This window comes from Streptomyces sp. NPDC055025, from assembly GCF_053608565.1.
Map to the genome: position 1 here is coordinate 57,672 of NZ_JBSGVS010000014.1, position 84,857 is coordinate 142,528.

Genomic DNA, 84,857 nt, shown 5'->3' on the forward strand with positions numbered 1-84,857 from the left:
TCACGGTGACCGATCCGGCCGCGATCAGCGTCATCGCCGTGGCCGGGGACGTCAGTTGGGCCAGCGTGCCCGCGAGGACAGCGCCTACGCCCTGCATGGCGGCCATGCCGGTGGCGTGCAGGCCGAGGGCTTGGCCCGCGAGGTCGTCAGGGGTGAGGGACATCAGGCGTTCCTGGAGGACCAGGCTCGCGGCGAAGCCGACGGAGGCGACGGTGACGGCCACGGCCGACAGCGCGACTCCCGGCCGTAGGACGAAGAACAAATAGGGAACCGCCAGCAGCAGGCGCAGCGGGGTCGCGAGGCGGGGGCGCAACGCGGGCGGTACCAGCCGGCCCACCGCCATGTCACCCGCGAACATGCCCAGCGCCCCGAACGCGTACAGCGTGCCGGCGGCCTCGGGGGCGTACGAGACGTAGAGCGAATCGCTGCCGACGATCAGGCCGTTGGGGATCCACAGGCCCAGGTACGTCAGGCGGCGGGGGCGTGAGGACCACAGGAGGGCGTTGGTACGCCAGGTCGCCGAGAAGGACGGGCGGCCGGTGGAGCGCGGCGGGCGGGCCGTGAGGCCCAGGTGGGTGACGAGGGCCGACATCACGTACAGCGCGGCCGCCAGGAGCAGACAGGTCCGTGGGGACAGGAGCGCCAGCAGTGCGCCGCCCGTCGCGAAACCGGCCATCTGCGTCAGGCCCCAGAGCATGTTGTACACCGAACGGCCCAGGACGTAGCCGTCCTTGGACAGGATCTCGTTCAGCAGCCCCCCGCGCACGCCCCCGCCCAGCGACGCGACCAGGCCCTGCAGGAGTACGACGGCGAAGACCGCCCAGACGGGCAGGCCGGGCAGCGCCAGCACCGCCGTGCCGGCCGCGAAGGCGAGGGCGAGGGCGGACAGGAGGGCGCGCGGGGGCAGACGGTCGGCGCCCGAGAGCAGGAACGCGCCGCCCAGCAACTGCGCCAGCTGCGGGCCGAACATGCTCACCGCCGACAGGAACGGCGAGCCGGTGGCCCGGAAGACCAGCGTGCCGAGGGCCAGGCCGCCGATCGTCTGGGCCGCGGCGAAAGCGGCGAAGGAGAACAGGAACGGGGGGAACTCCGGGGTGCGGAACAGGGTTCGGTAGCTGCGCATGCGTAGGAGTCTCGGAGCGGGCCGGTGGCCTTGTGTACTGTTTCGCCGACATGCGAAAGGTCGTACCCGAAGGTCGTACCCATGGGTTTGTGGCAGATCGGCACCGACACCCTCGCCCGCAGCCGGTTCGTGCTCTCGCCGTTCGCCGAGACCTTCGCGAGCCTGAAGCTGCTGCACGTGGGGACCGGTGCCCATCCGGGCGAGGAGGCCTGGCTGCGCGCGCACCTGTCCGGCTACCGCGCGCGCCTCGCGGCAGACCCGGTGGCCGCGCTGGTCGCGCGGGTGGCACTCGGCACGCCCTGGATCGCCGACTTCTTCTGCCCCACCTCGCGCGAGGGGGAGAGCTTCGAGGAGACCGTGGCCCGGGTGCGGGCGGCCGGACCCGAGGAGGCGCGGGCCAACCTCCGCGTGTGCCTCCGGGGCCCGCTCCCCGCCGCCCTGGAGCGGGACGACCTGCCCGAGCGGGCGACCGCGCTTCTGACGTACGTCTGGGAGGAGACCGTACGGCCGTACTGGGAGCGTCGGCGGCGCGTCCTGGAGGCCGACATGGCCGCGCGGACCGCGCGGGTGAGCCAGGGCGGCTGGGCGGCCGTGCTGGACTCGCTGCAACCGGGGACGCGTTGGCTCGGGGAGAGCCGGTTCCAGGTCAACGTGAACGCGTATCCGCCGCGGAAGGTCGCCGCCGGGGCCGAGCTGCTGTTCATGCCGGTGACGCCGAAGAACGGGTGGGTGTCGTGGGAGGGACGGGAACGGTACGCCGTCGTCTACCCGTGTCTCGGGGTGCTCGCCGAGGACCACGACCGGCGGCCCGCCCCGGCCGGGCTCGGGGCGCTCATCGGGTCCTCGCGGGCGGGATTGCTGATGCTGCTCGGGACTCCCATGAGCACGACCCAGCTGGTCGCCGTGACCGGGCAGGTGCTGGGGTCGGTGGGCAGGCATCTGCGGGTGCTGCTGGACGCGGGGCTGGTGGAGCGGCGGCGGGCCGGGCGGTCGGTGCTGTACGTGCGGACGGCGGCCGGGGAGGTGCTCACGGAGGCGTCCAGAACCGGTACCGGTGACCGGAATCCGGAGCCGGAGCCGTCCCCGGAGCCGGACTCGGGTCGCGGGGAACGTTCAAGCTCGTCGAGGAGACTTCAGTGACCGCTTCACTGTCCGCGACACGTATGCCGTGCGTCCGCTGGTGAGCGGGAAGCGGACGGTGGCGGACAGCTTCGAAGCCGGCTACCTGGAACCGCTGACCCCATGAGCTGCGGTGTCACGCGGCGCATACATGGGCTCGATGGGTCGTGTCCCGGCAGGCGAGTTTTGGACAGCCGGCCTCCATGCCGGGTCGTGCCCACGCCGGGTCGTGCCCGCCATGACCTCCGCCATGACCTCCGTCACGGCGTAGCCTCCGGCGGCCCGTCAGGTGCGGGTCGGTGCCGGTTCCGGCTCGGAGGGATGCGCCGCCGCGTGGCGGGGGAGCAGCAGTGGGGTCGCCAGCAGGAGTACGCCGGCCAGGCCGATGGCCGTACGTGGGCCGAGCAGGGCGCCCAGCACGCCCCAGCCGGCCGTCAGGAGCGCGGTCGAGGCCTTGGTCGTCACCGCCCAGGCGGACAGCGTGCGGGCGACCCGGTCGGTCGCGGTGCGCTTGAGGCGGTAGGTGGCGTGGACGGGGTTGAAGACCCCGCAGCAGAAGATGAGCCCGAACTCCACACCCATGACCAGCAGCAGCCCGCCGGTGCCCGGCCCCAGGAAGGCCAGGCCGACGGGCCAGATCGCGCGCAGCGCCCCGGCCACGACCAGGACCCGGTGCTGCCCGAACCGGGTGACGAGCGGACCGGCCAGCCGCGAACCGAGCAGCCCGCCGATCGAGGGCGCGGCGAAGGCGAGGCCGTACTGCCACGGTGTGAACCCGAGCCGGCCGAGCATCAGGACGGCCAGCAGCGGCGAGGCCGCCATCACCAGGCCGTTGAACAAGGCGGTGTTGAAGAACAGCGGACGCAGCGCCGCGTCGGCGAGGATGTACCGCCAGCCGTCGAGCAGGTCGCCGACCCGTATGCGCGTGGCCTCCCGGCGCTCGGGCCGCGGCTCATGCCCGCCCATCGCGCGGATACCCAGGGCCGAGAGCAGGTAGCTGACCGCGTCGGCCACCACCGTCGCCACCGGACCGAGGAGCCCGATCGCCGCGCCGCCCAGCGGCGGTCCGATGATCGTGGTCGTCCAGGCCGTGGACTCGAACCGGGCGTTGGCGACGAGCAGGTCCTCGGCCGGCAGCAGCGTCTTCAGATACGCGCCGGAGGCGGCGCGGAAGGTGATGTCGGCCGCCGCGACGACGACCGAGACCAGCAGGAGCTGAAGGAAGGTGAGCACGCCGAGCGCGAACGCGGCGGGGATCGTCAGCAGCGCCGCGAACCGCGCCAGGTCCATCGCGATCAGCACGTGCCGCTTGCGGCGGAACTCCACCCACGGGCCGAGCGGCACCGCCACGGCCGCACCCACCGCGGCCCCCACGGAGGAGAGCGCGGCGACCTCGGCCGGTCCGGCGTGCAGCACCTGGATGGCGATCAGCGGGAACGCGCCGAAGGCGAGCCACGTGCCGAGCGCGCTGGTCCCGTACGCGCCCCAGAGCCACCCGAACCGCCGCCCCAGCCGATTCCCGCGCGGCGCTCCCAGCCGATGCCCGAGCAGCTCTCCGAGCCGATGCCCGGACAGATCTCCCAGCTGGTGCCCGCTCTTCATGCCCGCCGCCCCCTCAGCACTCACCCGCACAACCGATCCGCGATCGGAAGCATCAAAGCGAGCACCACACCAGGGGATCAAACAACCGAAGGACCGCCTGGCCACAACCAACGGTTGTACCCATAGGGTTTCGATATGGACCTCGACACCGTCCGGACCTTCGTCGCCGCCGCCGACGCGGGGCAGTTCCGGGAGGCCGCCGCCGAGCTGGCGGTCACACAGCAGGCCGTCTCCAAACGCGTCGCCGCGCTGGAGCGTAACCTCGGTGTGCGGCTGTTCACCCGCACCGCGCGCGGCGCCGAACTCACCATCGACGGGCAGGCGTTCCTGCCCCACGCGCGCGAGCTGCTGCGCGTCGCCGAGCGTGCGGTCGCGTCCGTGCGCGCCGGCCGGCGTCCGCTGCGTGTCGATGTGATCGCCTCGCGCGGCGCGGCGGCGGGACTGCTGCGCGGCTTCCACCGCGCACACCCCGAGATCGACCTCGACGTGGTGATGCTGTTCGACATCGAGACGGCCGTCGCCGCCATCCGCTCCGGTGCGATCGACGCGTCCTTCCGCGCCGTCGCCGTGCCCGGCCGGCCTCTTCCCACGGACATCGAGTCCGTCCGGGTGCTCGACGAGCCGCTCCAGCTCCTCACCGGCCCCGCCCACGCGCTGGCGGGCGCCCGGTCGGTGCCCCTCGCTCAGCTCACCGGGCACCGGATCTGGATGCCCGGCATCGTCCCCGGTACCGAGTGGGCCGCCTACTACGACGACCTCGTCGCCGAGTTCGGCCTCACCATCGAGGCGACCGGCCCCAACTTCGGCTCCGACGCGCTGCTCGACACCATCGCCGACACCCCGGCCCTGGCCACCTTCATGGGCGAGCACACCCGCCTCGTCTGGCCCGCCGGCCACGGCCTGCGCCGCATCCCGGTGACCGGCCCGACCCCCGTCTACCCGCACTCGCTCCTCCGGCACCGCGACAACCCCCACCCAGCGCTGGCCACCCTCCGCGCCCACCTCGCCGCCACAGGGGCCGGCCACGACGCCACCGGGACCTGGGCGCCGGGCTGGGTGATTCCGCGCTGAACGCCGCCGAGGCGTCACCGTAGTTCTCTCGGCTCGTCTCGGGACCAGGAACTACTGTCGCCAGCATGGTCGAACACGATGTCTTCAGTGCCACCCGCGAGGCTTACGACGCCGCTGCCCCCACCTATGCGGAGCTGTTCCGCGACTCGCTGGGTGACAGACCCCTGGACCGCGCGATCCTGGGTGGCTTCGCCGAGGTCGTCAGTGCGAGTGGTGACGGGGACGGACAGGTTGCTGACCTGGGGTGTGGGCCAGGTCATGTCACCGCTCATCTGGACGGGCTGGGGCTGACGGCGTTTGGTGTCGATGCCTCTCCCGCGATGATCGAGCTGGCTCGACAGGCCTACCCGGGCCTGCGGTTCGACGTGGGCTCGATGGCCGCGTTGAACATCGCCGACGGCGAACTGGGCGGCGTACTCTCACGTTGGTCCATCATCCACACTCCGCCGCGAGAACTCCCCGCCATCCTGGCGGAGTTCCACCGTGTGCTGGCACCAGGCGGCCACCTTCTGGTCGGCTTCTCCGCAAGCGCCGGTCCGTCCCATCCGACGCAGGTATTCGATCACGCGGTCGCGCCGGCCTACCGATGGTGGCCTGATCATCTCGCCACGGCACTGCGCGAGTCCGGGTTGGCCGAGGTGGCCCGGATGGTTCGCGAGCCTCAGCCGACGGACCGACGGCAGTTCCAGGAGATTCAGCTGCTCGCCCGTAAAGCCTGGACTGCTCGCCCGTAAAGCCTAGGCAGGGACAGCCTGCCCCATCGATGAGCGCGTCCGACCTGCCGGACGGGGAGTTGTCAGGCTCCGGGCGTCGATTCAGGATCAGGGCTCACCGCCGTTCGAGCTCCGACCTGGTGAGGTGACCCGCGGCCTGGGGGGGGCGACGGCTCCGCACCACGGGAGGCTGTGCGAGGCTTGTGGCGTATGGGGGACACGTCACGGGCAGGGTCGGATTTCCGGACGACGAGTGGCCGGCTACGCGGCAGGCGACCGGTCGACGGCGTCATAGCTGTTCTCGGAATCCCGTACGCCGCTCCGCCTTTCGGCTCCCAACGCTTCCGCAGGCCGCGGTCTGTCGCCGACCCGAGCGCGACGCGTGACTGCGGGAACTTCGGGCCCGTCGCGCCGCAGTCGGCCGTGCTGCCCGGCTCACCGGTGTGGCGCCCCGGGGACGAGGACATTCTCACCGTCAACGTGTGGGTACGGGAGCGACTGGACGGCGGTGGCCCGCTGCCGGTGCTGTTCTGGATCCACGGCGGCGCCTACACTTTCGGCTCCTCCGCGCAGCCCGACTTCGACGGCGCCGCGCTGGCCCGTGCCGGAGTGGTCGTGGTCAGCTGCAATTACCGGGTCGGCTTCGAGGGTTTCGGTCATGTGCCGGGTTTCCCCGACAACCGCGGACTGCTCGACCAGGTGGCCGCTCTGCGCTGGGTCCGGGAGAACATCGCCGTGTTCGGCGGCGATCCCGACAGAGTCACGGTCGCCGGGCACTCCGCCGGAGCGGGATCCGCCGCCTGTCTGATGGCCATGGAAGAGGCGCGCGGGTTGTTCCGGAGGGCCATCACCCACAGCGCGCCCAACGCCTTCTTCACCGTCGAGGTCACCGCGGCGATCGCGTCGAGGATCGCGGCCGAGGCCGGTGTCGCCCCGACGGGCGCCGGGCTGCTCTCCGCCTCGCCGGGGCAACTGGTGGCCGCCTCCGACAAGGTCGCCGGACAGTGTGCGGACGATCCCGTGGTGGCGGTCCAGGCGTACGATCCGGTCATCTTCCAGCCCGTCGTCGGCGGTGATGTGCTGCCCGTGGATCCTCTCCGCGCGCTCGCTGCCGGTGCTTCCCTCGACGTGGACCTCCTGGTGTGCCACACCCTGGAGGAGTACTGGTTCCTGTACGAGATCGGAGGCGTGCGGGAGGTCACCTCGGAGCCGGAACTCGTGAACTTCGTCAAGGCTCTCGGTCTCCCCGCCCGTCTGGCCGCCGGTTACCGTGCGCTGACGCCCGACGCTCCGGTGCTCGACCGATACCTCGCGCTCTTCGGCGACGCGCGGTTCGGCGAGTACGGCAGTCGGCTCGCCGAGTACCACGCGAGAGCCGGCGGACGAGCGTATCTCTCCCGTTTCGCCCGCAGACGCGAGACTCCGGGCGGCGAGGCCAGGCCCTGGCACACCGCCGACATACCGTTCGCGTTCGGCAACCTGGACGCGGAGGGCGCCGCCTTCCTCATCGGTGGCACCCCCGACGGCATTCCCGATGGCATCCCCGACGAGCAGGACCGCGCGCTGTCCCGCCGAATGCTTCGCGCATGGGCCGACTTCGCGGCCTGCGGCGATCCGGGATGGCCTCCGGTCACCGCTGATGCCACCACGGTGAGGGTCTGGGCCGTTCCGGGCGACTACGTGGCCGACGACGGTACCTCCGACGTACGCGCGCTGTGGCGAGGAATCCCATTCGGCCTCCCGCGGCGGTGAACGCCTGACGTCGCTGTCCGATGGACGTGCTCAGGATCGGGCGGGCTCAGTGGAAGGCGGTGGCGTTCTCCGAGGCCCATTGCCGAAACGTCCTGGCCGGGGCACCGATGATCTGGGGAACAGTGTCGCGCACCGTGAGCAGCTCGCTGTTGACGTCGCCTCCCGTCAGGTCGAGCACCGCGTCCGCGGCTTCGTCGCCCAGGAAGACGGCCATCCGACGATGGGCTTCCTGGCGGCTGATCTCGGCGAACGGCACTTCTCGCCCCAGTACCGTCGCGATGGTCTCGATTTGCCGCCGGGCCGTGATCCGCTCCGGACCGGTCAGCGCATATGTCCGCCCTTCGTGACCGGACTCGGTCAGTGCCACCCGGGCCACCGACGCGATGTCCGCGGGGTGGATCGTGGGGAGGCCGATGTCCGCATAGGGCACGCGGACCGTTTCGTGCTCGCGGATCGTTCCCGCCCACCACAGGGCGTTCGAGGCGAACTGCGTCGGCCGCAGGATCGTCCACGTCATGCCGCTCTCCTTGAGCAGTTGCTCGACAGTCAGGTTCTCGTCGGCGGGGCCCAGATGCGGATGGCTCTGGACCGCAATGGACGAGACCAGCACAACGTGCTTCACGCCCGCCCGCCGGGCCGCCTCGATGATCTCGGCGTCCGAACCGATGCGGGACACAAGAAACAGTGAGCGGACCCCCTCCAACGCGGGCTTCAGCGACGCTGTGTCAGCGAAGTCACCCGCAACGGCTTCGACCCCTTGCGGGAACGCGGCCCGTGCGATGTCACGGGTGAGACCCCTCAACGGTCCGGCGCCGAACGCCTGGAGCTCTCGCGAGAGGGCACTTCCGATATTTCCGGTGGCTCCGGTCACGAGGATCAAGAGGTCTTCTCCTGTCATCGGGCGGTGATCAACACGCCGTGACGTTAAGACCTCAATCAGGCTTCAGGTCAAGCCGGATCGGTGGGTGTCGAGTTCGGTGAAGGACTTGGTGTGGGGCCAGGCGCAAGCTGATCCCGTGGGCGCGGCCCCATTGCTGCCCGGCCCGACCACCCGTCGGCCGTACGGAGTCACAATCCTGATCATTGAAGATCAAGTTGAAAAAGTTAAGTTTCGCGCGTTGTGGTCTTAAGAAAATCAAGATACAAATGAATGGCGAGCACATCACCGAGAGCAAGGGAGCCGAGCGTGGACTGGCAGGAACTGACGGATCTGACGCGCGGACAGCCGTTCGTGGTCGAGCGGGTCCGCCTCGCGGGCGGCGACGTCGCGATCGAGGGCCGGTTCGAGCCGCCGCAGTTGGCTCAGCTCGGCGTCGACGACCAGGTGTTCGTTGCCGCGTTCGTACGGTCGCACGGTTCGATCAAGGAGATGGAGCGGATCTTCGGGGTGAGCTACCCGACGGTCAAGTCCCGGCTGAACCGGATCGCCGGGCAACTCGACTTCGTCGACACCGACCCGGCACCCACCGGCGCCGCCGCCGTCGTCGACCGCCTGCGGCGCGGGGAGATCAGCGCCCAGGAGGCGCTGGCCGAGCTGGAGGGGTTCCGGTGATCCCGCAGCTGGTGACGGTACGCCACCGCCGCGCCGACGGCCGCCGACGGTGGCTGTACCTCCCGGTCCTGCCGGTGGTGCTGGTGCTGTCGCCGCTGCTGCTGCTCGCCGTGCTGGGCGGAGTGGCCGTATGCCTCGCCACCCGGGTCAGCCCGGTGGGCGCGCTGCGCGGTGCGGGGCAGGTGCTGTGGGCGCTGCCCGGCACCCGGTTCGAGTTCGAACAGGGCCGTACGGCCGTGCTGGTCAGTGTCAGATGAATCAGAGCCGTCAGGCGAATCAGAGCCGTCGGGTGAATCAGAGCCGTCGGACGCGTCAGGGCAAGGAGAACCCATGAACGAGCAGCGCCGCCAGATCCTGCGGATGCTGGCCGAGGGCAAGATCACCGCGGACGAGGCCGAGCGGCTGATCGACGCCCTCGAACGAGTACAGCCCGAGTCTCCGCACGGACCGGGACCCGCGTCCCGCCCGAAATCCCGACCCAAGTACCTGCGCGTGGTGATGAACGCGGCGGACGACTCCGGCGGCGACGGGCGGTTCCGGCTCAACATCCGCGTCCCACTGCAACTGCTGCGCGCCGGGGTCCGGCTCACGACCCTCGTCCCTCCGCAGGCGCTCACCAAGATCAACGCGGAGCTGGACAAGGCAGGGGTCCCGATCGACCTCAACGAGCTCAAGCCGCAGCATCTGGAGGAGCTCATCGAGCACCTCGACGACCTCGCCATCGACATGGACGACCCCGAGAACCAGATGCGGGTGTACTGCGAGTGACATCACCACGGCCCATCGGGTCCAGGGCCTGCGGTCCACGTGCGGGTCCTGGGGAAGTCGTACAAGACGCCCGACACGACCAGGGGGGAACGCATGACGAAGAACAGCACTTCCTCGACCGAATCGACGTGGACCGGCATGGTGCCGGTTGACGATACGGCCCTGGCGGTCACCGACACCGGCGGTCCCGGTGTCCCGGTGGTCCACCTCAACGGCCAGTTCGCCACTCAGGGGTACTGGCGGCGGGTCATCGCCGAACTGGGCACGGGTGGCGGCACATCACCTACGACGAGCGGGCCCGCGGCAAGAAGTCGAAGCGCTCGGCGGACTATTCCTTCGACGCGGCCGTCCGGGACGTCGACGCCGTTCTCGCGGTCAGGGGTGTGGGCCGGGCGCTGGTGGTGGGCTGGTCCTACGGGGCGTTCGTCGGAGCACACTGGGCCGGCCGGAATCCGGACCGTACCGTGGGCGCGGTCCTGACCGCCACCGCCGAAACCCCTGCCTGACGAACAGCATGTCCGGACCCATCGACACCACGGAGATGTATCTCCGCACCGTCCTGGAGCGCGAGGAGGAAGGCGTGGTCCTCCTGCGCGTTCGCATCGCCGAGCGACTGGACCAGAGCGGCCCGCAGCTGATGTACACCCTGCGGCGTGCCGGGGTGCGGCCCGGCGCGGTAGTGAGTGTGACGTCGTCGCCCGGCGGTGTGATGGTCGGCAGCGGCGGGGAGGCCGCCGAACTCCCCACGCAGACCGCCGCGCACGTCTTCGTGTCCAAGCTCCAGGCGTTGAGCACCGAGCACCGAGCACCGAGCACTCAGTCCAGCCGGGCGTCGGCCCGCTGCCGTGGCCCGTGCGGTTACGGGGGTGGCCCTCGACCACGATCGTGGCCGAGGGCCACCCCCATTGATTCAGAGGATTACCGGCTCGTACGGATCCAGCGCGACCGACACCAGCCGTGCAATCCCATCAGACTGGTGCCACGGGAGCGCGGTCGGCGCCGCTGTCGCTCTCATCGGACGGAATTGCCGCCTCGGCCGCGCCTCGGCCACGTTCGCTTCCGCGCCCGTAGGCCGCACCCCTGAAAGGTCGTGGGGTACGTGTTCTCGCCTGGTGCGTTCCGACGTCACGCGGGGGTTCCACCACCGTACGCACCGCGTCAGCCATGCAGTGCCCCACGACTTCGGCGCACCCCAAGACAAGGAGGCACCACGTGAACTTCCTGAGGAACGTCGGACGGGCGACGAAGGCGGCCGGTGCGGCGGTCACCACGGCCCTGGCTCTGGCCCTGGGCCTGACCATCGCCGCGCCGGCCCAGGCCGACCCGCCGACCGGGACTTACCCCCCGATCGTCGGGGTGTGCGCGGACAGGATCACGCCCGTGCTCGATGCCCTCGGCCAGGGGAACTTCGCCTGCTACGGGTCGAGCGGTTCGCCGATCATCAAGCTCCGTCCCGTCAACTGCCAGATCGCCCGCCCGAACGGGTCCTCGGCCGGCATCGACGCGCTGCGCAGGGACATCGACACCAAAGCGGGCTGCCTGGACTTCGCCGGGGTCACCCGCGGGCCCCTCGACACCTCCACACAGGATCTGAGCTGGATCCAGTTCGGCGTGGAGGGGGTGACCGCGGCCGTCCGCGGCGACAGCCCGCTCAGAGGTCAGCCCTTCACGCTGACGGCGCTTCGGCAGATCTACACGTGCCAGACCACCCAGGTTGCCGGCATCAGGGTGAACCCGCTGCTGCCGCAGCCGGGCTCCGCCACCCGGAGCGAGTGGCTCTCGATGCTGGGTATCAGCGAGGCCCAACTCGGCGCCTGTGTCGGCGGCTCCGTCCCCGAGAACAACGGCACGGTGCTGACCGCCGCCGGTCACATCGTGCCGTTCTCGATCTCCAGCTACATCGCCCAGATGAACGGCGTGCAACCGGACACCCGCGGCAGAGTCGTGCTCGTGCCGGTGGACGGCGTGGCGCCCATCACCGGTCAGGGCACGCTCAACACCGACTTCCCCTACATCCATCCGGTCTACGTCGTCGTCGAGACCGCACGCCTCGTGAATACAAACATCAACGCCGCCTTCGTCGGGGCGAGTTCGCAGCTCTGCCGCAACCCCGCCCTCACCGCGTTCTACGGTTTCGGGGCGCTGAGCAACTGCGGTACGGTCGCGGCGACCGGCAAGCGCTGATCGGCTAGGTCCTGTCCGGCGGAGCTTCGTGGATCAGCCCGGGGCGGCTGGTGGAGGGGGTACCTCCCGTGCCGTTCAGGCTACGGGGGAGCATCGCAAGGCGGAGGATCGGCGTCGTCGATGGACCGGACGTACTTGGACGGCTCCGACAACGCGGCGAGGTGCCGTGCCAGGCGTTCCGGGCCCACGAAGACCTCCCGCTGCCGACCCGGTCCGCCGGGAACCGGCCGGTGTCCGGTCCCGGCGGCCCGGCCCGGCGGCCCGGCCCGGAGAGGGCGTGAGCCGCTACCGCCTTCAGTACGCGATGGGCGACGACACGGACGGCTTCGGGAACTTCCCGCGTACAGGCCCGCCGAATCTCTATCCGGCCCGCAAGAGCGGACCCCGGGCGCTCGCCGACAGCCCTCCCGGCCTCGCCGTAGCCCTCTTCCCCACAGCCCGAGGCCGGTCACACCGAGCCGCGCCTGCGGGAACGAACCCAGTGCCCGCCCCGGAGTGGTTCACCTTCCGCGTTCCCCAGCGCTGTCCCGCCGGGGAGCGCTGCGCAGCGCTCCCCGGCCTTGCCTGGCCGGCCCGGCGATGCGAACCGGCGGGAGTGGGCGGGTGATGCCTCCTGTGAGCGGCTGTACCCCAACTTATTGGGATGGAGAGCCCGTTTGACCTTTGCCAGCCTGGTCCGGGGCCGCCGGTGCGGAGAGCCAATCGCTCCGCGGCCCGCCAACTCTCCCGACTCCTTGGAGGAGCCATGTCCAGCAGCCTCGGCCGACGCGTACTACTCGGCGCGGTCAGCCTGATACTCGCCGTCCCGCTCGGACTCGGAGCGTCGCTCACGGCGAGCGCCGCCGAAGCGCCTGTCCGAGCGAAGACGGTCGCGGAACTCAGTGCCGTCGAAGCGCCTGTCCATGCGAAGACGGCCGCGGTGGCCGACCGGCCGGAACTCAACGGCTACCGCATCAAGTCGGTCACCGGCGCCACCATCTACGTCGTCATCGATGGCAAGCGCCGGGCGATCCCCAGCGGGCCCACGTACTTCAACCTGTTCAACTCCTACGCGGGCGTGCAGCATGTGATCGACATCGAGAGCATCACCGACGGCGGCCCCCTCTCGGAGGGCGCCATCCTGGCCACGTCCCCGTCCTCGGACACGATCTGGCTGATCACGGACGGCCTCAAGAGAGGGATCACCGGCCGCGCGTTCGAGAAGTACGCCTTCGATTGGGGCAAGGTTGTCACCCTGAGTGACATCGTGCTCAACTCCATTCCTCAAGGGTCGAACATCGACGTCTGATCCCGCCCAGGGCCGCGCACCGTCCGGTGCGCGGCCCACGGTCCTTGGATGCTGGTTCTGAGGGCGCATTCACCGCTGAGGGAGAATGAGGGCATGGAACTGCATGGGGACAAGGTCGTGCTGCGGACGATGACGGATGGCGATTCCGAAGTCCTCGACAGGATCGTAAGAGAACCGGAAGTCGCGGCGTGGTGGCCGCCTCTGGACGACTATGAGGGCATGCTGGCCGTCGTTTTCGGGGGTGAGGTCATCGGAGCTGTCCAGTTCGACGAAGAGACCGACCCCGAGTTCCGCCGTGCCGGGATCGACATCTTCCTGACGGCAAGTCATCACGGGAAGGGGCTTGGCGCCGACACCGTGCGCACGCTGGCCCGGTGGCTGGTGCAGGAACGCGGCCATCACCGGCTGACCATCGATCCCGCCGCGGCCAACACCGCTGCAATCCGCAGCTACAGCAAGGTCGGGTTCAAACCCGTAGGGATCATGCGAGCGTACTGGCGCGACCATCGGACCGGCGTTTGGCAGGACGGGTTGCTGATGGACCTGCTCGCAGACGAGCTGACCTGACGCGGTCGCCTGAGCCGGTGCACTGGCTGTCGGCGAGGGTGAACAACCCGTTCTGGCACGGCAGATCGCCCGGGAGGCCGGCTGTCGGCTGACAGGTGACAGGTGACGGCCGGGATGGACGCCGAGCGGCTCGGAGTGGCGCTGCCGCGCTGGGGCCGTGGACACCTGGACTTACGAGTCCGGGGTGCGCGGGTCGAATGGCGAGCGCTGCGCCGTGTGCGAGGAAGTCGTCGCCGACAAGTTCACGGCTCGCCAGCGCGGGTTCATCCGCCCGGAGCAGGGCCTGTGCCCCGAGCACCCAGTGGTTCGTTGACACGGAGGCCGGGGGTTCCAGCGCTTCGAAGGCACCGCGGGGAACCCACCCCGGCCGAGGGACGGACCGCGACCATCGACCTCAAGAGGCCTGCTCCGCCCACGAGTTCGGGGTCTGGTTCCTGCGGCGCCGACAGTGGGGCCCTCGGGGCCCCTATCTCTTTGGTCAAGCCGTGTGGGCGCCTGAGGGGTCCTCGGTGGAAGATTTAGTCGTTGTCGGCTCCGGCGTATCCGTAGGTCCAGCCTGCGGCAGTATCGGGGGCATGGACGGCTGTGTAGATGTGCCAGGCAGCAGGGTTTCCGGGTGTCTGCCCCAGGCCGCCGCGAGCACGAAGGCGTGCGGGTGGAAGTCCGTCCTGATCGAGCTGGACGATTTTGGTCCGTCCGTTGAATGGGCCGCCGGTCACCTTGATGCCGACGGTGCTGTTGATTACCTCGCCGGCGAGCCAGCGGTGGATGAGTTTCATGTGCGTGGATTCCTCGGCCCCCATCTCCGAAGCTGATCACGCACCTGTCCGCAGGACAAGAAGATCTCAAGTCGCCGTGGCGGGACGGGACTCGTAGAGGGTTCCGTCGCGGAGCGTCGCGAAGAGGACGTCCGCCCGCCGTCTTGCGAGGCAGAGCAGGGCCTGAGTGTGGTGCTTCCCCTGGGCGGTCTTCTTGTCGTCGTAGGTCCGGGATGCCGGGTCGCCCAGGGCCGCGAACGCGGAGAGAAAGAAAGCCCGCTTGAGCTGCTTGTCACCTCGTTGGGAAGGCTGTTCACCGCGGATCGGAAGCCGACGATCATCTCCAGCTCGGCGATCGTCTCGTCCTCGCCGTCGGTCGTCCGCAGCGTGTGCGGCATCGCTCGGGCCGCGTCCGCGATGATGAACGCGTCCTTCGCGTCCGTCTTGGCCTCCCCCGGGTAGAGGCAGGCGATCCGCCGCGTCGTCAGCCTGTTAGGTAGGCGACCGGGCAGCTCATGTCCCGGGCCGCCGCCAGCGGCAGGGCACCGATCGAGGCCGGCTGGTCGACGACGACCAGCACCGTTCCGTGCTTGGACTGGAGTTTCGCGAAGAGCTCGCGGAGCCTGGGTTCGGTGTTGGGCAGGCGCTTGTCGAAGGCCTTCTCGCCGACCGGGGTGACGGCGGTGGCGTGGTGTTCGCCCTTGGCGACGTCCAGGCCGAGGAGACGTCGATCTCGCCGGTGTCGATCACGTGCGAGCCCCTCCGCTCACGCTCTCGTCCGGCCTTGCCAGGGCACCGAGCTGCCGCATCCACGTTACGGAGAGCTCTTCCGGCTCGGGTGAAGCCGGTGCTCAAGCCCCTCATTAGCGGTCCGTCGATGCCTCCGGACCTGACGCCCCCCCGGATCATCAACAACAGGGGGGAAGTCATGCCGGACCCGAAGGCCGGAGGCCTCGTTGCGGGCCACGAAGAAGGTAGAAGAGGGTAACGGGGGGCACAGATGACGGAACAGCACCGCGGACGACGGAGGTCAACGCCGTGGCAGCGCCTACGCGACCGCGCTGTCACCCACCGCCTTCTTCACGAGGGCGCTGAGGGTCTTCTCATGGGTGGCGGTCAGCTTCGTCACAGCGAAGACGGTCGGCCACATGGTGCCGTCGTCGAGCATCGCCGAGTCGCTGAAGCCGATCGTCAGATACCGCGTCTTGAACTTCGCCGCGCACTGGATGAAGCAGACGACCTTGCCGTCCTTGGCGTACGCGGGCATCCCGTACCAGAGCTTCGGGGAGAGCTCGGGCGCGCCGGCCTTGACCAGGGCATGGAGTCGCTCGGCGATGGCGCGATCGGCGTCCGGCATCTCGGCGATCTTCTCGAGCACGGCGGCTTCCGCGTCCACCTTGCCGCGTGGTCCGCGGCGCGCGTTCGCCTTGAGCTCCTGCGCGTGCTCCTTCATCGCCGCGCGTTCCTCTTCGCTGAAGCCCTCATAGGCACGGCCGCCCTTGCCCGTGGTGGCCTTCTGGGGGTCCTTCATCGGAGGTGCCTTTCTGTGCGATCCGCTGGGTACGACCTTTATGTTAGGAAACAGCCGTAACAAAGGCTTCTTCAAAACTGATCGATCGCGTTGCCGCGTCACGGGCGGCCACTCGCCAGGAAAGGAGCAGGCTTGACGGCTCTGCGTCACGACCGACGTGGGTGTCTGCCGGACGCTGTCCAGTCTCGTGAGCATCGCCCCCCAGACAAAAACGAGTACCTCCCGTCGAGCTGAACATCTGCTGTCGAGTCTCGGTTCTGGCCCGAGTTCTGTGACTGGTGACGCTGTGTCATGGCTCAAAGTCAAAGAGCGGGATGGTGGGTGGCGGTGGGGCAAGTACCACGCGAAGGCGATTGAGCAGTGCGCGCCATCGTCTCTCGTCATCTGGGTCGACCCAGTTCGAGGCCGGCCCGGACTCGTCGCTGACAATGCGTGCGAGGGCCTCTTCACCGAGTGTCCGAAGATCGGTGGGGAAGGTCGGCATTGGTGTTTGAGGTCCGTAGGGCATGTCGACAGGGTCGCCGTCCGGGCATTGCGCCGCGATCAATGCGGCGGCGGCCACCGCCTCTTCCGCCTCCACGAGGTAGCCAGTGGCGTCGACGGTGCGGGTGAGGACACCTCGGATCAGGGCTTCGCGTTCCTCGGGCTCGGCGTCGTCGAGAGCGTCGGCGAAATCCGCGGCTGTGTCGTTGTCGAAGGGGCCGGTGTCCCAGGTGCCCATGTTGATCTCCTTGCGTAGGTTCGCCGGGATCCTCGCATCAGCCACTGACAAGAGGGGTACGGGACGCAGTGGCAGGAGTGACCGCGCCGACAGTCCGGGGTTGCGAAAGAGGTCTTGCTCCGGTTGGAGGATTTGTTGGGAAGCGTCGTACTCCAGCTACGAGTCCGCGGACGACTTCTACCCCCGGCTCGCCGCCGCCCCGGCGCTGCGCGAGATCGTTAACCTGCCTGCCGAATTGGTCCGACTGCACTTCGACGAGGGACTGCCCCTGCGCGCTGTCACCGACGTCTTGAACGCCGACAGCATCCCGGCACTCGTGTCGCGCTCCAACTGCCCTGCGCCGACTGGCCGCCGCCGGACCGCGGAACCGGGTGGCTGCTAGGGCCTCTCGTTTGGATCTTGCTGGGCTCGCGTGCCCTGGCACCGCGCCTCGCCGCGTTGTCGTCGGTCGCCTACGCTCCGCGTGGACTCCCTCCTCCGCCTTGCGATCCACGGCACCACGCGGACACCAGCCACTGCCGCGGCGGGCGCTCCCTGATCCAGCCAGATCCAAACGAAAGACCCTAGGCCGTGTCCGCAAAGTGTGTCGGTCGTGGCGGTTGGATCTGCGATGATGTCCGATTCGACCGCCGCGTGCGTGGGTGCGGTGGCCGGGCCCGGCGTGCCGGCGCGTGATGATGACGCCGGCCTTGGCGGCAGGCCTCATCGCGCTGGGCGATGAGCACTCGTGGGTGTGCCGCTGTTCTCGGCGGCCGCAAGGAAGCGGTGCAGGTGCGGAGTCTGCATGCCCGACGCGAACGGGGCGATGTCACAGGGCGCTGTGCGCGTCCTGTGCCGGATGCGGCACTCCATCGCCTGGCTGTGGCGGTGGCGGACCGTATCGTCGTGTGCGGCTCAGGCTGGTTCGGCCGGTTCGGGGATGTCTGCGGCGTCCTGACCAGCAACAAGACCCGTTATCGTGCGTTGCGCATCCCGAGGATGTATGTCGCGGTAAGCGCAACGGCACGGTCTTCGTCGTGTGACAGATCCGCGAGAGCACGTGACGCGGTGATTCCCGGGATATCCGCGAGCGCCTGTGCCAGCCGTCGACGCGCAGACGATCCAACGGCGCCGTGGGCGAGGCAGTCGACGAGCCTGGCAGCGATCTGATCCGCGAGCGCGGGACGACTCGCCAGCGCGCTCAGCGCATCGGCCGCGTCGACGTCATTCGTCTCCTCGACGACCATGTCGATGAGTGTCGGGACGGCGTCGGCCACTCCGCGTGCCCCGAGCGCCAGAGCCGCGTACCTGCGGACCACAAGGTCGGGGTTCGCGAGGGCGTTCCGCAGCAGCGCGGTCGCCTCATCGTCCGGAATCTCAGCGATGGACTGAACGGCACGTTTCCGCACCTCGGGTACTGGTGAGCCGAGGCCCTCCGCCAGCAGTGCCCATCCGCCGTCGCCCGATCGCGCCAAGGCCCATCGAAGCGCTCCGGCGACATTCGGGTCCGTCTCGCTCAGCGCTGCCTCGACCAGTGCTTCCACCGGCACCGGAACTTCTTCGACCGAGGACAAGGCCGCGCGCTGGCGCTTCCCGGCGTTCGTTGACCCCAACGCCTGGAGGAGCGCGGCGATCTGGAGGACGTCCTCCCAGCCGGCGGGTTCCGCGGCACCGATCCGACGGAGTCGAGTGAGCAACTCCGTCTCACGTGCGATGCGTTCCCGCGTCTGACGGATGAGGTCGCCGACGAGTTCCGAGGGCGTGAAGCCGGGATCATCGAGCGCGCGCCCGACTTCACGCAGCGACAGCCCCAATGACCTCAGGCTCTCGATATGGAAGATCCGTTGGATGTCCTCGCTGGAGTAGTCACGGTAGCCGGCGTCGGTACGACCCGTCGGCCGCACCAGGCCGAGCGAGTCGTAATGCCTGAGCATGCGGGCGCTGACCCCGGACCGTCGTGCCACATCACCGATCAACACGGCCTGTCACCCCTCCTGGTTGGTTCTGCCAAGGGCTACGACACGCTTCGCCTCCTCGATCGCGAACTCGAATCCGGCATCCGGGTCGCGCAACAGCCGTTCCGTGGCGATCGCGTGCGCGCGAACGCGAGGGTCGAGATCCGCCATCGCAGCGTGCAGAGTTGGCAGAATCACCTCACCGAGCGCGATCAGCGCCCGGCTGAGGCTCAGCTGTGTCTCACGTTCGCCGCGTCCGAGCTGTGCCGACAACACCGCGGCCAACTCGGGCTCTTCACCTCCGGGTACGAGCACGACCGCTGCCCGCCAAGCGCTCCGCGCCACCTCATCGTCGGCGTCGGACAGAAGCGCCCGTGTGATCGCCGGCCATGCTCGCCGATCCCCGATCTTGGACAGTGTGTGCAACGCCTGGCTTCGTGCCTGCGCACGCTCGGAGCGGACTTCATCGAGAAGTTCCGGGACCGTCATCGCTGCGGAGTGGCGGGTGAGCGCCCACGTGAGCATTTCGCGCACATAGAACTCAGGTTCGGTCGCGCATCGCTCGATGAGCTTGCCGATGAACCGCGGATCAGGGGTCGTGCCGACCGCCAGCGCTGCCCGCAGCCGCACTGACGAGCGGCTGTCCTCCATCCCCTGGAGAGCTCGAATCGTATTCGTGTCCTGTTTCGGCAGGGTCATCAGGACCACCTCCTTGACACAGTGAAGACCTTGTCAGTGTGTCAAGGTCAAGCGGGTTCACCTGCGGGACAACCGCTTCGCGCGCTCCACAGCCCGCTTCGCGTCCCTGCCGAGGCCGCCCTTGCCGCCGCACGCCCTGCCGCCGCACACCTCTGCGCCGCATGCCGCGGCCGACCGCGAAGCTACCGCAGATACTCACGCGCCCCGGCGCCAAGCACATTCAGCAGAGCCAGTGCCTCGGCGCCGGGGGATCCTGGCGGCGCGCTGTAGAGCACGACGTGCTGGTCGCGGTCCGTGAGCGTGAGCGAGTCGCAGTCGACGGTGATCTCCCCGACGACCGGGTGACGGAAAGTCTTCGTGAGCACCGGCGCGGCCTGCACGTCGTGCCGCTCCCAGAGCCGGGCGAACTCGGGGCTGGCGTCGCGGAGTTCGTCGACGAGGCCGGTCACCGCGGGGTCGGACGGGTATCGGGCGCGGGTTGACCTGAGCCGCATGACGACGTGGTGCCGGAATTCAGCGGCGTCGGAGACCCCGTACAACGTCGCATCGGCGGCGCCCGCCGACCCGAGGAATGCCCGACGCGCGAGATTGCGGTCCTCCGGAGCGAGCTCGGCGAAGTCCTCCATGAGCGCGGCCGCGAGATCGTTCCACGCGAGCACCTCGAACGCGGCGGACACCACGAAGGCGGCCGTCTGCGGCAGCCGCTCAAGAAGCGCGAGGATGCTCGGGCGGACGTCGCGCCGGTGCAGTCCCGTACGGCTGGGCGCGGTGCCCGCGAGGACGTGGAGATGATCGGACTCGGCGTCCGTGAGCCGCAGCGCGCCCGCGATCCCCGCGAGGACCTCGCCCGACGGCCGTGGCGCCCTGCCCTGCTCGAGCCGGACGTAGTACTCCGTGGAGATGTGGCCCAGGACCGCCACCTCCTCGCGGCGAAGACCAGGTGTCCGGCGTCGCGAGCCCGAGGGGAGGCCGACGTCCTCCGGCCGGAGCCGCTCGCGACGGCTACGGAGGAACGCACCGAGCTCCTGCTTGTCCATACCCCCAGTCTGCACGCCGCGCGGCGACGGATCCTGGTACCGCCTGTGCCTGCATCCGGCCTCGGGCCCCGCTGACACTGTCGTCATGACGAACAACACCGACACGACAAACAACACCGACATCGCACCCATCGGCCTGCTCACCGGCAAGGTTGTGTTGATCACCGGCGCCAGCCGGGGCATCGGGGCGGCCGCGGCCCGGCTCTTCGCCTCCGAGGGCGCCGCCGTCGTGCTCGCCGCGCGCAGCACCGACGCCCTCCAGCGGATCGTCACCGAGATCCGCGCCGACGACGGCGTCGCCGACGCCGTCACCCTGGACCTCGCCGACCGTGCGAGCATCCGCGCGGCGGTCGACCGTGTCGAGGAACTGCACGGACGGCTCGACGGCGCCTTCAACAACGGCGCGGCGATCCAGCAGCCCGGCCCGCTCGACAACACGAGCGACGAGGACGTCGACGAGCAGTTCACGGTGAACTTCCGCTCGCACTGGACCGCCATGACCGCCGAGGCCGCGCTCATGCGCCGGGGCGGCGGTGGAGCGATCGTCAATACCTCAAGCATCGGCAGCCGCCGCGCGAACCCGGAACTCCCCGCGTACGGCGCCATGAAGCGCGCGCTCAACAGCATCACCGAGACCGCGGCCGTGACCTGGGGCCGGCAGGGCATCCGGGTGAACGGCATCACCCCCGGCGGCACCGCGACGGAGATGATCGACGCGTGGGAGGCGGCGACCCCCGGTGTCGTCGAGCGCATCAACGCGAGCATCCCGCTCGGCCGCATGGCCCAGCCCCGCGAGGTCGCCGAAGTGGCCGCGTGGCTGCTGAGCGACCGAGCGTCGATGGTGACCGGCGCGATCGTGCCGGTCGACGGCGGCGCCGGAGCCTGAAAATCGACGGCGGCGCCGGGACCTGGAGGGGAAAGCCTGGGCGAGCCGGTCTTCGCTCCGATGTGCCTCGCTCCGATGCTTCTCGCCGGCCGGCCCGGTCGGCCTGGCCGGCCCGGTCCGGCCGGTCAGCCCCGCGCGGCCGTCGGGAGCGGGGTGCTGCCTCGCGCGTACAGGCGGCCCCGGCGCCCGGCGTGGCGCAGGAAGAGGGCCGTGAGGATCAGGCAGACCAGGATCGCGACCACGCCCGCTTCCGGGCCGAACGAGCCGCCGGTGATCGCCTCCGGGCCGCTGACCGTTGCTTCCAGCAGACTGCCGAGGCCGGCCGCGGAGCCGGAGACGGTGGTGCCGAAGATGCCGCCCACCGCCATGTTCCACCCCAGGTGCAGGCCGATCGGCAGCCACAGGGTGCGCGTCGCCGCGTAGGCCGCGGCGAGGAGCAGGCCGCCCTCGATACCGATGGCGAAAGCGCCCCAGACCGTGGCTTGCGGGTTCACCAGGTGTACGAGACCGAAGATCAGCCCTGACGCGGCCATCGCGCCCCAGGTACCCGCGTGCTCCTCCAGGAAGCGGAACACAACGCCCCGGAAGATGAGTTCCTCCGTGACGGCCACGCAGCACATGAGTCCCAGCGTTGTCAGCGCGCCGCCGAACGATCCCCAGCCGACCACGTGGTAGCTGCCGGTCATCGCGATGACGCTGATCGTCACGGTGAAGGCGCCAAGGCCTGTCAGCGCGCCCTGCCGCACTCCGGACCGTGCGTCCGCCACCCGCAGCTCGTGCGGATCGCGGTCCTCCAGACGCCGTACCAGCCAGCGGTAGAGGCCGATGCCCAGCGCGGCCGTCAGCACACCGAACAGCAGACCTGTCACCGGTGTCGCGTCGGCGACGCTGTTGACCAGCCCGGCGAGGACGCTGAACACCGCCAGGGCGACGATCACCACTACGGGCCGGCCCCACGGAGACCGCGCCCACCGGCGCGCACCCGCCGTCTTTGGTCCCTCACGTCGTGCGGGTGCGGAGTCGTCCCCTGCCGACGGCTGTTGATCCTTGTTCCGCGGTGTCACGGTGTCCTCCTCGTGGCCCGGTGCGACCGCACCGGTGTCCGGTGCCGGAAAGGTAGGCGCCGGAGGCACAGTGGATCGTCACCGCCGAGTGGACACTTCCCGAGGGCGGCTGTCCCCCGTCGGAGCCACACCCCCTGCGAGCTCCGTGAGATGTCCTCTTACGGGGGACACCGGGACCCCTGGCACATGGATACGCTCCGCACGACGCACGATCCCGAAGCCCGCGAGGACGTAGTGAGAATCGACAGGCCGCCGCCCCGCCCGCGGGCCGTCACCCGCGTTTCCCACCTGCTGCTGACCGTGGCCGAGCGCTGCCGCCGCCTGGCGGTCTGGTGGCGCACGCGGCCGTCGGCCACACGCGACCTTGAGTCCGCGGTGGTGATGGCCGTGCTGTCGTTCGCGGCGCCGCTCGACAGCGTCGGGGCCCAGTTCGGCGACCTGCCCGTCCGGCAGGCCGATGCCCCGAGTGTTCTGCTGACCCTGGGACAGACCCTCCCGCTCGCCCTGCGCAGCAGGGCGCCGGCCATCTGTCTGGCGCTGGTGGGCCTCTGTTTCACGACCCATCAGGCGTGTGCCTATCCGTCGAACGTCGGCAGCCTGGGACTGTATGCCGCGCTGTACTCCGTGGGCGCCCACCAGGATCGGTGGCGGCTGCTGCTGCCGGTGCCGGCCTTGGCGGCGTATGTGGTCTTCGCGCTCGTCCTGTGGCGGCTGGGCTCCCCGGCGGACTTCGTCGACTACGCCGTCTACTTCCTGGCGCTCGCCGTGTTCTGGGGGGTGGGTGCGTTCGTGCGGGGGCGTCGCGCGGACGAGGCGGAGCGGCGACGGCTCGCCGCACAGGCGGCCACCGCCGAGGAACGTGCGCGCCTGGCGCGGGAGTTGCACGACGTGGTGACCCACCATGTGACAGCGATGGTCGTCCAGGCCGATGCCGCACAGTTCCTCTCCGCCTCACCCGATTCCTCCGACCGGCTGGCCGAGGGCCTGACCGCGATCAGCGGCACGGGCCGCCGTGCCCTGGCGGAACTGCGTTATCTGCTCGGCGTGTTGGAGGCCACCGGTGAGTCGGCTCCGAGTGAACGGGCCCCGGCGCACGGGAGGTTGTCCGACCTGGTCGAGCAGACCCGGCTGGCGGGGCAGCCGGTCGAATTCGTCGAGGACGGCGAACGGGCTCCCCTGGACATCGGTACCGAACTCGCGGTGTACCGCGTCGTACAGGAGTCGCTCACCAACGCGGTGAAGTACGCCGCCGGACGGCCCACGCTGGTCCGCGTCCACTACGGTCACCATCACATGGATATCGCGATCACCACCGAGGGACCGTGCGGCGGCGCCGCCGGGGCCGCGCCACGGCCGGTCGGCGACCATGCGCGGGTCGCCGACCATGTGCCGGGCGGCGGCCACGTGGCGGGCGGCCGAGGGCTGGGTGGGCTGCGCGAGCGGGTGGACATGCTCGGTGGCCGGTTCACGGCGGAGTCCCGGCCCGACGGCGGGTTCGCCGTCGGAGCCCGTATACCCACCGGGGGTTCCGTATGAGCACCCCGCCCACCCCGCCCACCCCGGAGGGACCTGCCGGACCTGCCGGGACGGACGTTCCGCCGGCTCCCCTCCGGGTACTGGTCTGCGAGGACCAGGCACTCGTACGGACCGGCTACGTCACGATCTTCTCCGCCCAGCCCGACATCACGGTCGTGGGCGAGGCCGCGGACGGACGTGCGGCGATCGAGGCGGCCGAGGCGTTGCGGCCCGATGTCGTCGTGATGGACATCCGCATGCCCCTGCTCGACGGCATCGAGGCCACCCGCCACCTCGCCGGACCGGAGTCCGCCCACCGTACGAAGATCCTCGTGGTCACGACCTTCAACGTGGACGAGTATGTCTACGAGGCCCTGCGCGCCGGTGCCAGCGGCTTCCTGCTCAAGGACGCGCCACCGAGGGAACTGGTCGAGGGCATCCGTACCGTCGCGCGCGGAGAGGCCCTGCTCGCGCCGGCTGTCACCCGCACCCTCATCGGTACGTATGCCGACCGGGTGCGTCCCTCCGCCCCGGCCGTTTCGCCCGACCGGGAGCGGCTCAAGGTGCTCAGCCCGCGTGAACACGAAGTGCTGCGGTTGATCAGCCGAGGGCTCTCGAACGCGGAGATCGCGGCCGAGCTGGTGCTCAGCGGCGAGACGGTGAAGACCTATGTCTCGCGCATTCTCACCAAGCTCGGTCTGCGCGACCGCGTCCAGGCCGTCGTCCTCGCTTACCGCGCGGGCGTCGCCGACAGGAGCGGCGGGAGCGGCAGGAGTGGCGGGAGCGCGTGACGACCGGGGCGTGGGGGGCGAACGCGTATCCGACCCATCGGCTGAACACCGTCTCCCGGCGCTTCGGCCCCTCGGGACTCGCCTTCCGGCAGCTGGAGAGGGAGTCCGAGGCGCACGGTGCATGGCGGTCAGCGGTCAGCGGTCAGCTGGACTGACGGGTGGGCATGATCGTGACCTGCTGAAGGTTCACCCGCGGCGGCAGGCCGGCGATGAACCCGATGGTCCGCGCGATGTCCTGGGGCGTGAGCCACTCCATCGTCTCTTTCGAGCCTTCCAGCCACTCAAGTGCGCCGTCGTCGGTGACATGGCTCTGGAGCTCGGTGCCGACAATGCCCGGCTCGATCGCGGACACACGTACGTTCTTCGCACCCAGCTCGACGCGCAGGTGGCGGGAGAGGTGGGTCACGTAGGCCTTGGTGGCGGAGTAGACGGCGAAGTTCGGGAAGATGTTCTGTGCCGCGATCGACGAGGTGTTGATCAGGTCGGCCACCCCGCGTTCGGCCGCCGCCTTCACGAGCTGGGGTGTGAAGGCGCCGATGGCGTTCATCAGCCCGGTGATGTTGAGGTCGATCTGGTGCTGCCACTGGTCCGCCGACCGTTCCTCGACCGGGGCGGGCAGCATGACACCCGCGTTGTTGAACAGCAGATCCGCGCCGCCCAGCTCGGCCGCCACCCGGTCGGCCGCCGCCTGCACCGCAGCGGCTTCCGTCACGTCCGCGGCGATGGCCACCGCGGTGCCGCCGGCCTTCTGGATCCGGGCGACCAGGGCGTCCAGCCGGTCCGCGCGCCGTGCCAGCACCACCACGGCGGCGCCCAGCTCCGCCAGGTGCTCGGCCGACGCCTCGCCGATACCGCTCGACGCACCGGTGACCACAGCGACCCGGCCGGCCAGAGGCTGGGCGGCCAGAGACTCGGCGGTCAGAGGCTGGGCAGGAGATTCCGTCGACATGATGTACCTCTTCCAGGAGTGAAGGGAGGAGAACCGGAACCGGTTCTCACCGGCCCCACATCCAGCACACCACCGCGGCACCCCCGTAGATCCGCACCGAGCGGGCCCCGCGCGGGCAGGTACGCGGGAGACAGGTACCGACAGGGCCACCCCGCGCTGAACACGGCACGTGCGGCACCCTCAGACTGGGTGTATGGACCGCAGCAGCGAGCTGGCCGACTTCTTGCGCACACGCCGTGCCGGGATCACTCCGGACCAGGCGGGACTGCCCGCCGACGGGCGTGCGCGCCGGGTGCCGGGGCTGCGCCGTGACGAGGTCGCCCGTCTGGCCGGAGTCAGCACCGAGTACTACACCCGCCTCGAACAGGGCCGTGGCGGAAACCCGTCTCCCGAGGTGCTCGAAGCCCTCGCCCGAGCGCTCAGGCTCGACGCGGCGGAACGCGAACACCTCGTGGACCTCCTGGCACGCCCCACCCCGGCACGTCGCGCGCCCAGCAACCCGCAGCGGGTCCGTCCCGGCCTGTACCTCATGCTCCACACCCTCGATCACGTGCCCGCCTTCATCCTCGGGCGACGCACCGATGTCCTGGCCTCCAACCGCCTGGCCCGCGCGATTCTGACCGACTTCGACGCTCTCCCCGTAACCCGCCGCAACCTCGCCCGCTACTACCTGCTGGACCCGGCGGCCCGCGACCGGGTCGGCGACTGGGACCGGATCGCCGCCGAGACCGTCGCCATACTGCGCCTCGAAGCCGGCCGCTATCCCCACGACCGGCAGCTCGCCGATCTCGTCGGCGAACTCACCCTCCGCTCGCCGGAGTTCAGCGACTGGTGGAACGACCACCGCGTTCTGCGCCGCACCCACGGCACCAAGCGGTATCACCACCCCCTCGTCGGCGACCTGCACTTCTCCTACGAGTCCTTCCAGGCACCCGGTGACACCGACCAGACCATGTGCGTCTACAACGTCGAACCCGGGTCTCCCACCGCCGAAGCCCTCCAACTCCTCAGCAACTGGACCGCTCCCCACCGCGACACACCCGCCCTGCCGCCGGACGTCCGATGACCACCGCCTCCACTGCCTCCACCGCCTCCGCTGTGACGGGTCAGCGGACCTGGTAGCGGGTGAGCGTTCCCTCGTCCATGTGGTCGTCGACATGGCAGTGGCAGAGCCAGATACCGGCAGTGGTGGCGCCGCGCTCGCCCCCGACCCCGCCGGACCCGTCCTGACCTCGGACCCGCCGACGCGTGAGCCCGCCGCGGTCAGGGGCCCACATGGATGTGCGCGGCCCAGAGGGACGGGATGTGCGGGTAGCGTGCCCGTACGCGTAGCACGGCGTGGTGCAGGGCCCGGGGAGAGTCGTCCGTGTCGACGGATCCCGACGCGCCCAGCGCCTCGTAGAACAGCGCCGACATGTCGGCGTGCATCCGGTCCTCGACCTCCCAGAGGGTGCCCACGGTGTGCCGGTAACCGCCCAGGTGCAGGGCCGCGGCCAGGCTCACCGCCTGCCAGGGGGTCTCCGTCTCCGCCGGAGGGTAGGGGACGGTCTGACAGGCGGAGAGGAACGCCAGCTGCGGGGCGGGGGACTGGGCATGGCGCAGCGCGGTGGTGGTGAGCAGACCATCGGCCAGTTCGAGCCCGCCGGTGCGCAGGGAGCCCGGGTTCATGACCCCGTGGGCCGCGACATGCAGTACGGACGCCTCCGCCAGCCGGGACAGTACCGCGGTCGTGGTCGCCTCGGTGCCGGCGAGCAGCCGCGCGGCGCGCAGGCGGTCCCGTACCTCGTTGGCCTCCCGCCGCGCGTGAGGCAGGTCCGCGACCCTTGGGCTGCCCGTCGGGGCGACCACGAGGGCGGACGGAGGAGCGTGGGGCGCGGCGCGGGCGGTCGCGAGCGCGCTGACGGTGACCGCGTAGGAGGGACAGACGCAGTCCAGCGCGCTCAGGGGCGACGCGCCGGGGGACGGTGGATTTGTCAGCGTCCTGTCCTGGGCGGCGTGGAGAGGGAACAGGCCGAGGAGCCCGGTGGGGATCCACCACAGGCGCGGGAGGGGCGCGCCGGGGAGTGGGTCCCGCAGGCCGAGCGCGTCGAGCACCGGTGCGGCCACGGTCGACCAGAGCCAGTGGAGTACGTCGTTCAGCGGCCCTTCCGCCTTGAGGTGATCCTCCATGGGGGCGTATCTGTTCGACAGCGCGGAGCGGAAGCGGTCCAGCTGATGGGACAGCTCCGCATGGTGCAGGCCGGGCAGCGGTACGGCGCTCACGCCATCGGTGGTGACGATGACGGCGTCGGACCGGTACCGGCTCACATTGACCATCACCAGGGGTCCGTCCCCGGCCTGCGCCATGAGGCTCTGGACCGTGGGCCGGGTCAGGAAGGAGGCCAGGCCCGGTAGCGTGCGCACGCTCCGGAGGAGTTGCGTCCACTCCGCCGCGAGGGCCCTGTGCTCGCTGTCCACCGCCTCGGCCTGGGCCATGCGGTCGCTCAACTCCGCGTATCTGTGGGCAAGTTCGGGGGCGGTTTTCCGGACCTGCTCCAGCAGCCGGTCGGGACCCGGCGAGTGGGAGAGCAGTGCCACCCGTCCCCGCTCCAGCAGGACGGCCGCCTGGTCCGGTCGTCCCGCGGCCATCGCGGCCGCGGCCGCGTCGTTGACGAGTTCGTCCATGTCGCCCGGTTCCGTGCCACCGCGCCAGGTCGGCAGGTCGCGGCGGGCGGCGAGAGCGAGCGGCAGCAGGTCGATCGCCAAGCCGTAGCCTTCGAGGGCCACGTCCGGCTGATCCGCTGTCATCGCCAGCCGTCCCAGACGTTCGGCCGCGCGGATCCGCTCGAGAGGCAGCGCGTCCGGCGTGGTGGCTTCACCGCGCAGGACATCGATCACATCGGTGAGCGTGATCCCCGGTGAGCCGTGTTCGAAGGCGAGGCTCATCGACTGACCCAGCATTCCGTGGTCGGCGTCGTGTTCCACCCCGAGCCGGAGGAGTTCGCCGAGCAGACCGACGAGTTCCGAGCGGGTGGTATGGCCCGTCGGCAGGTGTTCCACGGCCTGCCGTGCGCAGGAGATGGCCCGGGTCAGATCCTCCTTCCGGCCCAGCGCGCGCCATCTGGTGCCCAGCGCGCGGGCGAGGCCGGCCACGGCCTCGGCTCTGTCCGGCGCGGTCTCGGGGGCCTGGGAAACAGTCTCCCCGGCCAGGGCGACCGCTTCGTCCAGCAGGCCCGGGTCACCGGAGTGCGAGTACAAGGCGCTGAGCACGCCGGTCAGATGGAGCCGTGCCGATGCCGCGTGAGGATGGTGAGGAGGCAGTAGTCCGACGGCTTCCCTGCCCGCCGCCAGAGCCTCGCTCAAGTCGGCGGGATCCCCCGTGCGGTCGTAGCGCAGTCGCAGGATGAACGCCAGCTCGGCCAGGTGTGCGGCTCTCGCCTCGCCTTCCCCGGGGAGCTCCGAGATCAGTCGCCGGAGTGTGGTGACGGCTTCGTCGAGATCGGGCCACCTGCCCGATGCCCGGTACCGGCTGACCAACGCGGCACCGAGCACTTCCAGCGCGCGGATCCGCAGGGTTTCGTCCGTCAGTGCCTCGCGGGTGGCGTCGATCGCCTGGTCGAGATCTCCCAGGTCCCTGGTGAGGTCGTACCGGGCGCAGAGCACGCTGCCCAGGTTCACCAGGGACCGCGCGCGCCGCGGATGCCGGCTGCCGAGCGCGTCCAGGGAGCGACGGATCAGCGTGAGCGCGGCCTCCAGGTCACCCGGGGTGCCGACGGTGGCGTACCGATGCAGCAGCATCGTGCCGAGATCCGACATGGCACCCGCGCGCAGCCCTCCGGAGGGATCCGCGCCGGGGCCTGGCCCGGCCGTGGCGATGGCGGTGAGACCGTGCTCGATCGCCTCGTCCAGATCGGTCTGGTCTCCCGTCAGGTCGTAGCGGTATGTGAGTGCTCGCGAGGCCAGCAGAGCGAGGTCCCACCGAAGCCCGGATCGTTGCGAATGCTGCCCCGATTCCCTTAGCAGATAGATCACTTCGTCCAGGTCCCGGCTCTCCGCCCGCTGCTCGTACCGGGTCAGGAGCGCGCTTCCCAGGTTGATCAGGACCTCCGTCCGGCCGGCGTCCCCGGCCTCGGCCGAGCCGTCGAAGGCCAGCTTCATCACATCGACCACCTGATCGAGCCCACCGGGACTCTCCTCATCGAGACGGCTCCACAGGAACCTGCCGATGTCGTCCATGACACGGGTGACATGACGGCCGTAACCGGGGTCCCCGTCGTTGAGCAGTGCACGGGCCGTCGAGATCGCCTCGGTCAGCGCGTCCGATGCCTCCTCGTCCCGTCCTTCCGTGCTCAGTTGCGTGAAACGCGTGGCCAGCGCCGTCAGCAGGGACGGCCGGGCGGCTTCGTGCTGATTCCGTGTGAGCCGTCGGTGCAGCTGGACCGAGTCGCCCGCCGTGACACCGGCGCTCCGCATGCCGGCGAGTTCGGACAGGGTGGTCTCCAGTCCGGTGAGCAGCAGCCGCGGGGAGGGCCGCTGTTCCCGTTCGGGATGGGCGAGGCTTTGGAGAGCGCCGGACAGTTCCGCCGCCTCCGCGAGGTTCGCCAGCTTCCGGAGGGCCTCGTCCGCGGCCTCGGCGGCCTGCCGCGGTCGTCCCGCTCCCGCCAGCGCCATCGCCCTGGTGGTGAGGAGCCGTACCTGGAGCCGCAGCTCGCTCGGCCCGCGCTCACCGATCCGGGACCCGGGGACGACCGCGAGCGCGTCCTCGGCCGTGTCCGCCGCCTGGCGGTCCTCACCCGCCAGGATCTGGAGTGTGGAGATCACATGCAGGGTGCGTACCACGAGCATCCGGTTGCGGGCGCGGTGCCCCTCCGGCGACCGCGGGTCGTGCCACTCCCTCCGGGCCCGGCGTGCCCACCAGCGGGCCTCGTCCATCCTGTCGAGCCGCGCGAGGATGATCACATGGCGGGTGAAGGCCTCCGCCCGACCGCGCGGTTCCCCGGTCTTTCCCACGCGCCCGTAGATCTCGCACGCCTCTGTGGATGGCTCCAGGGCGTCCGCGAAGCGCCCCAGCGAACACAGGTACGCGGCCTGTTCGGTCAGACTGGCGGCGAACTCGGACTCGTAGTCGGAGGCGGTCATGGCCGGGTCTCTCTCCCCTGGGCTCCGCCGGTCAGTTCCCGGAAGAGGTCGACGGCCTCGGACTGTGCGGCCAGCGCCTCGTTGGCGCGGCCGAGTACGTGCAGCTGCTCGGCGTGCCGTCTGGTGGTCCGGGCGAGCCGCGCCAGATAGTCGCCCACACCGGCGGTCAGCAGGCGCTGGTACACCGCTCGCTCCAGGCGGGTGACCCGCTCCGCCAGTATGGTCAGTTCGGGCGCGGTGGCGGGGAAGGCCTCCGCGAGTTCCGCGAGTGTCTCCGGGTCGGCGGCCGCGCCTTCGACCCCTTCCTCCAGCACCTCGATCAGGAACTCGGGTGCCTCCGACTCCAGCGCCACCGCCAGGGCCGTGGGTCCGGTACGCGACAGTCGCTCGACGACCTGGAGACGGAGTGCGGCACGGGCGGAGGCATGATGCACGCCCGCCCTGGCCAGTACGTGGAAGGCCCGGTGGAGCTGGGCGGGGGTGGCGGCGGCCAGTGGCTCGGTCAGCAGGTCGGGCCACTCCTGTAACTGGGTGGCCACCAGGTGCTCGCCCAGCCGGTCCGGCTCCAGCGCCCCCCAGCGTCCGCTGCCGGAGGCCGGGTAGAGCGTGGTCAGCCACTGGTCCACGTCCATCAGTTGCCCTTCGCTCTGCCCGTCGAGTCCGCACACGTGGGCGAGTACCGCGAGCGCCTGGTTCCGGTCGGCCGCGCCCATCAGGGTGGCCACGGTGACCGCGTTGGCCAGGCTGTCGTCGCCCAGCTCCACCTTGTGGGTCTTCGCACTCGCGCGCCAGTACGGCCTCTCATGGGTGATCAGCAGGTCTTCGGGCATGGCGCCTTCGCCGCGCGCGGACACCCGGGTGGGCCCCTGCTGGAGCAGGGCCACCAGTGCGGCCAGATGGATCTGCATGATCGAGGTGTAACGGTGCCTGCTCAGGTCGGGGACCGGGAGCCGCTCGGTCAGGCCGGCCCAGTCCACCTCGTGCAGGCCGCGCACTTTCGGCAGCGCGACGGAGAGATCCGCCGCGGCCTCGTGGAAGGCTTCGAGCCGGTGCTCACCGTTCTGCGGCAGGGGTCCCAGCACATCCACCTCGTCGAGGGCCACGGCTTCCTGGAGCTGCCAGGTCGAACCCCACAGACTCTCCCACCACTTGCCGGGCGACCGGGCGAGCATGAGCAGTCTGACCTTCGGACCTTCATAGGGATCGACGGCTTCGAGCAGGCGCCGCACCACATCGGGCCGGGTCTCGGCGTAGTCGACGATGAGCAGCAGCGGCAGTCGGCAGGAGTCCAGCCGCTCCAGCGGATCGGCGGGCAGCTTGTCGGCCCGCTCGGCCTGGACCATGCCGGTGACCCATCCTCCTTCGCGCGCCCGGTGTTCGAGTTCTCGTGCGAGACGGGTCTTGCCGTAGCCGCCGGGGCCGACGATGAGCCGGGCTTCCAGCGGCTGCTCGTCGGACGCCAGCCAGTTCTGGAGGTCGGCGACCTTTCCCTCCCGTCCGTGGAACCACCGCACGGCGGCGACCTGGGCCGTCAGCAGAGTGGCGGGCGAGTGCGGGCGCTGGAGAGTACGCCGGCCGCTGAAGAGCGCGGCCAGCTCAGCGGACTCCAGCACCGGCGGGGAAGGCGGGCCCGGCCGGTCCGGGGTGTCGCAGTGGGCCGTGACCAGGTTGAGGAAGTCCGTGTCGGCGAACACCTCGGTCATCCGTACGGCGGTCAGCCGGCGGCCGTCGAAGCCGTCGAGGTCGATGATCACGACGCCGATCAGCAGACCGTTGCTGAAGAGCGCGGCACCTGACATCCCGGCCCAGGGCGACTCGTCGTCCATGTGCCGGCCCGGGGCGTTGTCGACCTGGATGTGATACTGCCCGGCCTTGTCCCCCGCGGCCGGATTGATACGGCCGCTCAGATGCTCCCGGTCACGTCGGCCGTCCGGGAGCCGCAGCACCTGCGGGAAACCGGCGGCGGCACAGTCCACGCGTGTCGTCTGACACGTCGTGCGCCCCCAACGCACCGGTGTCATCGCCTTTTTGGGCCAGTCCTCATCGGTGATCTCCACCAGCGCGACGTCCAGCTCCTCATCCTGGCCGCGCCAGACGACTCGGCCCGTGTACAGGGTGTCGGCATGCTCGGCGCGCAGGCGGATGACCTGGTTGGTGGCGAGCGTGTGGAACGACCTGTGCCCGTCGGAGTCCACGACGATCACATGGGCGGCGGTGAGTACCAGCCGCGCGGTCACCAGATATCCGGAGCCGCACATCCAGTCCCCGTTGCCGAGACCTGCCCAGACCTCGACGACTCTGTTCGTCTTCATGCCACATCCGGCGCCCGGTGGGCGGAGACCGGATCAGCCCTGCGGCAGCGTTCGTTCCGTCCCGGAGATCCGGGCCGGGCCACCCCGCCGGTTCTGCGGTGTGAGAGTCAGCTTCATCCGGTTCTTCGTCCCGGTGGAACGAGATCCCTTCGCGCCGAGCGACAACACCCCTACTTTGATCCCGCCGTCGGCACCGCGCTCCTTGCTGACGGCGACCTCGAACTCCAGCTCGACCGGGCCGAGTTCGAACTTTATGTCGTCGTCCTTGCCGTCGGCCATGGCCTGATTCAGCTGGCCTCTCACCTGCCGTACGACCTCGGACAACTCCAGCCACTGCTCTTCGTGACGCGTCATGGGAAGAGAGTAGTCAGCAACGCCCCGTTTTGTACGCGGAGTTGATGAGAAGCGGAGCGGAGAAGGCAGAGGCGGCAGCGGACAGCGGCCGCGGACGGCCGCGAGTGTCTGGCCTGCGGTTGTTCGGGGTCCGTTGATGACGGTGGTGTGGCGTTGGCCGGCGGCGACTGTCCGCTAGGGGTTGGCGGTTGCCGGCTGGTGGGGGTTGGCGCCGGTCCAGTACAGGGCGGTGTCGATGTCGCGTGCGGTCCAGCCGTCGGCGAGCTGTCCGCCGTGGTCCAGCAGGTCGTCGAGGAGTCGCATGTAGCGGCCGTACCGTCCCGGCTCGGGGGTGAGGGTGAGGCCGAGGGTGTTCAGGGCGTGTTGGACGCGGCGGTCGTAGACGGCCATCCGCTGGGGTGCCGCTGCGGTCAGGATGGCCGAGGCGAGGGCGTCGCCGGTGCGGAAGCCGGGCAGTTTCGAGATGATGCCGCGCCCTGCGCGAGCGGCCTCACCGCGCGGGACCGCGGTGTCGCGGACCGCGGTGACGGCCCGCTGGGTGACCGCGCGGACCTGGATGTCCGGCAGGGACATGAGCGCGGACACCCAACGGGTCTGCGCGGAGAGCCGCTTCCAGACGACCAGGGCCGCGATGTCCGTCTTGCCGAGGCTGCCTGCGTGCTCGGTTCGCTGCGCGACCTCGTGGAAGACCTCGTCGTAATGCGGTGAGACGTCGGCCAGATAACCGGCACGGGCGGGGATCAAGGTGCCCCACACCTGGCCGCAGCGGACAGCGAAGTCCTCGCCAGCGGGTATATCCGCACTCTTCTTCACGTCCGCATTATGCCGCTGTGGCCGGTCGGCGGGTGCGGAAGCGCCGGTGTTCTTCAACGAGGTGGTGGGGGAGCGTCCCGGGTGTGTGCCGGGTCAGGCAGAGGGCGGCTTCCATGCCGGTGATGAGGTGAAGCGCGTCGGCTCAAAGTGCGGGCAGGCGACCGACGAACTTGTTCGTAGCGAACATGTTCGCTATGTTACGGATATGGCCTCCCGCACCCCCCGCACCCCCGCACCCCGCAGCCGCCGTGAACGGCCCGCCAAGCCCGCCCTCACCTACCAGGGCATCGTCGACACCGCCGTGGCGGTGATGCGGGCCGATGGTCTGCGGCGCGTCACCATGCGGCGCCTTGCCCAGGAGCTCGACACCGGTCCGGCCTCGCTGTACGTCTACGTGGCGAACACCGCCGAACTGCACGCGGCGATCCTGGAGGAACTGTTGGGCGCGGTCGACCTGAGGCCGGCCACAGCCCGAGGTGACTGGCGCGAGCGCCTCGCCACGGTGCTCAGCGCCTACACGCTCATCCTGTTCGAGCACCCGAGCCTGGCTCACTCCGCCTTGGTGGCCCGCCCCTCGGGGCCGAACTACCTGGCCCTGGTCGAGGCGATCCTCACCCTGCTGCACGAGGGCAAGGTGCCCGACGCACAGGCGGCCTGGGGAGTGGACGTGCTGCTCCAGGTGGCAACCGCCACCGCCGCCGAGCAGTCCACCCGCGACCAGGACATCGACGCCGCCGACGAGCACAACGCCCTCGTAGCCGCGCTGCGCGACGTCAGCCCCGCGACCCACCCACGGATTTCCGCGCTCAGCGCCGACCTGGTCTCCGGCACGCCCTCACAGCGCCTGGCCTGGATCTTCCGCACCGTGGTCAACGGCGTCAAGACCACGCCGATCGCCGAGTGAGCACCGATGGCCCGGCCGGCCCCGGACCGGCCGCACTCCCGAGCACGAGAACAGAGGAACCTTCATGAGCACCACGCATCACCCCATCGCGATCATCGGCGGCGGCCTCGGCGGTCTCACCCTCGCCCGCGTCCTGCACATGAACGGCATCGAGGCGGCCGTGTTCGAGCTGGAGGCCGGCCGTAACGCCCGAGTCCAGGGCGGCATGCTCGACATCCACGAGGACACCGGCCAGGACGCCCTGCGCGCCGCCCGGCTGCACGAACAGTTCCTCAAGAGGGTCCACATCGGCGGCGAAGCCCTGCGCGTCCTCGACCGGCACGCGCAGGTCCTGATGAACATGTCGGACGACGGCAACGGCGCCCGTCCCGAGATCGACCGCGGCGACCTGCGCGACCTGCTGCTCGACTCCCTGCCCGAAGGCACCGTCCGCTGGGGCGCCAAGATCACCGGGGCCCGGCCGCTCGGCTCGGGACGGCACGAGGTCACACTCGCCGACGGTTCCACCTTCGCCACCGGCCTCCTGATCGGTGCCGACGGTGCCTGGTCCCGCGTTCGCACGCTGCTCTCCGACACACGCCCCGCGTACACCGGCATCTCCTTCGTCGAGATGGACCTCTTCGCGGCCGACACCCGCCACCCCGAGAGCGCCCACCTCATGGGTGGTGGCATGTTCTTCGCACTCGGTGAGAACCGGGGGCTGCTCGGCCACCGTGAAACGGATGGCAGCCTCCATATCTACACCGCGCTCCGCGCCGACGAGGACTGGCTGTCGACGATCGACTTCACCGACACGGAAGGGTCCAAGGCCGCCGTGCTCGCCCATTTCGCGGACTGGGCGCCCAGCCTGCGGCGGCTGATCGCTGACGCCGACGGCGCCTTGGTACCCCGCCTGATCCACGCACTGCCCGTCGGCCACCACTGGAAGCGCACCCCGGGAGTCACCCTGCTCGGCGACGCCGCGCACCTCATGTCCCCCTTCGCCGGCGAAGGCGCCAACCTCGCCATGATCGACGGCGCGGACCTGGGCCGCGCGATCGCCGCACACCCCGACGATGTCGAGGCGGCCATGGCCGCCTACGAAGCCGTCCTCTTCCCCCGGAGCGAGAAGACCGCCCGCGACTCAGCGGACTCTCTGGAACTGCTCTTCAACGATCAGGCCCCCCAGCCGCTCATCGACATGTTCGCCTCCTTCGCAGCACAGTGACCTCGGTACGGCCGACCGCGATATCGACGAGATCGAGGCCTCAGCCGGGCCGAAGCGCGTCCGGAGGATGCGGCGTTCCCCGCGCCACGCGGGAAGGCTCATCCCTCATCCCTCAAGCGTCCTCCCTCCTCCCTCCCACCTCCCTCCCCCCTCCTCCCTCGTCGCGAGTCAGAGCGGTCGCGTCACGAGTTCCGGCCGATGCCGCTTGCGGTTCGTCCGGGTACACCGCGTGCAGCAAGGCGCGGACAAAGTGATCAGGGTCGTCCAAGCCTGCGGCGGCCAGGGTGTCGGAGCCGTCGGCCAGCAGGTGTGGGATGGCGGCGTGCATGGCGAGGGTGACGACGGCCGCCCGCTGCGGAGTGACGGGCAGTCCGGCGGCCCGCTGGGCCAGCTCGAATCCCGCGAAGTCGGAGGCCGCGATGGGGTCGAGGATGGCGGCCAGCCAGGGCTTGCGGGCCGCCTCGGCCTGCGGTTCCAGGTAGGCGAGCAGCCGGGGGCGACCGGGCCCGGCGACGTTCTCCAAGAGTGCCCGGAACATGACCACCACACCCCCGCGGCCAGTGGGTCCCGGTCCGGCGGCGCGGTGCTTCGTGATCTCGCGGTACTGCTCCAGGCAGCGCTCGGCCACCGCGCGCAGCACGGCGTCCCTGGTCGGGAAGTAGTTCTTGGTAGTGCCCGGCGGCACCTCTGCGGTCATGTCGACGGCGCGGTGTGTCAGACCGCGTTCGCCCGCCTCGGCCATGACCTCGATGGCTGCGTCGCGCAGCCGGTCCCGCCGGTCCGGATTGATCGTCTCGGGGTGGGCGAGGCATTCCGTCGCCGCGCGGTGCCGTACCGGGGCGCGCGCATCCGCACCCCGGCAGGGAAGGTGATGGCGAACCTCCCGCTGGAGCGGATCGAGCGGAAGGCCGGCCGCCGTACCCGAGGCCACCACCGCAGACGAGCTGCGCGGCTACTTCGAGGGCTGGCACGATCCGATCCCGCAGATCCTCACCGAGACCGACCCGTCCACCTGGGTCCGCTACGAGATGCGCCATCTGTTTCCGGCCCTGCCGACATTTGTGGACGGCGAGAGGGTCGCGCTGGTCGGCGACGCCGCGCACGCCATGACACCCAACCTGGGCCAGGGTGCGTGTACGGCGATCCTCGACGCGGAATCCCTGACCCGGGCCGTCGCCGGGCACGGCCCCGCCGACCTGCCGTCCGCCCTCCGCGTCTACGACTCGGACCGCCGCCGCAACGCCCAGCGAGTTGCCTTCGGGCCACGGAACCTGCACCGTCTCGTGACCACCAAGCACACCCGCCTGCGCGACTCGCTGGCTCATATGATGCCGGGTTGATGGAGAACCGCGCGACCGGGCGGGCCGCGGACAGACAGGAAGAGGCTGGGTTGGGCAGGCAGGAAAGGCGCCGGAAGGTGTTCGAACCTTTGAGGGGGGCGGGCCTGGAAGTGCTTGAGAACGGAGTGCCGGAGAGTCCCTTGCCGGTGTTCGCGGCGGCGTACGCGGTCAGCTGCGGGCCCGAGACAGGTCGCCAGGACGCATACGTCGAGTACGACGAACCGCACCTGATCGAACGTGCCAACAGGGGCTGGTACGAGCTGGCGACCTCCTACGGCCTGTTCGCCGCGGATCGTGAGTTCCTCCTGGCTCTGCCGGCTCACCGCTACAGCGCGCAAGCGGCCTATCGGCACCGGCGGCACGTCTGGCGCAGGGTGCGTCTGCTCGACCAGTGGGACGTCATGGGCGCCGCCTGCGCGATCCGCTTGGGGACCAGCGCGTACGGATACACCGAGCACCTGCTCGGCGGAGGCGCCGGACGACCGGAGTTCGTCATGCTCTCCCTCGACAGCGGTGTCGCCGTGTCGGGCACAACCTGGCAGGACGGCATAAGTTCCCTGGCCGTGCCCAACCCGGGGCGTGCCGAGGTCGTTCGCCGCATGCTCGACCACGCGGCGAACGCCGGGGAGGACGGGTTCACGGTCGATCCTCGCGCAGACCGCGCGGAAGCGCTCGCCTGGCTGCGGCAAGAGGATTCCGGCTGAGATCGCGTACCGGGCGATCACCCGCGGGACGAGCGACTTGCCGCGCCCCTTCGCCCGCTCACCGCTGCGTTCCGGCGGGATGCGCTCCCCTTGTGCTGTACGCCGTGCTGTACAGTCGTGGGTATGTCGAAGCCAGTGACGATCCGAGTCGATGACGAGCTGCACGCGCTGCTGAAGGAGCGTGCCGAGGCCGAGGGCACGACGGTGACCGCGCTGATCACGCAGGCCGCGCACGACGCCGTCCGCGACCCCCGTCTCGAAGGCGCCGCGGAGGTCTTCCGTGCCTTCGTCAACGACCACGCGGCCGCGTTCGACGCGGCCTTCCCCGAGGACACACCGGCCCGTCTCGACGCGCCGGGACGGGCAGCCTGACCGTGGAGCTCTACATCGACATCCGCTGGCTTCTCGAGCGCCAGGCGGAGGTCCTGCCCAAACACCCCACGATCCACGACTTCTCCAACCTCGTGGCCGCCGTGGGCCGGCACCGCGTCAACACTCCCAGGATCGGCGCCACCGTCGACAACGCCTGGCGCGCCGCCGCCCTCATGCACGCCGTCATCCGGCTACGCCCGCTCCCGGCCCGCAACGCACTGTTCGGCGCCGGCATCGCCGTGGCATACATGAACGCCGCGGGCGAAGGCATCGACGCCCCGTACGGCGCGCTGGTCGACCTCGCTCGCGACATCGACGCCGGACACATCGACGCCTACGACGCGGCCGACCGCATCCGCACCTGGCGTATCTGAACCAGAACCGTTCACGCCATCCGGACGGACTTGCCGACCCATTTTCGTACGGGCCCGCCGGCTTTGTACGGGCCCGCCGGCGAACACCGCTGTGGAGCTCGGCGCACGGCTGTCGACTCGGCGTCCGCCGCCGTGGCCGTATCGACAAGGACCTCACCCATGATGCCTGCCCTGGGGTGTAGCGCCTGTCCTGGTGTGCGTCCAGGCGAAGCGGAATGACCGTAAGGCGAGGGCGGGTACTGGTGGAGAATCGCAGGGTCCAGTGGTTCGTGAACGGGTAGAGCTTCCGCAGCGCGGTTCGGCGGATGCCGCCCGCAACCACCGCGAAGCGGCAGAACAAGGGGGCAGCCAAGCTGATCAGCGCCCTGGTCGCGGCCTGACGCCCAGTCCTGCCCGTCGTCGTCCTCGTCGTTGGCGTGCGGACCACGCGGGGGTCCCGGCGTGGCCCCGCGCCTTGCCCTGGCCCACTACGCCGCCCGCGGCGTCCTGGAGCACGTCCTGGCCCGGCACGGTGAGCATGTCGTCGTCGATGACCTTCGGGCGTCCGCCGTGGTTGCCCTTGGACGCGGCGATGACCTGGCCTTCGAGGGTCTTCTCCCGGATGTGGTTGCGCTCGATCTGCCCGGCCACGGCGAGGACGGCGAAGAACATGGCGCCCATGCCGCCCGGGTCGTAGATGCCGGTGAGCGGGCCGGTGAGAAGTTCGAGCTGGATGCCGCCGGCCTGGAGCTCGGCGGACAGCGTCATCAGCTCGGCCGCGTTCCCGGCGAGACGCTTGAGCTCGTGGACGGTGAGGACGACGGGCGTGTCGGGGGCGGCCTCCTTGAACTGGTGGGCCAGGACGAGCGCCTTCACCAGCTCGGGCCGGATCTTCACCCGGGTGCTGATCTGCTCCTGGAAAACCTTGTGGCACTCCGCCTGGTGCAGGGCTTCGAGCTGACTCGCCAGCTCCTGCCGCGCGGTCGACGTCCTGGCGTACCCGATGCGGACCGGGCGCTCGGTGCGGGGCACGGGCACGACGGCCAGCGCCGGGCCCTGCTTCCACGCCCGGCCGGGGTGGCGGTCGGCGGGGAAACGGACTTCGAGAGGGCTTTTGCGAACGGCGACCTGCGGAAACGTGATCACTGCGGGGGCTCTCGCAGAACTCTCACAGATGAACATTTGTGAGAGTTCCGCGAGGTCGTCTGGCGGAGATACGCGGCCTAGACCATTGCCGTCAGAACGCCCCCGTCGGCTCGCACCGCGGCTCCGTTGGTGGCTGCCGACAGCGGGCTGGCCAGGTAGAGCGCGAGCTGCGCGATCTCGGACGGTTCGATGAAGCGTTGCAGGAGCGTGGTCTGGTTGGCGCCGATGATCGCGGCCTTCATCTCGTCGGCCGACATGTTCCGGGCCTGGGCGATGCCGGCGACGGCGTCCGCGACGCCGTCCGAGTAGGTGGGGCCGCCGAGGATCGTGTTGACGGTGACCTCGGTTCCGCGCGTGAGCTTGGAGAGGCCGTTGCCAAGGGCGATCATCGCCGCCTTCGTCACTCCGTAGTGCACCATGTCGGCGGGGATGTTCACGCCCGATTCGCTGCTGATGAAGATGATGCGGCCCCAGTTCCTGTCGAGCATGCCTGACAGGAACTGGCGCGAGAGCCGGACGCCGCTCATGACGTTGACGTCGAAGTAGCGCTGCCACTCATCGTCGGAGACATCCTCGAAGCGGTCGAGGCCGAAGAGGCCGACGTTGTTGACAAGGATGTCGAGATCGCCCAGTGATCCCAGCAGATCCTGGACCTGAGCGGCATCGCTGAAGTCGGCGACCAGTCCGGAGACTTCCGCGTCCGGCAGTTCGGCGCGGAGCCGCCGCAGGGCGTCCTGGACGCCGCTCTCGCTGCGCCCGTTGATGACGACCGTGGCGCCCTCACCGAGCAGCGCGCGCGCTACGGCGAAGCCGATGCCTTGTGTCGAACCGCTGACGAAGGCGGTCTTGTCTTTCAGTCGCAGGTCCATGGATCTTCTCGTTCCTGTGGTGCCGTACTGGCTGCATTGACTTTCCTGGGCAAGTGAAACTAGATCGAGATGACTTTCCTAGTCAAGTCATCAGGGATAGGCTGGTGCCATGTCACGACTCAGCAGCGACGACCTCGAAACCTGGTCTGCCCTGGCCACCGTCCTGGAATGGCTACCGGCTGCCCTCGACACGCAGTTGCAGCGGGACGCCGCGCTGACGCACTTCGAATACGGCGTGATGTTCGCGCTTGCCCATGCCGATGACCGCACCCTGCGGATGAGCACCCTGGCCGGCTACTCCAACAGCTCCTTGTCGCGCCTTTCGCGCGCGGTGGCCCGCCTGGAGACGAAGGACTGGATGCGGCGGGCGCCCGACCCGACCGACGGTCGCTTCACCCTCGCCACCCTCACCGATGCCGGCGAACGCAAAGTAGAGCAAGCCACCCCCGGACACGTGGCCACCGTCAACCGGCTGGTCTTCGATTCCCTGACGACAGCCCAGACGCGGCAATTGCGCGATATCAGCCGGCGCATCACGACGGCCATCCGCACCGAAGACGGCTGGACGCTGCCCCCCAAGGCCACCCCTTAAGCGGGTCGTCGTCCCGATCGCGGGCCAGCTGCGGGGCGGAAGGGTTCCCAGATCGTCAGTGTGAGTCGGCCGGGCACGAGACGGAACTACTGCCGCCGAGGACAACGATGAAGTGTAGGGCGGTGACACCGATGGCCACCCTGTCCGGGCCAGACGGAGGTTGAAGGACAAGCTCAGTCCGCTCCGTCGCCATCGTCGTAGAGCCCGGCGGCGTCCGGGTCCCGCAGGGGTCGCAAGGCCCCTGCGGTCGGGGTGGAGGCGGTGAAGCTGTAGCGGCCGAGCACGTTGAGGTTCGCGTGCTTGAGCGGGGAGAGTCGGGCGATGTCCTCGTCCCGCAGCTCGTGGCCCTCGGCGCGGAGCTGGGTGACGGCAGCGTCGATGTACTTCGCGGTCCACAGCACGATGGCGTTGAGGACCAGGCCGAGCGCGCCGAGCTGGTCCTCCGTCCCGTCCCGGTACGCCTGGTGGATCGTGCCGCGCTTCCCGTGGCACACGTCCCGGGCCAGCTTGTGGCGGGACTCCTGCACGGTGAGCTGCCGGTTCATCTGCCGACGGTAGATGTCGTCGACCGAGTCGACCATCCGCATCAGATGCTCGGTCTTGGCGATCCGCCCGTACTCCGCGAACGCCTGCCCCAACGGCGTGGGGTGGCCCTCGCGGCCGAACATCCGCAGCAGGTCGTAGGCGCGGACCTGGTTGGTGACCAGGGAGCCCGCGACCCGGAGCATGTCCGGCCACCACGTCTCGATCTTCTTCAGGTTCACGCGGTTGCGGGCGAGCGGCTCCAGCACCCCGTACGTCCCCGTCTCCACCCCGGGCATCGTCGCCCGCCAGAACCGCTGGTCGTCCAGGTCCTTGAAGCGGGGGCTGAAGTTGTAGCCCAGGATCTTGAAGATCCCGAACACGATGTCGGAGTAGGAGGCGTTGTCGGTGACCACCATCTCCGGCTTCACGCCGCCGTCGAGGTTCAGCAGGGCGTCCAGGATGTGCAGGGAGTCGCGCGGAGTGCCCGGGACGACCATCTGCCCGAGGCCCGCGACCTGGTCGTTGACGGCGTTGAGCCAGGTGATGCCGCGCTTGAACCCGAAGTACTTCGGGGAGGGCGCCGCGCTGATCGTGCGGACGGGGACGACGAACCGCAGTCCGTCGACCGAGGCCAGCAGCCCGTCGCCCCAGAACCGCACGATCGGCACCTCGGACTGGGCCTCGATCAGAGCCGCGTTCGCCGCGGCGATCGTGTCGGCGCGCAGGGAGAACTGGTCGACGTGGACCAGTCGGAAGCGGGTCAGGGCCTCGTGGCCGGGGTTGGTGACCGGGGCCATGCCGATGTTGCACGCCTCCGAGACCAGCAGCGCGACCACCGAGGTGGCCAGGTCCTTCATGCGGGTGGTGCCGTCCCCGAGGTGGACGAAAGCATCGAGGAACCCGGTCCAGGAGTGGACCTCGAACAGCAGGTCCGGCAGGTCGATCTTCGGGAGCATCTTCTCGACCCGCCGCCGCAGCAGCCAGGCCAGCGACTTCGGCTCGCCGAGCGCGCCGAGCTTGGCCACGTTCAGCTTCACCCGGCCGTTGGGCAGGCGTCGGCGGCCGGCGCAGCCGCTCCAGCTCCGAGAACCGGGCGCCCTCCGGCACCGCCAGCGTGGCCACCAGGTCCCCGGGCAGCGCCGCGTCCGCCCGGTGCGCGGCCCTGGCGACCGTGGCGTGCAGCCGCTTCTCCGCGACCGCCCGCACCTCCGACACCTTCCGGGCCAGCACGCTCACCCCCGGCAGCAGCACCCGGTGCCGGCGCAGCCAGCCCACCGCCTGGTTGAACAGGGCCACCGGTCCCTCGGCGTGCGTCCACGCCCGGCCGTGCAGGAACGTGCGGAACTTCCGCCGCCACTCCGCATCGTGGTACTCGTGGTACGAGTGGTACTCGTATGATCACCGGCTTAGCGTTAACCGCTGTACCGCTGTACCGCTGTACCGCTGTGCCCCAAGGCAGGATCTCCACCGCTGTTTCCCGGTACGTGCCGACCGAGGCGTGGAGCCACTGCCTCCGTACCCGTACAGATCGTGCTGAGCGCCCACAGTCGATCAACTCGCCCGCCGCGGTCCCGAGCGGACCGGCGGGGCACCGCGAACACCCGAAAGGACCAGGGACAGTGACTGCTCTGACGTTGCAGGAAGCGATGGACCGCACGGCGGCGGGCATCGCCAAGGCCGCCGAGATGGGCGTGCGCATGAACATCGCCGTGGTGGATGCCGGCGGTCATCTGCTGCACTTCTCCCGGATGGAGGACGCCTGGCTGGGCTCCATCGACATCGCGATCCGTAAGGCAAGGACGGCCGCCTTCTTCAAGACGCCGTCAGCGGCGATCGGCAAGCTGTCACAGCCCGGCGGCGATCTGTACAACATCGAGGTCACCAACGGCGGCCTGGTGACCTTCGGCGGCGGCCTTCCCATTGTCAGCGGCGGCCACGTCATCGGCGCCGTCGGCGTCTCCGGCGGCCAGGTCGCCGAGGACACCGCGGTTGCCGAGGCATGCCTCGGCTGACCCGAACGGCGAAACTGCCCTGCTGGTCGGCCTCTCCGCCGCCAACACATACAACAGCCATGGACTGAAGCCCAGTCTGGCGCCCGAGGACCGTGGCCAGTCGTGTCTCTTTTGCTCCCAACGTCTCGTGGGTGTGGCGGAGGTTCGGGGTGGCACGGCCGGCAAGGCGGGAGTTTCTCGTGGGTGTCCTGGCTCCAGGGCGGCGGCGTCCGTGCTTCAGGGCCGGAAGATCCGGTCCAGGTGGTAGTGGAGGACGGCCGTGGCGGACTCGGCGTCGCGCTGGCCGACCAGGACGCTGGTGCCGAGCCCCGCGGACATGGCCAGCAGGCCGACCGCTTCGGCACTGGTGTCCGTGCCGGCCCGGAGCAGTCCGGCGTCCGCCGCCCGCTGCAGCAGTCCGGTGAGAGTGGTCTCGGCGGTGTCGGGATCCTTGATGAAGGGCTGGGCCGCGAGGGCCTCGTCGGTGACCGACAGCACGGCGTACGAGGTGTAGAGGTGATGGAACAGGCGGCTCTCCTCGTCGACCGGCAGGGCCGCCGTCAGCAGTGCCTCGATCACAGCCCGTGGCCCGGGGTTGTCACCGGCGGCGCGGACCTGGGCGGTCACCCGTTCTCCGAACCTGTCGGCCAGATGCCGCAGTCCGAAGAGCAGCAGCTTCTCCTTGGACTCGAAGTAGTACTGCACCAGCCGCAGTGAGACGCCCGCCTCGGCGGCCACGTCCCGCATACCCACAGCGTGCAGCCCTTGTCGTCCGGCGGCCCGGACGAGGCCCTGCGCGATCTCGGTGCGCCGCTCCGCGTGATCCACGCGCTTGGGCATGGTTCGGTTCTCCGCTCCTCGGATGGTGTCTCCGTTTTTGATGATACAGCCGTACCATGTTTATGGTACGTTCGTATCACGAAGACTGACTGCCCAGGAGGTGGCCGTGCCCGAGCCCACAACAGCCCGTTCCCAGCCCGATGTCGGCCGGTTCGTCAGCGACGCCTGGCGTGCGCGCTACTTCGCGGCCTGTGATGCGGTCTACGCGCTGGGCGCGCCCGCGTCCTGGGAGGGGGACGTGGAGACCTCCTTCGGAACCACGCACGTTTACCGCTACGACCCCGAGGACCCCGCCGCCCGCGAGCGCACCCCCCTCGTCCTCGTCCACGGAGCCACCTCCTGCTCCGCCATGTGGTACCCGAACACTGCCGGCCTCAGCGCCGAACGGCCCGTCTACGCCATCGACACCCCGGGCGACCCGGGCCGCAGCGTGCAGCGCGCGCCCATCCACGAGCCCGAGCGGGCCGCGCAGTGGCTGGACGAGACACTCGCCGGCCTCGGGCTCGACCGTGTGCACCTCCTCGGCTCGTCGTACGGCGGCTGGCTCGCCCTGAACCAGGCGCACCGCGCGCCGGAACGCCTCGCCTCGGTCACACTGCTCGACCCCGGGGGCCTGGAGAAGGTGGGACTGCGCTTCTTCGTGTGGATCTTCGCCAGTCTGCTCGCCACCTCCGCCCCCAAGGCGCTGCGGCCACGGCTCGCGTCCTGGCTGGAACAACCCGTGCTCGTCGTCCCGGAACTGCGCACCATGATCCGCACGGGCGTCCGCGCCTACCGCATCCGCCGGCCCGTGCCGCGACCCCTCACCGACGCCGAACTGGGGTCAGTCCGCACGCCGTTGTACCTGGTGCTCGGCAGGCGCAGCCTCCTGCTGCACCCCGACCGGCAGGTCGAACGCGTGCCCAGGCTGATCCCCGGCGCACAGGCCGAGATCATCTCCCGAACCGGCCACGGCCCGCAGTTCGACCACCCGGGGCTGACCAACCGGAAGATGCTCGACTTCATGAACGCCACCGACCTCGGCCTGCCGACATCGCGCTGAGGCGTGGCAGCGGCTGCGGGCGAGACACTCCGATCCACCGGCCAGAGCCAACACCGGCTCCCGCCGCAAGACATACTCGGCCGCCCTGGGACAGGCTCAGCAACTGTTCCAGGGCTGCGGTCCGTTCCAGAGTTGCCGTTGTCGTGGGCCCGGCCACGCGCCCGAGCGCCCAACGGCCCGGCCGTGTACTCGATTCCGGCTGCGCGGCTGCCCGGGTCGGGAAGCGGGACGTGGTGGCGCGGCGGACCGCCGCGACTCGGACGGGCCATGGCTGACGTAGCGTCAAGTCCCCTATCCGTGAGTTCCCTTGGCGACAGGCGGCCAAACGAGCGGGCAGATCTCGGGGTCGGCGTAGTCGGGCTCACCGTTGGGGAGGGGCCTGACGAACCGGTCGTGCACGTAGGCCGCCGGGGTTCCGTCGTCGTCGTTCGCGGCTCGGTAGTGGTTGGCCCCGTCCTGATAATGGATGCTGATCGCATTGCGCGCGGTCGTGGCAAGGTTGGCACCGCTGCCGTGCATGGTGAGGGGATGGTGGAAACTCACCTGACCGCGCTTGAGCTCGATCCTCTGGACATCCACCGTCACGTCCTGGGAGCTGAGGGATTCGAGCCGGTTCCAGAGCGTGTCATGGTCCTCGGTGATGAAGGTCTTCGCCGCACGCAGCGCCCGGATCTCGTCGGTGTCAGGCCAGCTGTGACTGCCGCTCAGCACCGTCAGCGTCCCCATCGACACCGTGGTGTCCTGCAACGGCACCCATGCCGTGGTCATTCGGTCCGAGGAGCAGGTCGCCCAGTAGGCCCGGTCGCAGTGCCAGCCCACCTGCGCGTACTGCTCCGCCGCGCCCGGACGCTTCCTGATGAGCGCCGTGTTGAAGATCCGGAGCCGGCGGCTGCCGGAGAGCAGCGCGGCGATCCGCGCGAGGGCGGGAAAGGACGCCAGGTCAGCCATGGCCCGGTACTGCAGGGCTATGTACTGGTTGAGTCGTGTCGGTCGGGGCTCTCCGGGCGGCCAGGCGAGGAACTCCTGTAGGCGCTGAGGGATACTGGTGTCGCGGTGGTCCCCGTCGAGGTCACGCAGTACCTCGTTTGCGCGGTCGAGGAGCTCTTCGGGGAGGACGGTGTCGGTTGCGTACCAGCCGTGCCGGCGGTAGAAGGCGAGGGCCTCGGCGCCGGGGGTGTTGTCACTGGTGACCATGGGCGGAACTCTCCTTCGAACGATGGGCGAGTGCCTGCTGGAGGAAGTGACTCTGCGACCGCATCACGCCCTCGATCATGGCGTGCGGTGTCCGGTGGGTTGCGGCCGAGAGCGGTAGCACGGTGTGCGGGCGCCCGGCGACGAGCAGGGCGTGGGAAAGACGAAGGGTGTGTGCCGCCACCACGTTGTCGTCGGCCAGGCCGTGGATCAGCATCAGCGGGCGGCGCAGGGAGGCGGCCTCGGTGAGCGGGGAGTTGGCGGCGTACACGTCCGCCCGACCGTCCGGGTGTCCGAGATACCGTTCGGTGTAGAAGGTGTTGTACAGACGGCGGTCCGTCACCGGAGCGCCGGCCACCGCGGCGTGGAAGACATCTGGGCGGCGCAGCACGGCGAGGAGCGCGAGGTATCCGCCGTGTGACCAGCCACGGATCGCCACCCGGTCCAGATCCAGGAGGCCGGGAAACCGTGCGGCGGTCGCGTGCAGGGCGTCCACTTGGTCCTCCACGTTCATCCGGGCCTCGTCGAAGCGGATCGACCTGTCCCAGACCGGCCCCCGGCCGGGGGTGCCGCGGCCATCGGCGATGAGAACGGCGAAGCCCTGCTCGGCGAACCACTGGGAGAACAGATACTTGTCGTGTGCCGCCAGCACGCGCTGTGCCGCCGGCCCGCCGTAGGGGTCGAGGAGGACCGGCAGACTCCCGGCTTCCGGGCGATGGCCGGTGGGCAGCAGCAGCGCGCACCTGAGTTCTCTGGCGCCGACGGTGAGCAGGCGCGGGCGGGGCAGGAGAACGGGTGTCTCCGCGGTGTTCGTCAGGATGCCGGTGTGCCTGCCCCCGGTGTGTACCTCGACGATCGAGCCGGGGCGGTGCGGCGACTGCGAGACGGTGACCAGCACGCGGCCGGACCGGGTGGCGTGGTGTACCCCCGGGGTACGGGTCAGTTGGCGGGTCCCGCCCTCCGGTCCGCAGACATGGACGTGGATCTGTGTCGGATCGTCGGCGCTCGCGCTGAACAGCACGTCGTCGGAGACGTCGAGCAGGGCGCGGACCTGGAGGCCGTCCGGGGTCACCGGCTTGTCGTCGACCAGCAGTCGGTACGCTCCTCGGCGCACCGCGACGCGGACCAGCCTGCCGTCCCTGGTCCAGGCCGGGGCGCCCGGGACGACCGTTACCCAGTCGGGGTCGGTGTCCGCTGCCCGCACCGTGGTCGTGCCGTCCTCCGCCACCGAGAGGACTTGTAGGGTGCGCTGGTCGCGTGACTGGACTTGGACCAGGGCGGGGCCGTGCGGAGACCAGTGGACCGCGCTCAGATAGGGCAGGGCGGCCTCGTCCCAGCGGATCCGGTGGCGGGTGCCGTCCAGAGCGACGCGCCACAGTGTGACCTTCGCGTTGGCGGTACCGGCCGCGGGATAGGCGACGCGTGCGGGCGGGCGGTGGGGCGCGGCCGGGTCGGACAGGTACCACTTCGTCACCTCGCTCGTGTCGACCCGGGTGACCAGCAGGCTCGCCCCGTCGGGAGCCCACCAGAAGCCACGGGTGCGGCCCATCTCCTCGGCCGCGACGAATTCGGCCAACCCCCATGTGATGTCGGGTCCTTCGGGCTCGGTCAGGGCGACATCGGGTCCGTGCGCCGACGTCACGCGCACGGCACCGTCGGCCACGTAGGCGATCCGGGAACCGGTCGGATCGAGGCGGGGGCCGACGGCGCCGGGGGCCGCCCGGATCTCCCGGATCCGGCCGGACCCGAGATCCGCGTGGAAGAGCCTCCCCGACAGCGCGAACACGGCCGTCCGCACCGCGCTGTCGACCGCGAACGAGGTGATCCCGGCGGCGGACTCCCTGGTCCGCTCGCGATGCGTGTGCTCGGCCTGGGGCGGCCGGTCCCGCCCGCCGCGCAGCAGTTCACCCGGATCGGCCACCAGTCGCTCCCCCCGGATATCCGTCTCGCGTACCCACAGGCAGGTGGAAGTGTCCGATCCGGTCCGCGTGCGGAGGAAAGCAATTCGGCCACCGTCAGGCGAGATCCGGAAGCCGCGGGGCACTCCCAGAGTGAACTGCCCGGTTCGCGCGTACTGGGCGGGAAAGGTCACCTCGGGATTCAACTCCCACTCCTGGTCTCGGCTTTGGGTCTGTTGACGACGATGGGACAGCGGCATAGCATTCCGTCATGATCCGCGACCTGCTGGCCGAGCGAAGGTATCTCGACCTTGCGCGACTGAATTCATCCTACTGTCGCGGTTGTTGATGTGACCGCCGATTCAGAGCTTTCACTCCGCATGCGTGAATTGCGGCATCCGGCAGGCGTGAGTCGGACGGATTCCCGAGCGTAGCAGCGGCTCATTCGTCCTGCCCACGCCTGCATTTGGCGCACAGGATGAGGGGGAGCGTGGCAGAGAAACTTCCGCGGGAAGTGCGCGTGCTGGCGGCGGCCGGATTTCTGGTGTCGATCGGGTACGGATTTATCGCGCCGGCAATCCCGTTGTACGCACGCGGATTCGGTATCAGCTATGTCGCGGCGACCGCGGTGGTCAGTGTTTTCGCCGTCATGCGACTTGTGAGTTCAGCCCCAGCGGGGCAGGTGGTGAACCGGCTCGGCGAACGCGACAGCTACGTGTTCGGGCTCCTGGTCATCACCGTCTCCACCGGCGCCTGCGCCTTCGCGGCCGACTACTGGCAACTGGTGCTCTTCCGCGCGGTGTCGGGGCTCGGATCGGCCCTGTTCACGGTGGCGGGCGGCGTACTGCTCGCCCGGACGGCACCGCCGCGGCTGCGAGGCCGGGCCTCGGGCGTGTACAGCACGTTCTTCGTCATGGGCGGGATCAGCGGACCGCTGCTCGGAGCCGGACTGATCGCTGTCGACCTGCGGACGCCTTTCCTGGTCTACGGCGCCATGCTGCTGCTCGCGGCCCTGCTGATGCTGGCTCTGGTACCCCGCCCCGGCCCGGTCGCGTCCGCCGTCGGCGGCGACCGTAAACCGACCGCCGGCTTCGCCGGGGCGCTCCGCCATCCGGCCTACCGGGCGGCCCTCGTCTCGAACTTCGCCAACGGCTGGATGGTCACGGGGGTCCGCATCTCGCTGATACCCCTGTTCGTGGTCGACGGGCTCGGCCGGGGCGCCGGCTGGGCGGGCACCTCGCTGGCCGCCTTTGCCGCGGGCAACGCGGTGGTGCTGTTCAGCGCGGGGGTGTGGTCCGATCGCAAGGGCCGTAAGCCGCCCGTGGTGGTCGGTCTGTTGCTGTCCGGCGTCTCCACGGGTGTCATGGGACTGACGGAGCATTTCCCGCTGTTCGCCGCGGTGTCCTTCGTGGCCGGTCTCGGCAGCGGCATGCTCACTCCGCCGCTCAACGCGGCGGTCGCGGACGTGCTGGGACCTCGCGGCCGTGGCGGCCCTGTGCTGGCAGGCTTCCAGATGGCGGCGGACCTCGGCAGTGTGGTCGGGCCGCTGGTGGCCGGCGCGCTGGCGAGCAGGTTCTCCTTCGCCCTTGCCTTCGCGGTGACAGGGCTCTGGGCTCTGCTGAGTGTCCCGCTGTGGTTACGGGCGCCGGAAACCCTACCGGTCGCAGCCCCGCTCGGGTCACCGGATCAGCCGGACCCCCTACGCTCGAAGTAGCAGCTCCTCGCGCTCCCGGGTCAGCCAGGGCCGGGGCTGAAGCACCGCCCGGTGCTCTGGCGACCGCGTCAGCCACGCCCAGGTGTCCGCCACTGTCTCCTCCAACGGACGGAACCGGCCGCCTGCGGCGAGTATGCGGGTGACGTCCACGTCGTAGACATCCGCCTCGTCCGGGCGTCGCGGAATCCAGAGCGGGAGCTCGCTCCACGGCTGGACACCGCTGTCGAGGAGCCGGTCATCGGCGATCCAGTTCAGTCGGGCGGACCCGCCGGTCACCGCACGGCACGCCTCCAGCAGCCGGCCCGTCGTAGCGTGACCGGGGGGACAGACGACGTTGTACCCGCCGCCGAGCCGGGCCCGGCCCGCGTCCAGCACCCACGCGGCGAGGTCGCGGGCGTCCACGTACTGCACCTGCCGTCCGGTGGGTCCGGGAGCCAGGACATCGGTGTGGTCACGCATCCGCAGCAGCCACCAGGGAAGCCGGCCGACGTACTCCCACGGACCCACCACGAGCCCCGGCCGTGCCAGCAGCGCCCGGTCGCCGAAGACCGCCACCACCTCACGCTCGGCCCCGGCCTTGCGTTCCGGGTAACCCGCCCGGTCGTCCGACCTGCCGGCCAGTAACGGCCGGGACTCGGTGAGCGGCGCCGGTGCGGGGTGCCGGTAGACCGTCAGGCTGGAGATGTAGCAGTAGTTCTCCACCGAGCCGGCGAGCAGCCGGGCACTGGCCCTGACGGCTGCTGACGGCCCCTGCCAGGTGTCCACCACCTGGTCCCAGCTCCGGCCGCGCAGGGCGGCGAGGTCCCCGGGGCTCGTACGATCGCCGGTGATGTGCTCCAGCGCGCCTGTCCTGGTGGGGCGGTCCCAGTTGAACGTTGTGACCGCCCAGCCCCGGGACAGGGCGGCCTCCACCACCGCCCTGCCCACGAAGGCCGAGCCTCCCAGTACCAACAACCGCCGCACGCGCCGAAGTTCCCTTCCTCGTCGTGTTCCCGGGGACGCGGTTCGCCGGCCCCGCCGGTCAGCCCCGGGCGGCCGTCACCGTATGGCGCAGCAGGAGCGCCGTGGTGACCGGGCCGACTCCGCCGGGCACCGGGGTGAGGGAACCGGCGCGGCCTTGGGCGCCGACCGGGTCCACATCGCCGGCCAGGCCGCCGTCATCGGTGGGGTTGGTGCCCACATCGATCACCACCGCGCCTGGCTTGATGTGCTCGGCACCGACGAAGTGGGGCCTCCCGACCGCGACCACCAGGACATCGGCCTCGGCGCACACCGCGGCCAGCTCTGCCGTGCGGGAGTGGCAGACCGTGACGGTGGCGTGCTCGTTGAGCAGCAACAGTGCGGCGGGCTTGCCCACCACGGTCGACCGGCCGACCACCACTGTCCGGGCGCCCTTGAGCACGACCTCCTCCCGGCGCAGCAGCTCCAGGACGGCCGCCGCAGTGGCGGGCGCGAAGGTCGGAAGGCCCGCGGCAAGCCGCCCGAGGCTGGTGGGACTCGCGCCGTCCACGTCCTTGCGAGGGTCGATGTTGGCCGCCACCTCCTCGAGGAGCACCCCATCGGGCAGCGGGGTCTGGCAGATGATGCCGTGCACGGTGGTGTCGGCGGAAAGCTTCCTCAGCAGCTCCGCGACATCCTCCGCGTCCGGCTCGGCGAGATGTTCGACGCGGCTGGTCACCCCGGCCTTGGCCGCGGCCCGTTCGATCGAGCGCACGTACCAGGCGGTCGCCTCGTCCCGGGTGGGCACCACGATGGCCAGCGTCGGATCGGTGCCGACGGCGCGCAACTCGGCCGCGGCGGCCGAGACCTCGGACATGATGTCGGCGGCCACGGCACGCCCGTCGATGAGCTTCACTTGGCGATCCTCTTCCGGACATCGGCAACGACGGCGTCGGCCTCGGCCGCGGCGGTCAGGGCGGAGGAGAGACGGTCCCGCACGGCCGCGCGGTGTCCCTCGTCCGTGAGGGCGGCGAGGTTGACCTCCACGTTCACCGCCGCGGCGTCCAGGGCCGCCCGAGCAGAGGAGGCGGCCACGGCGACGTCCGACACGACGTTCACATTGGAACCGGGCAGGATCCTCCGGGCGAGAGCGATCACCTCGGCGGCCAGTTCCGCGGTGCGCAGCGGCACGTCGGCGGCGCCGACCAGGGCCTGCTGGATGGCCGCGGTGCGTGCCTGCTTCTCGGCGTCGGTGGTCTTGGCGAGTTTGTAAGCGGCGATGACGGATCCGAAGGCGGCCGCGTCCTCGCCGGCCAACCGGAGAGCGCTGCCGCGCAGTTCCTCCGCCTCGGCCAGCGCCGCGGTCAGCTCCTTCTCGTACTCCGCGTACTTGGGCCGTCCGACGGTCAGATTGCACACCATGGAGATCAGCGCAGCACCGACCGCGGCGTTCATCGCCGCCGCCGCACCTCCGCCGGGCGTGGACGACTCGGAGGCAAGTTCGTCGAGCCATCCGCCAACGGTGTGGTTCTGCATGCAGACTCCCTCGAAGGGTCGGTACAGAGTAGGGCGAAGTAAAGCGTACACAGCTCACGAAGGTGCCGTGGCGACGGTTTCGCAGACCTGCCGGTGGACCCGCCGCCTCGCTAATATGTCCACCACATGGGGCACTTGGTGACATATGTATACGTTGGCTCGTACACGTTGCCGCAACAATCCGGCAATGTTCCGTGTATATGATTCGGATCAACATCAGCAACGCCCAACTCTTTTCCTGCGCGCCATTCGGACGTTTCGGCACCCGAGAGGAATGGAGCACCACAGGTATGGGCAGTACGGCTGTCTTAGGTTTCAGCGGACTTTCGCTGGCCAGGGGATTCAAGGAACGCAGTTGGCCCGGCCTTGAGCCGCGTGAGTACGCCATCGTGCAGGGCGCCGATGCGGCAGCCGCACTCTTGGTCGGCGGCCGGATGGCCGCAGCCGCCGCAGAAGAACGGTTCGACGGGGTGAAACACTCCTCGGCCTTTCCTGCCGGTGCCGCGCAGTTCGCGCTCGAAACCGCGGGACTCAAGGCATCACAGATAGACCTGGTGGCACACAGTTTCTCCTTCGGGCCAGAACGGGACTTCTACGTCGGCCAGAGCGACTATTACCGCGGCCTGTACGAAACAGCCCTCGACCCCGAAGTGAACAGGGCCGTCGCGGAACAGCACCTGGGCATCGACCTGACGGGCAGATTCCGTCCCGTGGCGCACCATGTGGCACACGCCGCCAGCGCCTACTACCCCAGCGGTTACCGCGACGCGCTCGTGCTGGTGTCGGACGGGCTCGGCGAGCGGCAGTCGGCGACCGTGTTCGCCGCGGGCACCTCCGGGCTGGAGCCCTTGGCCGAAGTGCCCGCCCACAGCTCGCTCGGCCTGCTCTACGGGTTGTTCACCCTCTACCTCGGGTTCGCCTTCGGAGACGGCGAGTACAAGGTGATGGGGTTGGCGCCCCACGGTGACGCCACCCGTTACGTCGAGACCATCCTGCGGGACTGGGTGCACCTGGACTCCGGCGGCCGCTACTTCGTGCCGCTGCTGCTCGAGAACGTCAGCGACCTCGACAAGGAGACCTACGGCGCGGCACTGGCCCGCATCGAGCGGGAGTTCGGGCCCCGCAGAGACCCGGATGAGCCGATCGAGCAGCGCCACAAGGACATCGCCGCGGCCCTCCAGGCCGTCCTGCAACGCGCTCAGCTCCACCAGCTGTCCCACTACCGCCGGGAGACCGGTCTCGCCCGGCTCTGCCTGGCCGGGGGAGTGGCGCTGAACTGCGCCGCCAACGGAGTGCTGTTGCGCAGCGGTCTGTTCGAGGACATCTACGTCCAGCCCGCCTCCGGCGATGACGGTGCGGCCCTGGGCGCCGCCTATGTCGCCGCCGTGGAGTCCGGTGAACGCCCCGAACCCGTCACGGGTACCGCCTTCGGGCCCGCCTACGGGCCGCAGGCCTACGAGCAGGCGGTAGCCGCCGAGCCCGGCCTCGACATTCGCCGCGCTGCCGACGACGCCGAACTGGCCGGTCTGACCGCGCGGCTCATCGCCGACGGCCGGATCGTCGGCTGGTTCCAAGGCGCGATGGAGTTCGGCCCGAGAGCGCTCGGGCACCGCAGCATCCTCGCCGATCCGCGGGTGGTCGGCATGCGGGAGCGGATCAACGCACTGGTCAAGAAGCGCGAGTCGTTTCGGCCCTTCGCTCCGGCCGTCACCGACGAAGCCACCGCCACGCTCTTCGAGATCGAGCCGGAAGACGTCCACCGTTTCGCCGAGATGCTGTTCGTCGGCTACGTACGCCCGGAGTACGCGGAGCAACTGCCCGCCATCACCCATGTCGACGGCTCGGCCCGGGTCCAGAGCGTCTCGCGCCGCACCTCGCCGCTGTTCTGGTCGCTGATCGAGGAGTTCGGCGGGCTCACCGGCCTGCCGGTCGTGCTGAACACCTCCTTCAACGTCGCCGGCCAGCCCATCGTGCGAACACCCGACGAGGCGGTGCGGACTTTTCTCGCCGCCGGCCTGGACGCGCTCGTGCTCGGCCGCCTCGTCATCACCCGGGCCGCCACGGAGCACCGCGCGGCAAGCTGAGCCCGCCGCCCGAAACCATCCCGGGTCCGCCGTGCCACGGCGTGCCCGCAATCGCCTGGGGACACATGACTCTCGCCGATCCTGGCCTCAGCGCGCACCTCGAACGGGGCGCCGAGGCCGACTCCTTCCCGCTCCTGTCCGCCAGACCGCCGGCCCCGTCCTTCCGCCGTGCGGCGGGCGAGCTCGAGTACGGATGCGAACTACCTGATCTGCTGGCCGCCTTCGCCGTAGTGCTGGGCCAACACAATGAACTCCAGCGGGTCGTGGTCGGTGTCCCCTATCTGCGTGGCGACCTGGTGGGTGTGCTGCCGCTGCATCTCGATCTCGGCGAAGAGCCCACCTTCGCGACGGCGTTGACGGCCGCGGAGGGGGCGTTGGAGGAGGCACGCGGACTGACCGGAGCTCGGCTGCGGGCCCGGCTGGCGCAGTCCGCTCCCGCCTGCGTCGTCTCGGTCCTCGGCCGACCCGGCCTCGGCCCGGACCCGCTGGGCCCGGCCAGCCCGCGACCAGTGCGTCAGGTCCTGGCCCCGACCGAACTCCACCTGATCGCCCGGCCGGACGACAACCGGCTGGGCTACGAGTTCCGGACAGACGTGTTCGACGCCGTCACCGCGCGCCGCATCGCCGAGCAGACCGGACGGGCGGTCAGCCAGGGAACGCGCCGGCCGCAAGCGCGGATCGACACCCTGCACCTCGCGGGTGCGCGGGAGCAGGCCGAACTGCTGGCACTCAGCCAGTGCGTCACCGAACCGGTCGACGCGCGCCTGGAAGAACTGATGGAGCGTCAGATCGCTCGCCAGGGCGACCGGATCGCGGTCTCCTCCGGGGCCCGGCAGCTCACCTACCGGGAGCTCGGAGAGCAGGCGAACTGGCTCGCGCTGCGCCTCGTCGAGGAGGGAATCGGACCCGGCCGGCGCGTCGGCGTACGGCTGGAGCGTCCCGACCACCTCGTGACCGTACTGCTGGCTGTGCTCAAGACCGGTGCGGCCTATGTGCCGATCGACCCGACCGCGCCCCCGGAGCGGCAGGCCGTCGTCGCCGAACTCGCGGACATCGCCGTACTGGTGACGGACGACACCGGATCCGTGACACCGGCGGGGACACCGGTGGAAGTGCTGCCGCACCGGTTACCCGCGGCGGAGTCCGGGCCCGCACCCGCCGGCTCGCCGGACGACGCCGCCTACCTGCTGTTCACCTCCGGCTCCACAGGCCGGCCGAAGGGCGTCGAGGTCGCACACCGGAGTGTTGTGAGGCTCTTCACCACCACCCGGAACCTTTTCGGCTTCGGCACGGAGGACACCTGGCTCAACGCCCACGCGATCACCTTCGACGCCTCCGTATGGGAGATATACGGGGCCCTGCTGCACGGCGGCCGGGTGGTGATCGCCCCGTCCGGCACGGCCCGGGACCCCGAGGCGATGGTGACCCTGGTGGAGAACGAGGGCGTCACCATGCTCACCATCTCTCCGACCGCGTTCGACGGTTTCCGAGACGCCGCACTGGAGCGAGGAGCGGCCTTCGCCCTGCTCAGGTACGCCGTACTCTGCGCGGAGGCGCTCAACCCCGCCGCCCTGGCCCCCTGGTTCGAGCGCTGGGGCGAGCGGACACCCACGCTCGTCAACATGTACGGCATCACCGAGACGACCGTGCACAGCACCTTCCACCGACTGAGCGCGGCCGACGTCCGCGACGGGCGCTCCAGGATCGGCACCGGCCTGCCCGACACTCCGGTGTACGTGCTGGACCGGCAAGGCCGCCCGGCGCCGTTCGGGGTACCGGGCGAGATCCATGTCGGCGGGCCCGGCGTGGCCCCGAGGTACGCGGCCGCCCCGGAGTCCGAGCAGGCCCGCTTCACCGCGGACCTGTACTCCGCCGTGGACGGCGCCAGGCTCTATCGCTCGGGCGACAAGGGACGAAGGCTTCCCGACGGCACCATCGAGTACCTGGGCCGCCTGGACCAGCAGGTCAAGATCCGCGGCTACCGGATCGAACTCGGAGAGGTCGAGGCAGCCCTGCTCGCCCATCCGTCCGTGCTCTCCGCACGGGCCTGGGTGATCCGCAGGCCGGACCGCCCGCCGCTGCTCGCGGCCGCCGTGGTGCCCACCCGCACGGGGGCCCGTCCCGCTCCCGAGGAGCTGCGGGACTTCGCCGCCGGACGGTTGCCCCGGTACGCGGTGCCGGCCGGCGTCGTCCTGGTGACGGAACTGCCGCGGACCCCCAACGGGAAGCTGGACACCGCGCGGCTGCCGGACCCCTTCGCGGACGCCGCGGGACATGCCCACCCGGATGCCCACCCGGACGCGCGGGACGCCGGCCGGCCCGCCGAAGCACAGGCACCGCGGACCGACCCTCCCGCGCTGAGCACCGTGACCGAGGCCGTGGCCCAAGTGCTCGGGCTGCCGCGGATCTCCGGCGACGCCAACTTCTTCGAGGCCGGCGGAGACTCGATCACCGCGGTCCGTCTGGTGGCCCGGCTGCGCGCGGCCGGATTCGACGCGGACCTGCCACGGATCTACCGGGCCCGCACCCCCCGGGCGCTCGCCGCGACCTTGCACGCGGCGGACCCGCCTGCCACGGCAGAGCCGTCCCCGGATCACGCCCGCCCGCTGCCGGACGGACTGCCCGCCGGGGCGGTCGACGCGTTCCCCGCCACCCGGCTGCAACGCGGCATGTTCCTCCACGGCGTACGAGACGGCTCACACGTCTACCACGACGTCCTGAGCTACACCGTGAACCAGCACCTTGAGGAGGACCCGCTCCGTGGCGCCCTGCACGAGGCGGTCGCCGCCCACCCGGCGCTGCGCAGCGGTTTCGCCGTCGACCACCCCTCAGGACCGCTGCAGGTCGTCCACGGCACCACCGAGCTCGCGTGCACGTTCGCCGATCTCCGGGACCGTCCGGCGGACGACCGGCGCGCCTACCTGCGGGCGTGGGCGGCCGAGGAGCGCCGACGGCCGTTCGACTGGTCGGCGCCGGGCCTGCTGAGGATCTTCGTCCACCGCACCGGCGACCGGGAGAGTGTGCTGTCCCTGTCGGTGCACCACACCGTGCTCGACGGCTGGAGCGCCGCCTCACTCGTCACCGAACTCCTCCTCACCCACGCCCGGTTGCGGGAGGGATCGCCCGCCCCGGCCCGGACCCCCGACAACACCATGCGCCGCTACGCGGAGCTGGAGGAGACGGCGGAGAGCGACGAGCGGCACCGGTCGTTCTGGCGCGGGTACCTCGACGGCGCGCGGCCCACGCCGCTCCCGGGCGGAAACCCGGCCGCCTCGCCGCCCCTGGTGGAGGTCGAGCGGTCACTGCCCGCCGAGCTCACCGAGCGCTTCGCCGCCTTCGCACGGGCGTCCGGGGTGCCGCTCAAGAGCGCCTATCTGACCGCTCACCTCGCCGCGCTCTCCTTCCTGTCGGGGGAGACCGAGGTGCTGACGGGCCTGGTGACCAGCGGCCGCCTGGAGGAGGCCGGCGGGGACACCGGACTCGGGCTCTTCCTCAACACCGTTCCGCTGCGTGCGGAGGTGGCCGACCGTAACTGGCGCGAGCTGCTGGTCTCGGTCTTCGACAACGAGACCGGGTTGTACGCCCACCGCAGGCTGCCACTGGAGCGCATCCAGGCGGAGACCGGATCGTCCGGGCTGGTACCGACGGCGTTCAACTACACCGACTTCCACGTGTACGACCGTCTGGCGCGGGCCGGTATCCGGCTCAGCGACGTGCGCTACGACGAAGAGACCGACTTCCCGCTGCTGGTGGCGGTGCACGAGGACCCGTTCGGCGGATCAGCCACCCTCTCGGTCAGCCATCACACGGACCGGCCGGGCGACGAACTCGCCGTCCGCTACGCCGATTTCTTCGGGCGGCTCGTGCACCAGGCGACCACCGCGCCCGACGAGCCGGCTGTCCGCACTCTCGCCCGGTGGGCCCAGGACCGCGGCGCCACCGCCGAGCCGGCGCCCGGCCCGCCGGCCGCTGCCGCCGGATCGCTCGTGCCCCTGCTCGCCGAGCGGCTCGGCACGGATCCACAGGCGCTCCTCCTGACCGCCGGAGGGGAGGAGTGGACACGCGGGCGAATCGCCCGGCGCGTCGAAGGGCTCCGCCGGCGCCTGCGGGCCCTCGGCGTGACCCCCGCCGTGCGTGTCGCCTGTTTCCTGGAGCGCGGCGCCGACCCGCTGGTGACCCTCCTCGCCCTCTGGTCCCTGGGCGCGACCTATGTCCCGATCGACCTCGGACTGCCGGCCGCCCGCCGCCGCGCCGTGCTGGCGGCAGCGCACTGCGCGCTGGCACTGCGGTCCGAGGCCCTCCCCGCCGAACAGGTGGGATGGCACGGACCCGAGCTGGTACTCGCGGAATCGGACGAGGACGGCGCGAAGTACAGCGGGAGCACCGCCGCGAGCGGGTCCGGGCAGAAGCCGCCCACCGCGCGCGCGGTGCCTTCCGCAGGGTCGGCCGTGTCCGCCACCCCAGGCGAACCGGACGCCTGGTTCGAGCCCGCCCCCGACCACGAGGCGTACGTCCTGTTCACCTCCGGCTCCACCGGCGAGCCGAAGGGGGTGAGCATGCCGCATCGGGCCATGGCCAACCTCATCACCTGGCAGGCGGCCCAGCCGGAGTTCGCCACACCCCGCCGGATCGGCCAGTTCGCACCGCTCGCCTTCGACGTCTCCGTCCAGGAGATGCTGACAACCGTGGTGCACGGCGGCACCCTCCACGTCGTACCGGACGAGGTCCGCCGCAACTCCCAGGCCCTGCTGGACTTCTTCGTCGACCAGGACATCGAGGTGGGCTTCCTGCCGCCGGTCGCCCTGCACCAGCTCGCCGCCGCCTGGGAGGCCTTCGGCCGTACCCCGGCCCGGCTGACCCACCTGCTGCTCGCCGGCGAGGCACTGGTCGTCGACGACACTCTCCGGGCCTTCTGCGCGGCGGCCGGCACCGAGCTGGTCAACCAGTACGGGCCGACCGAGACGCACGTGGTGACCAGCCACCGGCTCGGCCCCGTCCCCGCCTCATGGCCGGACCGCCCGCCGATCGGTCAGCCCATCGCGGGGGTGCGGGCCCGCGTCCTGGACCAGCTCGGCCGGCCGGTGCCGCGCGGCGCCCAGGGAGAACTCCACATCGGTGGCGTCCCGGTAGCCGCCGGCTACCTCGGGGCCGACGGAGCGGCCGCGCCCGACGGGGACCGGTTCACCGTCACCGCGCACGGTGCCTCCTCCTACCGGACGGGCGACCTCGTCCGTGTCGTCGACGGCGAACTGGCGTTCGCCGGACGTCTGGACGACCAGGTGAAGGTGCGCGGTTACCGTGTCGAGCCGGACGAGGTCGCCGCGGTGCTGCTCCGGCACGGCGGTGTGCGCGCCTGCACTGTCCAAGCGGTACACACCCAGGGGGCCGGCACCGAACTCGCCGCCTACGTGGTGCCCGCCGGAGCGTGGGTCACGGCAGCCACCGTGCGGGAGCACGCCCGGGTGGAGCTGCCCGAGTACGCGGTGCCACGCTACGTCGAGCTCCTCGACCGGATCCCGCGGACCCCCAGCGGCAAGGTCGACGCACGCGCGCTGCGGGCCCCGCGGCCCATCCGGCCCAGACCGGGTCCGCCCACCGCGCTCACACCGTCCGAACGGCGGGTGCTGGCCGTGTGGGGCACAGTCCTCGGCCGGCCCGTCGCCTCGCCGACCATCTCGTTCTTCGAGGCAGGCGGCAGCTCACTGCTGGCTCTGACGCTCTATCTGAAACTGAGGGCCGCGTTCGAGCAGCCCTTCGTGATGCACGACCTGTTCCGCTTCCCGACCGCCCGCGGCTTCGCCGCGTTCCTGACCGGCGGAAGCACCGAAGCCCGGCAGGAGGCTCCCTCAGGAACCCCTGGCCGGGACGTCAACCGAATCGCAACCGCGGCCGCCCGGCGAAGGCTGGCCAGGGGACGGGAGAAGAACACGGGTGAGTGACGACCGGCCGGACACGGCTTCCACCGACATAGCCATCGTCGGACTGGCGCTGCGACTGCCCGGAGCAGCCGACGCCGACACCTTCTGGCAGCGGATCCGCTCGGGCGAGGAACTGCTCACCACCTTCACCGACGAGGAGTTACGCGCCGCGGGCGTCGCCGAGGAATTACTGCGCGACCCGGCCTTCATCAAGGTCAGCGGCCTCATCGAGGACTCCGGCGACTTCGACGCCGAGTTCTTCGGCATCGCTCCGAGCGAAGCCCGCCTGATGGATCCCCAGCACCGGCTCTTCCTGGAGCTCTGCTGGCACGCCCTGGAGGACAGCGGATACGATCCGGCCCGCTGTCCCGGCGACATCGGAGTGTTCGCCGGCGGCGGCCGGCACGCCTACCTGCGCTACATCGAGCCGCACTTCGATCACGCCGACTTCCTGGACGGATCCATCCGGGGACTACAGGCGGACATCGGCAACTACGGGGACTTCCTGGCCACCCGGGTCTCCTACCGCCTCGGTCTGAGCGGACCCTCACTCAACGTGCAGACGGCTTGCTCGACCGCCCTCGTCGGCGTCCATCTGGCCGTCCAGAGCCTGCTGCTCGGCGAGACCGACCTCGCTCTGGCCGGAGCCGTCAACGTGCACACCCCTCAGGTCAACGGCTACATCTTCGAAGAGGGTTCGATCTGCTCGCCGGACGGACACCTGCGGCCCTTCGACGCCGGGGCCGGCGGCTCGGTGTTCGGCAACGGCGGCGGTGTGGTGGCCCTCAAGCGCCTCGACGACGCCCTGGCCGCGAACGACCGGGTCATCGCGGTCATCAAGGGCTCCGCCATCAACAACGACGGCGCCGAGAAGATGAGCTTCACCGCGCCCAGCATCGCCGGACAGGCCGACGTCGTGGCACGCGCCCAGCGGGTCGCCCAGGTCGACCCGCGCACCATCGGATACATCGAGACCCATGGGACCGGAACCGCCCTCGGCGACCCCATCGAGGTCGCCGCGCTGATCTCCGCCTTCGACGTCCAGGACGCGCCGGCCCCCTACTGCGCGCTCGGCGCGGTCAAAGCGCAGATCGGCCACCTCGGCCCGGCGGCCGGCATCGCCGGACTGATCAAGGCCGTGCTCGTCCTCGAACGCGGCCAGATCCCGCCCGTCGCCAACTTCACGACCCCCAACCCGGACATCGCCTTCGGCGGCTCGCCCTTCTACGTACCCACCGAGCTGACCGACTGGGAGGGCACCCGGCGCGCCGGTGTCAGCGCCTTCGGCGTCGGCGGCACCAACGCCCACGTCGTCCTGGAACAGGCGCCCCGGCGCCCCCGGCCCGAGCCGGAGGACGCCAGGCCGACCCCGCTGGTGCTCTCCGCGGACTCCCCGCGGGCCCTCGACCGACTGCGCGGATCCCTCGCGGCCCATCTGCGGCAGAGCCCGGAGCTGAGGCTCGGAGAGGTGGCACGGGTGCTCGCCACCGGGCGCCGCCGCTCCCGGCACCGGCTCGCCGTCACCGCCGACACCACCATCGAGGCCGCCACGCTGCTGACCGCCGCACAGCCCGCCGCGTCCCCGGCACCCGACAGTGAACTCCCGGTTGTCTTCGCCTTCCCCGGGCAGGGCGCACAGTACGTCGACGCCGGACGCGACCTCTACCGCTCGGACGCCGTCTTCCGCGAGACCGTCGACACCCTGTCCGAGCAGCTGGCCGCCACCGACGGGCTCGACGTGCGCACCGTCCTCTTCCCGGAGGAGAGCGACCGCCCCGAGGCCGCGGTGCTGCTGCGGCAGGCCCTGTACGCCCAGCCCGCGCTGTTCATCACCGAGTACGCCCTGGCCACCGCTCTGATCGCCGCCGGGATCGAACCCGACGTCATGATCGGCCACAGCATCGGCGAGTACGCCGCGGCGGCGCTGGCCGGGGTGCTGACGCCCGAGGACGCGCTGCGGCTGGTAGCCGCCCGCGGCCGGCTCATGCACACGGGAACCGAACCGGGCGCCATGATGGCCGTCGGCCTCCCCGAGGCGGAGCTGCGCCGCATCCTGCCGCCGGACCTCGACATCGCCGCCGTCAACGCCCCGGAGCAGACCGTGGTGTCCGGCCCCGTCGAGGCCATCGCCCGCTTCGACGACCAGCTTGCCGACACCGACCTGCTGCATACGGTGCTCGGGACCTCGCTCGCCGCACACTCGTCGCTGATGGAGCCCATCGTCGAGGAGTTCCGCAAGGTCGCGCACTCGGCCACCTACCGTCCGGCCACCCGGCCACTGGCCTCCACCCTCCTCGGAGCGATGGCCGACCCCGGCACCATGGCCGACCCGGAGTACTGGGTCAGCCACCTGCGTCATGCCGTGCGCTTCCTGGACGGCGCGCGCGCCGTCCTCGCGCTCGGTCCCGCCCTGATCGTCGAGTCGGGGCCCGGCCGGGCTCTCGGCGGGATGTTCCGCCAGGCCGACGGCGCCGCGGAGGCAGCCGCTGTCACCCCCTGGGTGGAGAAGGAGCGTGCCGCCGAGCCGAAATCGACGGCCGAACTGGTCGGCGCGGTCTGGACCCACGGCGGCCGGGTCGACTGGGAACGGCAGCTGGCCGGCCGCTCCGACCGCCGGGTCGCCCTTCCCGGCTACCCCTTCGACCGTGCGACGTACTGGACGGACCTGCCCGCACAGCCCACGACCCCGGTCCTGCCCTCCTCCCCGCTGCCGCTGCACAGGCGCGGCCTGGTCCAGCGCCCGCGCTGGGACCTCACCCCGCTCGAACCGGACACCGGCGCCCCGGCCGCGCCGCGCCGCGTGCTGGCCCTGGTTCCCGACACCGGCCACCCGGTGGTCGCCGCGCTGCGGGCCGAAGGCCACACCGTCGTCGCGCTGTCCCCCGAGGAAGCCGGCACCCCGGACACCGCGGCCCTCCTGGACACCCTGGAGCAGGACCACGGCGAGTTCGACACCGTGCTCCAGATACCGAAGGACCGCCCGGCCGGATCCGAGTCCCCGCTACGGACCCTGGTGGACGACGTCCTCGCGGAGGCCTTCTGGCCGGTGCTGCGCATCGTGCGCGGCCTGGCGGGGCGCCGCCGCACCGGCGTCGACGTCCTGATCGCCACCACTGGCGCCCGGCAACTCACCGCCGAGGAACGGCCACGCCCCGAACTGGCCCTGCTCACCGGTCCCGCCCGGGTCCTGCCGCAGGAGTACCCGGGTGTCCGGGTGACCGAGGTCGACCTCGACCCGGCCGCGGCCACCGAGACCGCCGGCCGCCTGCTCGCCACCGAGCTGCGGCACCTCGGGCCCACCGGCACTGTGGCCTACCGCGGGGAGCGCCACACCCTGCACTACGAGCCGGCCGAGGCCGACACCCACGGCACCCCCTGGGAGCGCGGCGGACGCTATCTCGTCACCGGCGGACTCGGAGGCATCGGACTGGCCTTGGCCGAGGAGGCCGCCCGGCACGCGGCCGGCATCACCCTCGTCCTCACCCACCGCACCGAACTGCCGTCCGCCCAGGAGGCCCGGCGGCTGCTGGCCGATGACACCACCCCCGCCGCCCTGCGCCGCCGTCTCGAAGGCCTGGCACGGCTGGAGGCAGCCGGCGCACGGGTCCACACCGTGCGGGCCGACGCCGCCGACCGGGACGCGATGAGCCGACTGCGCCGCGAGTACGGGCCGTTCACCGGCATCGTGCACGCGGCCGGTGTCTCCAGCGGTCGACTGATCGACACGGTCGACGCGGAGCACGTCGACCGGGTCCTCACCCCCAAGGTGGCGGGGACCTTGGTCCTCGACGAGGTGGTGGCCGACGAGCACACCCACTGGCTGGTGCTCTGCTCCTCGGTGTCCTCGGTGGTCGGCGGCATCGGTCACGTCGACTACTGCGGCGCCAACGCGTTCCTGGACAGCTTTGCCCAGCGGCGCGACGCATCCGGCCGGCGCACCCTCAGCCTCGGGTACGACGCGTGGACGGACGTCGGCATGGCGGTCGACGAGGCCCGGCGTTCGCTGGCCGAACGCTCCACCGCCATCGACCACCCGGTCTTCAGCGCCGAGTGGGTGGGCGAGGACGCCGCCGAGTATCACGGTGAACTGCGTGCCGGGACCGACTGGATAGTGGACGAGCACCATGTCGCGGGGCACCCGGTGCTGCCCGGAACGGGCGTCGTCGAGTTCATCCGGGCCGCCGCCGAACGCCGCCTCGGTGTGCCCGCCGTCGAGATTCGCGAGCTCGACCTGCTCCGCCCGCTTCAGGTACCCCCGGGCGGGACCACCGAGTTCACCATCCGGTTCGAGGGGCGCGGCGACCAACTGAAGGCCACCCTGCTCAGCCGGCGCGACGGCTCGGCCTGGCGCGAACACGCCACCGGTCTGGTGGGCCGGACCTCGGGACCGGCCCCGGTGTCCACCCCGATCACGATCCCCGCCGCGGACACCCCCGACGACATCCCGCCGGGTAACCCGCTCACCTCCTTCGGGCCGCGCTGGGCGAACGTACGACGCAGTGTGCTCACCGGCCCCGGTGAGCTGGTCCTCGAGGCCGAACTGCCCGAGCCCCACCACGGCGACCTCGGACGCTACGGAGTCCACCCGGCCTTGCTCGACACCGCCGCGGGAAGCCTGCTCGGCCACGTCAGCGACCGCCCGCACCTGCCGATGTCGTACGAGCGCATCACCGTCCACCGCCCGATGCCGGCCCGCATCCGCAGCCACATCGCGCGCAGGGCCGCCGGGCAGGACTCCTCGGTGCTGTTCGACGTCCGCATCCAGGACGAACACGGCGACCCCGTAATGGAGTTGATGGGCTACTCGCTGCGCGGTGTCGATCCGGACGAGCTGGCGGACTCCCTCACGGCGGCCGAGCCGGCGGCGAACCGCAGCCTGGTCTCCACCGATATCGGCGACCTGGCCGCACTGCGTCTGGTCGAGACCGAGCGCGCCGAGCCCGGCCCCGGAGAGGTCCGGGTGGAGGTGCTCGCGACCGGTCTCAACTTCAAGGAGGTGCTGATCGCCACGGGTATGCTCGACGCGGGCAACCACGACTTCCGGTTCGGCCTCGAGTGCGCCGGGATCATCCGGGCGGTCGGCGAGGGCGTGACCGGACGGCGTGTGGGCGACCCCGTGCTGGCCCTGGGCTCGGGCTGCTTCTCCGACCACGCCGTCGTCCGTGCCGCGCTGACCGCGCCCATCCCGGACGGACTGACCTTCGCCCAGGCCGCCTCCATCCCGGTCGCCTTCACCACCGCATACGACTGCCTGCGCAATCTCGCCGGGCTCAAGGCCGGCGAGCGGGTGCTGGTGCACGCCGTCACCGGCGGCGTCGGTCTCGCGGCGACCCAGCTCGCCCAGCACTTGGGCGCCGAGGTGTTCGGCACCGCGGGCAGCCAGGCCAAGCGGGACTTCGCTCGCGCCCAGGGCGTCGGCACGGTGATGGACTCCCGCTCGCTCGCCTTCGAGCGCGAGACGGTCGCCGCGGGAGGCGTCGACGTGGTCCTCAACTCCCTGGGGGGCGACTTCATCCCGGCCGGCCTGCGGACCCTGCGCGAGCGGGGCCGGTTCGTGGAGCTCGGACGCCGCGACATCGTCGAGGGCAGCCTGCTCGACCTCGGTCTGTTCAGCACCGGCCGTACGTTCAGTGCCTACTACCCCGAGGACGAGTCCGCCCTCGACGAGGCGTTCACCGAGGCCGCCGCACTGCTGCGGAAGGGCATCATCCAGCCGCTGCCGATTCGGACCTTCGACATCGCCGAGGTCCAGGAGGCGTTCACCTACATGTCGCGGGCCCAGCACATCGGCAAGGTCGTGGTCTGCCGGCCGGGCGCCCAGGAGCAGACCGGACGGCCGGGGGAAGCCACCGCCGAGGGCATCACCGCGGCCTCCGGCACCGCGGCCTTCCACACCGCCCTCGCCGTCGGCGGAGCCCACCTGCTGGCCAGCGCCCGCAGCTTCGCCGCGGCCGGCGACGACCTGGTCGTCGCCGAACACGTCCTGCGGAACACGGAGTCCGCACTCGCGCACACCCGCCCGGAACTCGGCTACGACTTCGCGCCGCTGGAGGGCGACACCGAGCAGCGGCTCGGCCCGATCTGGGCCGGGGTGCTGAGCATCGAGGCGGTCGGCAGGGAGGACCAGTTCCTCGATCTCGGCGGCGACTCGCTGTACGCGACCCAGGTCGTGGCCCGGATCCGCAAGGAATTTGGCGTGCGCATCGCACCGGCCAACATCCTCGGTGACGTACCGCTGCGGGAGCTGGCCCGGCTCATCGACGACGAGCTCGGCACGGAGGCACCCGATGCCTGAACCCGTCGTGGCCAGAGTGTTCTGCCTTCCCTACGCGGGCGGCAGCAGCCTCGCCTACCGCGGCTGGTCCGGCCTCGGGCCCGGGGTGGAGGTGGTCGCCGTCGACTACCCCGGGCGCCTGATGCGCCCGGCCGAGCCCCTGCTGGACTCGGTGCCCGACCTGGTGGCCGCACTGACCGAGGAACTGTCCCCCTCCTGGGACCTGCCCTTCGTCCTGTGCGGCACCAGCCTGGGCTCTCTGGTGGCCTTCGAACTGGCCAGAGCCGCCGAACAGGCCGGCCGGCCCCCCGAAGCCGTGGTGCTCTGCGCCTGCGCGGCTCCCGGCAGGCTGCCCCGCAACCCACCGGTGACCGACCTGGCGGACACCGACTTCCTGGACGCTGTCGCCGACCGGTACGGAGGCGCCATCACCGCCCTGAGCGGCGACCCCGAAGCACAGGCCGTGGTGCTGCCCATGCTCCGTGCGGACCTGCGGGCATTCGAACGGTACGCGGCGCAGCCCGTCCAGCACGCGCCGATCGCCGCCGACGTCGTCGCCTTCTCCGGCCGGCAGGACCGCTCCACCGGATTCGGTGAGATCGCCGGCTGGCGCGCCTTCACCACTGGGGACTTCCACATCAGGTCGGTCCCCGGCGGCCACTTCTTCATCGAGCAGCAGCCGCCCGAGGTCATCGGCGAGATCAGGGCCCGGCTGCGCGACCACCGCGCCAGGGAGACCTCATGAACCACCCGCCCAGCCGCGCGGAGCGCGACACACCCCATGACGGAGACCACGTGGAGCCCGGCGAGTGCCCGGTCGTCAGCTACCCGATGCAGCGACAGGACCCCTTCCACCCCCCGGCCGAGTACGAGGCGCTGCGGGCCCGGGGCCCGGTGGTGCCGGCCAGGCTCTCCTTCGCGGGCGACCGGCCGGCCTGGCTGGTCACGCGGTTCAAGGAGGCCAGGGAGATCCTCGCCGACACCCGCTTCAGCTCCGACTCACGCCTGCCCGGATTCCCGGTCCGGCGGGCCCACAGCACGCTGATCCGGATGGACCCGCCCGACCACACCCGCTACCGGGACATGATCAACCACGAGTTCGTCGGGCGGCGGGTGGCGGAACTGCGCCCTGTCATCGAGGACTTGACGGACAGGCTGCTCGACGACATCGCCCGCGGCCCGGCCCGCTCCGACCTCCTTCCGGCGCTGGCGATGCCCCTGCCCTCACTGGTCATCTGCCACCTGCTGGGAGTCTCGTACGCGGACCACGTCTTCCTCCAGGAGCGCACCGCGGACGCACTGCGGGCCACCTCCACCGCCGAAGAGATCGACGAGGCGGTGGCCGACCTCGGCCGGTACATGGACCGGGTGGTGCGGTCCAAACTCGACACACCCGGCGACGACATCATCAGCCGCCTGGTGACCGACCACGTGCGTACCGGCGCCTGCACACCGGAGGTGGCGGCCGACCTGGCCCGCCTGCTGCTGGTGGCCGGCCACGTGACAACGGTCAACATGATCGGCCTCGGCATCCTCACCCTCCTCCAGCACCCGGAGCAGCTCGCCGAACTGCGCCACGACGAGCGGCTGACAGGCCCGGCGGTGAACGAGCTGCTGCGGCACCTGACCATCACCCCCTCACTGGCCCGGGTGGCCACCCAGGACGTGGAGGTGGGCGGCACCCTGATCCGAGCCGGCGAGGGTGTGATGGTCCTGCTCTCCTCGGCCAACCGGGACGAGCGCGAGTTCCACGACCCGGACACCTTCGACATCCACCGCAAGGAGCGGGTCAACCTGGCCCTCGGCTGGGGCCCCCACCTCTGCCTGGGCGCCGCCCTCGCCCGACTGGAACTCCAGATCGTCATCACCAGGACGCTGCGCCGGTTTCCCGCACTGCGGCTCGCCGTCGACCTCGACAGCATCCCCTTCCGGCACAAGGTCAACATCTACGGAGTGCACGAGCTGCCGGTGGTCTGGGATGAGTGACCCCGGCTCCGCCGCCACGACAGGAGAGTTCCCGCTCTCCGTCCAGCAGGAGTTCCTCTGGGAGGGAATCCGCTTCCGCTCGTTCGGCCGGAGCATCGCCTCCCGGGGCAATCCCTCCATCGCCGTCGAACTCGCCGGCGGTCTCGATCCCGGCCGGCTCCGGCGGGCCCTTGAGCTCATGATCGGACGACACGAGCCGCTGCGCACCACACTGACCGATCTCGGTCCCGCGCCGCTGCAGAAGGTGGCCGAGGACCTCGAACCGCCGTTCGCCTACGTCGACCTGGCCGAGACGGTGCCGGGCGATCGGCGGCTCGCCGCCGCCCGCGCCTTGGTCGCCGGTGACCAGGGCGGCGAGTTCGACCTGGTCGCGGGCCCCCTGTGGAGCTGCCTGCTGGTGCGGGTCGCGCCGTCGCTGCACGTCCTCTCGCTGTCCTTCAGCCACCTGATCATCGACGGCGTCTCCCTGGTCGGTTTCCTGCGCCAGCTGGGCCGGCTGTACGAGGGCGAGGACCTGGCCCCTCTGAAACAGCAGTACCGGCACTTCGCCGAGGAATCCCGCAGGCCCGCCGCCGACGCCGGGGCGCGCGTCGAGTACTGGCGCGACCGGCTGCTGCCCCTGCCCGGACGGCTGCCGTTCCCGACGGACCACTCGGCCACCCCGCCCGCGCTGATCTCGTTCGAGGAGGAGAACTTCCGCAGCCCGCTCACCCCGCGGCAGCTGTGCGAGGTATCCGTCCGCAACTCGGCGACACCGTTCATGCTCAACCTCGCCGCGTACGCCGCGGTGCTCGCCCGCACCGGGGGAGCGGAGCGCGTGGTCATCGGGTCCAGTGTCGCCCGCCTGGACCTCAAGGCCGACGACGACCAGCTCGGCTACTTCCTGGACAACATCTTCATCCCCGTCCTGGTACGGCCCAAGGACACGGTCGGTGAGCTGGTCCGCCAGGTCCGTAGCGCGGTCGTGGAGGCGCAGCGCAACATCCTGCCGTACACCGAGCTCGCCGCCGCCCTGAAACCGGACTTCGAACAGAGCAGACCCTGGCCGGGAATCCACCTGTACGACGCCTGGGTACGGGGCCGGGTCTTCGAAGCGGCGACCGGCACGGCGGCCGCCGCCTCCTTCGGCGAGACCACCGTGAAGCTGTTCCCCGCTCCCGGCGGCTCGGCGCCCCGGGCCGTACTCGACCCCCGGCACCAGGAGGCCTACTCGCGCTACTACCTGCCGTCGCTCTACCTGAACGACGCCGCGGGCTCCAACGGATACATCGAGTACAACCGTGCCGCGTTCGCCCAGGCCACGATCGGCCGCCTCGCCGCCCGCCAGCAGGCGTTCGTGAGCCGCCTCGCGGATCCGCGGACGCGCGTGGACGAGGCGTGGCACGCCGTGAAGAGTACGACAGAGGGAAAGCGGAGACTGTCATGACCGCCGTCAGCACCGAGACCGTCGTGGCCGCCGCCATGACCCGCTACCAGCCGATGCTCCGCGCCACCGCGGAACTGCTCGGGCTGTCGAACACGGGCCCGGTCGGCTTCCGGCTCCCGGTGACGGACGAACACCTGGCCCGCTTCCACGAGGTCTCGGACGTCGCCGTCCAGCGGGTTGGGAACTGGCGCGGACACCGGATCTCGCTCCTCGACCTCATGCGGAATCCGGGCACCCGCACCGCGAAGACCTTCGCGTCCCTGCACATCGTGGCCCGCGCGGTCCAGCACATCAGGGAGACCGGCGAACGGCTGCTGCTCACCACCCCCACCTCGGGAAACAAGGGCACGGCGCTGCGCGACGCCGTGGCGCGGGCCTACGCCGCGGGACTGGCCACCCCCGACGAGCTGCGGGTGCTCACCGTCGTCCCCGCCCACTCCCGCCCCAAACTGAGGGACGGCCCACTGTCGGCGGACCCGGCCCTGCGGGCGGCGAACCCGTTGCTCGTCGCCGACGTGAGCCGGCCGGACGACGTGAAGGCCCTCGCCAGGTCCGTCCACGAGCGGCTGCGCTCCGAACCGACCCGCTTCACCCCGTGGTTCACCCTCGACCTGGAGAACTACCGGATCGCCGACACCCTGCGGGCCTACGCGGAGGCGGAACTGGACCCCATCGGTCCCGGGAGCCTGCCCCGGCTGCACACCCACGCGGTCTCCAGCGCCTACGGGCTGCTCGGCTACCACCTCGGCGTCGGCCTCCTGGACCGCGACACCGGATGGGGACTGACCGCCCCGCACCGCCACCCGGGCTTCCTGCTGGTCCAGCAACTGGCCACCCCCGACATGGTGCTGAGCCTCCTCAAGGGCGGGACGGACCGCGCCCTGCTGCCCCGCTACCGGCGCCCGGACCGGACCGGTCCCTGGCGACAGGACGACGATCCACACTTTCCCGCCGTCACCGACACCCTGGACGAACGGCTGGACGCCACCTTCTACACCAGCGCCCCGCCGACCTCCGCCAAGATCAACACACTGATCGGACGGCACGGCGGCACCGGCGTGGTGGTCTCGCGCCGCGAGTGTCTCCAGCGCTACGAGGAGATCGCCGGCCTGCTCGCACCGCTCGGCCACCGGCTCCCCGAGAACCCGGCCGACATCCGCGAGTGGTCCCTTGTGAAGGCCCTCGCGGGAGCGATGGTGGCGGTGGAGCGGAGCCTGGTGGCCCCCGGGACCGACCTGCTCGTGCACGGTTCGGGCTTCTACACCGACGAGACCCTCCCACCGCTGCGCGCGGGCGCCCAGACAGAGGTCTCCTCCTCGGCCGCGACCGAGGACGCCATGCTGCGGGCCGCCCGGTGACCACGGTGACCGCCGCCTGGGAGCGCGCCCGGTTCGCCTGGGACGGCAGCGACAACCGCGCTCTGTCGACGGCCCGCCACCTGGCGGACACCGTCACCGCCACCAGGCCCGCCTGGCAGGTGTTCCACGCCGGCCCGCTCCGGATCGCCTACGGCGGCTACCGGGCCGGACACCGCCACGTACTGCCGTTCCTCCAGGAACGGGCACGGGCCGCGGGGCTCGCCACCGGCAGCCTCACCGCGGAGCCCGCCGGCCGCCGGGCCCCCGAGGCCGACGTCCTCGCCGTGGGCTGCTCGAAGTGCCGGGCCTCCGTCCTTCCCTCAGCCGGCGCGATCATCGCGCCGTTCCGGGTCCACCTGGTGCTGCCGCTCGCCGCGGCGGGGCAACCACGGCCGGTGGTGGTCTCCCGCAAGGAGCGCCAACGCTTCGCGCGCGAACGGGTACGGCGCGGATGGACACTCGAAGTGACCCGTTCCAGCGCCGACTTCGGGTACTTCTACCACCGCATGCACCTGCCGACCGTGGCACGCCGGCACGGGGACGCCGCCCGGTCGGTCGGGCCGAGGGCCGCCCATGACACGATCCTGGCGCAGGGGGCGCTCTTCTTCGTGACCGAACACGGCGAGCGCCGGGCCGGGATGCTCTGCCGACTGGATCCCACCGGCCGCACTCTGACCCTGAGGCTGGCCGGTGTCCTCGACGGCGCCGCCGAGCACTACCGCTCGGGCGTCTTCATGGCGACGTACCTGCTGATCGCGCAGTGGGCCACCGGCCAGGGCATCGAGCGCATGGACCTGTCCGGTTCGGAGCCCTTTCTCAGCAAGGGAATCCTGCAGTTCAAGCGCAAGCTCCACCCCCGGGTCGAACTGCCCCCCAACCATTTCGCGAACAAGCGCCTGTGGCTGGGCGTCCGCCGGGACAGCCCGGCCGTACGCGAACTGCTGACCGCCAATCCGGTGCTCGCGCTGGGGCGGCCCGGCCGGTTCGAGGCGGTGTACTTCCACGACGCGCGGCGACCGCCACGCACCGACCTGCGCTGGGAGGGCCTCGGCATCAGCGCCGCCCGGCACGTGGACCTCGACGACTTCCTGGCCGGTCTGCCGAAGGACGGTGGCCTGCGGTGACCCTGCGCGTCGGTGTGGTGATTCTGCCCGCCACCCGCTGGCCCGAGGGCGGCAAGGCGTGGCGACTGGCCGACGAGATGGGATTCGCGCACGCCTGGACGTACGACCATCTCGCATGGCGCGATCTGCTCGACCAGCGGTGGTTCGCCGCCGTGCCCACCCTGGCCGCGGCCGCCGTCATCACCCGCCGGATAGGCCTCGGCACCTTGGTCACCTCGCCCAACTTCCGCCATCCGCTGCCGCTGGTGAAGGAGGCCCTGACCCTGAACGACCTGTCCGGGGGCCGGTTCACCCTCGGCATCGGCGCCGGGGCCGGCGGGCCCGACGCCTCGGTGCTGGGCCGGCCGGAGCCCGAACCGGCCGAGCGGGCCGAACGCTTCGGTGAGTTCACCGAGCTCGCCGACCGCCTCCTGCGGGAGCCCGTCGTGGACTTCGCCGGACGCCACTTCCAGGCGAAAGCCGCCCGCACCGACCCCGACAACGGTCCGGGGCGAGCCCTCCCGCTCGCCGTGGCGGCCGGCGGCCCCGCCGGGATGCGGCTCGCGGCCAGGCACGCCGACATCTGGGTCTCGAACGGGTTTTCGCCGCAGCCCGGCCTCGTCGCCCCTTCGGTCAGCCCCGAACTGGCGGCCCGCCAGGTCCGCAGACTCGAAGAAATCTGCGCGGATCTCGGGCGGCCGGCCGCCTCGCTGCGCAGGCTCGTCCTCGACAGCAACCGGTCGAATCCGCCGCTGGCCTCCGTCGCCTCCTTCATCGAGGCGGCCGGCCGCTACCAGGAGGCCGGTTTCACGGACCTGGTGGTGCCGTTCCCCCGCACCGAACCGCCCTACGCGGGCGACCTCGCCGTTCTGGAGCGTATCGCGTCCGACGTGCTGCCCGGACTTCAAGACGGCCGGCCGACGAGCTAGGACCTCTCGTTTGGATCTTGCTGGGCTCGCGTGCCCTGGCACCGCGCCTCGCCGCGTTGTCGGAGTCGCGCGAGTACGTCCGGTACGAGCGCGATCCTCCGCCTCGCGATCCTCCCCCGTGGCCTGAACGGCATGGGAGATACCCCCTCCACCGGACGCCGCGAGCCCCCGGCGAACCTCCCCGGCCACAGCACCAGCCACCCCTGCCGTCCGTCCAAGGAGAGCACTGTGTCAGGAACACACCCGTGGTTCGGAGTCGGCACCCCGCCGGCCGGCCGGTCGGTGAGCGCATCGAAGGTCAAGCGGATCCTGCGACACGAGCTCCGAGACTGCGGCACCCGTCTCCAGTCGGAGGTGCTCGCCCTCCAACCGCTGGTTGCCGCCCGCGAGGCCTACGACGAGCTCTTCAGCGCGGCCCGCGCCTTGCTGAGCCTGCTCGAGCGCGCGGTGCGCGAAGCCGCATCCCACCGCGCGGGACGTCTCAAAGCCCTTGACGCCGACCAGGAGCCGTATCCCTTTTTCGTGGCCGACGAGGACTTCGAGATCCGCTACGCCGCCGCGATGGCCCGTCCCGACGTGGTGATCGGGGCCGATGGCCCGAAGTTCATCGAGTTCAACGTCAGCGGCACCTTCGGCGGCCCCGCGGAGATCCATCTGTTCACCGAGGCCTGGACCCGGATATACGGCGGCCCCGACGCCGCCCCCTTCGAGGGGCACGAGCCGTTCGCGGCCCGCGCCGCCCTCTACCGCGAAGTGTGCGCCGAACTGGGCCTGCCGCCTGCCGTCGCTCTGCTCGGCAGCCGCCTGGACCGGCCCGACGCCGAGAGTGCCCGCTACTACGAACTCGAAGCCGACTACTACCGTCGGCACGGACTCGCCTCGGAGTTCCTGGAGCCCGCCGACCTCACGGCCGGGAGCGGAGACGAGCTCCGGTATCGCCTCCTGCACCGCTACTTCGCGGTGGAGGACTGGCGGGACCTGGGGATCGGCCTGGAGCCCGTGCACCGCGCCGTCGCACAGGGCGCGCTGCTGTTCCCCCCGCAGAGCAGCTATCTGATCGCGAACAAGAAGACACTTGCCTGGATCTCCGAGGGGCAGCCCTGGATGACCGACGAGGACCGGGACCTGGTCGCCCGCTACCTCCCGTGGACCCGGCTCGTCCACCCCCGGAAGGTCGAATGGAACCGCGGGCACCACGACCTCGCCGCGCTGCTCCTCGAGCACCGGCACGACTTCGTGCTGAAGAAGGCGATCGGAATGATGGGCCTTCAGGTGACCCTGGGCCCGTACGCCACCGACCAGGAGTGGGGCACGGCGGTGGCCGCCGCCCTCGCCGACGGCGACTCCATCGTCCAGGAGTATGTGGAGCCGGGGCGCTACCAGATGGAGATGTCGCGCGAGGCCGGTCCTCAGTCGCAGTACGTGGACATCGCCCCGGTGCTGAGCCCGGTGCTCTTCGGGGAGGCGCCCGCGGGCTGCTGGGCCCGCTATCACGGCACGGGCCAAGCCGGGATCATCGGTGCCAGCGGCTTCGGGGCGACCGAGAACGTCCTGCTCGCCGCTCGGGACCTACCGCCTCGCACCGCACGGGAATGAGGCGAGGCTCCTGGGAGACGTGCGGCAGTGTCCGCCTGCTACGGTGCGCCGATGTCAGCGATCAAGCAGTTCCAAGTCACCTTTGACTGCGCGGAACCTGAGCGTCTCGCTCGTTTCTGGTGCGAAGTGTTGGGGTACGTCGTACCGCCTCCGCCGGAGGGGTTTGCCACCTGGGACGATTTCAAGCGTGCGCAGCCACCCGAGCGGCGGGATTCATGGTTCGCCTGTACAGATCCCTCAGGTGTGGGCCCGCGACTGTACTTCCAGCGCGTTCCCGAGGGGAAGGCCGTCAAGAACCGGGTGCACCTCGATGTGCGGGTCGGCACCGGTCTCGTGGGTGAGGAGCGTCTCGCCGCGCTTGAGGCCGAATGCGCGCGGCTGGTTCCTCTCGGTGCGGTACACGTGCAAACGCTGTATGACGGCAATGACGCGTGCATCCCGATGCTGGACATCGAGGGCAACGAGTTCTGTATCGACTGAGCGTTCTCCGAGCTGGGGTGGTGGGGAGGTGGGGGCCGCCTCACTTGGGCCTCTCCGGTCCCGTATGGGTCGGGAGTAACCCTGTGAGGGCGAGGTTGTGCAGCCGGGCGATGCCGAGCACGGCGGTGTGAACGCCGTCGCCTTTCAGGCGGCAGTCACGAAGGATCTTCCAGGCCTTCGTCCCGGCGAAGACGTGCTCGACGCGGGCGCGGACCTGCTTGTGGGACCGCTCGGCTTCGGTGTACCGCCACGCGGTCGCCGTCCACGACGATGTACCTCGATCGTGAAGGCCAGGTCGGCCAGGACGCCGCGCAAGTAGCCCGTGGTCCCCTTCCACCCGTCGGGGCCGGGGCCGGCGTGCAGCGGCTCGTAGAAGCGCCGTACCAGCGCCTCAGCTTCAGTTTTGTCAGCCACAGCAGTCTCGCCCGCCCATGAGTACGACATTCAAACTCACTCATCGGGTACGCTGGGTCGCGTGAGTCTGAAAAGCAAATCCATAGAGATCGGCGGCGGGCATGGCTGTCCGATAGCCGCCGCGCTGGACATCGTCGGCGACCGGTGGTCGCTGCTGGTGCTCCGTGACCTGTCTCGCGGGGTCAACCGCTTCAACGACATCCAGGCCAACACGGGTGCACCCCGGGACAGGCTCACCACCCGGCTGCGCGAGCTGGAAGAGGCCGGGGTCATCAGCCGCCGCCGTTACAGCGAGCACCCGCCGCGCGACGAGTACGTCCTCACCGCGGCCGGAGAGGCCATCGCGCCGGTGCTGCGTGAGCTGGAGATCTGGGGCGAGAACCACGCCTTCGGGGACGACTGATCATCGCGCGATGATCGGCGGTGTCTGGCGGCCCATGACCCGCGCGTTCTGTTGCACCGGGTTTGACGCACATCCGCCCTCTCCTGGTGGAAGGGTCCTCCCCCCTGCGGCCACCTGCGCGAAGTGACCCGTGACGATGTCCCGGCCCACCTCGGCACTCTCCACGGTCGGCGGCGCCGGCACGCGCTCACCGTGCTGCGGTCGCTGTTCGGCCGGGCGAAGAAGCAACGGCACCATTTTCAAGAACCCGACCAGCCGTATCCGCGTCGGCCGGCGCGAGCACGGCATCTTCCAGCCCCTGGAGCCCGAGCACATCGAGAACTCCGTTGCCGCGGTCACCAGACCGGCGGACAGCCTGGTCCTTGCCCTCGCCGCGGTCCACGCGGCCCGGTCCGGCCCGGTCCGGCGCGATCCGCCGCCTTCGACTCGACGACCTCGACATCGGCAACCGGAATCCGACAGTCGACGGCCGAGTCCGCCCCCTGGACGAGCTGACGCTGCAAGTCGCCCGCGAGTGGCTGGACTTCCGGCGCCGCCGTTGGCCCGACACCGCCAACCCGCAGCTGCTGATCAACAAGATCACCGCCCTGGGAACCGGCGCCATCAGCCAGGTCTCCCGCACCGCACCGCGCCGCTTCGCGGCCAGGCCGCCACCCTGGAACAGCTCCGCGTCGACCGACGGCTCCAAGAAGCCCTCGTCCATGGCCCCGATCCGCTCCACCTCGCCGAGGTCTTCGGCCTGGACGAGAAGACCGCGATCCGCTACGCGAACTCCGCACGGGCACTGCTGGAGCAGCCCGCCGAACAAACCTGTGAGAACTGACCGTGGCCTTCTGCCATTCTGCCTGCCATGTCCGCACGAAATCGAAGACTGCCCCGGCACCGCGCCTGGCCACTGACCACCACCGACATCGACGAGTGTCTCGGTCCTCACATGACCCACGTCACGGACCTGCGGTTCCTTACCGGGCATGACAGCGGGACCATCGTCCTGGGAGCAGCGTGGGTTGCTCCGAACCCCCGCAACTACGGCCGCGGCATCCACCCGGACGCGGTCGGCTTCCGTATAGACGTCCACCCGGTCGATGCCACTGAACGTGCTGCCGCCCGCGCTGTCCTACGAGCGTATGCCCTCCCGCAACTCCACGAATGGATCACGCAGGCGATCGCTGCCGACGAGACCTGGCAACTGACACCGCACCAGCACTACTGGCGGCTCACCAACGGCCACCTCACCCACCGCGACGAAGAGTGAACCGAGTCAGGACGACACGCACACCCCTGCATCAGCGAGGCCACACACACGGGTTCACAACGAACCCGAGAGGCCGCACCCGGGAACCAGGACGCCCGCCCCTCGGGTTCCCGCCGAGAAACCTTCAGTTCCCCTGAACCCACGAGCCTCAAGGGGTGTGACCGAGATACGCGCCAAAGGCGCAGCGGGGTCCGCCCTTCCTTCCGTACGCGACAGCCAGTAGGTGCGGATTTCAAACTCAGCTGTTAGGGTTCTCTGCACAGTGAGTGTGGAAATCAAACCCTTAAAGGAGGGCGCGTGACGAAAGCCGGCACCGGGCGCCATCCGGCCGTTCTTCTCGGTGTGCTTTGCGTGGCCATCTTCATGAGCGGTTTCGGTGTGTTCATCGTCAACGTCGGGCTCTCCCCGATCGGGGAGGCGCTCGGCGGGGGCTCCCTGGCCGATGTGAGCTGGATCCTCAACGCCTACGCCATCGTGTTCGCCGCGCTGCTCGTCCCGGCCGGACGACTCGGTGACCGGTACGGGGTCAAGACGACGTTCCTGCTCGGCCTGGCGCTCTTCGCTCTCGGCAGCCTGGGCTGCGCCCTGGCCGGGGACCTCTGGCCGCTCGTCGGGTCGCGTTGCGTCCAGGCGGTCGGCGCCGCAGCCTTCGTGCCGACGAGCCTGGGACTGGTGCTCACGGCCATCCCCGAGGCGCGGCGTGCGCGCTCGATCCAGCTCTGGGCGATCAGCGGGTCGCTCGGCGCGGCGGCGGGGCCGGCGCTCGGCGGGCTGCTGGTGGAGTTCTCCTGGCGGTGGATCTTCGTCACGAACGTTCCGATCGGCATCGCGGCGTTCGCCGTCGCGGGCCTGGTCGCGCCCAACTTCCGGCGCGGCGAGGAGACCGGCACCCCCGGCCTGCTCGGCGGAGCGCTGGTCGTGACCGGCGTAGGCGCTCTCACTCTCGCCGGGTCGAGGGGCCGGCGTGGGGGTGGGGGAGCGGCCGTACCGTCACCGCTTTTGCCGTGGCTGTCGTCTGCGTACCCCTCTTCCTCATACGCTCCGCCCGCGCGGGGGCGCCCGTCATCGACCTCGGCCTCTTCCGCAACCGGACCTTCACCTGGGGTAATCTCGCCAACCCGGCACTCGGCATCTGCTTCGGCATCCAGCTCCTCGGCCTGGTGCTGTGACTCCAGGAAGGCTGGAGATGGTCGGCGGTTTGTACGGGGCCGGCCGTCGCGGCCGGGCCCGTCATGGTCTCGGTCACGGCGATTCTCGGTGCCCTGCTCATGGGCGGCGGCGTGTTGATCGGTACGTCCCTGACCGTCCACCCGCAGTACGCCACGCGGGTCCTGCCCGGCTGGCTCGTCGCGGGCGTCGGTGTCGGTGTCGGCCTCGCCGTCCCCACCATCATCCCCGCCGCCGGTGCCGGGCTTGCGCCCGCGCAGGCCTCGACGGGGAGCGCGGTCGTGCGGATGGGCCGGCGGCTCGGCAACGTCGTCGGCGTCGCGATCCTCGTGATTGTCGTGGGGTCGTCGACCATCACCGCCGGCGACCTCGACCGGTTCACCCGCGGCTGGTGGTGGGCCGGGGCCTTGGCCCTTCTCTCGGTCCTGGCCTGCCTTCCCGTTCTGACGCGTGGTCAGGGCTCGCGGCCCGGGATCGAGGCCGGCGTGAAACCCCGTGCCGCCCGCACCACCGTCTGAACGCCACCGGTCCGCACGCCACCGGTCCGCACGCCCGAGGACCGGAAGCGCCCCCGTTTCCACCACCGGGCAAATCGGTATGAATCGATATGAAACGGCAGGAGAAAACATGTCATCAATATTTATCACCGGCGCCTCCAAGGGTATCGGCCGTGCGACGGCCGCGGAGTTCGCGCGGCGTGGGCATCGGGTGGTGGCCACCGCCCGTGATCCCCGTACGCTCGCCGGTCTCGACGTCGACCAGCGGTTGCCGCTCGACGTCACCGACGCCGAGAGTGTCGCCGAGGCCGTACGGAACGCCGGTGACGTCGACATCCTGATCTCCAACGCGGGGGCGATCTTCTTCGCCGCGGTCGAGGCCACGCCCGCGGACAGGCTGGCCGAGCTGTTCGACCTCAACACGCTGGGTTCGCTCCGGGTCGCCCAGGCCGTCCTCCCCGGCATGCGGGCCCGTGGGAGCGGCCGCCTGCTGTTCATGTCCAGCGTCGTCGGCCGCATGGTCGTGCCCCCGGGCGCCGCCTACCAGACGACCAAGTGGGCCCTGGAGGGGCTGGTCGAGGCCCTCGCCATCGAGGTGGCCCCGCTCGGGCTCGAAGCCGCCCTGCTGGAGCCGGGCACCGTCAGCTCGGGGGCGCTGGACAACGTACCCAGCTACACGCTCCCCGACGACCCGTACCGGGCGCTCGCCGCACCCGACCCCGGCAACGCCGCCATGGCCGGGACGATCACCCCGGAGGAGGCCGCCGTCGAGATCGCGGACGCCGCCGAGGCCCCGGAGCTGCCGCTGCGCATCCCCGTCGGCGACGCCGCCCGCGCGGTCCTCGCCGCGCGGCGCGACGCCCCCGACACCATCCCCTTCGTGCCCGGACAGCGGGCCGCGACAACTGGAGCAGACGCATGAGCGGGCTCATCATGGTCACCGGCGCCACCGGCGGCCTCGGAGGCGACGTCCTGGACTTCCTGCTGAAGCGGGTTCCCGCCGCACGGCTCGCGGCACTCGCCCGGAAGCCCGAGGCACTCTCCCATCTTGCCGAGCGCGGAGTGTCCGTACGGCAGGGCGACTACGAGGCCCCGGACACTCTCGTCGCGGCCTTTCAGGGGGTGGAGAAGCTTCTCCTCGTCTCGGCGAGGTCGTTCACCGACGCCAAGACCGCACACCGGAATGTGATCCGCGCCGCCAGGGAAGCCGGGGTGCGCCACATCCACTACACGGCCGTCCAGCGCCGTGCCGGGTCGACCTTCGTACTTCCGCAGGTCACCGAGTGGGACGCGTACACCGAGAACGAACTGTCGGCCTCCGGGCTCGACGTCACCGTACTGCGCAACTCGCAGTACCTGGACGCGTTCGACATGCTGATCGGGGAGATCGCAGCGGACCGCGTCGTCCGGGTACCCGTCGGCCGCACCCCGATCGCGCTCGCCACCCGCGGCGACATGGCCGAAGCGACCGCCGCCGTCCTCGCCTCCGACGGCCACGAGGGACGCGGCTACACCCTCACGGGCTCCGAGTCCTTCACCCTCGACGACTACACCCGGATCGTCGGGGAGATCACCGGCACGCCCGTGACCCACGAGCAGATCTCGGCCGAGGACTACATCGATCTCCTCCTGAAGGCGGGCACGCCGGGTCAATGGGCGCCGTTCATCGCCGCCTGGTTCCAGGCGATGGAAGCCGGTGAGTTCAGCCCCACCGACGACGTCGAGCGTCTGATCGGACGGCCCACGACGTCGCTTCGAACGGTGGTCGCACAGCGCCGCTCCGGCTAGGTCCTGTCCGGTCGATCTTCGTGGATCAGCCCGGGGCATCTGGCGCGATGCATCGCAAGGCGGAGGATCGCCCGTGTACTGGACGTACTCGGGCGACTCCGACAACGCGGCGAGGTGCCGTGCCAGGCGTTCCGGGCCCACGGAGACCGGCCGGACAGGGCCCTGCTAGGACCTGTTTGGGGTTCGGATCATGTGGTTGTGGTGAGGAGCTTCAGCCACATGATTGATCCGCGGAGGTGGAGTCCGGCTTCGTAGCTGTCGGGAGCTTCGTCGTAGCGTGTGGCCAGACCGCGCCAGGTCTTGGTCTTCTGGAAGCAGCGTTCGATGGTGTTGCGCTGTTTGTAGCGTTCGGTGTCATAGGTGGTGGGTCGGCCTCCGGCGGAGCCCTTCTTCTTCCGGTTGGCCCTTTGATCGATTTTGTCGGGGATGACTGCGCGGATGCCGCGCCGGCGTAAGTAGGTCCGGTTGGCTCTGGAGGAGTAGGCCCTGTCCGCGGCAACCGCGCCTGGCCGGGTTCGCGGGCGGCCGGCAGGCCCGGGGACGCGGATCTTGCCCGGCACGGTCCGGAACTGCGTGCAGTCCGCTGCCTGTCCGGGGGTGAGGACGAACGCCGGCGGCATCCCGGCAGCGTCGACCGCGGCATGGACCTTGCTGCTCGGTCCGCCCCGGGACCGTCCGAGCCCGGCGGCAGCCGCCCTGGCCCTGCGGCGCCGGCGCGTAGCGGCACGATCCTCTTGCGGGGCCTCACCTGAACTGCTCGGGCCCGCAGCGGCCGTGACCTGATCACCCGCAGCACCGGCGGCTGCCGGGGAAGCGGAGCCCCCTTTTCCTCGGTCAGTGCCTGCTCCAGCGCGTCCAGGGTCTCTCCCGCCACCGCGAGCCCCGCCGACTCCTGATGCGCCCGCACAATCGTGGAGTCCACGCTCACCAGCTCCAGGCCGGCCTGTCCACGGGCCGCCGCTTCGGCGATCAACGCGTCCATCAGGCCCTGGAACACACCCGCCCTGGCCCAGCCGTTGAACCGGGAGCAGACGGTGGACCAGGGCCCGTACCGTTCCGGCACGTCACGCCACCCACTGCCGGTGCGGAACCGCCACAGCACCCCGTTGAACTGGTCCCGCACCCGCCGCGGCAACGGCCCGGTCGCCGCCACCGGCAGATACGGCTCGATCAAAGCCCAATCGGCATCCGCCACATCAAAACGCGCCACGACCGAGTTCTACCAGCGACACCCAGCACCCCACCAAGCCTCGCAAAGATCCGAACCCCAAACAGAACCTATTGTGATGCGCCGGAAATTGCGGCTCTAAGTCTGTAGGTTGTTTTCATGGCGTCTCGGGGTCCTCGTGCTGTCGAAGTCGTGCTGTCCGTCGAGGAGCGTGCGGAGTTGTCACGCTGGGCGGACGGCGCGGTCCCGGCTTGCGTGGCAGAGCGGGCACGGATCATTCTGGCCTGTGCGGACGGCACGTCAAATACTGCTGTGGCAGCGGGCTTCGAGGTGAGTACGGAAACCGTGCGCAAGTGGCGCTCGCGGTTCGTGGCCCGGCGGATGGCGGGCCTGGTGGACGGGCCGCGGTCGGGTCGGCGCAAGCCGGAGCTGGCACTGTCCGAGGCTGAGCGTGCGGAGTTGACGCGCTGGGCGAGGCGGGCGAAGACCGCTCAGTTCCTCGCGTTGCGAGCCAAAATCGTGCTGCGGTGTGCGGACGGCGGGACGAACAAGGAGATCGCCACCGAACTCGGTGTCTCGCACGGAACGGTGAACCGCTGGCGGTCGAGGTTCATCAGCTTGCGGCTGGACGGACTGACCGATGAACCGCGTCCCGGCCGGCCGCCCTCGATCCTGCTCGACCAGGTCGAAGACGTGCTCACCGCGACCTTGGAGTCCACCCCGGGCAAAGACACCCACTGGTCACGGGCCTTGATGGCGAAGCACTCCGGGCTGTCGAAATCCACCATCGGCCGGATCTGGAAGAAGTTCGACCTCAAGCCCCACCTCCAGGACACGTTCAAGCTCTCCACCGACCCGCAGTTCGTCGCCAAGGTCGTCGACGTTGTCGGTCTCTACCACCACCCGCCCGAGAAGGCAGTGGTCCTGTGCGTGGACGAGAAGGCTCAAATCCAGGCACTCGACCGCTCCCAGCCCGTCCTGCCGATGATGCCGGGCATGCCCGAACGCCGCACCCACGACTACTACCGGCACGGCATCACCAGTCTGTTCGCCGCCTTCAACATCGCCGACGGCACTGTCATATCGGAGCTCCACCGACGCCACAGGGCCATCGAGTTCAAGAAGTTCCTCACCCGGATCGACAAGGCGGTCCCTGCCGGACTCGACGTCCACCTGGTCTGCGACAACTACGCCACCCACAACACCCCCGAGATCAAGACCTGGCTCGGCAAACACCCCCGCTTCCACATCCACTTCACCCCGACCGGCTCCTCCTGGATGAACCAGGTCGAGCGGTGGTTCGGCCTGCTGACCGACAAGCTCATCCGCCGCGGCGTCCACACCTCTGTGAACGCCCTCGAACAAGACATCAGAGCCTGGATCGACACCTGGAACGAAAACCCCCGGCCCTTCACGTGGACCAAGACCGCGGACGAGATCCTCAACTCGCTCGCCGACTACCTCACCAAAATCAACCCGCCAACCCCCGATACCTGACAGCAACTTAGAGCCGCTATTTCCGGCGCATCACACTAGTAGGGCTTGGTCAGGTTGGTATCGGTTCTGGCGTGTTGCGGTGGCAGGTGGGGCAGGCGCCGGTCCAGACCGCGAGGAGCAACTGCAGTTC

67 protein-coding genes and 10 pseudogenes (1 of these 77 only partly in view) are annotated in these 84,857 nt (G+C 70.5%); 46 read left to right on the forward strand and 31 right to left on the reverse strand.

The window, feature by feature from the left end:
- Window positions 1-1,123, reverse strand: the 5' portion of a protein-coding gene (locus ACWGDX_RS11425; protein ID WP_453624480.1) for an MFS transporter. The gene continues 140 nt to the left of window position 1, outside the view; only the first 1,123 of its 1,263 coding nucleotides appear in the window; its start codon is at window positions 1,121-1,123; its stop codon lies beyond the left edge, outside the window.
- A gap of 81 nt (window positions 1,124-1,204) precedes the next feature.
- Between ACWGDX_RS11425 and ACWGDX_RS11430 the strand changes: the two genes are divergently transcribed.
- Entirely contained in the window at window positions 1,205-2,263 is a 1,059-nt protein-coding gene (locus ACWGDX_RS11430) for a helix-turn-helix domain-containing protein (protein ID WP_453624482.1), read from the forward strand.
- Window positions 2,264-2,527: 264 nt separating this feature from the next.
- Here ACWGDX_RS11430 and ACWGDX_RS11435 read toward each other — a convergent pair whose 3' ends face one another.
- Window positions 2,528-3,844: an MFS transporter gene (locus ACWGDX_RS11435; RefSeq protein ID WP_453624484.1), complete on the reverse strand. Its 1,317-nt coding sequence runs from the start codon at window positions 3,842-3,844 to the stop codon at window positions 2,528-2,530.
- Between the two features lie 135 nt (window positions 3,845-3,979).
- Between ACWGDX_RS11435 and ACWGDX_RS11440 the strand changes: the two genes are divergently transcribed.
- The 3 genes from ACWGDX_RS11440 (at window position 3,980) to ACWGDX_RS11450 (ending at window position 7,380) form a co-directional block, all read left to right on the forward strand.
- Window positions 3,980-4,915: a LysR family transcriptional regulator gene (locus tag ACWGDX_RS11440; RefSeq protein ID WP_453624486.1), complete on the forward strand. Its 936-nt coding sequence runs from the start codon at window positions 3,980-3,982 to the stop codon at window positions 4,913-4,915.
- Window positions 4,916-4,980: 65 nt separating this feature from the next.
- Window positions 4,981-5,649 (forward strand): class I SAM-dependent methyltransferase, encoded by a 669-nt coding sequence (locus ACWGDX_RS11445; RefSeq protein ID WP_453624488.1) that lies wholly within the window; start codon window positions 4,981-4,983, stop codon window positions 5,647-5,649.
- Window positions 5,650-5,838: 189 nt separating this feature from the next.
- Window positions 5,839-7,380, forward strand: coding sequence for a carboxylesterase/lipase family protein (locus ACWGDX_RS11450; protein WP_453624490.1), 1,542 nt, complete (start codon window positions 5,839-5,841; stop codon window positions 7,378-7,380).
- Window positions 7,381-7,426: 46 nt separating this feature from the next.
- Here the strand turns inward: ACWGDX_RS11450 and ACWGDX_RS11455 are convergent, their stop codons facing one another.
- Window positions 7,427-8,260, reverse strand: coding sequence for an NAD(P)H-binding protein (locus tag ACWGDX_RS11455; RefSeq protein WP_453624492.1), 834 nt, complete (start codon window positions 8,258-8,260; stop codon window positions 7,427-7,429).
- Between the two features lie 306 nt (window positions 8,261-8,566).
- Between ACWGDX_RS11455 and ACWGDX_RS11460 the strand changes: the two genes are divergently transcribed.
- The 8 genes and pseudogenes from ACWGDX_RS11460 (at window position 8,567) to aac(6') (ending at window position 13,739) form a co-directional block, all read left to right on the forward strand.
- On the forward strand, window positions 8,567-8,932 hold the full coding sequence (locus ACWGDX_RS11460; protein WP_453624494.1) for a DUF2089 domain-containing protein: 366 nt from the start codon (window positions 8,567-8,569) through the stop codon (window positions 8,930-8,932).
- On the forward strand, window positions 8,929-9,189 hold the full coding sequence (locus tag ACWGDX_RS11465; RefSeq protein ID WP_453624496.1) for a hypothetical protein: 261 nt from the start codon (window positions 8,929-8,931) through the stop codon (window positions 9,187-9,189). The genes ACWGDX_RS11460 and ACWGDX_RS11465 overlap by 4 nt, the downstream gene beginning before the upstream one ends.
- A 73-nt stretch (window positions 9,190-9,262) precedes the next feature.
- Window positions 9,263-9,700, forward strand: coding sequence for an SHOCT-like domain-containing protein (locus ACWGDX_RS11470; protein ID WP_453624498.1), 438 nt, complete (start codon window positions 9,263-9,265; stop codon window positions 9,698-9,700).
- Window positions 9,701-9,978: 278 nt separating this feature from the next.
- Window positions 9,979-10,206: an alpha/beta fold hydrolase gene (locus tag ACWGDX_RS11475; RefSeq protein ID WP_453624601.1), complete on the forward strand. Its 228-nt coding sequence runs from the start codon at window positions 9,979-9,981 to the stop codon at window positions 10,204-10,206.
- A 119-nt stretch (window positions 10,207-10,325) separates the two neighbouring features.
- A pseudogene (locus ACWGDX_RS11480) lies at window positions 10,326-10,478 on the forward strand (ferrous iron transport protein A); the annotation flags it as partial.
- A 434-nt stretch (window positions 10,479-10,912) separates the two neighbouring features.
- Window positions 10,913-11,884, forward strand: a complete 972-nt coding sequence (locus tag ACWGDX_RS11485) for a hypothetical protein (RefSeq protein ID WP_453624499.1) — start codon at window positions 10,913-10,915, stop codon at window positions 11,882-11,884.
- Between the two features lie 745 nt (window positions 11,885-12,629).
- A complete protein-coding gene (locus tag ACWGDX_RS11490; RefSeq protein ID WP_453624501.1) occupies window positions 12,630-13,172 on the forward strand; it encodes a hypothetical protein in 543 nt (180 codons plus the stop codon).
- A 93-nt stretch (window positions 13,173-13,265) separates the two neighbouring features.
- Complete coding sequence (gene aac(6') / locus ACWGDX_RS11495) at window positions 13,266-13,739, forward strand: aminoglycoside 6'-N-acetyltransferase (protein ID WP_453624503.1); 474 nt, start codon at window positions 13,266-13,268, stop codon at window positions 13,737-13,739.
- A gap of 518 nt (window positions 13,740-14,257) precedes the next feature.
- On the opposite strand, the gene ACWGDX_RS11500 is transcribed toward aac(6'), so the two are convergent.
- The 7 genes and pseudogenes from ACWGDX_RS11500 to ACWGDX_RS11530 all read right to left on the reverse strand — a co-directional run bounded on the left by ACWGDX_RS11500 (window position 14,258) and on the right by ACWGDX_RS11530 (window position 20,419).
- On the reverse strand, window positions 14,258-14,518 hold the full coding sequence (locus tag ACWGDX_RS11500) for a hypothetical protein (RefSeq protein WP_453624505.1): 261 nt from the start codon (window positions 14,516-14,518) through the stop codon (window positions 14,258-14,260).
- 66 nt (window positions 14,519-14,584) lie between these two features.
- Window positions 14,585-15,247, reverse strand: a pseudogene (locus ACWGDX_RS11505) (IS110 family transposase).
- Between the two features lie 298 nt (window positions 15,248-15,545).
- Window positions 15,546-16,028, reverse strand: a complete 483-nt coding sequence (locus tag ACWGDX_RS11510) for an iron chaperone (protein WP_453624507.1) — start codon at window positions 16,026-16,028, stop codon at window positions 15,546-15,548.
- 289 nt (window positions 16,029-16,317) lie between these two features.
- Entirely contained in the window at window positions 16,318-16,749 is a 432-nt protein-coding gene (locus ACWGDX_RS11515; protein ID WP_453624508.1) for a DUF4259 domain-containing protein, read from the reverse strand.
- A 953-nt stretch (window positions 16,750-17,702) separates the two neighbouring features.
- Window positions 17,703-18,707 carry a HEAT repeat domain-containing protein gene (locus ACWGDX_RS11520; RefSeq protein WP_453624509.1) on the reverse strand — a complete coding sequence of 335 codons (1,005 nt, stop codon included), beginning with the start codon at window positions 18,705-18,707 and terminating at the stop codon, window positions 17,703-17,705.
- A gap of 6 nt (window positions 18,708-18,713) precedes the next feature.
- Window positions 18,714-19,382, reverse strand: coding sequence for a HEAT repeat domain-containing protein (locus ACWGDX_RS11525; protein WP_453624511.1), 669 nt, complete (start codon window positions 19,380-19,382; stop codon window positions 18,714-18,716).
- Window positions 19,383-19,564: 182 nt separating this feature from the next.
- On the reverse strand, window positions 19,565-20,419 hold the full coding sequence (locus ACWGDX_RS11530; RefSeq protein WP_453624513.1) for a helix-turn-helix transcriptional regulator: 855 nt from the start codon (window positions 20,417-20,419) through the stop codon (window positions 19,565-19,567).
- 85 nt (window positions 20,420-20,504) lie between these two features.
- Here ACWGDX_RS11530 and ACWGDX_RS11535 point away from each other — a divergent pair, with 85 nt between their 5' ends.
- The gene (locus tag ACWGDX_RS11535) at window positions 20,505-21,305 is read left to right on the forward strand and encodes an SDR family NAD(P)-dependent oxidoreductase (RefSeq protein WP_453624515.1); all 801 of its coding nucleotides are present in this window, start codon (window positions 20,505-20,507) and stop codon (window positions 21,303-21,305) included.
- 125 nt (window positions 21,306-21,430) lie between these two features.
- On the opposite strand, the gene ACWGDX_RS11540 is transcribed toward ACWGDX_RS11535, so the two are convergent.
- Window positions 21,431-22,246 carry a CPBP family intramembrane glutamic endopeptidase gene (locus ACWGDX_RS11540; protein ID WP_453624517.1) on the reverse strand — a complete coding sequence of 272 codons (816 nt, stop codon included), beginning with the start codon at window positions 22,244-22,246 and terminating at the stop codon, window positions 21,431-21,433.
- Between the two features lie 309 nt (window positions 22,247-22,555).
- On the opposite strand from ACWGDX_RS11540, the gene ACWGDX_RS11545 reads away from it, so the two are divergent.
- Window positions 22,556-23,905, forward strand: coding sequence for a sensor histidine kinase (locus ACWGDX_RS11545; protein ID WP_453624519.1), 1,350 nt, complete (start codon window positions 22,556-22,558; stop codon window positions 23,903-23,905).
- Window positions 23,902-24,675 carry a response regulator gene (locus ACWGDX_RS11550; RefSeq protein ID WP_453624521.1) on the forward strand — a complete coding sequence of 258 codons (774 nt, stop codon included), beginning with the start codon at window positions 23,902-23,904 and terminating at the stop codon, window positions 24,673-24,675. Before ACWGDX_RS11545 ends, ACWGDX_RS11550 begins: the two co-directional genes overlap by 4 nt.
- 142 nt (window positions 24,676-24,817) lie before the next feature.
- Here ACWGDX_RS11550 and ACWGDX_RS11555 read toward each other — a convergent pair whose 3' ends face one another.
- Window positions 24,818-25,624 (reverse strand): SDR family oxidoreductase, encoded by an 807-nt coding sequence (locus ACWGDX_RS11555; RefSeq protein ID WP_453624523.1) that lies wholly within the window; start codon window positions 25,622-25,624, stop codon window positions 24,818-24,820.
- Window positions 25,625-25,817: 193 nt separating this feature from the next.
- Here ACWGDX_RS11555 and ACWGDX_RS11560 point away from each other — a divergent pair, with 193 nt between their 5' ends.
- Entirely contained in the window at window positions 25,818-26,690 is an 873-nt protein-coding gene (locus tag ACWGDX_RS11560) for a helix-turn-helix transcriptional regulator (protein WP_453624524.1), read from the forward strand.
- A 40-nt stretch (window positions 26,691-26,730) separates the two neighbouring features.
- Here the strand turns inward: ACWGDX_RS11560 and ACWGDX_RS11565 are convergent, their stop codons facing one another.
- The 5 genes from ACWGDX_RS11565 to ACWGDX_RS11585 all read right to left on the reverse strand — a co-directional run bounded on the left by ACWGDX_RS11565 (window position 26,731) and on the right by ACWGDX_RS11585 (window position 34,221).
- A complete protein-coding gene (locus ACWGDX_RS11565) occupies window positions 26,731-26,901 on the reverse strand; it encodes a multicopper oxidase domain-containing protein (protein ID WP_453624526.1) in 171 nt (56 codons plus the stop codon).
- Window positions 26,888-30,742 carry a CHAT domain-containing protein gene (locus ACWGDX_RS11570; RefSeq protein WP_453624528.1) on the reverse strand — a complete coding sequence of 1,285 codons (3,855 nt, stop codon included), beginning with the start codon at window positions 30,740-30,742 and terminating at the stop codon, window positions 26,888-26,890. Before ACWGDX_RS11570 ends, ACWGDX_RS11565 begins: the two co-directional genes overlap by 14 nt.
- Window positions 30,739-33,054, reverse strand: coding sequence for a S1 family peptidase (locus ACWGDX_RS11575; protein ID WP_453624530.1), 2,316 nt, complete (start codon window positions 33,052-33,054; stop codon window positions 30,739-30,741). Before ACWGDX_RS11575 ends, ACWGDX_RS11570 begins: the two co-directional genes overlap by 4 nt.
- Before the next feature lie 33 nt (window positions 33,055-33,087).
- Entirely contained in the window at window positions 33,088-33,408 is a 321-nt protein-coding gene (locus ACWGDX_RS11580; protein WP_453624532.1) for a trypco2 family protein, read from the reverse strand.
- A gap of 174 nt (window positions 33,409-33,582) precedes the next feature.
- Window positions 33,583-34,221, reverse strand: a complete 639-nt coding sequence (locus tag ACWGDX_RS11585; protein WP_453624534.1) for a hypothetical protein — start codon at window positions 34,219-34,221, stop codon at window positions 33,583-33,585.
- 205 nt (window positions 34,222-34,426) lie between these two features.
- On the opposite strand from ACWGDX_RS11585, the gene ACWGDX_RS11590 reads away from it, so the two are divergent.
- Window positions 34,427-35,125 carry a TetR/AcrR family transcriptional regulator gene (locus ACWGDX_RS11590; RefSeq protein WP_453624536.1) on the forward strand — a complete coding sequence of 233 codons (699 nt, stop codon included), beginning with the start codon at window positions 34,427-34,429 and terminating at the stop codon, window positions 35,123-35,125.
- A gap of 64 nt (window positions 35,126-35,189) precedes the next feature.
- On the forward strand, window positions 35,190-36,332 hold the full coding sequence (locus tag ACWGDX_RS11595; protein WP_453624538.1) for an FAD-dependent oxidoreductase: 1,143 nt from the start codon (window positions 35,190-35,192) through the stop codon (window positions 36,330-36,332).
- 217 nt (window positions 36,333-36,549) lie between these two features.
- Here ACWGDX_RS11595 and ACWGDX_RS11600 read toward each other — a convergent pair.
- Window positions 36,550-37,122 (reverse strand): annotated as a pseudogene (locus ACWGDX_RS11600) (TetR/AcrR family transcriptional regulator); the annotation flags it as partial.
- Here ACWGDX_RS11600 and ACWGDX_RS11605 point away from each other — a divergent pair.
- The 4 genes and pseudogenes from ACWGDX_RS11605 to ACWGDX_RS11620 all read left to right on the forward strand — a co-directional run.
- A pseudogene (locus ACWGDX_RS11605) lies at window positions 37,099-37,672 on the forward strand (FAD-dependent oxidoreductase); the annotation flags it as partial. The pseudogenes ACWGDX_RS11600 and ACWGDX_RS11605 sit on opposite strands and share 24 nt — an antisense overlap.
- Entirely contained in the window at window positions 37,669-38,376 is a 708-nt protein-coding gene (locus ACWGDX_RS11610) for a hypothetical protein (protein ID WP_453624539.1), read from the forward strand. The pseudogene ACWGDX_RS11605 and the gene ACWGDX_RS11610, both read left to right, overlap by 4 nt.
- Window positions 38,377-38,499: 123 nt before the next feature.
- Window positions 38,500-38,748, forward strand: coding sequence for a YlcI/YnfO family protein (locus tag ACWGDX_RS11615; RefSeq protein WP_363084254.1), 249 nt, complete (start codon window positions 38,500-38,502; stop codon window positions 38,746-38,748).
- Between the two features lie 2 nt (window positions 38,749-38,750).
- Entirely contained in the window at window positions 38,751-39,122 is a 372-nt protein-coding gene (locus tag ACWGDX_RS11620) for a toxin Doc (protein ID WP_453624541.1), read from the forward strand.
- A 187-nt stretch (window positions 39,123-39,309) separates the two neighbouring features.
- Here the strand turns inward: ACWGDX_RS11620 and ACWGDX_RS11625 are convergent.
- The 3 genes and pseudogenes from ACWGDX_RS11625 to ACWGDX_RS11635 all read right to left on the reverse strand — a co-directional run.
- A pseudogene (locus tag ACWGDX_RS11625) lies at window positions 39,310-39,549 on the reverse strand (DUF6193 family natural product biosynthesis protein); the annotation flags it as partial.
- Complete coding sequence (locus ACWGDX_RS11630) at window positions 39,480-40,247, reverse strand: recombinase family protein (protein WP_453624543.1); 768 nt, start codon at window positions 40,245-40,247, stop codon at window positions 39,480-39,482. The pseudogene ACWGDX_RS11625 and the gene ACWGDX_RS11630, both read right to left, overlap by 70 nt.
- Before the next feature lie 77 nt (window positions 40,248-40,324).
- Window positions 40,325-41,116 carry an SDR family NAD(P)-dependent oxidoreductase gene (locus ACWGDX_RS11635; protein WP_453624545.1) on the reverse strand — a complete coding sequence of 264 codons (792 nt, stop codon included), beginning with the start codon at window positions 41,114-41,116 and terminating at the stop codon, window positions 40,325-40,327.
- Between the two features lie 109 nt (window positions 41,117-41,225).
- Here ACWGDX_RS11635 and ACWGDX_RS11640 point away from each other — a divergent pair, with 109 nt between their 5' ends.
- On the forward strand, window positions 41,226-41,708 hold the full coding sequence (locus tag ACWGDX_RS11640) for a MarR family winged helix-turn-helix transcriptional regulator (RefSeq protein ID WP_453624547.1): 483 nt from the start codon (window positions 41,226-41,228) through the stop codon (window positions 41,706-41,708).
- Between the two features lie 173 nt (window positions 41,709-41,881).
- On the opposite strand, the pseudogene ACWGDX_RS11645 reads toward ACWGDX_RS11640, so the two are convergent.
- Together ACWGDX_RS11645 and ACWGDX_RS11650 are read right to left on the reverse strand one after the other, a co-directional pair.
- Window positions 41,882-43,282: pseudogene (locus tag ACWGDX_RS11645) on the reverse strand (transposase); the annotation flags it as partial.
- A gap of 166 nt (window positions 43,283-43,448) precedes the next feature.
- Window positions 43,449-43,613 (reverse strand): annotated as a pseudogene (locus tag ACWGDX_RS11650) (DUF4158 domain-containing protein); the annotation flags it as partial.
- Between the two features lie 239 nt (window positions 43,614-43,852).
- Between ACWGDX_RS11650 and ACWGDX_RS11655 the strand changes: the two are divergent.
- Window positions 43,853-44,245 carry a GlcG/HbpS family heme-binding protein gene (locus tag ACWGDX_RS11655; protein WP_453624549.1) on the forward strand — a complete coding sequence of 131 codons (393 nt, stop codon included), beginning with the start codon at window positions 43,853-43,855 and terminating at the stop codon, window positions 44,243-44,245.
- A gap of 216 nt (window positions 44,246-44,461) precedes the next feature.
- Here the strand turns inward: ACWGDX_RS11655 and ACWGDX_RS11660 are convergent, their stop codons facing one another.
- Window positions 44,462-45,064 (reverse strand): TetR/AcrR family transcriptional regulator, encoded by a 603-nt coding sequence (locus tag ACWGDX_RS11660; RefSeq protein ID WP_453624551.1) that lies wholly within the window; start codon window positions 45,062-45,064, stop codon window positions 44,462-44,464.
- A 106-nt stretch (window positions 45,065-45,170) separates the two neighbouring features.
- Here ACWGDX_RS11660 and ACWGDX_RS11665 point away from each other — a divergent pair, with 106 nt between their 5' ends.
- Window positions 45,171-46,106, forward strand: a complete 936-nt coding sequence (locus ACWGDX_RS11665) for an alpha/beta fold hydrolase (RefSeq protein WP_453624553.1) — start codon at window positions 45,171-45,173, stop codon at window positions 46,104-46,106.
- Between the two features lie 291 nt (window positions 46,107-46,397).
- On the opposite strand, the gene ACWGDX_RS11670 is transcribed toward ACWGDX_RS11665, so the two are convergent.
- Window positions 46,398-47,300 carry a phytanoyl-CoA dioxygenase family protein gene (locus tag ACWGDX_RS11670; RefSeq protein WP_453624555.1) on the reverse strand — a complete coding sequence of 301 codons (903 nt, stop codon included), beginning with the start codon at window positions 47,298-47,300 and terminating at the stop codon, window positions 46,398-46,400.
- Complete coding sequence (locus ACWGDX_RS11675; protein WP_453624557.1) at window positions 47,287-49,218, reverse strand: prolyl oligopeptidase family serine peptidase; 1,932 nt, start codon at window positions 49,216-49,218, stop codon at window positions 47,287-47,289. Before ACWGDX_RS11675 ends, ACWGDX_RS11670 begins: the two co-directional genes overlap by 14 nt.
- Before the next feature lie 467 nt (window positions 49,219-49,685).
- Here ACWGDX_RS11675 and ACWGDX_RS11680 point away from each other — a divergent pair, with 467 nt between their 5' ends.
- The gene (locus ACWGDX_RS11680; RefSeq protein ID WP_453624559.1) at window positions 49,686-50,909 is read left to right on the forward strand and encodes an MFS transporter; all 1,224 of its coding nucleotides are present in this window, start codon (window positions 49,686-49,688) and stop codon (window positions 50,907-50,909) included.
- On the opposite strand, the gene ACWGDX_RS11685 is transcribed toward ACWGDX_RS11680, so the two are convergent.
- Genes ACWGDX_RS11685 through ACWGDX_RS11695 form a run of 3 tightly spaced genes read right to left on the reverse strand, consistent with a single transcriptional unit; the run spans window position 50,895 to window position 53,384 of the window.
- Window positions 50,895-51,872 (reverse strand): NAD-dependent epimerase/dehydratase family protein, encoded by a 978-nt coding sequence (locus tag ACWGDX_RS11685; protein WP_453624561.1) that lies wholly within the window; start codon window positions 51,870-51,872, stop codon window positions 50,895-50,897. The two genes, ACWGDX_RS11680 and ACWGDX_RS11685, sit on opposite strands and share 15 nt — an antisense overlap.
- Window positions 51,873-51,930: 58 nt before the next feature.
- Window positions 51,931-52,764 carry a bifunctional 5,10-methylenetetrahydrofolate dehydrogenase/5,10-methenyltetrahydrofolate cyclohydrolase gene (locus ACWGDX_RS11690; RefSeq protein WP_453624562.1) on the reverse strand — a complete coding sequence of 278 codons (834 nt, stop codon included), beginning with the start codon at window positions 52,762-52,764 and terminating at the stop codon, window positions 51,931-51,933.
- Complete coding sequence (locus ACWGDX_RS11695; protein ID WP_453624564.1) at window positions 52,761-53,384, reverse strand: cyclodeaminase/cyclohydrolase family protein; 624 nt, start codon at window positions 53,382-53,384, stop codon at window positions 52,761-52,763. Before ACWGDX_RS11695 ends, ACWGDX_RS11690 begins: the two co-directional genes overlap by 4 nt.
- Window positions 53,385-53,674: 290 nt before the next feature.
- Here ACWGDX_RS11695 and ACWGDX_RS11700 point away from each other — a divergent pair, with 290 nt between their 5' ends.
- The 11 genes from ACWGDX_RS11700 to ACWGDX_RS11750 all read left to right on the forward strand — a co-directional run bounded on the left by ACWGDX_RS11700 (window position 53,675) and on the right by ACWGDX_RS11750 (window position 76,538).
- Window positions 53,675-55,468: a carbamoyltransferase family protein gene (locus ACWGDX_RS11700; protein ID WP_453624566.1), complete on the forward strand. Its 1,794-nt coding sequence runs from the start codon at window positions 53,675-53,677 to the stop codon at window positions 55,466-55,468.
- Window positions 55,469-55,533: 65 nt separating this feature from the next.
- On the forward strand, window positions 55,534-61,407 hold the full coding sequence (locus tag ACWGDX_RS11705; protein WP_453624568.1) for an amino acid adenylation domain-containing protein: 5,874 nt from the start codon (window positions 55,534-55,536) through the stop codon (window positions 61,405-61,407).
- A complete protein-coding gene (locus ACWGDX_RS11710) occupies window positions 61,400-67,681 on the forward strand; it encodes a beta-ketoacyl synthase N-terminal-like domain-containing protein (RefSeq protein WP_453624570.1) in 6,282 nt (2,093 codons plus the stop codon). Before ACWGDX_RS11705 ends, ACWGDX_RS11710 begins: the two co-directional genes overlap by 8 nt.
- Entirely contained in the window at window positions 67,674-68,405 is a 732-nt protein-coding gene (locus ACWGDX_RS11715; protein WP_453624571.1) for a thioesterase II family protein, read from the forward strand. Before ACWGDX_RS11710 ends, ACWGDX_RS11715 begins: the two co-directional genes overlap by 8 nt.
- Window positions 68,402-69,646 (forward strand): cytochrome P450, encoded by a 1,245-nt coding sequence (locus tag ACWGDX_RS11720; RefSeq protein ID WP_453624573.1) that lies wholly within the window; start codon window positions 68,402-68,404, stop codon window positions 69,644-69,646. The genes ACWGDX_RS11715 and ACWGDX_RS11720 overlap by 4 nt, the downstream gene beginning before the upstream one ends.
- Window positions 69,639-71,072, forward strand: a complete 1,434-nt coding sequence (locus tag ACWGDX_RS11725; RefSeq protein WP_453624575.1) for a condensation domain-containing protein — start codon at window positions 69,639-69,641, stop codon at window positions 71,070-71,072. Before ACWGDX_RS11720 ends, ACWGDX_RS11725 begins: the two co-directional genes overlap by 8 nt.
- Window positions 71,069-72,430: a DUF6002 family protein gene (locus ACWGDX_RS11730; RefSeq protein ID WP_453624577.1), complete on the forward strand. Its 1,362-nt coding sequence runs from the start codon at window positions 71,069-71,071 to the stop codon at window positions 72,428-72,430. Before ACWGDX_RS11725 ends, ACWGDX_RS11730 begins: the two co-directional genes overlap by 4 nt.
- Window positions 72,427-73,554, forward strand: coding sequence for a hypothetical protein (locus tag ACWGDX_RS11735; protein ID WP_453624579.1), 1,128 nt, complete (start codon window positions 72,427-72,429; stop codon window positions 73,552-73,554). The genes ACWGDX_RS11730 and ACWGDX_RS11735 overlap by 4 nt, the downstream gene beginning before the upstream one ends.
- Window positions 73,551-74,462 (forward strand): LLM class flavin-dependent oxidoreductase, encoded by a 912-nt coding sequence (locus ACWGDX_RS11740; protein WP_453624581.1) that lies wholly within the window; start codon window positions 73,551-73,553, stop codon window positions 74,460-74,462. The genes ACWGDX_RS11735 and ACWGDX_RS11740 overlap by 4 nt, the downstream gene beginning before the upstream one ends.
- Window positions 74,463-74,690: 228 nt before the next feature.
- Complete coding sequence (locus tag ACWGDX_RS11745; protein ID WP_453624583.1) at window positions 74,691-76,058, forward strand: hypothetical protein; 1,368 nt, start codon at window positions 74,691-74,693, stop codon at window positions 76,056-76,058.
- 51 nt (window positions 76,059-76,109) lie between these two features.
- Window positions 76,110-76,538, forward strand: coding sequence for a VOC family protein (locus tag ACWGDX_RS11750; protein WP_453624584.1), 429 nt, complete (start codon window positions 76,110-76,112; stop codon window positions 76,536-76,538).
- Window positions 76,539-76,578: 40 nt separating this feature from the next.
- Here the strand turns inward: ACWGDX_RS11750 and ACWGDX_RS11755 are convergent.
- Window positions 76,579-76,776, reverse strand: a pseudogene (locus ACWGDX_RS11755) (hypothetical protein); the annotation flags it as partial.
- Window positions 76,777-77,013: 237 nt separating this feature from the next.
- On the opposite strand from ACWGDX_RS11755, the gene ACWGDX_RS11760 reads away from it, so the two are divergent.
- From ACWGDX_RS11760 to ACWGDX_RS11795, 8 genes and pseudogenes are all read left to right on the forward strand, one after another.
- Window positions 77,014-77,355, forward strand: a complete 342-nt coding sequence (locus ACWGDX_RS11760) for a winged helix-turn-helix transcriptional regulator (protein ID WP_453624586.1) — start codon at window positions 77,014-77,016, stop codon at window positions 77,353-77,355.
- Between the two features lie 538 nt (window positions 77,356-77,893).
- Window positions 77,894-78,178: a hypothetical protein gene (locus ACWGDX_RS11765; protein WP_453624588.1), complete on the forward strand. Its 285-nt coding sequence runs from the start codon at window positions 77,894-77,896 to the stop codon at window positions 78,176-78,178.
- Between the two features lie 27 nt (window positions 78,179-78,205).
- Window positions 78,206-78,610 (forward strand): hypothetical protein, encoded by a 405-nt coding sequence (locus ACWGDX_RS11770; protein ID WP_453624590.1) that lies wholly within the window; start codon window positions 78,206-78,208, stop codon window positions 78,608-78,610.
- A gap of 363 nt (window positions 78,611-78,973) precedes the next feature.
- Window positions 78,974-79,447: pseudogene (locus tag ACWGDX_RS11775) on the forward strand (MFS transporter); the annotation flags it as partial.
- A gap of 167 nt (window positions 79,448-79,614) precedes the next feature.
- Window positions 79,615-79,779 carry a hypothetical protein gene (locus ACWGDX_RS11780; protein WP_453624603.1) on the forward strand — a complete coding sequence of 55 codons (165 nt, stop codon included), beginning with the start codon at window positions 79,615-79,617 and terminating at the stop codon, window positions 79,777-79,779.
- A 63-nt stretch (window positions 79,780-79,842) separates the two neighbouring features.
- Window positions 79,843-80,295 (forward strand): hypothetical protein, encoded by a 453-nt coding sequence (locus ACWGDX_RS11785; RefSeq protein ID WP_453624605.1) that lies wholly within the window; start codon window positions 79,843-79,845, stop codon window positions 80,293-80,295.
- 109 nt (window positions 80,296-80,404) lie between these two features.
- Entirely contained in the window at window positions 80,405-81,196 is a 792-nt protein-coding gene (locus tag ACWGDX_RS11790; protein WP_453624592.1) for an SDR family oxidoreductase, read from the forward strand.
- Window positions 81,193-82,062, forward strand: coding sequence for an SDR family oxidoreductase (locus tag ACWGDX_RS11795; protein WP_453624594.1), 870 nt, complete (start codon window positions 81,193-81,195; stop codon window positions 82,060-82,062). The genes ACWGDX_RS11790 and ACWGDX_RS11795 overlap by 4 nt, the downstream gene beginning before the upstream one ends.
- 188 nt (window positions 82,063-82,250) lie before the next feature.
- Here the strand turns inward: ACWGDX_RS11795 and ACWGDX_RS11800 are convergent.
- Window positions 82,251-83,272: pseudogene (locus ACWGDX_RS11800) on the reverse strand (IS5 family transposase).
- Between the two features lie 117 nt (window positions 83,273-83,389).
- Here ACWGDX_RS11800 and ACWGDX_RS11805 point away from each other — a divergent pair.
- A complete protein-coding gene (locus ACWGDX_RS11805; protein ID WP_453624596.1) occupies window positions 83,390-84,727 on the forward strand; it encodes an IS630 family transposase in 1,338 nt (445 codons plus the stop codon).
- The last annotated feature ends 130 nt before the right edge of the window (window positions 84,728-84,857 follow it).

Coding starts and splice junctions, on each gene's coding strand:
- ACWGDX_RS11640 (WP_453624547.1), top strand. CDS start 41,226: ATGTCACGACTCAGCAGCGACGACCTCGAAACCTGGTCTGCCCTGGCC.
- ACWGDX_RS11580 (WP_453624532.1), bottom strand. CDS start 33,408: ATGACGCGTCACGAAGAGCAGTGGCTGGAGTTGTCCGAGGTCGTACGG.
- ACWGDX_RS11560 (WP_453624524.1), top strand. CDS start 25,818: ATGGACCGCAGCAGCGAGCTGGCCGACTTCTTGCGCACACGCCGTGCC.
- ACWGDX_RS11440 (WP_453624486.1), top strand. CDS start 3,980: ATGGACCTCGACACCGTCCGGACCTTCGTCGCCGCCGCCGACGCGGGG.
- ACWGDX_RS11555 (WP_453624523.1), bottom strand. CDS start 25,624: ATGTCGACGGAATCTCCTGCCCAGCCTCTGACCGCCGAGTCTCTGGCC.
- ACWGDX_RS11700 (WP_453624566.1), top strand. CDS start 53,675: ATGGGCAGTACGGCTGTCTTAGGTTTCAGCGGACTTTCGCTGGCCAGG.
- ACWGDX_RS11530 (WP_453624513.1), bottom strand. CDS start 20,419: ATGGACAAGCAGGAGCTCGGTGCGTTCCTCCGTAGCCGTCGCGAGCGG.
- ACWGDX_RS11435 (WP_453624484.1), bottom strand. CDS start 3,844: ATGAAGAGCGGGCACCAGCTGGGAGATCTGTCCGGGCATCGGCTCGGA.
- ACWGDX_RS11430 (WP_453624482.1), top strand. CDS start 1,205: ATGGGTTTGTGGCAGATCGGCACCGACACCCTCGCCCGCAGCCGGTTC.
- ACWGDX_RS11805 (WP_453624596.1), top strand. CDS start 83,390: ATGGCGTCTCGGGGTCCTCGTGCTGTCGAAGTCGTGCTGTCCGTCGAG.
- ACWGDX_RS11510 (WP_453624507.1), bottom strand. CDS start 16,028: ATGAAGGACCCCCAGAAGGCCACCACGGGCAAGGGCGGCCGTGCCTAT.
- ACWGDX_RS11615 (WP_363084254.1), top strand. CDS start 38,500: ATGTCGAAGCCAGTGACGATCCGAGTCGATGACGAGCTGCACGCGCTG.
- ACWGDX_RS11545 (WP_453624519.1), top strand. CDS start 22,556: ATGGATACGCTCCGCACGACGCACGATCCCGAAGCCCGCGAGGACGTA.
- ACWGDX_RS11705 (WP_453624568.1), top strand. CDS start 55,534: ATGACTCTCGCCGATCCTGGCCTCAGCGCGCACCTCGAACGGGGCGCC.
- ACWGDX_RS11450 (WP_453624490.1), top strand. CDS start 5,839: ATGGGGGACACGTCACGGGCAGGGTCGGATTTCCGGACGACGAGTGGC.
- ACWGDX_RS11770 (WP_453624590.1), top strand. CDS start 78,206: ATGTCCGCACGAAATCGAAGACTGCCCCGGCACCGCGCCTGGCCACTG.
- ACWGDX_RS11750 (WP_453624584.1), top strand. CDS start 76,110: ATGTCAGCGATCAAGCAGTTCCAAGTCACCTTTGACTGCGCGGAACCT.
- ACWGDX_RS11695 (WP_453624564.1), bottom strand. CDS start 53,384: ATGCAGAACCACACCGTTGGCGGATGGCTCGACGAACTTGCCTCCGAG.
- ACWGDX_RS11730 (WP_453624577.1), top strand. CDS start 71,069: ATGACCGCCGTCAGCACCGAGACCGTCGTGGCCGCCGCCATGACCCGC.
- ACWGDX_RS11670 (WP_453624555.1), bottom strand. CDS start 47,300: ATGGTCACCAGTGACAACACCCCCGGCGCCGAGGCCCTCGCCTTCTAC.
- ACWGDX_RS11470 (WP_453624498.1), top strand. CDS start 9,263: ATGAACGAGCAGCGCCGCCAGATCCTGCGGATGCTGGCCGAGGGCAAG.
- ACWGDX_RS11590 (WP_453624536.1), top strand. CDS start 34,427: ATGGCCTCCCGCACCCCCCGCACCCCCGCACCCCGCAGCCGCCGTGAA.
- ACWGDX_RS11795 (WP_453624594.1), top strand. CDS start 81,193: ATGAGCGGGCTCATCATGGTCACCGGCGCCACCGGCGGCCTCGGAGGC.
- ACWGDX_RS11500 (WP_453624505.1), bottom strand. CDS start 14,518: ATGAAACTCATCCACCGCTGGCTCGCCGGCGAGGTAATCAACAGCACC.
- ACWGDX_RS11445 (WP_453624488.1), top strand. CDS start 4,981: ATGGTCGAACACGATGTCTTCAGTGCCACCCGCGAGGCTTACGACGCC.
- ACWGDX_RS11720 (WP_453624573.1), top strand. CDS start 68,402: ATGAACCACCCGCCCAGCCGCGCGGAGCGCGACACACCCCATGACGGA.
- ACWGDX_RS11725 (WP_453624575.1), top strand. CDS start 69,639: ATGAGTGACCCCGGCTCCGCCGCCACGACAGGAGAGTTCCCGCTCTCC.
- ACWGDX_RS11660 (WP_453624551.1), bottom strand. CDS start 45,064: ATGCCCAAGCGCGTGGATCACGCGGAGCGGCGCACCGAGATCGCGCAG.
- ACWGDX_RS11535 (WP_453624515.1), top strand. CDS start 20,505: ATGACGAACAACACCGACACGACAAACAACACCGACATCGCACCCATC.
- ACWGDX_RS11595 (WP_453624538.1), top strand. CDS start 35,190: ATGAGCACCACGCATCACCCCATCGCGATCATCGGCGGCGGCCTCGGC.
- ACWGDX_RS11715 (WP_453624571.1), top strand. CDS start 67,674: ATGCCTGAACCCGTCGTGGCCAGAGTGTTCTGCCTTCCCTACGCGGGC.
- ACWGDX_RS11790 (WP_453624592.1), top strand. CDS start 80,405: ATGTCATCAATATTTATCACCGGCGCCTCCAAGGGTATCGGCCGTGCG.
- ACWGDX_RS11550 (WP_453624521.1), top strand. CDS start 23,902: ATGAGCACCCCGCCCACCCCGCCCACCCCGGAGGGACCTGCCGGACCT.
- ACWGDX_RS11635 (WP_453624545.1), bottom strand. CDS start 41,116: ATGGACCTGCGACTGAAAGACAAGACCGCCTTCGTCAGCGGTTCGACA.
- ACWGDX_RS11575 (WP_453624530.1), bottom strand. CDS start 33,054: ATGAAGACGAACAGAGTCGTCGAGGTCTGGGCAGGTCTCGGCAACGGG.
- ACWGDX_RS11515 (WP_453624508.1), bottom strand. CDS start 16,749: ATGGGCACCTGGGACACCGGCCCCTTCGACAACGACACAGCCGCGGAT.
- ACWGDX_RS11565 (WP_453624526.1), bottom strand. CDS start 26,901: ATGTGGGCCCCTGACCGCGGCGGGCTCACGCGTCGGCGGGTCCGAGGT.
- ACWGDX_RS11525 (WP_453624511.1), bottom strand. CDS start 19,382: ATGACCCTGCCGAAACAGGACACGAATACGATTCGAGCTCTCCAGGGG.
- ACWGDX_RS11490 (WP_453624501.1), top strand. CDS start 12,630: ATGTCCAGCAGCCTCGGCCGACGCGTACTACTCGGCGCGGTCAGCCTG.
- ACWGDX_RS11570 (WP_453624528.1), bottom strand. CDS start 30,742: ATGACCGCCTCCGACTACGAGTCCGAGTTCGCCGCCAGTCTGACCGAA.
- ACWGDX_RS11785 (WP_453624605.1), top strand. CDS start 79,843: ATGGTCTCGGTCACGGCGATTCTCGGTGCCCTGCTCATGGGCGGCGGC.